We start from the raw sequence: 101,170 nt of genomic DNA, 5'->3' as shown, positions 1-101,170 counted from the left end.
GCGGAGAAAAACCGATGGATGAGTTCACCCGGGAAAAATACGAGGGAGTTTTTGCCGGTGCTGGTATGGAGTTGCCGCAGAACATCTGCAAGAAGTGTGCTGATCTCATGTGGAAGGCACGACCGCCCGCAGCGGATCCGCACAACCCTTACGGCATGAAACCCGCGAACGCTCCGGCGGTGCCCGCACGTGAACGACCTCCCGAACCGGAACCGGAGGTTTTAGAGTATCACGGGAAAAAGATCACGTGCGTATGCAGCAAGTGCGGCGCACGGCTGAACAAGAACGCGGTATCTGCACGGTTGATCTTCAACGAAGACTTAAGGTGCAAGAAATGTGATCCAGAGGGAGGGCTTGAATTCGCATGAATCCCGCCGGACAAAACAACATGAAACCTAAGTGGATGCTGATCCCCGAGCTGATGGACAAAGAAAAACTGGTAGAGCTGAAAGCAACCTACCGAACAGACGCGGCAGTTGCCGCATATTTAGGAATCGGGCGTCATTCCGTGGAGCAGGCACGGATGTATCACAGGTTACACAAACCATACGCACGGCTGAGATCCAAATAACCTTTTTTTGAAAAAAAGAACCCGGAATAATCCGGTTTTGTGGTGTCAACCAAAGACGTAAACGCTGGTATTGTAACATCCCAAGAGACTGAATCTCTGAAGAACCCTGCATACTGACATTTTTTACCGTGGTCGTCGTCCACAAAGCCACCTCCCCGAGTTGAACGGAGGATATGCGGTTTACAAGACCGCTGCATTGACCCAACTATGCTAAAGTGGCAAACGTCACCGGTAGGAATTGAACCCACGAGGCCAATTAAGACCGAACCGCTTTCAAGGCGGTCTTCCTCACCAACACGGTCACGGTGACAAAGTTGCGAGGGTCGGATTTGAACCGACGGGATACAAGGTTATGGGCCTTGCGGGATTGACTGACTACCCTACCTCGCAGTGATAATTAGGTAGACTTGATAGCTGAAATATTCGCGTTCGGTTACCGAAATCAGTAACAGAACTCCGATATATATTCTATTTTCCCCTACAAATTTTCATATGGAAGGAGAAAACACAGGAGAAAATCAGGGGAAAACCTCTACTTCTCCTGAGAAAAGAGAAAGAGTAGCCGTTTGTCTTGTCTGTTCAAATGAATGGATCGCAAGAACTGGAACTGCAAAGAAGCCTGCAAAGTGCCCTGTTTGTGGAACGAAGCGGTGTTCGTGGAAAGATGAAGTTTCGACTGAACCCGAAAATCAGCCGGTGGAGCAGGAGAAAACCGTGATTTTCGCCGGAGAAAACGAGGAGAACAAAGGAGAAGAGCAGGAGAGAACGGGAGAAATTGAGGAGAAAACCGAGGAGAAAAGGGAAGAGAAAAGAGAAAAACAAATCTACAACCCGATAACTGAGAAATCCTACTCCGTGAAGTCTCGGAGCAGCAAAGCGGGAACCAAAGGACCTATCAAAGGACTGTGGGAAGAGCCGGAGAAAACCGAGGAGGAGAAAAGCCCGGCAGGCAGCTTTCCTATCATTCTTGTCGTGGCCGGGCTGGTGGTATTGGGTTGTCTGGCAGGTGTTGGTTGGTTTCTGGGACGACGTTCGGATACTCGGAACCGGTCTGTTCCGGCAGATTTCCGACCGCCGACAGCGGCGGAAAGAGCAATGATCCGGGTAGGGGTTTGAGATGTTCGGACTTGACAGCATCCCGGGTTTCGGCAAATACGTTGCACTTGCCGAAAGAGTCGTTGGAATTGCCGAACAAGTAATCACCGAAGGAAAATTCCGCGAGAAATGGTTAGAAACGGGTAAAATCACGGGAACCTTCTCACTGGATGAATACCGGGTAAAGTTTGAGATCGAGGACACGAAGAGAACCGCAATTCCTGCGGAAATCACGGAGGCGGAATAAAATGAGTATCATGCAAGAGGCAACCGTAGAGGAGCCGCCGGTAAAGCTGAACCGGAAAGACATCACCGGCGACCTCATCGGAGCAGCGCCCGACTTCAATTTTGATGAAGAAATCCCCCTTCTTCCCAAGGGAGAAGAACAGGAGCAGCCCGAAGAACTGAACGCGGTTGTTGGAATTCTTGACATGCTGATCGGCAGCTCCGGTGACCTCCTCAAGGAGTATGATCTCCCTGCCCCGAACCTCACCATTTGGGAGAAGTGGGGAAAGGAGAACCTATCAAAGGCACTGAACCACTACATGCCTGCCGGAATGGGGGAAGGTATCAGCTCTCCTGCAATGGCTGGATTGATCGGCGTCGGTGCAATCCTGATCTGCTTCCTGCCGGTGATCATGGTGTTCGTAAAACGGAAGCAGGAACCACAGCCGGAACAGATCCCACAGCAGCCGGAACCCGAAGAGGAGAAAACCGAGTTCGTGAACACCTACGAAACCCCGGAACCTGTTCACAGCACCGCGCCGATCAGTGACAAGATGCTCTCCGCATGGGAGCGGATTCAGAGGGTTGATAATGGATATTGACTTACACCTCGATGATCCAACACACCGGATGATCGCAGCCCCAACACGGGCAGGGAAATCATATTTCGTCGGTGCCTGCATTGAGCAGATGTATGAGCAGGAACACCCGTTTATCATCCTCGACACGAAGACCGATAATCACATCGGCTTGCAAGAGCTGCCGAAAGTCAAGAAGATTCAGATCAAAACAGGACTGAATTACGACTGGGGGAAACTTATCGACTATCCATATGTCCTCTGCGTTCCGACGCTTCGCACCCGGACGGCTGATCTGGTAGCACTTTACCGGGAACTTGCCGATGAGATGTTCATGAGTCAGGGGGAACGTCACCTAATCGTTGAGGAGGCGCACAACTGGAACAAGAATGCATCTGTTGCCGATCCTACCCTTGAACTGATAGCGAGAGAAGGAGCAGGAAGAAAGAAATTTCTCTGGTTTGTGACGCAACGGCTTCAGAATTTCCCACAAATTCTGTGGTCACAGTGTGGTTACACTTACCTGTTTCGGCATAAAATTCCCTCTGATATTCGGTATATTTCTCAGGGAATCCCGGATTTTGAAACCCTGAACAAGAGCCTGTTTCCGCATGATGTACTCGTATGGGATCAGGGAGCAGTTGAGGAGGATACAACAATTATCAAAGCGGCTGATGTGACCCGCAGGACACATCACAGAGGGTAAAATGTCGTTAAAAGGAACAAGAAAGATCAGCATTGCAAAAACAACCGACCCGCGGATTCAGAGGGTAATGACTGTCATGCGGAATCAAGAGCCGGATGTGTGGGGAGACATCGAAATTACCTATAATCAGGCTATCATCTGGATGCTGGATAAGCTGCGGAATAATCGCCTGTTGGACTGACCGGTTACCAACTCGGAACCCCAAATTATCTATTTTTTTGCTGATTGCATGGTGTATGATTGAAGATTTCAACAACCTGTATGAGCTGATCATGGCCGTTGTCGCGGCTGTTGCTGCTCTCATTGCATGGATTAAGGATAAACAGGCGAAAAACGAAGCGGCATACGCAGACGAAGTTCAGAAGTATTTTGATCCGGCTGACAACACCGTGCAGGCACCGCCGGAAGGAACGCCGAAGCGCTCTTACACCATGTCCGACGAAGTTAAAAATTTCCTGATCTTCGGCGAATCCGAAGAGGATCAGAGAAAGATGCTGGAACAGGTTCGGGAAGCCGAAGCAAAAGACCTCTGCGAATACCGCGTCTCTTACTCCCGGGGATATTACAATATTTCCTACGGGCAGATTGCCGGCGGCGCGAAGTACGCATAATTTGACCGGTTACCGACCGGTTACCAACTCGGAACCCCAAATTATCTATTTTTTTGCCGATTTTCTCATCAGCTGTTACAAAACGTAACAGCCGGAGAAAACAAAAATGACAGATTTTGTAAATACGGCTATTAATGCCGCAAAAGTGCCGCTTTTTACCGTGGCAATTCCCCTCGTTGTGGGTGTAGTAATTGTTGCATGTTTACGTGCAGCACTGAAGATCTGAGGTGACCTGAAATGAAGTTTCAGGAAACCACAGTAGCACAGGAAATCAACCTGAGCAACCCGGCAATCGAACTGGGTAATTCTTCGATTCACGACGCTTACGCGCTTGAGATCAACATTTCCGCGAAAAACGAGACCGGTTCCGCAAAAGTGCCGACTATTCAGGAGTTCCTTTCCGCGTTTGAGCAGATCGCGGTTATGTCCGACAATACTCGGTATCACTACGCCATGTCTGGTCTCGATATCGCACGTTGGAACGCGCTTTCAACGCCGATGTCTCTTCCGACTCGCGTACTTGACAAAACGTTCACATCTACCGCAGATGATGCAACGATGAACGCCTCTTTCGTGCTTACGCTGGATGCAGGAGATCTGATTGCAATTCAGCACGATACAGTCACGCTTAAGGCAGCAATTGCAAAACAGATTGCCGCTGATTGTCCGGTAACCGCATGCACGATCAAACCAACGGTTTTCGAGAAGATTCCCGAATCTGTTGCCGAAATTACCGGAACTTACGGCGCGAATTTTGAAGCAGCATTAGAGCCGAAGGTCTATGCAATGGAAAAAACCCTCGGGGCAAACACCGAGTTTACCGGGTTCTTCGATCTTCCGACCGGCGCACTTCTGCGCACCGGTATGATGCACTGGTCCGTTGCCCCGTCTCAGGTCGGTCTGATTCAGGTCGTCCCGTCTCGTTCCGAGATTCACCGGGTGAACTGGAATACCGCTGTTGCACGTGATGAGCGCAGGCTGAGAACCAAAATGCCGGAGAATGTTGTTCTGATGGACTATAACAGCGAGTGGATCATGAACGGACTTGGTAAGGACGGAAGAACCTTCAACCGTGGAGATTTCCAGATTGCCGCAAAGTCCAATGTTGAGACCAAGCTTCGGTATGTCAGTTTCGAGATGACTTTCCCGGCAGGCGCTGGTGCAGTTCTCGAACCCGGAAACAAGTTCCTGTGAGGTGATGAGAGATGGGTATTTTTGATGGATTGATGAACTTCGGTTCTTCGATCTTAAATACCGCATCTTCCTTTGTTAGCACCGTTACGGCTCCGGTTCGGAACTTCTTTAGTGGCACTCCGTCCGGTAGTGGATCTCCGAGCGGCGGAGGCGGTTCTCCCGGCAGTTCCGGCAGTTCTGGTAGTTCCGGCGGTGTGGGTTCTTGGGTTTCTGGTGTGCAGGCAGCATTTACCGAGGCCGTAAATCAGGCCGCGAAACAGGTCGAGCAGATCACTTCAAGCCTGAATGATACCCTTGCAGGAATTACCAAGGGCTTCGATGATCTCGGAAAGAACCTCGACAATTTTGGCAAAGACATTACGGCAAACCTCCCGAAGATTTTCGACGCGGAGACAACACTCAAAGAAGCACAGACGAAGCTTGATCAGCTGATCAAGGCGGGCGGAGACATTCCGGCGAACCTACAGAAACAGTTTGATGATGCGAAGGCACAGGTCGAGCAGAAGAAGAAGGAGATCAAGGTTCAGACCGATACTTATGCCAAAGACATCGTGCAGAAGGCAACCGCAGCAGCTGCGGCAGCAACACCGGTAGATGTGATGAAGGCAGCTCTGACGCTGAACCCGCTTACAATGCCGTTCGTGATGACAGCTGAGGCGGGCAAGAACGTTCTTAGCGGCCTCGGAATCGGGAACTCAAACGTGATGAACCCGGATGCTGTGAGCGTGAACAAGTCCGATCCGAACCTGCTTTACAATCTGGATTACAGCAATCCGAACGTGCAGTTTTTCAGTTCGGAGGTGGACGAGCAGGGCAACAAGAAGAGCACCGGATACCTCGGTCAGTTCGCGAAACCTTACGCAGTCGCCGACGAAGCACTGTTCTTCAACACCGGCGGTATTCGCGGCGGCAGCAATGCACCCGCAGGAGCCTCTTCTTGGACGGACACACCCGACAGTCAGAAGTTACACGACTACGGACTTGGCAGCAATGTGATTTACAGTTCCCGTGATCTTGACGCAGCCGAACAGGCCCGCGTACTTGCAATGTACAAAGAAAAGGGTTGGCTTCAGCCGACCGGCGGCAAGACCGTGGCCGAACGTGCGGCGGCAGCCGTCGAGAAGATCCCGGTCGCAGCTGGTGACGGCAAAGTTGTGTACAAAGGTGTCGGCGGCGGAGGGATCGGTTCAGGACTGTTCACCGCAGCGAACGGTAAAACCTACGATCTGAACAACCCGGCAACCGCTCTTAGTGTTGTTGCTGATGGTATCGGCGGAGCACCGGCGGTAGCAAGCGGTTTCATTGATCAGGCTGTTGCATTCCGCAATGATCTGTATGGATCCGGCGGTGAAGCAATGGCATCAGGGAATGTCGCCGCAGGAATTGCTTCTGTGGGCATTGGTCTTGCAGTGGATGTTGCCGCACCGGTTGATCTGATCAACGTTGTGAATCTGTGGACTACTGGACGCGGAGATCAGATTGATCTCGAAGATATCGGATGGGCAGTATTCGACGCGGTCGCCGTGGGTGCAGGTGTGCTCACATTCGGAACTGGTTATCTTGGATTAAAAGGTGTGAAAGCTGGACTAAAAGGACTGAAGACGGCTTCAAAAACCATGAATGTTGTAGGATACGGCGGTCAGGCCGCATGGGGCGGAGTTACCGCTCTGGGGGCACTCTAAATGGGTAAAATTGGAAGTTTCTTCGATGCGCTGAAACTCGGAAGCAAATCCACTGACGATGCACTGACATCTTCCAAAGCAATTGGCGGATCTGGCAGTGTGACGATTTCAAAGGTTGATCCGTTGGATCCCGCAGGAACCTACATCAAGGCAGCGGCATCAGAGCCGAACATGGCGAAGATTCTCGCTTCCGAATCCTCAGTGACGGTAAAACCCGTAACCACAGTCTCAGCACCGACAAAAGCAATCTCATCTGTTGATGATGTTGCAGCAATTGCCGCGAAAAGCAACGCGAACGAGGCGGCAACGAAAATCGTTGCACAGGCACAGAAAAACAGCAGTGTTCTTGGCAGTCTCGGAAAGGTCGCAGCGGCTACCGGTATCGGTGTTCTTGTCGGCGGTGCTCTTGCCTCCGGTTCCTCTGTCGTTCTTGGCGGCGGAGGCGGAGACAATCAGAGCAAGAGCGGAGACGGCACTCTTCCGCCGACCGTGACAACGCGGACGGACGAAAACGGGAATACCTACTATGTCTATGACACCGGGATCGAGGGAGTAGACGAGGCGCTCGGATGGTTGCAACAGCAGATTGATGAGATCATCGAGTTCCTGAACGGTCTGCTTGGCGGCGGAGGTTCGGGAGGTTCCGGCGGCGGTCTGGTCGTCACCGATGGGGACGGCAGCACAAACGAAGCAGCTGGAAAGAAGATGAAACTTATCGCAGTGGTCGCACTCGTGATCATTCTTGCAGCCGCGTATTTCCTCACGCGGCGGAAAAACGGAGGAACGAAAAAGGGAGGTAAAAAATGAATACAAAAGCGATCACCGAGGCTATCGGGAAGATTTTCAAATCCGATACCCTTTCCGAGGGCAAAAAGATGACGGAGATCGGGAACGTGATGAAGTCGAGCACCGGAGCGGCTACGGGTGGAGGAACTACCCGGGCGGCAGCTCTGAACCTCGGAAAGTATGGTCTGCCTGCTGCGGGTCTTGGCATCGGTGCGGGTGCTGGGATCGGCGGCGGGGCACTGCTTGCCGGCGCAGGAGTGCAGACGGCTTTCGGACTGGACTTCAGCACAGAACAGAAAGCGGCGGAAAGTAAGCAGAAGATCACCGGCTGGGTGTTCTTTATCGTTCTGGCCGTGGTAGCCCTGTGGTTCCTCTGGCCTCGAATTAAGAAGATGGTGAGTTAAATGGACTCTGAGTTTATTGCACTCATCCTCACCCTTTTTGGAGGGTTCGGCGGAACATACGCGCTGCTTTGGCAGATGAAGGGAGAAATCGAACAGAACAAACGGGAGTTCGCAAAATGCCCGCTGCACTGTAAGGAGGCAAATCATGACTGAGTGTACTACATGCGAGGGTATCCTGTCAGGAGAACCCGGGGGTCTGAAGTGCAAGCTGCTTCAGTATCGAAAGTATCTGATCGGGATTGTGATCGGTGCCGTGATCGTGTTTGTCGCAACACGGAGGAAGAAATAATGATTTCTGATGAAGTATTCTGTCGAGAAATGCAAAAGATTCACGCAGAAATTGCGGCTATTTCGATCAATAGGGTGACTGGAAAAGATTTACTTATGCAGTTCCCCGAAAATCCCGAAATCATGACCATTGAACCAAAAACGACCATTGTCGCATACAACACGACAATTAACCGGGTATTGATGTATTTTTGCTCAAATGTCCCGGATGGTGTTGTCGTTCGGGTTTACAAAGACAATCAGCTTTGGACATGGAAACAGGACGATAGCGGATCGTTAGAGTTCTTCGGCGGGGTGTATTTCCGTGAGGTCAGAATTGAAGTTGAGAACAAGACCGATTACCCGCTTCGTTGGTCGATAAATGCAATCTGGGTGTGATGAAATGGTATTTGTACAAGGAAGTTACGACTGCCCAACGATTGTTGCGACGATTGCGCAGGCACTGGCAGAAACAGACGATTTCACGATGTGGGATGAAGATGCAGTGGATAACCACAACCACATGGGATACTGCCTGAAGCATGTCCCAACCGGGCACTTCGTCACGTTCGTTCCGGGATGGGGTAATATTGGGTATAATAGCGGAAGTACTGGTCGTGTGTCGTATCAGCTCGGAATCCGTGTTATCTTTTCAGCAGGGTATAATCTGGAAAGTCACACCTATGAAAAAACAGACAAGACCTACCACGGTCTGATTCCATTCTACGCAGGCCACAGTGCTGATATTAACCGACTGATATCTCCAAACGTGTTCTCGGTATCTATGTTTATCGACAAATACAGAGTTGTTGGCACAATCCAGAACACATATTCTGGTGGAATTGGAGACTTCTTCGCTCTGGAATTTTTCCCGCAAGCATGGGTAGAATATGACGACACCGAAGAACTTGCAGCAGTGTTGTATAATAAGCGTTCGGGAGATAATTGGACTACTGTCTCCGATTATACTGCGAACATACAATACGATCCCACAGTTGTAGATTCTGGAACGTTCTATCTCCGACCGTATCGGTTTGGTAATTGGACGTATGCAAGCAACGGAAACAATCTTGCGGGTCTGAATCAGCACGAAGGTTCGTTCATGGAACGGGAAGCCTTCAGAAGCGAAGCGAACAACAAAGTCCATTTCAAATTCCCGATGTATGAGAACGATGTTTTCGCAGGTAGGAAGCCCTACGCAGAAACCCGCAGCTGGTTCAAGGTCAGCATCACCGGTGGGTTGCAGATTGGCGACATCCTGAACTGGATTGACCCGGACGGGGTAACCGTTCATAAGTTCATTGTGGCTGTTGTTACAGCCGGGGCTATGTACTACGCGATCCCATACGCGAATCCGTTTGACTATGCGGTATCGGATAAGTATTGAGGTGAAAAACAATGACAGAACATGATACAGTTCTGTATTTGTGTGAACCGGCAACCATTGCGGACATTTATCGGGGAGTGACGTATCCGGCGGCAACTACCGCCCGGTTCACGTCCCCGGAGAACCGGACGAGATACCCGAAAGAAACAACCTACACTTGCAACACAGCACCGGGAACTCGAAGCGGATGGGTTCCGGCTGGTGAACGGCAGGCAGTAAGACAACGATCTGATCGGATGACGATCAGCGGAATCTACCGGGGAAAAACATACACCGCGAAAACCTCACACGTTCCGGCAATGTACACGGAACGCGACAGGATACCACGTATTGGCGTGCACCAAACGGTCACCGGTTACGGTATTGCGGATTGTGATGTGCTGATCTCTGGCAAGCTGGGGATCACCACAGCCGCAAAGACTGACGCACGCGGTGTCTGGTGGGCGTATCTTCCGGTTGACGATTACACCAAGGCATCTATCCGGTCGTTTGTGGAAAACGGCGGGAAGGTGTACAAGATGCTTAAGCAGACGGAACGCGAAGAGGGCTATATTTGGGATGAGGTGATGCAGTGCATCACGAGAACCGGCAACGGATTCAGGATGATCTCAAGGATGGTATGAGAAATGACAGAAACAGAAGCACCGGCAGAAGTGCCGGAACAGGAACAGCAGCCGGAAATGACGCCCGAAGAAATCGCGGCGGTTCATCGGCAGGCGAAGCAGAACGCGAAACAGATCCTCGCGGAGGCTTACGCAAAAGAACACAGGTGAAAGAAATGGTAGCAGTAAAAGGTTATCACAGAGCCGGGTATTCCGTGAAAGGGCACAACGTCAAAGGTTATACCCGGAAAGCAGCGAAGACGACTAAGAAAGGCAGCCGCCGGAAGAGAACCCGGTAGGCACACCTTTAACTTATTTTTAGATCCAGTTCGTTGAGTTCATCACATACCAAATTATGATAATTGATTGCCCATTGGATTTTTCTCAATCCAGATGGTATGTCTGCCTCATCCGGGATTGTATTATGACACCTAATTGCGCATCCAATATCGTCTAATATGTCATATTTGGTCAGAAATTCATCTCGTAACCCCGGCAACTCCTCCTTAAATCTCAAGAGCCAACCTCTCTTATTTCCAGATTTAATATTTTGTTTAGCAAACATACATTCATAATCTATGAAACACTGGGGTATTTCATCCATTTTTCTCAATATCTGTATTTTTCCCGTACTAGTTTCTGGATTTAAATATGGGAATATCTTGATCAGAAATTCATCTACTAAGACTCGCGGTACGACGGCCATTTCTTCCAAAATATGAGCCCTTACGAGAGCTGGACCCCATACAAAGGTCTCGTCAATATGTAATCTACCTGCTGTCAATCCTCCTCTTAACAACCACTTCCCTTCCAATAATAAGTATGATTGATACATCGAAATAAAAACGATGAGTTGCATTGTTGCTTTTATTGCATCATATTTACGGTCGGATATTCTTAGTGCAAAAAGGATATTGTCCGAGAATATTTTTATTTGTACTCCTTCGCTCATGAAATAATCCGATGGGGCAAAGTCACCACTCGGTGAATGATTTGCCAACGATTCTGGAAACTCTTTTTTAAATAGGGTGTATGTGTTTTCGTATATCTTTCTAATATCATTAAGATAATTATCTGATTTTTCCGAAATGATCTTACTTGTAGATCCAAGAAGATCCAAATATGCTACAACATATTTATCCATTTGGAGTTTGTCTCTTGAATCATCTTCTGACATTGTGAGATATTTAGTCAGGATGTGTTATGTATATTCCGATAAAAAACAGCTTCAAAAACACGATACAGAGGTCAAAAAAGAGGAAATGGAGTTATTTGTATATTTTACCCTCCTTCATCCCGGATTCAACCAAAATATTCGAGATGGTATTTCTTGCGACGCCGGTAAGCTCGTGGATCTTCCGTTCGGATGTTCCTTTTTTGTAGAGGTCAATGATCTCCTCTTTCTTTCCTTTGGGGATCTGCCCGAATTTGTTGTTACTCTTTGTGATCGGCTGCGGGATTGGTAATGTGGCCCGTAGCGTATCGACGATCTCAGAGTATGCAGCTGCGGCAACTCCGAGTTTGTTCTGATAATTATCTCTGAGGACAGTATCTGGGACTCTTCCCTGAATCAGATCAATATCCGTATCAGAGAGCCGGGTTCCCCCGGGGCCTTTGTAGTTGAGCATGAGGTTAGTCTGCCACTTTCTCAGACTGTTTACGTTACAGGCTCGATTTTCATCGTCGCGTTTGAACTGGGTTAACTCATTGATCTTTTTTCCCATTGTGCTCATAGACTGATACGGCACCTGATAAGCCCTGAGCAGAGCCTCACACTCAGGCGGGAAAAAGTAGTAGTAGGCCCTCTTTTTCCCTCGGGACATGTCCCTGACATCAAGACAGATGAGCGGCTGCTTGATGTTCTTCTCTTTGTCCGCCGGGATCCGCTTAATCTCTCGGTCATAATCTCCCGTCAGGGCATCGAACAATTGAGCGCCGCGCGCTCCTGAGTATGCGAGTAGGGCATAGAAACCTTTCAGTTCACCCGGCAGTTTTTCTAATCCTGCTCTGATCTCTGCATTAGTGAGGTCGTAAAATCTACCGGTCATTGATTCATCGGTTGTTTTCGCTCCTCCGTAGGGCATGCCCTTTTTGCACCACTCTGAATCTATCCCATAGCCGTTGAACGACTGCAACCCTAAGATCTCTTGGCAGAACTTGAAGAAGTGCATAAGGGCATTGTGGCCCATTTGAGAGATGTTATCCCCCTCATTGAAGTTCGCATAGTTCCGGCGGTCGTCGGGGCTGTAAATCGGTCTGAGTGCGGATAACGCATTGTGGTATCTTGTCTTTCGTCCGTCTTTCCCTCCTGCAAGCCCTTTCGCATCACAGTATGATAGATACTGATCTTCGACTAAGGCATAGAACGCCGTGACCGTCATCTCAGGATATCCGGGAATGACATAATCCGCTCCTACTTCTTTCCTTCCGGCGGGGATTGCCGCGCCATAACTCGGTAACTCCTCTACAGGGATCTTTCCGATAGGTAGGTTTTCCCGCGATGTTCTCGAAAAATTTTCAGGCTCAAATTTACCATTATTTTCAAATTGCGGCTCATATTCACGCGTCCTTGGTAAGGACGAGGTCGCGTGTTCAAATCACGCCTGAGGCTTTTTTCTTTTTGTTTTACAATTTCCGTCAGAATTATTACGTTGTTCTCTCCTTTAACTTGGTAATGTTTTTTTCAAAATCATTATATGTGAATATATGTATATAATGATGCTAACGTGATCTGCCAATTCAATGATGTGCATATTGGAAAAGATCGCATGCAGTATTCAAAACAATTTCTGATGAGGACATTATTCAATGGTAAAGCAGTTAATAATTGATTTTTTGTACCTGGATCTGAATACCTGTGACCGCTGTATGGATACGAACAGCGCATTAGATGAAGCTCTTGCTGAACTCTCCGGCGTGCTGAACACCCTGGGTTATCAGGTCAGCGTGAATGCTGTCAACATCGCCACCAGAGAACAAGCCCGCCAGTATCACTTTTTGAGTTCTCCAACCATCCGGGTAAACGGTCTTGATATTTTTGGAGTTGTTACTGAAAACAGCTGTTGCAGTTGCGGCGAAATTTGCAGTGATACTGTAGACTGCCGGACATTCACCTATGAAGGCATGACCTATGATCAGCCGCCGAAAGCAATGATCATCGACTGCATCCTGCGTGCACTGTATGGAACCACACCACATCCAAAAGCACCTTACACTCTGCCTGAAAATCTGGAGCGATTCTTTGTAGGAAAAAATGCCAAAACCTCCTCGACGAAAAAAGATCTCCCCAACAAAACAATCCAGATCTTTGCCTCCCCTGCATGCTGTTCAACCGACTGCTGCTGTTCGGGCACTGACTCTGAAGAACGCCGCATTTCTGCGACGCTTGGCACACTCCTGCGACACGGAATAATAATTGAACGCTGTAATTTCAACAGCATACCAGTCAGCGGTAAAGAGCCATTCACTCCTCCGGTCACCGTACTGGATGGCAGCGTTGTGTTAAGCGGCAGGTATCCAACCGATGCAGAGATAGTACAATGGCTGGGTCTGCCAGCCGACCTGTTGGAAAAATTGAAAAAAGGCGGATGCTGCTGAAATGATGGTGGAAATCTTTGATGCAGGCACCGCTTCCCCTGACGAATCACGGATAACCATTGTTGTTTCCCGTCTCAAAGAACACGAAATCAGCATCGAGCGCTACTCGCGTCAGACATCTCCTGAAAAATTCACTCACAATGGGGTCGTTGCCGGTCTCGTCTCCCGTCACGGAGAAAAAATTCTGCCGGTGACGCTGGTGAACGGATTTGCCATGATCACCGGTAGATATCCATCCAACGATGAAATTCGCCAGATTCTTGATCTACCTCAGAATCTCATCGAACCAAAGCGCGAGGGATGTTGCTGCATTCAGGGATGCGGATGCATGGAGGAACGTGTATGAAAAAAATCGCATTCGTCTGTGTCCACAACTCCTGTCGGTCCCAGATTGCCGAAGCTCTCTGCCGGACTTATGCCGGAGATATGTTTGACGCATACTCGGCAGGAACCAACCCTGCCCCAGCCGTCAATCCTACCGCTCTGCGCCTGATGAAAACGTTCTATGGCATTGACATGACAAAGCAGACACCAAAAACTCTTGACTCCCTTCCAAAAATTGATGTTCTGGTGACCATGGGATGTGAAATTTCCTGCCCCTTGGTTCCCTGCTCTCAAAAAATATCCTGGCAGATTCCCGACCCTTGCGGAAAATCCGATGAAGAGTTTCTTGTTGTCATTCGAACCATTCATGATCATGTCTGTGGATTATCGGGGGAACTGTGATGACTGAACAGATATTCAAGGCTCTTGGGGATGCGACCAGACTTCGGATTGTTGCCCTTCTCATGCAGCGCGAACTCTGTGTCTGCGAGGTCATGGACTGTCTGGACCTCTCCCAACCGAACGCATCAAGACATCTGACCATTCTCAAAAATGCCGGTGTGCTGTCAGGACGAAAACAGGCCCAGTGGGCATACTACAAAATCAGCGAAACATTTCCCGAGGAATTATATCAGTATCTGTCGAAGACAGCACCCGAAATTCCCGGCTATGCCGCAGCAATAGAGAGGCTGCACAACTCTACTGCCGCAGAAAAATGCGGCTGTACTCACGAGGAGAAAAAATCATGACTGAAGAGAAACCAAAAAACGGACTACTGCGTAAAATGAAGAACATTGTCTCCGGCGAAAACTGCTGCTGTTGTAATGTGAAAATTGTTCCGGAAAAACCGGATGAAAACGCGGAAAAACCTGAATGAGTCTTACTGATACTCTGATTTCCGTTGGGTCCTACTTTCTGATCATCACCGCAGAGCTGTTGGTGTTGTTCATCGTTGTCAGCCTTCTGGTAGGAGTTTTGCACACCTATGTCTCGCGTGAAAAAATGCAGTTGGTCCTCGGAAAAACCGGTTCGGTTACCGGCAGTGTACTCGGTGCCGGGTTTGGTGCACTGACGCCGTTTTGTTCCTGTTCCACAATTCCTATCACTCTTGGACTGCTGAAATCCGGCGTTGCATTTTCCAGTTCGATGTCGTTTCTGTTTGCATCCCCACTCCTCAATCCTGTCATCCTTGCGATGATGCTGGTCATCTTCGGCCCGGCAATTACGGTTGTCTATGCGGTACTGATGTTCATATTTTCGGTGGTGATCGGTCTTGGCCTTGAACAGGCCGGCTACCGAAAGTATCTCAAACAGGTCGCAGTTGAGGGTGAGTTCACGCACACAGGATCCAAACGAGAACAGGTTATCAGTTTTGCCTATACGATTTTTCGCCAGATGCTCCCTTATCTGTTGATTGGTGCGGGAATCGGTGCGTTCATCTACGGATTTCTTCCATCAGACTGGGTGCTTTCGGTCGCCGGCCCGGATAATTTCTTTGCAATTCCGATCGCTGCTCTCATTGGCATTCCGCTGTATATTCGTGCAGAGACGATTCTCCCTATAGCTGCTGTTCTCATCGAGAAAGGAATGGGAGTCGGGGCTGTTGTCGCTCTCCTCGTCGGAGGAGCAGGGATGAGTATTCCGGAGATTACCATGCTTTCCGCGATATTTCAAAAACGTCTGGTGATAGTGTTTGTGACTGCGATATTTGTTGCAGCGGTTGCTACCGGCTGCATTCTTCAGTATATTTCGTTGTGAGGTTGAAAAAAATGCAAACCAGTTCCCCTGAACCCGCCTGTCTTGTCTGTGGTGCGCCTCTGCATTATCGTGACACCGCAGAAGAGATGACCTGTTCAGTCTGCGGCAGAAAATTTTCCAGCAATGCACGTTGCGAGAACGGCCACTTTGTCTGTGATGCATGTCACGCGTCCCCGGCAATTTCTGCGATTCGTTCTATCTGTCTGGAAACACAATCGAAAAATCCGTTCACTGTCGCAACAGCGATGATGCATAGTCCGTCCGTTCACATGCACGGGCCTGAGCATCACATTCTTGTCGGTGCTGCTCTTCTTGCGGCGTACCGCAATGCAGGCGGTGATGTCTGCCTACAGACCGCGCTTGATGAGATGGTACGCCGCGGCTCAATGGTGCCGGGTGGTTTCTGCGGGCTTGCCGGTTCCTGCGGTGCGGCTCTGAGTGCGGGGATGTTTTACTCGATTGCAACAAAGACCAATCCTCTCAGCATTGATTCATGGTCACGTGCCAATCAGCTGACCGCCGCATGTCTTGATGCGATAGGAAAAGCCGGCGGACCGCGCTGCTGTAAACGCGACAGTTTCCTTGCTCTTGGCGTAACGGTTCCTTTTGTTTTGCAGCATCTCGAAATAGCAATGGAGATGCCGGATGTGTTGCGCTGTGAGTTTTTTTCCCGCAACCGTGAGTGTTTGAAGGAACGCTGCCGGTATTTTCCAAGAGAAAATATGCGGTGATGTTCACGTCTGCTCAGTTTTTCCTGCAAAGCAGTGAGCCTGAGCTACGACGATACATTAGTTTCCAATAAACGAATTCATAGGCAAAGCTCATTTTTCGCCAGAACATATTTACCAACCCGAGACTTACATAATGTAAGCTTCATATGATGGATCAGGATGCAATAGCACATTTACTGGATATCCTTGGAAACCGGAACAGAAGGCGGATAATAGAACTTCTCAGACAGAAGCCCTGCTTCGTCACCGAGATATCCGACCGGCTTGTTATCAACCCGAAAGCGGTTATTGAGCATCTGGCAATCATGCAGAGAGAGGACGTCATCTCCTTTTATCAGGATGAAAAACGGCGGAAATACTACTATCTTGTACAGGATTTCCAGCTTTCAGTGAAAATGTCGGTCCCTGAACAGCCGCCGCAGAGCAGACCGGTTGCAGAAGTCAGTGACGATTCCAACGCTCCGCCTCTCACCGACAAAATCCTCATGATCCGAAGACTGCTTGACTCACGCGAAAAACTGATCGAACACCTCGAGGCTGTTGAAAAAGACATCGATGAGATGATGAACGATGTCATCGTCAGCGGCCGGGGAGTGTTTCAAAACAGCATCGAATCAGAGATCCTCCTTGCCCTCATCTATACTCCGCTGACCCCAATAGAGCTCGCCGACACCGTGGGCCACTCAATCCCCGAGGTGACGGGTTCTCTTCGGACACTTGCCGCAAAAGGATATGTGGAGTCTGAAGCCGGGCGCTACCGGATCAAAGGCACGCAAAAATCAATGGTTGTCCCGGTGCAGCCGGCGCTTCCAATGAGACTCTGATCAATATTGGATAACTTCTATATCCCACGACGGCAAAACAACATACTGCACAGCGGTAATGGTCTAATGGCATGACAGGGGCTTCCCAAGCCTCTAATCCGGGTTCGATCCCCGGTTATCGCACTTATTTTTATGGACGCGCCAATAAATTATGCAATCAGTCTCGTCGTCGACAATCAGAAAGGAATACTGCGTGACATCGGTTCCGTCTGCGCCGAGCATAATGCAAACATCATTTTAACCCAGCAGGAGACCGTGAGCCGCGGCCCTGACAAAGGATACTCATGGGTGGACCTTGAGATCGAAGGCTGCGACAATGCTGAAGAGCTTATGCGTGATCTCAGAACGATTCCCGGGATTCGCCGAGTAGAGCAGCATGACACATTTTCGGCGATCTTTGGAAAACGTGTGATTGTGATGGGAGGCGGCGCACAGGTTGCGCAGGTTGCAATGGGCGCGGTTAACGAGGCGGACCGTCACAACATCCGGGGGGAGAGAATCTCGGTTGATACGATTCCGCTCGTCGGCGAGTCAAATCTTGCGGGAGCAGTGGAGGCGGTTGCACGCCTGCCGCGTGCATCGATTCTTGTTCTCGCAGGCTCAATCATGGGCGGCGACATCACCAAAGCGATTCAAACAGTGCAGGCCGAAGGAATTCCGGTCATCTGTCTGAAGATGGTTGGCAGTGCGTCCGATGCCGCCGATCTCGTGGTAACCGATCCGATTCAGGCGGGAGTGATGGCAGTGATGCACATCAGTTCCATCGGTGTGTTTGATCTCTACCGCGTGAAAGGACGTGAGTTCTGAGTATCCAAAATACAGTTAGGTAGTTTCATGACAAAACCAGAAAATTCGGCGTGCAGCTGCACAAATCCCTACAACTTTGAGCGAGCAGAGATAACACCGGCGATGGATGCGGTGATCGAAAAAGCGGTGCAGGTACTGTCCCGCGACGGGCTTGTGGTGTATCCGACCGAGACAATCTATGGTCTTGGTGCGGACGCTCTTTCAGAGATTGCAGTCTACAAGGTGTATGAGGCAAAGCAGCGGCCGATGGGAAAACCGATCTCGGTTGCGGTGAGCGATATTGAGATGATTCACGGTATCGCCTATGTGGATGAGTTTGCCGAGCGGTTCATCAGTAAATTTCTGCCGGGCCCTGTGACCGTGGTGCTGCCGGTGAAAAGCTGTCTTCCGAGCGATCTCACCGGAGGAACGGGAACTATTGGCATCCGGTATCCTGATCATGCGGTTGCTCTCTCGATCATTGCCGGTCTTGACAGCCCGATCACTGCAACATCGGCAAATATTTCTGGTGAAATTTCGCCGGTGACTTCAGATCAGGTGAACGTTGCGCATGATTTTCTGATCGATGGCGGCGTACTTCCCGGAACGCCAAGCACGGTGATCAATCTTGCGGAGAGAAAAATCGAACGGCCCGGTGCGATGCTTGAAGAGATTGCAGCGTTTCTGAAGGAAGAGCGCTGAATATTTTTTTTTGGAAAAATCAGTGTTCCCTATTAATTCCTGGCCTCCCACGGAACACACAGAACACACGGAAATTTCACAGAAAATGTGATACCGCGAAATAATTTAGTTACTTTTTTTCTGAAAAACGTAAGCGAGTAGGTGGTGAGTATGGACGCACGAGAATAGACCAACCGCAGATTTTCGCAGATTTGGAATCTGTGTGAATCTGCGGTGGGTTTTTTTCTAAATAAAACCACACTCACCATCCACCTGATTACATTTTTCAGAAAAAAAAGCCAACTAATTTTTTTGTGAGAGTACACTGCTCCGTGATGTTTTTTCCGTGTGTTCCGCTTTTCCTGCGAAGCAGTGAGCAGGCCGAAACGACTACTGAAAGGAGGAGTTAAACACGACGGGACGGCGTGTGTAAGGCATGCGAGTCGTGGGCGTGGCTACAACTAACAGCGTTTGCCAATAAATCAGAACTGTCCCGACGATCCGCCGTTTGAAACAGCATCAGCATACATCCGCACATTTCTGTTGATACCAGCTGAGTCAACCGACTCCGCAAGACGCAAATTGAACTCATTCATCAGCCGCTCGGACACAATACAGCGCGAACTGACCTCATACCTGCGACTGAGCCGTCCCTCAGCAGCCATCCCGACAACAACACGATCAACCATCGGTGTCATCAAAGGCTCCATAATATCCATAACACAGCCCCCCCGGTTTTTCCCGGCAGGCACCACATTACCGTAAAGAGCACCGATCTCAGGATCAAGCCCCGCTCCCGCAGCCGCAACAGAAACACTTGCATACAACACCGCATACCCGTGGGCAAACATCGCATTCACCGGATCCACATACGGTGGTTTTTCCCTGCGGTGATATCCAAGCTCAGGCGCAACAGCCCTTGAGAGAATCTCATAATACATATTGCGCGTAAGCGTGAAAATCCTGCCAAGCTCAGGAAGCGTGATCAAAAACTCAAGCTCGGATGACGCATCGCTGAGAATCTCAAGCTCCCCCTTGTAGAACAGACCATCATCGCGTCCGGACGCAAGCTCATTCAGATACATCATCCGTGCCTTCAGCGCAGACGTAATCACCGACATTGCCGAACTGCGTACCGGGAGATTTTTCTGACCTGACCGGAGAGGATACGCATCACCGCCAACCGGGCGGATGGAACCGACCGGCTCACCATGCACATCAAAAAATGATACCGAAATATTGTTTGAAATTAAATGAGAGACCGCCGCAGTTTCAAGAGTGTGCCCTCCGACAATCAGGAGATGATGAAACGACGAAAGCGGATACGCTGTTCTCTCGGTTTTGCCCCGGACTATCAGCGTCTTTGGGGTCGCACGAATATCAGCGCCGTATCCCCAGACCGTTACCCACGGGACCTCAGATGTCATCAGAACAGATCTCCTTCCCTCTGACCGTTCAGCTGTATCCGGCACCTGCCGCAGAAGTACTTACGTTTCCGGTCTAAATCATCAAGATTTCTCGGACAGTACATAATACATCCCGGATTATCACAGTGCTCAAGACCAAACAGATGACCGATCTCATGCGCTCCTTCTTTCACCATCCGGTCAACCAACGCATCATCATCCGCGTGTCGGCCGTAAAACTCGTTCGTAAGTCTTGCAGGCGACACAACAGCAACACCAAGCGACGGGTACGCAAGACCGAACACAAAATCTGCGAGCGGCTCAAAAATATCCACCGGCGTAATCAGCAGGACTTTTTCATGAAGGTGATTGAACTTATTGTAATAGCCTATATCAATATTCTCCGGTTTGAAAAGCTGCGGATACCGTTGACGGAATATATCGAGTTTCGTGAGTATTTTTACGGCATCACACTGCTGACGCATCGGATCAAACCCTTCCAGCGGAAACGTGCCGTTGTCGATGCGGGATACAGGCATCTCAAGAACTCCTGACAGCTCCTCAGTGACCGGTCTGCTCAGACCGATAGGAACTCTGCTGTCCCAGAAAACATGTACTCCCATAGTGGTAGATAGTTTCATTGTGACGGGACATAAACATATTGAACACTTCAGACGGGATTCATTGTGACTATCCATCAGATTGAGACAAAGGTCGGCGAATATATCTGCAATCACTACCGGTCAGCAGTTGAAATTGGGTTTGGCGGAAAAACAACCGCGGCAGAGATCATTCAGCATGCCGGGATTCCAATCCTCTGCACCGACATTCATGCATATCAGAATACAGCAGTTCCTGCAATAGTGGACGATGTGTTCACACCGACGCTCTCCTCGTATGCAGATGCTGACGTGGTGTATGCGATACGGCCGGGAACCGAGATTGTTCCGCCGATGATTGCTCTTGCAGAACGTATCGGTGCTGATCTGATCGTTTACCATCTCGGCTTTGAGCTGTATGAAAACGGCGGCGAACGGCTTGATGCGGACGGAATTCTGCTTCATCGGTACGTGAAGCGTTCCTAAAAAGTATTTATTGGCTGATAGCCAATACGCTTATACATCCTTCAGGTTTTTTTCCATGAATAAAGCGCAAAAGAAATGGCTGATCATCTCAGTTGCCATCAGTGTAGTTGTACTGGTGGTAATGCTTCTTTTGACGTTCGACGCAGACACGCTCGTCGCACTGGAAAAATGTAATCCCTGGTTTATTCTTCTTGCATTTCTTTTACATGTTTTATCCATCGTGTTCTGGGCTCTGCGCATCAAGCTGATGTGCTGGTCGCTCAACTACAAGGTGCCGTTTCTTCACTCGGTAAATCTCGTCTGTTCCAACATGCTTGTGGCCGCAGTGACGCCGTCACAGGTCGGCGGCGAAGCAGTCAGAGTCTACGAACTCTACAAGGCTGACGTGCCGACAGCAGATGCAACGGCTGTTGTTTTGATGGAACGCGTGTTCGACGGAATCGTGCTTGGCATCGGAACGGTTATCGGCGTGTGTCTGCTTGGAGAACTGTTCGGGTACCTGAATTTCCCGCCCGTATATATGGGAATTGCATACTTTGCCACCATATTTTTTGCCGCAATGCTGATGCTGTTCGCGGTGCTGGTGAAGCATCCTGCCTGGACGAAAATTATTGTCACCAAAATATCAGGCATCTTTACCAAACGATGGGAGTCACACAGGGTCGAGCGGTTCATGGCTTCGGTTGATGAGAACGTTGATCAGTTCTATGTAACCATCGGCCACTTTGCCGGCAGATCAAAACTCGGGCTTGTGCTTGGCCTTGTGATGACGGTTGCATTCTGGGTGTCTGAGTTCATCATCGCATCAGTTTTGATGATGGGGCTTGGTCTTGAACCGATGTATTTACTCTCGTTCATTTTCCAGCTGCTGATTGCCATGATCATGATGATTCCCTTAACGCCCGGCGGCGTCGGAATCTCAGAGATCAGTATCGGCGCATTCTATTCGCTGATAATTCCTCTGCCGCTGGTTGGGGTATTCGTTCTGTTGTGGCGTTTGATTATGTACTACTTCAACGTGGTTGTCGGTATTATTGCGAGTCTGCACATCGTCAGGCGTGAGACTTCAGCCTCGATGAAAAAAGCCCAGGAATAGGCTTGCCAATAAATTCGTTTGTTGGCAAACACTGTTTGGGATTGATCAGCTCCGCCCACGATTCGCATGCCTTACACACGCCGTCCCGTCGTGTTTAACTCCTCCTTTCAGTAGTCGTTTCGACCTGCTCGCTGCTTCGCAGGAAAAACGGAGCACACGGAAATTTCACAGAAAAACATCACGGAGCAGACGTGAACACCACGGAAATGAATTGTTTTTGGATTCAGTGATGTTCACGTCTGCTCCGTGATCTTTTTACTTCAGTGTGTTCTGTGTGTTCCGTGGGAGGCCTGGACGTAGTGAAAAAAAGCCCAGGAATAGATCTACCTTTAAATCATCTGGGAACAATTCTTTATTAAGAGTTTTTGGGACTGTATGGACGCGAAGCAGAAGAAGTGGTTGTGGCTCTCCATCGGCTTGTCGATGGTTATTCTCCTTGTGGTGCTGGTTCTCACATTTGATGAGGACACAGTTGAGGCGCTCAAAAATCTGAATCCATGGTATCTTTTGCTTGCGTTCTGTCTGCACATGCTGGCAATGTGTGTGTGGGCTGTGCGTATTCAGGTGATGTGCAAGGCACTTGGGTATGTGATTCCGTTTTTCCACAGTCTGAACATGGTGTGTGCCGGACAGCTGGTTGCGTCGATCACGCCGTCACAGATCGGCGGGGAACCGGTACGGATTCATGAGCTGTATAAGGCGAACATGCCGATCGCGGATGCGACGGCTGTTGTTCTGATAGAGCGGCTGCTTGAAGCGGTGCTGCTGGTGATCGGTGTCATCATCGGCATGGGACTGTTCTCACTTGCCGGAGGCGAGGGGCTTGTGCCTGATTATATGATCACGGCTGCATGGATTGGAACCGGATTTTTTGTCGGACTGCTGGTTCTGATCATTGTTCTGTTCAGCAGACCTGACTGGGTTCGAAAAATTACCTTCAAGACCGTGAAATTTTTTACGAAGAAGTGGGAGACGGAACGGGTTGAAAAACTTATCACGCAGATTGATGAGGCGATTGACCGGTTGTTCCTTACCTTCAGAATGTTTACTGGAAAGGCGAGGATGGGGCTGATCTTAGGTTTTCTCCTGTCGGTGGTTTTCTGGGTCTGTGAGTACTCGATTGCATCGGTGATTATGATGGGGCTTGGTTACCCGCCGAACCTGCTGATTTCGATTGTGTTCCAGTTAATTATTGCAATTATTCTGATGCTGCCGACAACTCCGGGCGGTGCCGGTATTGCTGAGATCAGTTATGCGGCGTTCTATTCGCTGATTCTGCCAACGTCGGTTGTGGGACTGTTCGTAATTTTACAGCGTTTGATTATGTATTACTCAAATATTCTTATCGGGTTCATTGCAAGTTTCCGTATTGTGAAGCGTGAGGCGGCGAATGAAAAGGTGGAGATACAAGAGGGTCAGGGGTAAATGGGAGATCATATTCCCCTGCTTGACCGGCTGCGGTATGCTCTGACCAAAGAGGACCGGACTGAGAATTTTTACCGGTATCAGTACGAGAAATTTTTTTCAATGTTGTATTCTAAGGAGGAGGACTGTCTGCGTCTTGGTCCGCTCCGTCTGCCAGTTCTCCCGGGAGAGAATCATCCGACACGCGAGGATGCCTATTATGCGATGGAGATCGGGGATATTTTGTTTCCTGCGATGCTTGGAAGGTTTGGGTATCTGGATGAGGGGCCGTATGAGTGGGGAGGTGTGCACATTTTGGAAGGGGATGTGGTGTTTGACTGCGGTGCAAATCTTGGAATTTTTTCTCTGCTTGCGGCATACCGAGGGGCAGAGGTGTATGCGTTTGAGCCGGTTCCTGAAGCACGGAGGTTGCTCAGGCACACACTGGATCTCAATCCTGAGCTGTGCGAGAGAGTGACGATTGTTCCTTATGCACTTGGTGCAGAAAAGGGGGAGGCTGAGTTTACGATTCTTGCTGATACGCTTGTGGGGTCGTCGATGGTTTTGCCGCAGGAGGGGAGAAAGGCCAAAGTTGCGGTGACTACGGTGGATGCGTTTGTGGAAGAGACTGGTCTGCCCTGTGTTGATTTTCTGAAGGCTGATATTGAGGGGGCGGAACGGCTGATGCTTGATGGAGCTTTGGCGACGCTTGCGCAGTGTTCTCCCAAGGTTTCGATCTGTATGTATCATCGTCCTGATGATCCTGAGGTGATTGAGGGACTGCTGCGTTCAGCAAATCCTGAGTATGCGCTGGTGAGAAAATGGAAAAAGATCTACGGCTGTGTTTCTGTCAAAAAGTGATATCCCTATGTTTATCTATCAGAACAGCAAATATGATAGAGCACGAAGACATTCCTGAATTGGATTGTTAACGGCAGTAATTTGCGAAGGTAGCCAAGCCAGGTCAACGGCGATAGATTCAGGGTCTATTCTCATAGGAGTTCTGGGGTTCGAATCCCTTCCTTCGCACTTCTTTTGTGGTGATTTGTGATACGATGAAAATATTTTGTCGATTTTTTCTGGGGCATATTTTCGTTGGATAATTACGGAGGAGAAATTCTTTGTATGTGGTTTTACTTGGAGTAACCACGGAATGCACAGAATCACACCGCGTAACTCCTACCAGAAAAAAATCGATGAAATTTTTTGTGAGATGAAACAAAAAAAATTTCAAAAAAAATTACTGATCCAAAAGTGTCCGCGACACAATATACTCGCCGTGTGCCTCGCGGGTCGTTCCGACAATCAGCCATGTCTGATTGCCGTGCTCCTCCACAACACCGCACGCCTCAAGCACTTCGCCGGTGAAACACTGGCCGCAGTAGGTGTGCGTGAACGATAGCACCAGATCAATCTCCTCATGATCCACCACATAGATGCCCGGGCTGTCAAACGCAAGAGATGCATCCGTCACTGTTGCCTCGATGGTCATTTTTCCGGTTTTTTTACCAAGCGTGATTGGCGGGACCGAGTGCAGATTATCATATCCGCGTGAGTACAGCAGATCAAAATATGTTCCTTCAAACTCGCCGCGGTTGAATTTCCTTGACTCGTGCAGCACGAACTCGTCGAACGAAATATCAGGCACCCGTTTGTTGTACACTTTCCGCCACATCTCTTCACTCATTGCAGGAATTTTTCCTGCGGCAACCGCGTTCATCAGCTGCTGCCGCGCCGTAAACCAGGCGCTCCCGTACACAACCATATCGATGTCGGATGCATCGTTTTCAAGACCCGCCAGAAGCGAACCCGTGCATCCCCAGGTCATCTCCGGCAGATCAAAATGCGAAAACAGTCGTGCAACACGCGGACTCCGCGCCGCAATCTCTGCTGCCAGCTCCTCGGGCTTGAAAACCCGGATGATATCGGTGAGCGGCACGCGGTGAACAAGATCCAGATACGTGGGCTTATGCTCCTGCACCCAGGCAAACGCATCGGCAAAATCATATTTTTTGTATCGCACGCCCCATGGAGAAACGCGGTCGCCGTCGGTTGTTGGCACATATCGAAGAACACACTCTGCACGGCTCTCATTCTCATATCCTGAAACAGCATACAGACAACCATCATCGGTCATCACAAAATCGCGCAAACGAATTGGCTTCATAAAAGACACCTGATGCGAGGGGTGGGATTCGAACCCATGAACTACTAATAGATCAGATCTTAAGTCTGACGCCGTTGGCCTGGCTTGGCTACCCTCGCAGATCAATACACCCGCACTGCCGGAGTTCGACAGATGCAGACTACCCTATTACATAGCACTTTCAACATAAAAAAATGACCGCAAAATGGTGCCTGAAAACGGCAATCGATATAAGGAAAAAAGACAGATTAATGTAAAGAATTTTTCCGGACTCTCGTAGTGTAGTGGTCAATCATTCCGGCCTTTGGAGCCGGAGACGGCGGTTCGAACCCGCCCGAGAGTATCTCTCCTCTTTTATGATTCCCTATCGGTATCCTGATGAATCATCCTGATCAATTACTACAGATGAAGATTCTCATCGCCGAATACACCGCGGCACGTGACCCAACCCTTGCCCCTGAAGGAAAAGCAATGGTCGCCGCTCTCAAAGAAAGCTTTGAACGAATCGGACACACCGTGCTCCAGCCGTCATCAGGTGACTTCAACGCAGAAATTGCACGGCTTGCACCTGAGTGCGAATATGGTCTCGTCATTGCCCCTGACGAACTGCTCTCCGCGTTCACCCACACACTGGAACTTGCAACGCACAACATCGGCACCGACAGCACCAGCATCGCCGTCTGTGCAAACAAACGTCTCACCGCAAAAGTACTTGCAGGAGTCAATATCAATGTCCCGGCCGAAGTTCCGGCTGATCACCCGGGCAAACGCGTCATAAAACCGATCAAAGGAGCAGGTTCTGTAGGCGTCCGCATCGCAAAAGACGGCGAGCTCCCAAACAAAGATGAGATGGCAGTCGAGTTCCTCGAAGGCGAACACTACAGCGTCAGCATCGTCGGCAGCCGCGTTGTTGGTGAAGCCTGCGGATTTTACAGCGGGCTCCCCCCGGTTTTCCTCAGCATCAACCGCCAGTATGCAGAGATCGACGATAACGGCACGTTCTCCTACCATGGCGGAGAAACTCCGATACATCCGGAACGTGAAACGGAAATAATCGAGGTTGCCAAAAAGACCATCGAACGCCTCGGCTGTCAGGGCTATGTCGGCATCGATGTAGTCGTCGGAGAAAAAATCTGGGTGCTTGACGTCAACCCGCGCCCGACCATGAGTCTTACAGGAATTGTGAAAATTCTTGACGATGAGATCGCCGACATCCTCCTCAAAGCAACCGTCGGCCTTCCGCCGGAGAGCGTTCACTACAACGGCAAAACCGCAAAGTTCAACGAAACCGGCGGAGTCACCATCCAATGATCGGCATCGACGTTGGCGGAGCAAACCTCAAGGTTGTGGACGGTACGGATGTTCACATCCATTACTGTCCGCTCTGGCGCGAGTCAAACCTCGCTGAAATTCTTGGACAGTATCAGGGAGAGGACGCTGCCGTTGTGATGAGCGGCGAGCTTGCCGACGGATTTTTTAACAAAACCGAAGGCATCCGTTACATCGTTGATGCGGTTAGAAAAACATTTCCTGACGCACTCTTCTATGGAACAGACGGAATGTTTCACAACAGTGCATGCCCTGAACTCGCTGCAGCGAATTGGCTTGCGTCTGTTGACTACCTGAAAGAAAAATATCCAAACGGCATGATGCTTGACATCGGCAGCACGACTGCTGACATCGTTCCCTTCGCAAAATTTTCTGATCTGCTCGGCATGACCGATACCATCCGGCTTCAGCGCGGTTACCTCGTCTATACCGGTATGCTCAGAACACCGGTCGCAACGCTTGCAGACTCAGCCGTCATCAACGGCATTCCAACACCATTCTCAACCGAGTACTTTGCCTGCAGCGGTGACGCCCATTATGTTCTGGGTAACATCTCCGATGAGGAGTACAGCTCTGCAACGCCGGATGGAAAAGAAGTAGGCCGCGAAGCGTGTCTCAGGAGACTTGCGCGAACCGTCTGTGCTGATCTTGAAGAGATCGGAGAGGACGGAGCAACAGCAGTTGCACAGGCATTCTGGGACGCGCAAAAAATCCTTGTCTGTTCTGCCGTGAAAAAAGTTGCAGCTGATGCTGCTGTGGAAAATATTTTCGTCGGCGGTATTGGTTCTCCAACTTTTGCGCCGCTTGTCGGGGGCACTGATCTTACCGCGGCTGTGGGTATCCCTGCGGATGCTCTGCCGGCATTCGCTGTAAAAGAGATCGTAAACAGATGAAGATATCTCTTGCCTTAGGCCTTCTGATCGGTTCAATCCTTCTTACGCTGATCTGCTGGCTTTTGGGATTCCCGTTTTTCTTTTTGTTTCTGTTCCTTCCGCTGTTTCTGGCGGGTGCGAGACGTGCCCGCACCGTCCGGCGGTGCCCGGTATGCGGCTGGGAAACCAGAGGCCGCGAGAATTTCTGTCCCTGCTGTGGAACCGTTCTTGAGAGCGGCAGGCCTCCCGACGAATGAGAACAGGGAAAACGGCAGAGGAAATCCGTAGAAGAAATTGATTTTTGGCACCGGCAGATCAGATAAGGCATATTTTCTGACCGATCCGCGGTCGATCTCAATGCCCATCGCGTTGATAATTTCAGCGGTATGGGTAAAGGAGTGCATCAGCGACAGGGCAATTGCGAGATCCACCACTGATGAGCCAAGTCTTGTATCAGGGTAAAAGGGTTCGTTCGCATAAATCAGTGTGCCGCAGTCGCTGCATCGGAACCGCCGGACAAACACGGTGATCTTTTTTCCTCCTTCTGCGGTGTGGAGGGTTGCGTAGATTTTTTCCTTTGTATCGTACGGCGCGGCCCGTCCCCCGCACAAACGGCAGGGACCTGTCTCTGCAAACAACATTTTGTCAAGAGACGCAATACCGCAGACGATGGTATCAGCAAGCATCGGCGGAATCTTTACAGGCATGCGGGACATAGGACCAGCTCATGAACTATTCTGTCGTCCAAACCTTATCAGTTCTCGGGTTTGCAGGGCGTTGTACCTTTATGCATGCGTTGTCAACGGAGCAGAAATACTACAACAACCCTCGTTTTTCCGGCTTTGTCCATAAATTCGTTTATTGGCACACACTGTTCGGCATTGATCGTAGCTCCGCCCACGATTCGCATGCCTTACACATGCCGTCCCGTCGTGTTTAACTCCTCCTTTCAGTAGTCGTTTCGGCCTGCTCGCTGCTTCGCAGGAAAAACGGAGCACACGAAAATTTCACAGAAAAACATCACGGAGCAGACGTGAACATCACGGAAATGAATCGTTTTCGGATTCCGTGGTGTTCACGTCTGCTCCGTGATGTTTTTTTATTCTGTGTGTTCCGTTTTTCCGTGGGAGGCAGGACTTAATAGATAATCCTCGTTTTTCCTTCTCATTTAAATAGATGTAAAGTATTTTCAACGAACAGCCTTATTGCAGAGTCATACTAACAAGTACATTCAATGGAATCCAGATCGCGCCTTGTTGCCATGCCGCTTGTGGTAACCCTGCTGATGCTTGTAGCGCCGCTGATCCACCCCTATATTGTCGGAGCAGTAGTAATTCTGCTCTCCGTTATTCTTTATACGATTCATAAAACCCATTACCTTGCAATCTCGGTTGCGGTCCTCGCACTGTTGTATGGTATCGGATTTATTCCGGTGACCGCATTTATCGGTCCCATGATGATGATGGTCTGGGGCGAGTTCATTGCCCGCATTCTTAATAATCACGTCCCTGATACTCTGGCGTTTGCCGCAGGTTCGGTGGCAGGTATTGCGGTCACCATGATGTACTGCCAGCAGCTTGACTGGCTTGTCGGCATCATTGCGGTCGTGGTGCTGCTGATGCTTCGCAGCATTCTCACGAATCGTGAGGATGCGTCGATGATCGGCCTTCTGGGCAGTGCCATGACGATCACGCTGTTCTATGATCTGGACTTCACGTACGATACAACCATGCTTGCCCTGGCTGTTGCGGTCTGTGCGGGTTTTGCCTACTTTGCCTACCGGGCAAAGACTGTTGACGCAAGCGGCGTGTTTGCGGCTGTTCTGTTCGGCATAATTTTGATCACGTTTGCCGGTGTGCCCTGGTTCCTTATTGTCATCAGCTTCTTTATTCTTGGATCATTTTTTACCAAGTACCGGTACGCGGAAAAAGTGTTCCTTGGTGTTGAGCAGGGAAAAAGCGGACGCCGCGGGTACATGAATGCGTTTGCGAATGCCCTTGTGGGAGTTGCGGGCGCGATTCTGTTTGGGATCACCGGCAATGAAGTATTTATCGCACTCTTCCTTGGCTGTATTGCAACCGCTACCGCAGACACTCTTGCGAGCGAAATCGGTGTTACCGGCGGAACTCCTTATATGATCACCACGTTAAAACCGGTGCCTGCCGGGACGAACGGCGGTGTTACCGTGCTCGGCGAACTTGCGTGTCTGCTTGGCGCGGTGATCATCTGCGGACTTGCGTTTCTGCTGGAGGTCGCACCCTGGTACATCTGTGTGATCGGTGTGATTGCCGGATTTGTCGGAACCAATGTTGACAGTCTGATCGGTGCGCTGATTGAAAACAAAGGTGTTATTGGCAATTCCGGTACGAACCTGCTTGCAACACTTTCCGGCGGTCTGTTTGCGATGGCGGCATACTGGGTGGCTGTGACGGTGTCGGCCAGCTTTTTTTGATGAAACGCGAAGCGGTAAGCAGGCCGCAGGCATGCGATTCGCGTTTTGAAATATTTGCCATCGCGTAACTCCCACTCTAATATTTTCTGCATCCGCGGGAGACTCAAAAATATTACACAAAGTGCAGGAAAACCCCACATTAAAATGGATGTGTGACTGATAAGTATGGTGAAGGGATACGGTGCAGATATCACTCAAACTTGAACTGAGCGACAAGCCGGGACAGCTTCTTGCTGCAATTAAACCGGTTTCCGACAGTGGCGCAAATATTATCTCAATTATGCATCAGCGCGATGCCGCTGCAGGCGATGGAACACTGATTGTGGATATTGTAGTCACGCTTCCACAGAACCGCCTCGGTCAGCTGGAGAGCGCGCTGCGATCAAACGGCATTGAGATCATCCGCATCGGAACTGATCATCTGACCTGTACCAAGACATTTATTTTAATCGGCCACATTCTGCACACCGATTTAACGGATACCATCAATAGAATCGATAAAGCAAATGTTGCCGAGGTAACCGAGCTTCACATGGTAATGCCTGGAATCACACAGCCGTCCACCGCAAAACTGACCATTAAGGCCGCAGGTTCTGCCGAGATGGATCAGGCATGCGAAATTCTTGTGAAGATTGCTGAAGAAAAGCATCTCTTGATCATTGATGAAGAGGGAGGCCTTGCATGAAACCGATGCGGATTGCTCTTCTTGGTCTCGGCTCGGTCGGACGCGGTGTGGCAAAAGTTCTTGCAAATCCTGAGTACGGGTTTGTGATAACCGCTGCTGCTGACTCAAAGAGCGGTGCGGTTGCTCCTCTTGGTGCCACTCTTGACATGTGCGAGGTTTTTGCCCGCAAGAATGCAACCGGCAAATGCGGAGACTCTGCATGGTCTGCTGAGAGAATTGTCCGCGAGGCTGAGTACGATATTTTGGTTGAGGTGTCGCCGACGAATGCCCAGACCGGCGAGCCTGCTCTCTCCAACATCCGCGCTGCCCTGATGCGCGGCAAACATGTGGTGACCTCCAACAAAGGGCCGATCTCAATCGCGTACCCTGAACTCTCCGCAGTTGCAAAGGAGCATAACGCAGGACTGATGTTTGAGGGAACGGTTGCTGGAGCGGTGCCGATCATGAACGGTCTTCGTCACGGTCTTGCAGGCAACCGCGTGAACGCACTGTTTGGTGTATTGAATGGAACCTGCAACTACATTCTTACAAGAATGGAGGAGGAGGGTCTGACCTATCAGCAGGCTCTTCTGGAAGCAAGCGACTTAGGATACGCGGAGGCTGACCCGAGTGCGGACGTGAACGGAACCGATGCGGCGATCAAGCTCGTGATTCTTGCAAATACGATGCTCGGCATGAATGTGACGCTGGACGAAGTTGTTCGCGTCGGTATTGACGGCATGACCGCCGATGCTCTGATGATGGCTGGAAAGACCGGTCATACGATCCGGCTTATAGCATCCATTCATCCTGACAAGCGGCAGCTGGAGGTGTCGCCGCGTCTGATTCATAAAGAACATCCGCTGGTGGTTGACGGAACACTCAATGCGGTGACGGTGGATACCGAACTTGCGGGTCCTGTCACGTTCATCGGCAGAGGGGCCGGTTCGGTTGAGACGGCAAGCGCTGTTCTTGCGGATCTGATTGCATTAAAGGAACGATATGGCGACAAGTGAGAAAAATCCCGGAGGAGTTTTAGGCAGGCGCGGCCAGTTTCTCCAGGCCGTGCGCCAGATGACTTTTGAGTCCGGTCACTTTACTACTGCCGAACTTGCGGATGCTACGGCTGTTCCAAGATCCACCGCTCAGGACTGGATCAACCGTCTGCTTCGCGAAGGCTGCATTTTTACGAAGGAGGAGAAGCACGGCAGACATCCTGCACGGTATGCTTCGCGGAGTGCGATGCCGTCAACGACCTGCAACCGCATTTTTACAACTGCTGACGGCGACATGGTCGAGATTTTTCATGAGTGTCTGAGCAGCGGGTGTGCAGGGTTCTGCGAGTTTCATCACCGGCGTGCCGGCGGTGCTGCGCTCTCGGTAAGCCGTGACGGAATGCTGTTTCGCGAGCTTGCGAAGGTGGGGCCTGCTGCTGAGCCTGACTTAAGCTGTGCAGCTGTTGGTCTTGCCGGTGTCCGCCGCGAGGGGGATACCGTTGTGCAGACGATTCGGTCGGTCTACGGCGGGCCTGCATACTCGTTGTCCTCGATGATGGGGCAGGCGAAGGGAGTGTGCGGCGTGTCGATTTCTTCAGCGGACGGGGTTATGAGCGGTGAGGTGAAGACAAAAGCGCTGGTATCGGTGACGGTTGGTATTGATGATACGGACCGGAAAGGATGCGGGGGTGCGACGTTTGCGCTGTCGCAGGCGTTGATGAAGTATCTCTCGGACGGTAATGAGGTGATCGGTATCCGGCATCAGGTGGCGGTGCTCTGTCAGGATATTGCGGAGAAAACCGCCGGGAACTCATGCAGTTTCCTCGAACTTGCCGTACTTCCTGAGGCGGTCGCAGGACTTTCAGCAAAGGTGTGCCGGTTTGTTGAGGAGGAGAGTGTTTCAGCAAACTGGGGAGTCGCAGTTGCCACAGGTATTGGTGTTCCCAAAGCATTGCTGTCTCTTGGGGCGCGTATCAGATCTGAGCGCGTAACACTTGATGAGGTTCTCGCAACTGCGAAGGAGTACAATGTCTGGACATTTGGCGGCAGCGGAGTTATTGGCGCGGTTGCGGCTGTTTCGCTTCGAACGCAGGCACAGGATGTGCTGCTGGATGTTGCAAATCCTGTCTGCATTAACTAAATCTATTTATCGAACCGAGTGTAAAATATATTTTACATGAATCAGAAAATAGTTGGTATTCTGTTCGCAGCTGTCGCCCTGTGTCTGGTGATTTTTTCTGCCGGATGCATTGGCACGGTCGATCAGACGGCAAAGGTCAATGATACGGTGAATGTTTTTTACACCCTGACGCTTGAGGATGGGACTGTGTATCAGACAAATGTGAACGGTACTCCGCTGAGTTTTGTTCTCGGCACCGGTCAGGTTGTCAAAGGCTTTGATGATGCGGTTCTTGGAATGAAGCCAGGAGAGACGAAGACGGTTACGCTGACGCCTGATCTGGCATATGGTCAGTACAGCTACAATACGTATGCTGATGTTCCAATTTCCCTGGCAGAGGGTTACAATCAAGGGCCTATTGATATTGGATCCACGTTCCTGATGTACGATTACTCAACCGGTGCAATTCAGGTGGTACTGGGAGAGGTCGTGATCATTGACAATGAAAGCAACATGACCCGCGTCGTCATAAATCCTCCTCTTGCAGGAAAAACGCTGACCTTTGAGATAACTCTCGACTCGATCGGCACACAAACCACATAATCTTTTTTTCTCTCTTCCGAAATTACTTAAACCCGCGCGACCCACAAAACCGGTATGTCTGTACAATGCGGCGACACGATCCGTGTCCACTATACCGGAAAACTCACTGACGGCACCCAGTTCGACTCCTCCGAGGGCCGCGACCCGCTCGAGTTCCATGTCGGCAGCGGCATGGTAATCCCCGGCTTTGACAACGGCGTAATCGGCATGGCGATCGGCGAGACCCGTGTTCTTGAGATTCCGGCAAAGGATGCCTACGGCGAAAAGTCTGATGATATGATGGTGGCAATTCCCCGCAAAGAGTTTGGGCCGGACTTCACGGCAAACGTCGGTGAACAGCTGTTGATCCAGCTTGGCGACGGCAACCAGATTCCGGTTACCATCACTCAGATCGACGAAGAGACCGTGACCCTTGATGCCAACCATCACCTCTCAGGAAAAGATCTGATCTTTACCGTAACGCTTGTTGAAATCGTCGTCGAATAATTTTCTTCTCTCTTTTTTTCCTTTCTTGTCCACAAGGAAAAGATGTTATACTGTTGATCAAAGACATCTCTTCACAGGAACTGTCATGAAAAATATGTTTGCAAAAAAACTCGGCTTCGGCTTAATGCGCCTGCCGCTCAACAACCCTGACGACATGGCAGACATCGACACCAAAACTTTACAGAGTATGGTTGACGTCTTCATGAAGCAGGGATTCTCCTACTTCGACACCGCATATGTCTACACCGGAAGCGAAGAGGCAATTTGTGAGACGCTCACGAAGCGCTACCCAAGGGACAGCTTCACCCTCACAAGTAAACTGCCGATCTTTGCCGTCTCTGCTGAAAGTGATCAGGAAAAAATTTTCCATGAGCAGCTTGAACGTGCCGGAGTTGACTACTTTGATATCTATCTCCTGCACAACGTCAACGTCGAAAACTATCAGACCGCACAGAAGTTTCACAGCTTCGAGTTTATGAAACAGCTGAAGGCAGAAGGAAAGATCAAAACGCTCGGCATCTCGTACCATGACAACGCCGAGCTGCTGGACGAAGTCCTCACCGCTCATCCGGAGATTGAGATCATTCTTCTGCAGATCAACTATCTGGACTGGGACAATGATGGCATTCAGTCAGGGAAATGTTACGATGTTGCGCGTAAACACCAGCTTCCGATCATCGTCATGGAGCCACTCAAAGGCGGAACTCTTGCCAATGTTCCCAAAGATGCCGAAAAACTGTTCAGAGAATACAACCCTGTCGCCTCCCCAGCTTCATGGGCAGTCCGGTATGCGGCAGGACTTGACGGCGTGGTCATGGTCCTTTCCGGCATGTCGACGATGAATCAGATGCTTGACAACATCTCATACATGCAGAACTTTGTTCCCCTCAATGAAGACGAGAAAAAAATTGTCGCGACTGCGGCGGAAATAATTGCAGCCAACATCACTGTTCCCTGCACTGCCTGCATGTACTGCGTGGGAACCTGTCCGGAGGATATCCCCATTCCCCAGTACTTTGATCTCTATAATAACAGAATGCAGCAGACCATCGACCTGCCGTACTATCCCCAGCAGCAGTACTATGAAAACTACACCAAGACCCGCGGTAAAGCATCCGACTGTGTGGAGTGCGGCGCATGCGAGGAGCACTGTCCCCAGCATCTGAAGATCATTGATCTTTTGAAGGATGTCGCAAAAAAGTTTGAAGTCGCTTTGCCGAATGAGTAATCCATTAATTTGGCATCCGTATTTTTACTCCGCCCACGGAAAAGCGGAGTACACGGAAATTTTACGGAAAAAAACATCACGGAGCAGACGTGAACAGCACGGAATTCTAAATCAATATATTTCCGTGGTGTTCACGTCTACTCCGTGATGTTTTTTCTGTGAAGTTCAGTGTGTTCCGCTTTTCCGTGGGCGACAGGACTTAATGAATAAAGCCCAAAAAAATTATTTTTTCAGTTCCTTCCCAACCGAAAATGCCTTCCCGAGGACCGGCCCCTGCCCCAGATACAAAAACTTCGCATGATCATACGAGATCGGCCGCATTGCAATCACATCGATGTTGTCCTTCTCATCAAGAATATTTTCATCAGCATGCACCGCAAGAATTTCTGCGATGAAGATCGAGTGCGTGCCAATCTCCTGCTGTGACACCACCCGGCATTCGAGGGACAGCGGGAACTCAGCGATTGTTGGCGCATGCACATGCTTTGCCGGCACCGGCGTGAGACCTAAGTCTGCGAACTTATCTGTTTTTCTGCCGCTCGTGATCCCGAAGTAATCTGCTTCACGCATCTGACTCTCTGACGGGATGTTCATCGTAAACTCCTTTCGTTCGCACAGCGCTGCATGACTGTAACGCCCCGGACGAACCGCTATCATCACATGCGGCGGGTCAGACACCGCAATGCCGGTCCACGAAACCGCGAGACCGTTCGGCTTGTCCAAGGAATCGTACGTGCAGACCACCGTCACCGGACAAGGCGGCAGAACCGCATAGGGAGCGAGCTCACGCTTCATGTAAGTATATTTTTGTGGAAAGGTAATATGTTAGTATGGAAAAACACCTCTACCGCTCTGCATCCAACCGCTGGATTGCAGGTGTCTGCGGAGGCATCGCAGAGTTTACCGGAGTGCCGGCACTGCTCATCCGGCTGCTGTGGATCGGACTGAGCGTTATCGCACTTCCGGTCTCTCTACTGATTGGTATTCTGCTCTATATCGCAGCAATATTTCTTCTTCCAAGCAGCCCGGTCCGGGCTGTTCAGGATCCAAACGTGATTGACGCAGAGTTTGAGATAAAGGAGTGAGAGTTTGACGCATCCCCCAAAGGACCAGAATGATCTGACCGAGCCGCCGTTTTATCTGCCCCAGTTTGAAGCAGCATACCGCTACATCATCGACGAGTATGTGATTGCACCCCGCGATATGGCGATCTTTATTCCCTGCGCTGTTAGAAAACCCTACAGCACAAGCCCAAGCCACAAACTGTTTCACAAAATGTTTCGCGAAGTATTTTCTGATCCTGCAAAGTATCATGTGGTGATATTTGGCACCTGCGGAACCGTTCCCTCAGAGCTTGAGCTGATGTACCCGTTTGCCCACTATCACTACATGCTTGGCAATGTAAAGGATCAGCGCATCAAAGATGATTTTCTGCGCATCGAGACACGGCGTATTGTCGGGTATCTGGAAAAAACGCGGGGCACCTACACCAAACGCATTGCCTACTGTATTGGAATATTTCGCGCTGCAATGGAGGCAGCGGTTGCCGAGACCGGAATTGCTGTTGAGATTTATCCGACGCGTCCGGTGATTGACAAGCTCTATGATGCTGACTGTCCGTTCCCTGAGGGAAGTCTGTCGATGCAGGAGTATCTTGATGAGTTTTCCTCCGCGCTTGCGGCGATGAGGGATGCGTGAAGATGGCGGTCCGTGAGGTTGCTGTTGTCAGGCTCGATGAGAAGAAGTCGAAATTTTATGCGCATCTGTATGAGATAGACTCGGTTGAGGATGTTGCCGAAATCCGCGAGGTGCATGACCGGCTCTACAAGAAGGCTGCTCACCACTGTTATGCAATGGTCTGCGGGAGTGCGAGCGACAGCCGTGCGGACGGGGAGGTTGGGTCTCCGGGCCGGGCGCTTGCCGAGGTGATGGAGCGCAATAATCTTGGTTCGCATGTTTTAATGGTATCAAGGATGTTTGGCGGAATCAAGCTTGGTCCTGCGGGTGTTGCAAGAGCGTTTCGCGAGGCGGGCGCGGGCGCAGTTGCTGAGTACATGAAGACACGAAAGCAGTTATAGCTCACAAGAGGATACTATAGTAGTATGGATACGTTACGCGGCTGCCCGATGCAGAATGGAAAACAGTGTTCGGCGGGAGACTGCCAGTGGTGGAATGAGGAGTGGAAGGACTGCACGATGAATGTGGTGGTCCGCTATCTCCGTGCGCAGGATGTTCGTGCGACGTTTAATCATCCGGTTCCTGCTGAGTTTCTGGAAGGCAGCCGGAAGTAGTGATGCGGCCGAAGATTCTTCTCACGAATGACGATGGCGTGAACTCGGGCGGCCTCTGGGCTGCGTATGAGGCGATGGTTTCGTTTGCGGAGGTGACGGTGGTTGCTCCTGCGGTTCAGCAGAGTGCTGTCGGGAGATCTATTTCGATTTTTGAGCCACTGCGGATGAATGAGATGATGATTAACGGCAGGCATGCGTACTCGGTTGAGGGAAGGCCGACGGATGCTCTGCTGCTTGGTCTGTATGGTCTTGATCTGAAGCCTGATTTGGTGGTGAGCGGTGTGAATTTAGGGGAGAATGTTTCGTATGAGTCGATTACGACGTCGGGGACAGTTGGTGCTGCGATGGAGGCGGCTAATCAGGGGGTTCCTTCGATTGCGTTTTCTCTGCAGATGAGTGATCAGGGAAATAAGTTCACGGATCCAAGGTGTCATGAGACGGATTTTTCGCAGGCAAAAGAGGTTGTGGAAAAAATTGTGCGAATGTTTCTTTCGACCGGTCTGCCGAAAGGCTGTCATCTGGTAAATGTGAATATTCCGTCGTGTGCTGTTGAGGGGTATGAGGTGACGACGCTTGGGACACGACTGTTTGATACGTATGTGGAAAAACGGATTGATCCGCGCGGCAAGCCGTATTACTGGATCAACGGGGATGTTGTGTATATGCCTGAGCCGCATTCGGATGTAACGGCTCTGCGAAACAATCGCGTTTCAATTACGCCGCTGACTTTAGATAACACGGCGTTCTCTGCATGCAGTGAGCTGCGTGAGATGCTTTCTGAGCAGAATTTTTAATTTTTTTTGCTCCGCCCACGGAAAAACGGAACGCACAGAAATATTCACGAAAAAAAAACATCACGGAGCAGACGTGAACATCACGGAAATGAATTGTTTTCGAATTCTGTGGTGTTCACGTTTGGTCCGTGATGTTTTTCTGTGGAGTTCGGTGTGTTCCGCTCTTCCGTGGGAGGCAGGACTTAATAGACAACACCACTTTTTGATCGAAACTGTTTCCGCAAATGATACCTTTTGCCCTCATCCGCACTTTAATACCATGTCATGAAGTATATTCTACTATCCAAAAACCGGAATTTTTTATTCCGGCAGGAGTTATGAAACACTATGGCAGTAAAAAAATCCGGTGTATACGATGCAATTCTCAAGCAGATCAATGCAGAGATGTACTCTGCATACCTGTACCTGCAGTTTTCCGCTGACGCGAATGCAATGAAGTGGAATGGTGCGGCAGCCTGGCTCCGTACCCATGCCAGCGAAGAGATGATGCATGCAGCAAAGTTCTATGACTACCTGATTCGCAAAGGTGTTGACGTCAAGTTTGATGCAATCGAAAAACCTGTAACAAACGCAAAAGATCTGTATGAGATCTTCAAAGCAGTCTATGGTCATGAGATCAAAGTCACTGCCATGATCAACAAAATTATGGAGACCGCAATTGCCGAAAAGGATTATGCTGCAGCTGCAGAACTCCAGTGGTTCGTGACCGAACAGGTGGAAGAGGAGGAAACCGTAAGAGATATTGTTGATATGCTTGAAAAAGCAGGCAAATCTCCTGAAGCACTGATCTTCATTGACCACCAGCTCGGATCCAAGAAAGAATAAATCCTCTTTCCTCTCTTTTTTCAGACATGTTCCGATATATTTCCGCCATCTGTATCCCAAATCCAAAATCTTTATAGGCCAAACTCTTAATATAGCAAAATAATTCATTTTTTGAAAAATACTATTTTATACTTAAACATCAGATGATTGAGAAGTGATTAAAAAGTGAAGAGAAATATCAGCGTCAAGCATCTCTCGCAGACCCCTATTGAAAAACAGAAAGTCGAACTTGTTGAACGCAAATGCATCGGCCACCCGGACAGCCTTGCTGACGGTGTTGCAGAAGCTGTTTCCCGCGCACTCTGCAAGGAGTACATGGCTGAATGTGACGGCGGCGTACTGCACCACAACACTGATCAGGGCGAAGTTGTCGCAGGCGAGTCTGCCCCTGCCTTCGGCGGCGGAAAAATTGTAAAACCGATCTATTTCCTCCTCACCGGAAGAGCAACCCGCAACTTCGGCAACCATGTTTTCGCAACCGATGCAATTGCCGTTGAGGCAGCGCGCGACTATCTCAGCACCACGATTCCGACCTTTGACATGAACCGTGATGTCATCGTCGACTGTCGTATGGGATCCGGTTCAACCGATCTCTGTGATGTGTTCAACACAAAGAAAGGTCACACCGCTGTTCCGCGTGCAAACGACACCTCCTTTGGTGTGGGTCACGCACCGTTCTCTCAGGTTGAGCAGATCATTCTCGGCCTTGACGAGTACATTGCAAACGAGTTCCGCCCCAAGAATCCGATGCTCGGTTATGATATCAAACTGATGGGTCTTCGTGAGATCAACACGATCACCATCACCGTTGCAGCAGCAATGGTCGACCGTTACTGCTCTGACATCACCGACTATGTTGAGATGAAGGCAAAGATGGAAGAGTCCTTCACTCAGGTTGCAAGAAAGTACACCGACCGGAAAGTAAAGATCGAGATCAACACCGCAGACATCATTAGAAAGAAGAGCACGTCTGTGTTCCTGACCGTCAACGGTACTTCTGCCGAGATGGGCGACGACGGATCTGTCGGACGCGGCAACCGCTGCAACGGTCTGATCACACCGAACAGACCGATGTCGATGGAGGCAACGTCTGGAAAGAACCCGATCAACCACATCGGTAAGATCTACAACCTGCTCTCCACCGAAATTGCCCGCGAGGCATGTCAGAAGGTTGATGGCATCGAGGAGATGTACGTCCGCCTGCTTTCCCAGATCGGTCACCCGATCGACTACCCGCTTGTTGCAAGCGTGCAGTGCATCACAAAACGCGGATACGACTTCAAGGAGTATCAGACCGAGGTTGAGGAGATCGTAAACCACCGCCTCGAAAACATCTCTGATATCACCCGCCTGGTAATCGACGGCAAGTTAAAGACCTTCTAATGATGTCAACGTCATCCAAAATCCGGCTTGCCATCCCGAACAAGGGACGGATCGCCGAGCCGATCAATGATCTGATGAACAGGTCCGGCATTCACATCCAGATGAGTGCGTCCCGGCAGCTGATCGCAAAGACGGTTGATCCGCAGATTGAGGTGCTGTTCGTCAGACCGATCGATATCCCTGAGTATGTGGCAAAAGGTGTTGCCGATATCGGCATCACCGGCATTGACATGGTCGCAGAACGCGGGTCTGATGTTTCGATCATGCTGGATCTGAAGTTCGGATCCGCACGGCTGGTGCTTGCAGTTCCAGAAAAGTCTCCGGTACAGTCGGTCAAGGACCTTTCAGGTCTGCGGATTGCAACCGAGTTCCCCGGTATCTGCCGGAGATACTTTGCGGACGCGGGCGTTGATGTGACGCTGATTGAAGTCAGCGGCGCATGCGAGGCTGCTCCGCAGCTTGGTGTTGCGGACGCGATTGTGGATCTGACCTCGTCAGGAACAACTCTTGAGATCAACAAGCTTCGGATTGTTGATGAGATCATCAGCAGTACGACGAATGTTATTGCAAATCATGAATCTCTCAAAGAGAAGCATGAAAAGATTGAGGAGATTCTCCTTGCGTTTGAGAGCGTGATTGCGGCAAAGGGTCAGTGTTATCTGATGCTGAATGTGGACAAGTCCAAGCTTGATGATGTGCGGCGTTTGATCCCCGGTCTTGGCGGTCCGACGATTATGGATATTGCAGGTTCCGGCGCGGTTGCGGTGCATGCGGTGGTTCCGCATGTGCGTGTGTATCAGCTGATCAATCAGCTGAAACGTGCAGGCGCCCGCGATGTTCTGGTTCTTGATATTACGAGGATGGTGCGGTAGATGGAAATTTTCCCTGCAGTTGATGTTCTGCGCGGTATGTGCGTTCAGTTGGTGCAGGGTGAGCGGTCTACGGCGACAGTATACGGAACTCCTCTTGAGAACGCAAAAAAATGGATCAGTCTTGGAGCAAAAAATCTCCATGTGGTGAATCTTGATGGTGCGTTCTCGGCGTCTTCAGAAAATGCCCGGGTTATCCGTGAGGTTGTTTCTGAGACTGATGTGTTTGTGCAGGTCGGCGGCGGCATCCGTAGTATTGCGGATGCCCGCGGCTGGCTGGATGCAGGTGTTGACCGGATTATTGTGAGCACGTTTGCCACCAAAGAGCCGCAGTCGATCTCGGCTCTTGCAAAGGAGTTCGGCTCTGACCGGATTATGGCAGGCGTTGATGCACGTGCCGGTGAGATTGCGGTTTCCGGCTGGCAGGAGACGGCTGGCGACTATATCGAGTGGGCACAGCTGTTTGAGCAGCTTGGTGCAGGCTCTCTTTTGTACACGAATGTGGATGTGGAGGGTCTGCAGGCAGGTATTGCGGCAGAGCCGGTGAAGGCTCTGATTGATGCGGTGTCTGTTCCGGTGGTTGTTGCCGGCGGTGTGAGTTCGACTGCTGATGTTTTGGCGCTGAAAAGTTTCGGCGCTTTTGGCTGCGTGCTCGGGTCGTCGCTTTACAGCGGCAAAATCAGTCTGCAGGACGCGCTGAAGGAGGCAGAGGTATGACAAGAAGAGCTGAGTTTTCCCGTGTTACAAAAGAGACCGCAATTGATCTGATGTTTGATCCTGATGTTTCAGGTGAGATTACGATTGATACCGGTCTTGCATTTTTGGATCATATGCTGAATGCGTTCGCCCGCCACGGCGGTTTTTCCCTGAAGGTTTCGGCGAAAGGCGATCTAGATGTGGACTGCCATCACACGATTGAGGATATCGGCATTGTCCTTGGAAAGGCAGTTTGTCAGTCGGTCGGCGAGGGGCGCGGTATCAAGCGGTTTTCGCATGCGATTATTCCAATGGATGAGTCGCGGGCGACTGTGGCGATTGATGTTTCCGGACGCGGGTATCTGGTGATGGATGGTGCATTCACAGGAATTGTTACGGGCGGTATCCAGAATGATCTGTTCGAGCATTTCTTCTACAGTCTCTGTGTGCATGCAGGCATTACTGCGCATGTGATCTTTTCCGGCGTGAATGATCACCACAAGTGCGAGGCGATCTTTAAGGCGTTCGGCGTTGCTTTGGGTGAGAGCCTTGCAATTGTTCCGGGCCGCGATGATGTCCCGAGTACGAAAGGGACACTCTGATCTTTTTTTGTGAATTTTTTCACACGACTCTCTTATCCAACGAAAATCTGCGTGAACATCCACGAAGAGTTCACAAAAAAAGTAGCTGGGAAAAATCCCTGCCGAAGGAGATCAGCTGTCGCCGTTTTCTTCCTCGAACCGCTTCATCTCCTGATTGCGCAGCTCCGCCCGCTTGATCTTACCGGAGATCGTCTTTGGAAGTTCAGGAACAAATTCGATCAGCCGCGGATATTTGTATGGTGCGGTTGTTCGTTTTACATACTCCTGAATATCCTTCACCAACTTCTCCGAAGGCTTGTATCCCTCGTGCAAAACGATGAACGCCTTAATCACCATACCGCGGATAGAGTCCGGGCTGCCGACCACAGCGCTCTCCTTCACCGACGGATGCTCAAGAAGCGTGGATTCAACCTCGAACGGACTGATGCGGTAGCCAGAGCTCTTGATCACATCATCATTCCTGCCGACAAACCAGAAGTAACCGTCATCATCAAGATATGCCTTGTCACCGGTATAATACCAGCCGTTCACAAACATCGCCGCATTCTCTTCAGGATTATCCACATACTCGCGGATAAGACCTGCCGGCCTTGGATTCAAAGAGATCGCAATCCTGCCGGTCTCTCCTTGCGGAACCTCCTTGCCCTCATCATCATGCAGCTGAACATGCCAGCCCGGAACCGGCTTGCCCATCGAACCCTGTTTCACTTCCATTCCGGGCAGCGTCGCAACACAGCAGCAGGTCTCGGTCTGACCATACCCCTCGCGGATAGTAAGACCGGTCCCCTCCTTCCAGATACGGATAACCTCAGGATTCAGCGGCTCGCCCGCACTCGTACAGGTCCGAAGCTCCTTGAACGAGAACTTCTTCAGATCCGCAATAATCAGCATCCGGTAAATCGTCGGCGGCGCACAAAACGACGTGATACCATACCGCTCAATAAGCGGCAGAAGCTCAGTTGCATGGAACTTCGCCCGGTAATCGTAGACAAAAATACAGGCACCGCAGATCCACTGGCCATAGATCTTACCCCAGCCGCACTTTGCCCATCCGGTGTCCGAGACCGTGAAGTGCACATCATACTCGGTTAAATCATGCCAGAACTTGGCAGTAACAGTCTGGCCGAGCGGGTGGCCGTAGTCATGCAGAACCATTTTCGGATCCTTTGTTGTACCGGAAGTGAAGTAGATCAGCATCGGGTCTGCTGCATGAATCCTGCGGCCTGCACTGCTGACAAGAGTCGTCGTCACCGGGGCAGGATAGAGCAGTTCATTCTGGTAACCGATCCACGGCGTCTGCAGACGCTCGCCCGGTTTATCATCCACAATCATGCGGAGCTGAAGATGCGGACAGTCTGCTGCAACCTCGTCGACCTTTGCCATATTCTCGCTGTCGGTGATAACCATCTTAAAGTTACCCACCCGAGTCCGGTACGCAATATCCTTCACCGTCAGCATGTGGGGAGACGGACAGAAAACCGCTCCGAGCTTCATAATGCCGAGGACCAAAAACCACCACTCAGGGACACGCGGCAGCATGAGAAGAACCCGGTCCCCTTTCTGGATACCGAACTTCATCAGTATATTTGCTGCTTCGTTTGAATGGATCATCATGTCCCAGAAGGTGAACTTTTTCTCCACCCCTGCCTGGTTCACCCAGATCATTGCCAAGTGGTTGCGATCCTTTTTTGCCCAGGCATCAACCACATCAAACGCGAAGTTATAGTGTTTTGGCACGTCAATCGAAAACGTTCGATACGTTTCGTCATAATCGCCAATATTTCCCCCAATCTTTGGGGTGTCCTGCGTTTCTGTCATGATTTATGTCCATAATTTATAGGGTGCACTGAGATATTAAACTCGTCCGCGAGGCGTTGTCCGCGGGTGATTGACGCGAAGTATTATGCTTGTATCTCTCGTAATAAATAAAGATGGATGGGAAAACATACGATTCGCTGAAGATCGAAAATATTGTTGCGTCCGGCGTAATCGCAGATGAGATTAACCTGGCAGATATTGCCGAGAAAATTGACGGGTGCGAACTCAATACGAAACGGTTCCCGGGCGCGGTGTACCGCATTGATGAGCCGAGAATGGCGTCGCTGATCTTCTCCTCAGGAAAAGTTGTGCTTACCGGTATCAGAAACGAGTCCGCGCTTCAGGATGGTCTTGAGATCATTCTGAAGTCTCTGAAAGAGGCAGGCGTGAAAACGCTTGATGTTCCAAAGGTTGCGGTGACGAACATTGTCTGTTCGTACGATATCGGGAAGTTTATCAATCTGAATCGCGTGGTTGCAACGCTGTCCCTTGAGGCTATCGAGTACGAGCCGGAACAGTTCCCGGGCCTTGTCTACCGGATTAAGGATCCGAAGATTGTTGCCCTCCTGTTCTCGTCAGGAAAGATCATTCTGACCGGCGGAAAAAATCTTGATGATGTCCGCCGCGGTCTTGATTTCCTCGAGGAACGTCTGGAAAATATCTTAAAAGAGCAAAAATAATCCGGGTCAGCCTCCCTGTGAGGCGGTCCGATTCCATCTGGTTTGTTTCATCACAAATCCCTAATCTTTTTTGTTCTGTCTATTATGTTCAGTTGCCCACGGAAAGGCGAAACATCACGGAAATATTTTTTGAATGTGGTCACTCTGCATCACTCCTATCGAATTTAAATTCCGTGTTGTTCACGTCTGCTCCGTGATCTTTTTTCGTCAATATTTCCGTGTACTCCGTGTTTTCCCACGAAGCGGTAAGCGGGCCGAAGGCATGCGTTCCGTGGGAGGCTCAGAAATTTATCCACAGGCAATTAAGGAATAAAAATACGACATCGCCTAATCCGAGAATTATTTATCCTTTCAACACGAGAGTAAAATAATTATGTTTTCCAAAATACTTGTGGCGCTGGACGGCTCGGAGATCAGCCGTCTGGCATTTACCCGGGCTATGGAGTTTGCAAAAGAGGACTCTGCAGAACTCCACGCGGTTGTGGTTGTAAACACCCCGCACCTATGGAAAGACGAAAGCCCTGCCAACCAGACAAAATCTGAGTCGGATGCAAAAACACTGTTGGACGAAATTGAGGTACTCGCCAAAGAAGCAGACCTGAAGTTCATACCGCATCTGGTATCCGGCCATCCGGGAGACCGCATCGTCACCATCGCCGACGAGATCGAGTCCGACCTGATCGTCATAGGATCACTCGGCAAATCCCATCTTGACCGCCTGCTGCTCGGCAGCGTCTCTTCATATGTGACGCAGTACAGCAAAAGAAACATCATCGTCATTCGCAACTGACAAAAAGCGTTCTGCCGGCTCCAAACTCTTTTTAAGTTTGAAGCTGATATGTAACATAACGACAAACAGGAGGAATTCAAGTCATGTTTTCAAAAATACTTGTAGCAATTGACGGATCTGACATCAGCCGCCGTGCATTTTCGCGGGGAATCGATATCGCAAAGCAGAATAAAGCAGAGCTTCACGTCATCTATGTAATTGAATCCGGAATTGTCAGCCCCGCCCCGGTTGACACCACATGGGAACTGATTTACGAGAGATTCGAAAAGGAAGGTCATGAAGTTATTGCCGAGCTGGTTGAGGACGCAAAGAAAAAGAGCATCACCGTCGAACCACATATTGAAGCTGGGCACGCGGGCGACACAATCCTTGACACAGCAGAAAAAATCGGTGCTGACTTAATCATCATCGGATCCCTTGGCAAATCCAAACTTGACCGCCTGCTGCTCGGCAGCGTCTCCACCTATGTGGTCAACTACGGCAAGACCAATGTCATGATCGTGCGGACCTGAATCTGCACATTATTTTTTTACCGAACCGATCACTTCATCTAAAATTTTCAGAGATAAGCAGAAGTTTTTCAGAGATTTTCTTCTGCGCGCAGCTGTTTTGCTCACCGTCCCAAAGATCCGGATACGGATAGCTGATAGGGCGTGTTTTTGTCAATGCTGACCTGAATAGGGAGAGCATACTCTTTTTTCGTACTGCTTCATTGGTTATGCCGGATAGAACGGTTTTTACATGAATAGCCCTAACGTAATTCTAACTTTTCCACCGGGGAAGTGTACTGCCAATAGCACAGATGAATATTTTCCTAAAAGACAGGGAGGTGTATGATGACAACTGAAGAAATGCTAGCGAAAGACTATATGACCAAGGACGTCGTGACAGTGGAGATTCCATCGAGCCGTGATGATGTTCTGCGCATTCTGAAACGTACCGGTATTTCCGGCGTGCCTGTTGTGAAAGGGGATCAGCTTCTTGGAATTGTTACCAGAAAGGATATTCTCCATAATGCGGAGGAGACCCAGGTGGCACTTCTGATGAGTTCACAGCCTCTGACCATCCGACCCGAAGCTACGCTTGCTGAGGCAGCCCAGATCATGACCGATTTAAATATCCGTCGTCTTCCGGTGGTTGACGGCAACCGCCTGGTCGGTCTGCTGAGCGTTTCTGACCTCGTGAGTGCAGTTGCAAAACTGAACGACAAGCGCGAAATTCGGGAGAATTTTGTCAGCAGTGAGACGTTTGCAATCTGGGAAGAGACCCCGCTGCCGGTTGTTGGAAGAATCATGGAGCTTGCAAAAGTTGATGCAATGCCGATTCTGAACTCTGAGAACAAGCTGACCGGTATCATCTCAGAGCGCGATCTTATCCGCTGTTCCAGAATTGAGGATGATGTGCAGACGAGCGACTTCTCCACAGGAACTGATGATGATGAGTGGACCTGGGAGAGTATCCGCGACAATCATACGATTTCGTACGGTGTTTCCAAAGTGGAGCTCCCCAACCGTCCGGTAAAGGACGTGATGGTGACGAAGGTCATCTCTGTTCCAAATAATGCGGAGATCAGCGACTGTGCACTGAAGATGAAACGCGGCCGCGTGGATCAGATGCCTATCATTGATAATGATATGCGGCTTTCAGGCATGTTGTTTGACCGTGATGTGATTAGGGCATTATACAAATCCGAATAATTTTTTTCTATACAAAAATCCGCTAACTTTTTTTTCTTTGGTTTTTTGATGAGGAGCTGCTCATGCTTCCCCAAAGAGAAATTATATTAAGATGCTTGTCCTACGAAGTAGTATGACAAAACCTGTATTATACGACTTTTTTGCAACCTGGTGCGGTCCCTGCAGAATTCAGGGTCCTATCATTGAGGATATTGCAGCAAAGATGGGCGACAAGGTTGATGTGAAAAAGGTGGATGTGGATCAGTATCCGGATCTCGCAAACAAATACCAGATCAGTGTTGTTCCGACCCTTGTCATCGAAAAGGACGGCAAGATGGTTCACCGTCTTGAGGGCGTCACTGATGCTGCCCGCCTTGAGTCGCTGTTAAAGCCGCTGCTCTGATATATTTTCCTATATTTTTTTGAAACATTTCAGGAAACCATTTTTTCAAGAAACACTAATATGTTCTCATGACTTTGATTACCGTTGAGGTTGTCGGATACACCTATCGCCCCTGCGGTCCGTTTCCCTGCGATACGGAGCGCTCCTGCGGTCTTGAGACATGCTTTCAGAAGGAGAAGCTGTCGTATGCATTCCCTGCCCTTGCTGATGCACTGAAGGAGAAGTACGGTGACACGGTGTCGGTTGAGCTTGTTGCGCTTGACAAGGAAATCCCGAACCGCATCAAAGAGCTGGTCCGCGTTGAGCACCCTCCGCTGCCGATCATTCTGGTGAATGGAAAACTTGTTCCGGTTGGTGCTGTATCAGTTCCGCGAATCAGTGAGTGCATCGATTCACTTCTGTAAAAAATATTTTTTTTGTTTTATTGGTGTTGCCCATTAACTCCTGCCTCCCACGGGACGCATGCCTGCGGCCTGCTTATCGCTACGCGGGAAAAACGGAAAACACAGAAATAAAAACATCACGGAGCAGACGTGAACATCACTGAATCCGAAAAAAATTCATTTCCGTGATGTTCTCGTCTGCTCCGTGATGTTTTTCTGTGAGATTTCCGTGTGTTCCGTTTTTCCGTGGGCGGAGTTAATCAATTCCAAACAGTGTTTACCGATAAATGAATTTATGGGCAAAACCTGTTTTATTTTTGGTAGAGTTTGGTGTAATGCAAAATTTTGCAGCAGTGCTCAGCGAGTGAGGTGAAAAGATATGCCTGATCAAGATCTTTTCCTGCAGCAAAAGTTCCGTGTCCCCGTGCGATGACAATGTTGGAACTTTTCAGAGCGCCTGCGATCGCATCGGCAAGCTCCTGAGTACCAGGAGCCCCGTCAACCACGGCGATTGTGGGGGCAAGCATTTTTCCTTCGCTGTCGATAGTGAAAATCTCATCCTCGACGAGAAGTGACAAGGCAACCGCGTGGGCAGGATGAGCGTGAACGATTGCCGCATGGGTGCCTGCTGCATTGTAGATTGCGGTGTGCACCCGCCACTCGCTGGAAGCCCCGGGCGTCACTCTGCCGTTGAGCGGCATGAGAACAATCTGGGCAGGGTCTGCATCAAGGTATGAGCCGGTGCGGGTGATGAAGTAGCCGTCATCCGTTCTGGCACTCATGTTTCCGAAGTTGCCGCCTACGAGATGTTCGGTGAAGAGACGTTTTCCTATTCTGGTGAAGTCGGCAAAGACTGCCTGGTCATTCATATGCGTATATGTTTGCTGTGCTGCCGTAAAGATACTGGCTAAGGTATTGCTCTAAAAATTTGTAGTGGAATTTCATTGTTATGAGTTTTTGTATGTGGTTTTACTTGGTATGGGACTTACGAGGTGACGAGCACCATTATTTGGAATTTATTTGTTCTTGACCTCGTTTGGAGCAACCACAATTCCCAGGTCGAAGGCATGCGATACGTGTTTACTCCAAACGAGGCCAAGAAAAAAAAGCGCTCCTACAGTAAATCACAAACAGTACAAAACTCAAAACAAAAAGAAGTGCATCGACCGGGACTCGAACCCGAGTTTAGGCGTTGGCAACGCCTAGTGATAACCACTACACTATCGATGCGTGTGTGCCTAATAAGATTAGCAGAATTTGCATATATACATTGTTATTTGGATGATGATGAATCCTGAATCGTTCGCGAGCGAACACCGTTTCATCGTGCTCACCACCTTGCAGAAAAAAAACATCACAGACACAAAATTATTTTTGGATTCCGTGATGTTCACGTCTGATCCGTGATCTTTATCCGTGAAATTTCCGTGTACTCCGATTTTCCGTGGGCGACACAAAAAAACTCAGAACCCTATCCATGCCCAGGAACCCGCAATCGCACAACAGATCAAAAACCCAACGATTGCACCTGCATTGATATAGGGGAGACCGGGCTGCGGTTTTCCGGTATTGACCGGAATCAGAAGGAAACACAGACCAAGAACTCCGCCGATAAGAGCACCAAGCGCCGGAAGGGCAATACCTGCAAAGGAAAGGACACCTGCGCCGCCTGCATACACCTGTGCAGAAACAACAAGAATCGACGGCATGATCATATCCCCCATACCGATCATATAAGCGCCGCGATCCTCCTTCTTATCATGAATCGAAAATCCCGAACTGCGGTACGAGTAACTGCGTGACTTGGGAACAATAAACATAATCGGCATCTTTTGACGAAGCACACCATCCGCGAGCGTGAGCATATGCTTTGTCCGGTGCACCGAGATCGCATCATACACCAGCAGAAGAATCAGCAGAATAATCACCGGAATGATAGAAAGCGAGATACCAAAAATCGCAGCACACCCTGCTGAGATCAAAATCCCTGCAATATTAATCACATACCACTCAGGCCGGTACCACAAAAGAAGGATCACCACAATCGCAGCAACTGCTGCAATCGGCAGCGCCGGAAGGGTTGGGGCATAGCTGAACAGCAGAGAAGAGACGACATAATATATAACAAGGGCTAAACAGATGCCGATAATTGCACTGATGATGCTCTGCGCTTTCCATTTGATCAACAAAAGCAGGAGCGCAGTGAACACGAGCATGATAAACAGGAACACAAACGGATTTGCAATTGAGTTGGGATCCTCGAATGCTCCAAGACCTGCCTCGGTAACAGGGCTTATCAGCAGGAGCGACAGCAGGCCGGTGAGGATCATCAGAAGGATCATACCAGCATACGGCACCAGGGCAGAGGGGGAAAGTTTGCTCATGTATAGGTAACTTAATATTTTAGCGGTCTCCTTAGTTAAATTATGAATGTTCGTCGTGAGTGTTTGCCGGAGATCCTACTGGTAATAGTGATGGCAGTTTCCGGCCTTGCCGCGCTCATCAGACTCTGGCAGGACGCTATTGTAGCGATTGGGATTGAACTCTTAATCATATGCGTTGGTATACTGCTTCTTCAGATTCTTGCACGCCTCCGCCGTCTTGAGGAGGAGAGCGCGGCTCGCGAGCGGATCATGCGTGGCAATCTTGAGGATCTTGGAAGACAGCTGATTCAGAAACAGGATGCAACGTCGCAGAAGGTTGTCGAGGCGGTCGAGAGTATTAAGAGCAGAATGTACCGGTAAACCATGGGTGTTGCGCTGCGCCCGCTGATTGCGGATTATAAGGAGGTACTCCCATGGGACCGGCTGGGCGGTATTGCGGCGATTGATGCATATAATGCGCTGTATCAGTTTTTGAGCGGAATCCGCCAGCCGGACGGGACGCCGCTGATGGATGAGGAGGGACGGATTACGTCTCACTTGAGCGGTCTTTTGTTTCGGACGGCAAATCTGGTGGAGAAGAATATTACGCCGGTGTATGTTTTTGATGGGAAACCGCCGAAGTTTAAGGAGGCGACGCTTGCGGAGCGGCGGGTTATTCGGGAGAATGCGAAGGAGTCATGGGAGCGCGCGGTAAAAGAGGGGGACGAGGAGTCGGCACGCAAGTATGCGATGGCGTCGTCGAAGGTTGATGCGTTTATTCTTGAGTCGTCAAAGGAGCTTTTGACGGCTCTCGGGATTCCTTGGGTGCAGGCGCCGGAGGAGGGGGAGGCGCAGTCTGCGTATATGGCGGCTGCGGGGGATGTGACGTATGCGGTGTCGCAGGATTATGATTCACTGCTGTTTGGAGCGCCGAAGCTTTTGCGCAATCTGACGGTGTCAGGTAAGCGCCGCGTGAATGGAAAAATGGTGGCGGTGTATCCTGAGCAGCTGCTGTTGGATCAGGTTTTAGGCGGTCTTGAGATGACGCAGGTGGATTTGATCGCAGCCGCTCTTTTGATCGGCACTGATTATAATAGTGGGGTGAAGGGTGTTGGTCCGAAGACTGCGGTGAAGCTGGTGAAGGAAGGGAAGTTTGCGGAACGGATTTTGGAATCAGAGAATGCTGCTGAGCCGGAGGAGTTGATTCGGTACTTTCTTGAGCCGCCGGTTGAGAAGCAGTATACGATTGCAAAGAAGGCGCCGGTGCGGGAGAGGGTTGTGGAGATTCTCTGTGAACAGCACGGATTTTCTGAGGAGCGGGTGGCGGCAGGACTTGAGCGGCTCGGGTCGACGAAGGGACAGGCGACACTGGACTCATGGTTTTCCTGATTGTGGGGCAAGATAGACATCGAAAACGCGAATCGCATGCTCTCGACCAAACGCGAATAGCACGAATCGCATGCCTGCGGCATGCCGCGAATAAAAAATCGCCAATGGCGATTTTTAAAATTTCGTAAATATTATTTATTTTAGGCAGACCATTCACGATTTTGTTTGAAACACGAATAACTCCTATTTTAAAAATCGCCATTGGCGATTTTTTTATTCGCGGCATGCCGCAGGCATGCGATTCGTGCTATTCGCGTTTGGTCAAGAGCATGCGATTCGCGTTTGGTCAAGAGCATGCGATTCGCGTTTTAAAATTGCATCCCACACCCCAAAAAAAGTAACATCGTGAACCCGAATTTCCCTGAATGCACTTTTCTAAACACTAATAACACCTCAGAGCACATACAATTATCATCATAGAGGATGTTTGAATGACGAAACCATTTATCACCATAAAGGACCTCTGCATGGATTTTCCTGCAAATCCTGCCGATCCTTCCGATAATGCCCCGGCCTGCAATACGTCGGAGATGGTACGTGTTCTGGACCACATCAACCTCGAGATCGCCGAAGGAGAAATTGTTGGAGTCATCGGACGATCAGGATGCGGAAAAACCGTACTCATCCACCTCGTTCGCGGCATCGACCACCCCCCGACCTCAGGCTCAATCATCTATCATGTTGCAGTCTGTCAAAAATGCGGCAAAATAGAACTGCCGAGTGCCGCAGGCACCGCCTGCGACTGCGGCGGCCGCTTCAAAGAAAAAGACATCGACTTTTGGGCACCGGAAAACGAAGGAATCAAAACGCAGATCATGGCAAAAACCGCCATCATGTTCCAGCGCACCTTTGGTCTCTACGGCAACGACCGTGTCATCGAAAACGTCCTTCGGGCTCTCGACGACATCAACTATCCGGCAGAAAAATCCATCGGCAGAGCAGCCGACCTCCTCGAAGAAGTCAGACTCAGCCACAGAATGATGCACATCGCCCGCGACCTCTCCGGCGGAGAAAAACAGCGTGTCGTCCTCGCACGCCAGCTCGCCCGCGAACCAATATTTCTCTTCGCCGACGAACCCACCGGAACCCTTGACCCGAAAACCGCCAAAATCGTACACGACCTCTTAAAAGAAGTCGCCAAAGAAAAGAACATGGGAATGCTCATCACCTCCCACTTCTCCCAGGTCTTAGAAGACGTCGCCGACCGTGCCGTCCTTCTTGACGACGGCAAAATCGTCAAAGTCGGATCAGCTGACGAAATCATCGAAGCCTTCATGGCAGGATACAAAGACGACCTCCAGTACATCGATCAGGAGATCGGAAACCCGATCGTTCGTGCCGACCATCTCGCAAAAAGATTCATCGCCGTTGACCGAGGCGTCATCCGAGCAGTTGACAACATCTCCTTTGAAATAAACGAACGCGAAATATTCGGCATCATCGGTGTCTCCGGCGGAGGAAAAACCACCCTCTCCAAAATGATCGCAGGATTGTATGAGCCGACCGACGGAAAACTTGAGATCAGAATCGGTGATGAATGGATCGACATGACCAAACCCGGCTACCTCTACCGCGGCCGGGCAAAACAGTACGTCGGACTCCTGCATCAGGAGTATGACCTCTATCCCCACCGAACCATCATCGATAATTTAACCGATGCAATCGGTCTTGAGTTTCCTAAAGAGCTTGCCACCCGCAAAGCAATGATCACTCTTCAGATGGCAGGGTTCACCGAAAAGAAAGCAAAAGACGTGCTTGGCCGCTACCCCTCAAGCCTCTCTGAAGGAGAAAAACACCGTGTAGCCCTTGCTCAGGTCCTCATCCGCGAACCAAGAATCATCCTCCTTGACGAACCCACCGGAACCATGGACCCGATCACCAAAGTCGACGTCAAACACTCCATCATCCATGCACGCGAAGAGATGGACGAAACATTCGTCATCGTCTCGCACGACATGGAGTTCGTCCGTGACGTCTGCGACCGGTGTATGTTCATGCGCGGCGGAAAAATCATCGGCATCGGTCCGACCCATGAAATTCTTGCAACCCTCACCGACGCAGAAAAAGACATCATGGCACGTGCAGTTGCAAACGAACGCGATCGGGTTGCCGCCAATGCACCAAAATCCGTTCCGACTCAGGCCGATCCCAAAGGAGACGAAGTGCCTGAACAGGACGCAGGAGTACTGCACGGTAGCACGGATGAGATGTTTGAGATGTGAACGAGAAGGACGCAGATCATGACAACCATGCACCTGTATCTGAACGGTGAAACAATCGAGGCAAAAGCGGGCGCAACCCTTGCAACAATTCTGCCTGACCATCCGGCGGGATGCAGCATCGCCGTTCTTCGGCCCGGCACCGGCGCTGAATCAAAAGAGACCGCACATCTCAGATTCACCACCACCGCCGGCGACATCGTCGTTGAACTCCTGCCGGGCGTCGTGCTGCCGGTTCCAACCGGCGACGATCTGGACGCCAACCTCCGCGTTCACTGGGAAGACAAGTACGCAGCAGCGTTTGGACCGTTCCACGCCGACTTCGTCCCTGACCACCAACCCTACCGGTACGACCGCGGCGTTGTCGCACTCGGATGCGGAGGATACGACGCAAACACCTCATACCTCATGTTTTCCCGGCTCCAGCACATGGCAGACCATGGCGCAGCTGCGGGCGGCGCTGTGCTTGGAACCGTCATCTCCGGTCTTGGCATCATGAACCGGTGGCGAAACGGCGACCGGATCACCAAAATCGAACACGTTTTCTCTTCAGTCGACAAAACCAGCGCAACCGTCACGACTGATCTCTCCCTGAAACTCGAGGACGGCATGCAGATATTTTCTGAGATCCGCATCAACGCCGAAGGCTACGATGAAGATCACGGAAAAATTGACACCGCCTGCACCGACTCGGTTGAACACCTGCTTTTCACCATGCGAAACGCCAGCTACACGGTGGACCGGACCGCGTCAGCATACATCCGCGATCACACCGAAGGCAGACTCAATGTGCCGATGGAACGCCAGAAACCCAGGCGTGAAGGAACCGTCACCGTCCGCACTTCAGGAAAAAGTTCTGGCGCAGTCTACATCTACACCAAGGATGTGCCAAGCAACCAGCACCACACCCGCACCGGAACCGTGACCCGCGGCGTGGAACTCGCACGGTTTGCAACCGCAGGAACAAAACTCTCAGTCAAAGTTGTGCCAGAACAACTCGACCTCCGCGGGCTTCCGCTCGGTGAAGCCGTGGCTCTGGCGAAATCCCGCGGGCTTCGGGTGTTCGCTGACAACCGCGATGTTGCAGGACGCGTCGTCATCGACCAGAAACCCGCAACGACGCTTGAACTCCTCAAAGAAGGAAAAGTCGAGCTGGTAACCGTTGCACTCACCGAAGTCATTGACGTTGCATTTGACTATGCAAATGCTCCACTCACAATCGACCTGTTCCGCCGTGTAACCGGTCTGAAAATTTACGCAATCGGCAGCATGCCGTTCTTTTACAACATCGACGAAGAGATGTACCTCTTCAAACCAGAGTTCCCTTCAGGCGTCAACATCATCCCGGAAAACGTTCCGAAGAAAAGCCCGCCGCCGTATGCTCTCGCCATCACCAACGACGCACGCAGAGCACGCGGCATGGCAGGCGTGCGGTCGGTAACAAACAACGAGTACGGACCGACCGGCGAACCGTTTGAAGGAACCAACGTGATCGGCAGAATCATCGATGTGGACAAACTCCCGCTCATCAAAGAAGGGGCTACCGTCTTCATCCGCGAGGTAAAACCATGAAACCCTACGTGCCCCAGTATGTAGGAACCGTCACCAAGTACGTGTTCGTCGACTCGCCAAACACAACGCCTCAGGACATCGCAACCGCAGCATACGAAATAGCGCAGGGAGTCATGATCAAAGAGACCTGTTTTGGGTGTCAGATCACCGGCAGCCCGGAGGACGTGGACCGGATCATCGCCCACCTGCGAAAAATGGATCCGTACCGGATCTATGTCAAAGACCGTGGATTTCCTCCCGGAGACTCCCGCAGATGCCGTGCCGACCTTGGCGGCGCACGGCCCGGATACCTCGGTCACGAATATGAAATGGGCATGGTCCGCTACATCGCCCACGGTCTTGAAGAGACCGACAAAATGACGAAAAAAGAACTGAGAGCCGCAGCCGCAAAGGAACTGCCGATGCCGGACGCGCTTGATGTCGATATTTTAACATCACTCATCAAGGAGGAGTAACGAAATGGCAAAAGTATTCATCTATCCGGCGACCAGCCTCATCTTATCCGATCTCGTGGCACGCTTCGGTCACGAACCGCTCGGCTCAGCAGTTGCAATCCGCGAACACATTCAAACCCCGGGATTTGACTCACCCCCGATTCAGATGACCTCCGACGATCCGCAGAAGGGTCTCAAATGGGCAGCGGTCGAGGTGCCGTCCGGTATCCGCGGACGCATGTCACTGTATGGTCCAATGGTCGAAGAAGCTGAAGCTGCGATCATCATCGATGAACCCGACCTTGCATTCGGCTGCATGGGCTGTGCAAGAACCAACGAACTCCTCTGTTTCATGCTCCGCGAACGTGACATCCCGCGTCTTGAACTCAGGTATCCGACATCAAAAGAAGAAGGCGTAACATTTGTTGCAGCGATCAAAGAGTTTCTTGCAGAACTTGAGGTGAAAAAACATGAGTGAACAGCCGGTGAGAATTGCCCAGATTACCTGCGGCGCAGAGTACAGCGGAATTCAGAACGAAATTACGACAGCCGCAGAAACGGTCGGCGGCAAAATGTTTTATCCTGACGTTGCGTTAAAGGATGTCAAACGCGCCTACAAAGACTTTGGTCTGCCGGTGAAAAGCCCGGACTTAAAACTCGCAATTGCGCGAACTCAGGCAATCGTTGAAGGACGAATCGAGGCCGACGGAATATTTATTGCCAGCTGTTTCCGGTGTGCAGAAGCGGCAATTGTCAGAAACGAACTGAGACGATATATTGTGGAAAACTCCCGCATTCCGGTCGTCTCCTACTCGTTCAACGAACGAACCGGCTCGTCCACACTGCTCACCAGACTTGAAGCACTCACTACCATTGCCCGCCGCCGCAGTCTGATGGCGCGTGAGGTGCAGGTTGGAACCACAATGGGCGTGGACTCAGGCTCCTCGACCACGAAATGCATCATCATGCAGGACGACAAAATCATCGGTACCGGATGGAGACCGACGACCGAAGTTCTGAAGAGTGCTGACGAAGTCGTTGCACTTGCCCTCGAAGAGTCGGGTCTCAGGATATCTGATATTCAGGCAACCGCAACAACCGGATACGGCAGATTTTTAGTCGGCAAACATCTGAAGGCAGACCTGGTGCAAGAAGAGTTGACCGTGAACTCGAAGGGAGCGGTGTATCTCGCAGGCGCTCAGAAAGGATTTGCCACCGTCATTGACATCGGCGGTATGGACAACAAAGCGATCAGCGTGAACGACGGAATTCCGGGTTCGTTTACGATGGGCGGTATCTGTGCCGGCGCATCGGGACGGTTCCTTGAGATGACCGCAAAACGTCTGGACGTTGACATCACCGAGCTTGGCGCTCTTTCGATGAAGAGCGACGGCGGCGAAAATGTGCCGATGAACAGTTACTGTATTGTGTTCGGCACCCAGTCGCTCGTAAACGCTCTTGCCGCCGGATACTCGCGTGAGGACGTCGCAGCTGCGGCTTGTCACAGCGTTGCCCAGCAGGTGTATGAACAGCAGTTGCAGGAGGTCGACATCAAAGAGCCGGTGATTATGGTCGGCGGCTCGTCGTTGATTCAGGGACTGGTGCGTGCAATGGGACGGATGCTGAACACCGAAGTCGTTGTCCCGCACCACTCGCAGTACATCGGCGCAACCGGCGGCGCACTGCTCTCCTCAGGATTTATTGATAAGAAGAAGGAGGCGTAGATGGCAGGTTTAGACTACTTCGCGGTTGAGTCCACGGAGGATGGAGCTGACAACTACAACAAAATTGCAACCACGGTGTTGCAGGACCACAATCTTTTATCGATTGTGGAAGGGTTACATCTCTACATCGACCCAGCCTATCCGCTGTTTGTTGCAACAGGCTTAATCCGGCCGCCGCGTGCAGCAATCCGGGTGTCGGATGTGGGAAATGTTCTGGTGCAGGACGGCAAAGCAACGATCGCTGTAGGGGACGAGACCTATCTCGCCGCAATGCTCAAGATGCTGTGGAACAAGCTCGGGCATGACAATGTGGACCAGCCTGACCGGTTCACGGTGATCATCAGTAATGTAGAGATCCCCAAAAATCTTGAGAACTGGATTGTGATCGATCCGGCAGAGTCGCTCTATAAGGATCTGATCTATGCAATTCAGGTGATCGCACCAGAAGGTTTCAAGGTTCGGCGCGAGAACTACGGCTCTGACCGGTTTTCCTATGCGGCGAGCGAGAACACGCTTCCGTCTGATGTGGTGGAGCAGATTATTTTTGACCGGTTCAAAATTATGGAGGAGGAGCTGCGATGATTCTTGTTCCGGTTACGTATAAGGGCGGTGTTTACCGGCTTGATGAGATCATCGATTACATCGAGGATTTGGGCGGCTATATTGTGCAGCGGCATAATATTGCAAACGAGGTAATTCTTCAGGTTCTGATGCCGCAGGAGGATATTGAGGGGCTGAAGGAGTTTTCTCATCCGCTTGCAGGCGAGGTTATGGCATCGCCGTTGGTGGGAACTGAGATTGCAGTGGTGATTCCCAGTCTTGAGATTCACCACCTGCCGCATTCGGCGTGTGATGTTGCTGAGTATCTGCGCAGCCACGGGTCGAAGTCAAATATTCTTGGAATGGCGAGAGGGTTTGGCAAGCGGATTTCGCAGATGAATGATGAGGAGCGGGATCTGATCAACGAGCATGATATGGCGATTTATGTGCTGGGGAATTTTGCGTCCTGTATTGAGAAGAAGTTCCCGAAACTCCGCCGCGGGGTTACGGTGCCGATTATTTTGACCGGCGGTCCGTCCCGCGAGACTCTGGAGAAGCAGACCGATCCTCCGGTTGAGGGGTATGTGGGCGGTCTTGGACGGTTTATGCACCGGACGCAGACGGAGGCTGATATTCACCGTCTGGATGTGGTGATTGAGGAGGTGGAGCGGGTGATTGAGCAGCGGCGGGCTGAGTTGTCGCATGATCCGCTGTCGGTGTCGCCTGCAAGGATTCAGGATATGATTAAGCAGGAGATCCCAGAGATTGAGGAGGTCTACTCGCCGTCGCCGATTGCGGTGCAGCTGACCGGCCTTCGGGTGAAACTGGCTTACAAAGACTATGCGCAGCGGATTCGTGATCTCGTTATTGAAGATGATGTGAAAATCGGGGATGTGGCGGATGTTCTGCCGTCTCGGATGCGGAATTATATTTTGATTCGGATCCGACCGCTGTCGGAGACAAATATTGTGGTGTGAGTATTATGGTAGATTTTGATCTGGATTTTCATGAGGCGATCCGTGAGGTTGAGGAGCGGGGCGCAAAGGAGACGGCGGCTGACTGGCTGAATCGGGTTGAGAGTGAGTACGGTGCGGTTCCGCTGATTTATACGAAGTTGGCGAGTTCACCTGAGGCGCTGATTTCACATCTGTTGTATAAGAATGCGGTGAATCAGATGAGTTCGCTGGAGCCGCGGGTGATTGAGCTGATCAGTCTCGCGGTTGCATCAGCACTCCGCTGCGATCACTGTACTGCGTATCATATGCAGGTGGCAAAGAAGATGGGGATCTCGAAGGAGGAGATTTTAGAGGCGGTGCTGGTTGCAGGCCTTCTTGCGAATTCGTCGGTGCTGGCAAATGCGTATCGTGTTATGCCTGAGACGCCAAAAGAGCCGTGCGGGGCTGGGTGTTCGATTGTGGGAGTTCCTGCGAAGAAGGAGTAATGTATTTTTTTGAAACGCGAAGGACGCGAAGTAATTTTTAACTATTTTTTCAGAAAAAAGAAACTAAATCATTTTGTGGTATCACATCCAGAAGACGACAAGAGTGCACAGCGATCAAAGCCAACACGAAGAGATTCACACTGATCGGCACATAGGGGATCAGTGTGAATCTGTCGGATTTTATACAGCGCTCTTAGTGATAGAGCCGGATGTTTCGGGTGACACGATCTTCTTTTATGTCCCAGCGGTTGCTGTGTTCTTTGTCAAGATACCAGTCAGCTGTTCTGAGAAGTTCGGGTAATTTTTTCGGGTCGATTTTTTTTCCATGCCAGATTCTGATGCGATATTGTTCGATACCTTCTGTAGTGCGAACGAGGAAAATTACGGTGTGACGGAGGAAAAGGATCAGGAACAGGAACAGGAGAAGGAGCAGCAGCAGTAGTAAGGGGAGAATGAAGAGCATTCCGTTATTTTCGGTACCGGATTTGCTGCCGTCATCAATTTCAATCGGCGGTGAGATGGTGGGTTGCATGATTGTTGGTGCGGCGGTGGGCTGCATGGTTGTTGCCGGAGGCTCTGTTGTCGGTTCTGCTGGCAAGACTGCAACCGGAGTTGTGGTGCTGATCCATTGTGCATACAGCGTCATGTCGCCGGGCACGGCGTCCTCGCTGAATATCCAGAGAATCGTGCACTCTTCATTCTTGTACCAGCCGGCAAAGTTGTAACCGTTCCGGTCCGGGTCCGCTGGTTTTGGGACGCGGTCGCCGTAGGAAAGGCCGGTCGCAGGCGGTACAAAGCTGCCGCCCCGGGAGTCGAAGAGCACACGGAATGCGTTCTCCATGTTGCCGTCAGAGGGAGGGAGAGTCGGTACTGGAGAGGGAGGGGAGGGAGGAGACGGAGGCGATGGCGGGGTTGGAGGGAAGTATGGTTTGAGATAGGAGGCATCAAAGTCCGGGTCGGATGTCTGCCAGTTTAGAATCGGAAGCTCATAGATTGGATTTGTACTCATGATCCAGTTGGCGCTAAACGTTCCGCTTGAGAAGGTGCTGCTGAAGAAGGGTTCCTTGCCCCACAGAGTTATATTTTCGACATTGGTTCCATTTTTATCAGCTCCATCGGTGAAAAGGAATAGATTGCCGCCATTGATTGTGCCGTTTACGCCTGACCATCCGTAGGAGCCGGCAGGATTGCCGTTGCCTGCAACCCGCCCGATGTTTGAACCTGAACTGATGGTCACCCGTTCGTTGAGTGCGATTGAGTTTTCAATGGTGCCTGAGTACAGATATCCGACAACACCGCCGGCAGAGATGGTGGTGGAGCCGGTCGAAGTTACGTTGCCTGTTGCATAGCTATCGCTGATGCTACCACTCTCCAGACTCCCGGCAACACCGCCGGCATATGAGCTGGCGGCATCCGCACTCACACTGCTGGTTGCATAGCTGTTGCTGATGTTGCTGCTGCCGGTGCTGCTGCTGCTCAGACGCCCGACAACACCGCCGGCATGAGATTCGGCGATACCGGTTGCAGTTACGCTGCCGGTTGCATAGCTGCTGATGATGTTGCTGCTGCTACTGCTGCTTGTCAGATGTCCGACAACACCGCCGGCATACGATTTGTTTGCATTGTTTGCAGTTACGCTGCCGGTAGCATAGCTGCCGATGATAGTACTACCTGGATTCAGACATCCAGAAACACCGCCGGCATGAGAGTAGGACGAGGCAAGGCCGGTGGCACTTGCGGTTACACTGCCTGTTGCATAGCTGTTGCTGATATGACCAGAATTCAGATTGCCGGCAACACCACCAGCATACGAGTAATTGGTACCGGTTGCAGTTACATCACCATTTTTATGATAACTATCACTGATTTTGGCACCGCCCATCAGATATCCGGCAACACCGCCGGCAGACGAGGTGGCGGCACCGGTTGCAGATACATCACCGGTTTCATGATAGCTGCCGGTGATCGTGCCGGCACCGCTATTCAGATACCCGATAACACCGCCGGCATACGAGTTGGTGGCACCAGTACCGGCGGCAGCTACACTGCCGGTGGCATAACAGTTGGTGATTTTTTCGTTGCCCATCATATGCCCGGCAACACCGCCAGCATACAAGGCGCCGGTGCCAGTAGCAGTTACGCTGCCGGTCGCATAGCTGGTACTGATGTTGCCAAAGCTGGCCGTCACAGATCCGGCAACACCACCAGCATACGAGGTGGTGCCGTCAGCACGTACGTTGCCGGTTGCATAGCTACCACTGATGCTGCTGGTGCCGCCTGTCATATGCCCGGTTACACCACCGGCGTACGAGTCGGTCGAACCGACCGCAGTTACACTGCCGGTTGCATAGCTGTCACTGATATTGTTGGTGGTACCTATCATAATTCCTGCAACACCGCCGGCATACAAAGTACCGGTGCCGGTAGCAGTTACACTGCAAATTGTAGAACTACTGCTAATGTCCCCAGAACTCAGATATCCGACAACGCCACCGGCATAAACCTGATGGGTGGGAGCACCAGTCACATTTACGCTACCGGCTACATAGCAGTTGGTGATGGTGCCTGTAAGTGACCCGGCAACACCACCAGCATAAGAGGCGAGCGTGCCGGTGCCGGTTACATTTACCACGGCATTATTCAGATGCACATTTTTGATCGTACCGCCGTCCACATATCCAAAAAGTCCGCCGTACAAACCGGTACCACTAATGTCAACGTTCATGTTGGAAATGGTGATATTGGCTCCATCGAAGGTGCCTTTAAATCTATTGCTGGAATTCCCAATCGGTTTCCAGTAGTGTGCGGAGAGATTGTACGCATCCGCGGACTCGTTCGTCAGTTTGAAAAATTTTCCGGAAAAAGACTCACCACCAAGAGTGCGGACTGCAACACCGGCAAGTTGCGATGTATTGTTGATCAGATAAGGATCGTTTTCGGCGCCGGTACCGGACCATGAGGTATCATAATAACTGGGATCATCAGTCCAGTTATCATTGCTTAGTGGTACTGCACTTACAGCTCCAACCATCAACAAACACAGAAACAAAAAAACAAAAGAGATACACAACAGACGGTTTGATCCGCCAAAATTATTCGAAAACAATGACACAGGCACAACAGCCGCTGCTCTATTATTGGGACTTCTTTTCCCGTAGGTACGTGACGACATATAATTCCTCCGAGGGGGATGAAATTTTGCCCAAACAGCAACAACACATCACAAAATCACACCAATTACCCTCAGACAATGAGTATGTGGTTGGCGACATATAATGAATGTTTCCCTAAAATTATATGAAAAAACAGTCCACATTACCCAATAATACTGAATATAATTACCATAAAAAACACCATTTACGCCTTCAATACTCCAACTGACCAGTATTACGCGAGTATTTCTAAAAAAATATATTCGTGAAAATTGTGCGCGAACCGTCCCGCATCAATTCTGTGGAGTTTACCGCCTTCGGCGGTAAACTCCACAGAATTAAACCAGCTCGGCTCCCCTGTAATCAATCCCTTCTTCTCATCAGAACACCGGCCGCAACCAGCCCGGCAAGCACACCGAACACCGGACTTGGCGCCTCGGTCATGGCCGGCTGAATGCCACCATCCGACTCAACCGCGGGATGCGCCGTGCTCTGGGTTGCGGACGCGGTCGCCGCCGGCACCGCCGTTATCTGCGTGGTTGCGGTCTGTGTGACTGCCGCTCCCATGACTGCGGCTGGTGTGGCGGGCATCCAGTACGCATACAGTTCCATGTCGCCGGGCACCGCGTCCTCGTTGAAAATCCAGGGAATGGTGAATGCCTCATCCCTGTACCAGCCGACAAAGGAGTAACCGGTCCGCTCAGGATCCGCAGGCCTTGCGATGCGGTCGCCGTAGGAGAGATCAGTTGCAGGGAGCACTGTGTTGCCGCCGACGGAGTTGAAGAGCACGCGGAATGCGTTCTCCGTGTTGCCGTCCCCTGAAGAGAAAACCGGAGAGGATGTGGGGGTGGGGGTGATAGGACTCGGCGGTGTGTCTTTGAAGTTCGCCGTGATGTTGACGTCATTATCCGGCATGGTGAAGGTTGTGCTTGAAGCGTTTATGTCATCAAAACTGCCGCCATGATCACTCGTCCAGTTGAAAAATATTTTGCCGGACGGAATAGTGGCGGTGATGTTGACGATTTCGCCGGAAAGGTAGTAACCTGTTCCATTACCACCGGTAACGGTGAGTTTTGGCTTGGTAGCAAGTATCAGTGCAGGCTGTGATCCTGAAGTGGAATGCTTCAGCATTTTGTCTTCAAGCGAAAGGGTGAAGAAATTTTCATAGTCTTGTGATGCGCCCGTAAACAGATGCACAATGATGGTCCCGTCAGCCGTGTCGACAGGAGTGATGTTTGCAACTCCGGCGTCACCCGTGAGATCTGAAGTGACGTTGATGATTGTGCCGGCAGTGAGGTAGGTACTGTTTGGTCCGATTTTTGCCGTGTCATTCATCGAAAATTTGGAACTGATACCACCCAGATACAATTCGCCGCCGTTACTCCCACTATTGCCGGAGATCGTGCCGCCGTTCATAATGAAATTGCCACTTCTGACGCAAACGCCGCCGCCATCTCGATTCGCGAGATTGCCGGAAATCGCGCCATCAGCCATAATGAAATTGCCGCTCCAGACGTAAACACCGCCGCCATAACTATTCGCGGTGTTGTTGCAGATGGTGCTACCACCGCTCATAGTGAAACTGCCGCTATTGATGTAAACGCCGCCGCCGCGATTACTCACGGTGTTGTTGCAGATGGTGCTACCACCGCTCATAGTGAAACTGCCGCTATTGATGTAAACGCCGCCGCCATAATTATTCGCCACGGTGTTGCCGGAGATCGTGCCGCCACTCATACTGAAACTGCCGCTATTGATGTAAACGCCGCCGCCGTATAGATTCGCGGTGTTGTTGCAGATGGTACCACCGTTCAGAGTGAAATTACCGCCATCGACGAAAACGCCGCCGCCATCATCCGCGGTGTTGTTGCAGATGGTGCCGCCGTTCAGAGTGGAATTGCCGTCGGAAACGAAAACACCGCCGCCGTATAGATTCGCGGTGTTGTTGCAGATGGTACCACCGTTCAGAGTGAAATTACCGCCATCGACGAAAACGCCGCCCCCGCCACTACTCGCGAGGTTGCCAGAGATCGCGCCGTCAGCCATAATGAAATTGCCGCCGACATTGACGTAAACGCCGCCGCCATCATTCGTCACGGTGTTGTTGCAGATGGTGCCGCCGTTCAGAGTGAAATTGCCGCCATCGACGAAAACACCACCACCGTTATTCGAACCAGCCAGACCCTCACCGTCAAGAGTGAGATTGCCATTCAGAGTGAGGTTTCCATTGTTTTCAACCGAAAAGAAGGTATGCCCGTCGCTGCGGTTGAGGGTGTGGAAACCTCCGGTAATGATGACATCATAGGTGATCGAAATATTCTCCGTGAAATGAATGGGGGCGGTGATCGTGATCGTAGAATTTTTGTTCTCAATTGCGTCTTTCAATTCGTCAAAATTCGAAACAGACGCCTCCCCCGCCGCAGCCACAGGCACGGTAAACAACACACAAACAAGCAAAATAGCAACAGTAATAATCCACAAACAGTTTGATCCGTCCGACATTTTTGAAAACAATGACACAGGCATACCAGCCCTTGCCCATATATTGGGACTTCTTTTTTTGCATACACCAAACAACATAGAACTCCTCCTAAGGCAGATAGAATTTTTATGCAAGACAGCCAGGCATCACAAAATCATATCATTTATCCTTGAGATAATGAGTATGTAGTTGGCGGCATGTAATGAAGGTTTCGCCAAAATTTATCAGAGAAATAGATTAAGTAACTCAATAATTCAGAATGAAAAGATCATTGAAAACATCAATTACGCCCCCAATACCCAAACTCCCGAGTATATCGTCAGTATTTCTAAAATAATATATCGGAAAATGTATGCGCCCTAACCGGTCTGCGATACCACAAAAAAATTTGGTGAGTTTCTGACCCGGAGTTCCGCGGTGTGAAATAGCATAAGGAAAATGGATTCTCTGTGGTTGCTCCAAGCGCGTCTAAGGACAAAAAAAATCCCAAACAATGAAAATCGCATCGCATGCCTTCGGTCTGCTCGGCTCCCCTGCAAGCAGGGTCTCGTAATCACAAGAAAATCAAAGGGAGTGAGAAAAAACTCAATCCCTTCTTCTCATCAGAACACCGGCCGCAACCAGCCCGGCAAGCACACCGAACACCGGACTTGGCGCCTCGGTCATGGCCGGCTGAATGCCACCATCCGACTCAGCCGCGGGATGCGCCGTGCTCTGGGTTGCGGACGCGGTCGCCGCCGGCACCGTCGTTATCTGGGTGGTTGCGGTCTGTGTGACTGCCGCCCCCATGACTGCGGCTGGTTTGGCGGGCATCCAGTACGCATACAGTTCCATGTCGCCGGGCACCGCGTCCTCGTTGAAAATCCAGGGAATGGTGAATGCCTCATCCCTGTACCAGCCGACAAAGGAGTAACCGGTCCGCTCAGGATCCGCAGGCCTTGCAATGCGGTCGCCGTAGGAGAGATCAGTTGCAGGGGGCACTGTGTTGCCGCCGACAGAGTTGAAGAGCACGCGGAATGCGTTCTCCGTGTTGCCGTCCCCTGAAGAGAAAACCGGAGAGGACGTGGGAGTGATAGGACTCGGCGGTTTGTCTTTGAAGTTCGCCGTGATGTTGACATCATTGTCCGGCATGGTGAAGGTTGTGCTTGAAGCGTTTATGTCATCAAAACTGCCGCCATGATCACTCGTCCAGTTGAAAAATATTTTGCCGGACGGAATAGTGGCGGTGATGTTGACGATTTCGCCGGAAAGGTAGTAGCCAGTTCCATTGCCACCGGTAACGATGAGTTTTGGCTTGGTAGCAAGTATCAGTGCAGGCTGTGATCCTGAAGTGGAATGCTTCAGCATTTTGTCTTCAAGCGAAAGGGTGAAGAAATTTTCATAGTCTTGTGATGCGCCCGTAAACAGATGCACAATGATGGTCCCGTCAGCCGTGTCGACAGGAGTGATGTTTGCAACTCCGGCGCCACTCATGAGGGGGGATGTAACGTTGATGGTTGTGCCGGTATTGAGGTAGGTACTGTTTGGTCCGATTTTTGCCGTGTCATTCATCGAAAATTTGGAACTGCTGCCAAACAGATACAATTCGCCGCCATTACCCCCACTGTTGCCGGAGACAGTGCTGCTACCGCTCATAATGAAATTGCCGTCAATGACGTAAACGCCGCCGCCGACATCATTCGCGGTGTTGTCGGAGATGGTGGTGGTGCCAATCATACTGAAATTGCCGCCGTAGACATAAACGCCGCCACCGTGATAATCCGCGATGTTGCCGGAGATCGTGCCGTCAATCATACTGAAACTGCCGCCATTGACGTAAACGCCGCCGCCAGTATAGTTCGCAGTGTTGTTGGAGATGGTACCGCCGGTCATAGTGAAATTATCGCCATTGACGTAAACGCCGCCGCCATTATTCGCGGTGTTGTCAGAGATGGTGCCATCGTTCAAAGTGAAACTGCCACCGTTGGAGACGTAAGCGCCACCGCCATTATTCGCGATGTTATCGGAGATCATGCCGTCAATCATACTGAAATTACCTCTGTCGCAGACATAAACACCGCCGCCGACATCATTCGCTGTGTTGTCGGAGATCGCGCCGTCAGCCATAATGAAATTGCCGCCGACATTGACGTAAACGCCGCCGCCATAATCCGCGATGTTGCCGGAGAAAATCGTGCCGCCGCTTATAGTGAAATTGCCGCCGACATCGACATAAACGCCGCCGCCCCAATACGCGGTGTTGTTGCAGATGGTGCCGCCGGTCATAGTGAAATTGCCGCCAGAGACATACACGCCGCCGCCATTACTCAAACCAGCCAGATACTCACCGTCGAGAGTGAGATTGCCATTCAGAGTGAGGTTCCCCTTGTTTTCAACCGTGAAGAAGTTATGTGTGGCAGTGCGTGTGAGAGTCTGGGATTCACCGGTAATGATGACATCATAGACGATCGAAATATTCTCCGTGAATTCAATGGGGCCGGTGATCGTGATCACAGAAGAATTGTTCGCAATCGCGCTCTGCAATCCGGCAAAATTTGAGACCTCCTCAGGATCCCCCGCAGCCACAGGCACGGTAAACAACACACAAACAAGCAAAATAGCAACAGTAATAATCCACAAACAGTTTGATCCGTCCGACATTTTTGAAAACAATGACACAGGCATACCAGCCCTTGCCCATATATTGGGACTTCTTTTTTTGCATACACCAAACAACATAGAACTCCTCCTAAGGCAAATAGAATTTTTATGCAAGACAGCCGGGCATCACAAAATCATATCATTTACCCTTGAGATAATGAGTATGTAGTTGGCGGCATGTAATGAAGGTTTCGCCAAAATTTATCAGAGAAATAGATTAAGTAACTCAATAATTCAGAATGAAAAGATCATTGAAAACATCAATTACGCCCCCAATACCCAAACTCCCGAGTATATCGTCAGTATTTCTAAAATAATATATCGGAAAATGTATGCGCCCTAACCGGTCTGCGATACCACAAAAAATTTGGTGGGTTTCTGACCCGGAGTTCCGCGGTGTGAAATAGCATAAGGAAAATGGATTCTCTGTGCTTGGTTTCGTTTGGAGTAAACACGTGACACACGCCTTCGGTCTCGTTTGGAGTAACCACGGAACACACGGAACACACTGGAACGATGTTCGTGTGCTGCCACAAAAAGATTTAGTCGCTTTTTTTGGCTCATGTAGTTTCCTCCGTAAGTTATTTATTAAATAAATAATTGCAGTTTCTCATAATATGTCCTTGCACTCTATGCCAAAATACTTCATTTGGCGTTCTCATATCTCCATTTTCATCACCGAGACTTTGATGCGGCCTGATCTCATTGTACCAATGAATAAACTCCTCAAACGTCGGATATTTCGATCTGAACTGTTTGTACGTTCCAAACCACTCTCGACTTTTCCGTTGGTCTGTGGGTGTTTTACTCTGGCGAGGATGTGATTGATCTCCATCTCTCGACAAAATTTTTCAAATGCATGCTCCGCATTTCCCTGAGAATCCCTGGTATTCGCATAAAACTGCGTCCCATGATCGGTAATCACCTCACGAATTGGTACGATGTACTCGTATTTTTCATAGGCTTCGCGCAGCACTTGGATCGAGAACTCCGTTGTTGCTCGGTCAAATTCTCCTCCAGCAAGGATCATACGGCTCGCATCGTCCAAAACAACGCAAACCTGCTTGCCATTGTATTTACTCTGATGCCAATCCATATGGACGGCGGACAAGCTCTCGTCACGTTCGTAACGAATCCAAGCAGGGTGACGAAATCCTTTTTGCGGCTCATGGGAAGTCAAGTTTTCCTCCAGGAGGACACGATGGATCGCGCGTTCTCCAATCACTATTCCGAGGCGAGAACGAAAATACTTGTGCAGGCAACGACTCCCTACGCCAAGACGGTGTTTTTCCGCAATGATCAGAGAACGATGTTCGGGTGAGGGAATGATCGGAGGGCGACCTAAACGTTTCGGAGCAGGATATAATCCTGTTTTGCGATATGCTTGAACGAGTTGGTAAACTCGTTCGGTCGTAATCTGATACATTGCGGCCACCTGAACCACAGGGAAGTGCCAGTCAACCACCAGGGTGATGATTTGGATGATTTCATCTTGACTGAGGACCACGCGATAACCCTGCCGAGATGGGAGCAGAGAACTACTAAATCTTTTTGTGGCAGCACAAATTCCACGGAAAAAAATCGCATCTTTTCAATCTGCTCACTGTTTCGCAAAAATGCATGGAATATATTTTTCATGTTGAGAATAAAATAAATTATCTCAGGAATCTTTCCGTGCATTCTGTGGTTATTCCAAGTAAAACCACAATAAAAAAATCACTAAAAAAAGTTCAGAGGGAAAGTCTGACATCATTGCGTATCTGGGCAACCGAATTGCCGCCCACAAACACGCGAACAATGCCGCCGCTCTCTGACACGGTAACACCAACTGCCGGTGCCACCTTCGTAATCGCCGCAGTTGCCAGATGGCGGCCGCCAAGTCCGCTCTGCAGCTTCACATCACGACCGTCCGCATCAAGATACCGGCCTGAGGCTGCAATGACTCCGTTTTTGTCGAGGATGAACACACCGTCAAGCTGGGCAAACTCCTTGACGCTCTCCCAGTTTTCTTTTATTCTCACATCGCGGACCGATTCAGGATGACCCTCATATGGATTTAAGACACCCTGGTGCGACCAGCGTTTCAGCTCCTCGATATCGCCCATGATAAAGGCAGTACCGATCGCCCGTCCCTCGCGTCCCTCACGTGAGATCTCAAGAGCGAGGGACAGGACCGCATGCAGTGCATCAATATCTGCGATCTCTGCATACTGTTCGATATTGAACTGATCATTCGTGTCCTCGATGTCATAGATCAGGAGAGCATACGGAAACACCGCGACAAGCGTCCCGCTCTGGGCCTTGGTTAAAATCCGATATTGAACAACGGCATCGATGATATGGTTGGAACAGTAGTCAACCAGCGCCACCATGGTATGATCACGCAGAATTTCCGGCTGGATATCGCGAACCCAGACAACCGGAGTCTCAAGCACAACATCATTGTTTTTGTTCAAGAATGAAATAATTGCAAGAGCGTCCACAGTTCTCGCAAGCTCATCCGCTGCAAGAAGCAGTGTACGATCCTTTTCCTTCATATTACCTCCTTAACCAGCAGTGGAATCTCCGACGGACGGGTTGCAACAGGAATGCCGAGATCTTTCAATCGCTCAATCTTAGAGGCAGCGTCACTTTCACCACCCTCAACGATCGCTCCCGCATGACCCATGCGTTTCTCCTTCGGCGCAGAAATTCCGGCAATGTAGGCAACAACCGGCATCCCGAGACAGGCCGCACGTTTTGCTCCGCGAATCTCTAAGTTCCCGCCGACCTCGCCGATCAGAACCGTGGCACGGGTTTTACCGTCTGCAACGAACACATCCATCACATCCGAAAACGTCTGGCCGATGATCGGATCGCCGCCGATGCCGATGATGCCGGACTGGCCGAAACCTGCGAGCGACAACTCGGAGATCACTTCATACGTCAAAGTTCCACTGCGTGAAATTACACCAATATCGCCTTTGCGGCATAAATTGGTTGGGGTGATACCAAGTTTGCATTCCCCCGGAATCAGGAAGCCCGGACAGTTCGGACCGATAACCTTCGTGCCGCAGGTTCGTGCGTACGAAATTGCCCGCATCACGTCATGCACCGGAATGTGTTCGGTGATGACAACGACTGTTGGAATCCGTGCGTCAGCAGCCTCCATGATCGCATCCCCGCAGCCGCCTGCAGGAACGAAGATAACAGACGCACCGATATCATGGTGATCCATTGCGCTCCACACCGTGTTGTACACCGGAACGCCGTGAACCTGCTGACCGCCTTTTCCCGGAGTCATGCCGGCAACAACGCCGCGGCCGCCAACCTCTTTTGCGTACTGATTCATCAGATTGATGTGGAATGCACCCTGCGAACCGGTAGCGCCCTGCACCAGAATTTCCGTATCCTTGTCTGCATAGATCATTTGTTTGCCACCTCCACAGCAGCGCGGATCGCCTGATCCATGGTGTCAAGCATCAGGTATCCCTTCTCTTCAAGCAGCCGTCTGCCCTCGGCCTCATTGGTACCGGCAAGCCGGACGATGACCTGCTGGGGAACGCCTGCATCAATAATGCCGCGTGCAACCTCGTCACAGCGGGTGATGCCGCCAAGCAGGTTGACCACGATAACCTTCACGCCCGGCATGGACGCAACAAGACGGACCGCACGGGCAACACGTTCAAACCCTGCGCCGCCACCGACGTCAAGGAAGTTTGCGGCTTGACCGTTGTAGTGGGCGATGATATCAAGTGTCGCCATCGTGAGACCGGCGCCGTTACCGATCACACCGATGTCTCCGCCAAGCTCCACATACGAAAAGCCATGCTTCTCAGCCTCGGCTTCACGCGGGGTCAAGTCGCGGTTCTCGGAGATGCCCTGACGATCAAGGGCGTTGTCGTCAAGAACAATTTTCCCGTCTGCTGCAATGACTCCTTTGGGCGTCATGACCAGAGGATTGATCTCGGCAAGGATTGCATCGGTCTTGCAGTAGACATGGTAAAGCGCGTTGATGACCGGGCCGATGGATTTTGGTGCAGAGCCCAAAACATTTCGCATGATGAAGTCAGGGACATCGGTGAAGCAGGGGTCGATGAACGCACGGTGAAGTGCATCGGGCTGCTCTTTTGCAAGCGTCTCGATCTCAACACCGCCCTCTTCAGAGAAAAGGATGACCGGCATCTTGGCGGAACGGTCGATGGTGATGCTGAGATAGTATTCATGCTGGATCTCAAGCGCCTCTTCGACCAGAACGAGTTCGACCGGCAGGCCTTTGATGGTTTTGCCGAACAGTTCCTTTGCAACCTCGCTGATGTTTTCCTCGGTCGCAGGGAGAATGCCTCCTGCTTTGCCGCGGCCGCCGACATCCACCTGTGCTTTGAGCACGACTTTGTCTGCAACACGGGCCTGGGCACTTGTTGCTTCGCCGGCGCGGGTGATGAGTTCACTGTTCGGGACCGGTATGCCTGCGTCCCGGAAGATCTTTTTTGCTTCGTATTCGCGGAATTTCATGTTCTCTGTTCTCTTACCAGTTCCATGCCGATGGAAAGGGCTTTTTTGTTGTTTTCTTCGGTGCCTTTGGGAACGCTGTCAAGGACTGCGTGTTCAAGCGCTTCGTAGCTGATGATGCCTGTTGCTTCAAGGATGCCGCCAAGCATAACGACGTTGGCAAAGACCGGTTTTCCCAGTCTTGCCTTTGCCTCCGAGGTCGCGGGAACCTCGTAGCAGAGGCAGTCGGGGCGGCTGGTGACATAGCCAGGGTCAATGAGCATGACTGCATCCTTGGGTGCTGATGAGCCGTATTTTCTGTAGGCCTCTTCAGACATGATGGCATAGATGTGCGGATCGGTAACTTTTGGGTAATGGATCGGCTCATCAGAGATGATGACGGCTGATGCACTTGCGCCGCCGCGGGCTTCAGGGCCGTAGCTCTGGGTCTGCACAACGTATTTTCCGCCGTAGAGTGCGGCGGCACGTCCGAGGATGACTGCGGCGGTGATGATTCCCTGACCGCCGAGTCCGGAGAAGCGGATTTCATTTCTCATGGTCTGCCTCCGAGAACCGGATTGCTGCGCCTCACCAGCTCGCCGACAACGAACTTGCCTGGTTCAAGCGGGATGCCTGCTGCTTTGTTGCGGTCTGCTTTGTCTTTGAGGATCGAGTTTGCCCGAAGTGCATCAACCATCTGGGAGACCTGACGCATTTTGTTTTTGCTGCCGAACGAGGTCGGGCACTGGGTCATGACTTCGATGAAGGAGAGGCCCGGTGTTTCAATTCCTGCACGAATAGCCTGTGTGAGCTCCTTCACATGGTATGAGGTCCAGCGTGCGACATAGTTTGCGCCGGCAGCTTCTGCGACTGCACAGAGATCGAACGGCATTTCACGCATGCCGTACGGGGTTGTGGTGGAGATCGCACCGTATGGTGTGCAGGGGCTTCCCTGACCGCCGGTCATGCCGTAGATATTGTTGTTCATGCAGACAACCGTGAGGTCGATGTTTCTGCGGCAGGCATGAATGAAATGGTTGCCGCCGATTGCGGAGAGGTCGCCATCGCCAGTGAAGACGATGACGTCGTGATCAGGTTTCACCATCTTGACGCCGGTTGCAAACGGCAGAGCTCTGCCGTGTGTTGTGTGCAGGGAGTCGCTTGAGGTGTAGCCGGATGCACGTGATGAACAGCCGATGCCGGAGACGAAGGTTGTTTTGGTCCGGTCAAGGCCGAGTTCGTTGGTCGCACGAAGGGTGCAGTTGAGAATTGTTCCGTTGCCGCAGCCTGCACAGTAGATGTGGGGGAGCCGGTCCTGCCGGTACCATTCTTCGAGGGTCATAACACAACCTCCGTCACAGGAGCCTTCGCAGTCGCTGCAACGTCTGCGGCATGCTTGAGTTCTGCTACGGTGTGGAGCGCTCCGCCAAGTTTTGCGGCGGTGACGATCGGAACATTGGTGTGCATGCGGACCTCGCGTGCCATCTGGCCGAGATTCATCTCAGGAACCACGAACGCTTTGGCAGCCCCGAACTCGCCAAGTTTCGCGTCAGGGAACGGCCAGACGATTCTGAGGTTTAAGTGGCCGTAGATCCCTGGATAGTCTGCAAGAAGCTGCTGGACTGCACGGGTTGGTGCGCCGTAGCTGATGAAGACGATTTCAGCGTCAGGGTTTACGATGTCAACATCTGCGATCTCGTTTCTTGCATCCTCAATTTTTCGCACCATTCTGCGGACAACTTTTTCATGAAGGTCTGCGGAGTCGGTTGCCGGATATCCCCGCTCGTCATGGGTAAGTCCGGTTACGTGAACGCCGAGACCGCGACCGAATGTTCCAAAGCCGGGAACACCATCAGGCCCCGGTCTGAAGGGAAGCTCTCCTTCGAGAAGTTCGCGGCGTGGAGTAATCTCGACATCTGATCTGAGAATGACTTTTTCCCGCATGTGGCCGATGGTTTCATCGGTCATGAGAAAGACCGGGGTTCTGAACCGGTCGGCGAGGTTGAAGGCTTTGACGGTCAGGTCAAACATCTCCTGAACCGATGAAGGAGCAAGGGCGATGATGCTGTAGTCGCCGTGCGAGCCGAACCTTGCCTGCATCATGTCGCCCTGCGCTGCCATGGTGGGCTGGCCGGTGGAAGGGCCGCCGCGCTGAACGTTGACGACGACGCAAGGGGTTTCGGTCATTGCTGCATAGCCGATGTTTTCCATCATGAGGGAAAAGCCGGGCCCAGATGTTGCAGTCATGGTGCGTGCACCTGCCCATGCGCCGCCGATGATTGCGGCCATGCTGGCGAGTTCATCCTCCATCTGAATGAAGGTGCCGCCGATTTTGGGAAGGCGGACAGCCATTCGCTCAGCGACTTCGGTTGAAGGGGTTATAGGGTAGCCTGCGAAGAATCTGCATCCTGCGGCAATTGCTCCTTCGGCACATGCGGTGTTTCCGTTGAGGAACTCAGTTTTATCGGTCAATATTCAATCACCACTTTATGTGCTTCGTAGGGTTTTTCCTCGATCCATGCAATTGCCTGATCCGGACAGGTGAGCTGGCACATGCCGCAGAGCTGACGGCCGTAGATCTTCTGCAGCCGGCAGTTGGTGCAGCGCTCAGGCTGGTCAAGGGCGGGTATTACGTAGCCGCGGGGACCCGGGCGTTTTCCTTCCTGAAAAATCCGGTAGGGACACACCATGGTGCAGAGGTTGCAGCCTTTGCAGCGGTGTTCATCGATGACGAGCTTCATTAGATACTGCTTATATTATGCGTTTTGGAAAGGCTAAAAGTTCTCGTATGAGTACTTGAATATTGAGAGGGTATGTGAGTGGATAGCAGAGTGCACGCGCGAGAGTTTTTTGGAAAAAAAAGTGTCAGTGGAGTTGTGATATTTTGTGATGGATGGTTTTGGCATTCGTATTTTTTGGACTGGTCATTTCAAGTGAGATAATTTTCGAAGAACAGATTATTTTTGAATCCTTTGCATCACAGAGATGCAGACATTATCGCACTTACTACTGTTTAGGACAGTAATTATTTATCCAGCTGTATCCTATCCAGATACCATAAATTCCGACAGAACTTTTGCCGGATGTTTTGGATACAATGAAACAACATCGGAAAAATTCTGCCGTATCTCCGGTAATTGCAGTCATGCTGATACTTACGCTGACAGTAGTCATGGCCGGAGTCGTAGGGGTGGCAGTCCTATCGATCGGAAACCTGAACGGAATGCCAACGGCAGGTATTGTGATTGCAGAAAAAAACGATCTGGTTACTATCACCCATTATGCCGGAGATTCACTAAAGGACGGCACATACTCGGTGATTGTGGACGGGACTGATAAAACGAAGGAGTTCAGGGATGCAGGATCTGACGACGGCTACTTCGGGCCGGGAGATATTCTTTCATGGATAGTCAACAAAGATTCCCTCCGGCATATCGCAGTGGTGTACAATGGTGAGAAAGGATCATTCCTGCTTGCAGAAAAATGGTTTGAGGGTATCGCGGCTGAAGGCGACTTGAATGCCGCGTTTATCATGAGCTCTGAGACAGGTTTTTCCAGAAGTAACATGCCCTCACCACTGCAGGCCACAGCAGCTGAACTGACCGGAGGATACCCAATAACCGTTTCGTTCACGCCTGAGGAGACATCTCCGGACGCAGAGTACTGGTGGACATTTGGAAACGGCCAGACATTAGACACCAACAGCCCGAAATATACCTACGAGTCCAAAGGAGAGTACATCGTCACGCTGAAGGTTACCAACAAGACGAGTGGAAAATGGAGTAGCTCTTCACAGAAGATCAGCGTGCGGGAACCAGGGTTAACAGCAATGACATGGGTAAAGCGTGTTGGAGATACACCAAATAACACTGCTCCTGCTCAATCATTTTATTTCCGTGCTGATAGTCCGAGTGCAGGAGCTTTGCCCATCTGGGGATTTCAGGTTGGGACGAGAGATGCATTTGAGTTCAAACTGAAAACATTTGAAGGATCGGCGGATTATCTGCTAACCACATTTTCCCCGAAAAAAGATGTCTGGTATCATCTTGCCGGTACCAGCAATGGAAAACAGGGCATCTTTTATGTCAATGCCTCCGGAGAATTTATTCAGTACCCGGGAGGTGGGCTCGGCAACATTCGTCCAATATCAGGGAACCCAGAACTTACCGGCGACACATACAGGATATCTGGAGATAAATATCAGATAGACGAGTCATATGAACTCCATTTCCCTCTCTCACTGTCGGAAATATCCATCATATACAACTTACAAAAAGAGAGTCACGCGGGCATGTAATGCTGGATATCCATTTCAACCCAGTAATTGCCGTCAGCGAACCATGAAATACATTCACACAACCCAATCGTTTATCTTATCACCGTTGAACGGGAATAGATTAGATACAAAAGGGGGCCCCTCCCCCACGTGGTGAATACGCGAAATATGGTTGCAGACAACTATACCCCCGAGTCGGTCGCCGAAGCCGTCCGAAAATATGACGGAGTCAGACGCAAGCAGGCGATCGGCAGTCTGGTGCGATCACTTCACATCGACAACATCGACGTCGTCGCCTCCTACGGAGAGGATGCTGCCGTCATTCAGAACGGCAGAACGGCACTGCTGCTTGCCGCAGACGGCATCTGGAACAAACTCATGGAGGTGGACCCGTACTGGGCAGGATACTGCGCCATCCTTGTCAATGTTCATGACATCGCCGCAATGGGCGGTCGTCCGGTTGCCATGGTTGATGTACTCTCAGCCTCAGACGACGCTATCATGACAGAGGTCAGCCGCGGCATGCATGACGCCGCAGTCGCCTTTGATGTCCCCGTCGTCGGCGGACACCTGCATCCTGACGCACCCTACAATGTCATCGATGTATCCATCCTCGGCGTTGCCGAACTGGAAAATATCATCTACAGCAGCAAAGCCCAGCCGAATGACGCCATCATCGCAGCAATAGATCTCAAAGGCCGTATTCACCCCTCGGCACCCATGAACTGGGACTCGGTCACCATGAAAACATCCGATGTCCTCCGCTCCCAGATATCAGTCATGAAAGACCTCGGCGAACGCCACCTCCTCACCGCAGGAAAGGACATCTCAAACCCCGGCGTGATCGGAACCCTTGGTATGCTCATCGAATCCAGCGGTGTCGGCGCAGTTGTTGATCTTACCGCAATCCCAAGACCCGACCTTGATGCCCTTGGCATCACCTTTGAACAGTGGGTCCGCATGTATCCCGGCATGGGATTTATCATGACCGCAAACCGGTCAGATGTTGAAACAGTCTGCAAAAAATTCCGCAAAACCGGCATGGCAGCTCAGGTGATCGGGACAGTGACCAGCACCAAAAAATTTACCCTTGTGAAGGGAGAACAGGAAACTGTACTCTTCAACTTCTGTGAAGAAGGCATAACAAACATATGATCACCATCGGTATCGGATGCAGCAGTGACGCAGAAAAGGTTCTTTCAAGTGCGGAGCGGGTAGCAAACGACAAACTGCACATTCACTGCTACTGCGACGCTGAAACTGCCGCAGGGCGTGTTACAGGACCATTTGTCAAGCTGACCGCATGCAAGACACCGCATCAGCAGATTGTCGACGATCTAAACGCAGGAGTAATTGACGGAGCGGTTCGGGGAACACTTCCGGCAAACGATACGCTCAGGTATCTCAAAACCGCATGCAAAGTTACGCGGCTTGAACGCGTCGCACTTCTTGAAACAGCTGATCATCAGAAATTTTTCCTCGCACCGGTCGGAGTTGATGAAGGATGGACGGTTTCAGAGAAGGTATCTCTTGTTTCAGATGCACGCGAACTCGCACGTCACTTCGGAATCTCAGAGAAAACTGCCATCCTTTCCGGAGGTCGGCTCGGTGATATCGGCAGACACAAAATCGTTGACAAAACCATTCGTGACGCAGAGGAGGTCGCAAGACTTACCGGTGCACACCATGGAGAGATTCTCATCGAGGATGCGGTCAAAAACTGCGGTGTCATCATCGCCCCTGACGGTATCTCCGGCAACCTGATTTTTCGTACTCTGACCTTCCTTGGACACGGTATCGGGCATGGTGCGCCCGTAGTCAATATATCTCCCGTATTTGTGGACAGTTCGCGCGCATCGGCCGGATATGACGGATCACTTCGTCTTGCGGCAGCGCTCGCAGTCGGGAAAAAACAATAATTTTCACCCCATTTTGAAATTCAACCAATATTAATCGCCAATATCTTATATCGCCAATTATATGTGCACAAAATCAGATTCAATGCAAAATAACGTGCAGACAGCAAAAAAAAGTTGTTTCTTGAGATATATTTATATATTATTTTGAACTATTTTTTCATTGGTAATATTTATGGCAGACTTACCAAAAGCAGCAGTTGTCAGACTTGCAAAGAAAGCAGGTGCAGACCGTGTCGGTGAAGATGCAGCAGACGCACTTGTAGCAAAGGCAGAAGCATACATCGAAGAGATTGCAAAGCAGGCATTTGAACTTGCCCAGCATGCAGGTCGCAAGACCATTAAGGCAGAGGACATTGACCTCGCCACTAAAGAATAATACTGATTTTATCTAAAAATCAGGGGTGTGGAATTACTGCCTTTAGGGTGGTGTTCAGGATGACGGTATCCATTTGGATACCGCAATATATCCTTTCCTCAAAGACTTGTTTTACCATTTATTTGTTCGTGATCTGGTTTTGTGTAGTTAACCAAAGCCGAAAAAATCTGAACGATGCAACTCATCATCACGTAACTTCTAAAAAATTCGTCATGGCAGATCCTTTCATTTGTTTTGCAGAAGTTCACTGCTGAAAAATTTAAAAAAAATAGAATGGCGAAAAATTACGCCTTGTGCAGAACAATCAGACCTGAATCGCTGGTCAGCGTCTGGCCGTCGCTGGAAAGTTTGTAGGTTCCTGCGGAAAAGTGCTTGTCAGAACTCATAACCTTATACGTGTTGTCTGCCGTTTTTTCCCAGGTAAACATCGTTGTAGCTGCGGCAGGAGAGAGATCGGTGTGGAATGCGATGGAGCCTGTACCATCGTTCACGAACTGAACGGAAACATATACACCAAACACCGGCGTGGTCTCCCAGTTGCCGACGACCGGATCAGCACCGACACATCCGGCAACAGAGACCATTGCCAGTGCCACACAAAGCACTGCTGCAAGTAAAATCTTTTTCATAGTACATTACCTCTCAGTCACATCATATATTTTTTGTGAAATAACTAAGGAGAGAGATTGACAACTCGTCGTATGAGAGCATCCTTCATTGATGAATGGGACAGGGACCACCAAAGGCGCAAACAAAAACGAAACAATGCCCAACAAAAATTTGGTACATTCATCCATATTTTTCACAGGTTGGTGTAATAAGAAAAAAAGAAAAAAGATCAGAACAAGCGTCTGTGCCATTTTCTGATCTTCTGCAATGCAGAGTCCGTATACGGGGGATAGCGAAGGGCTGGGTCTGAAGATTTTTTCCTGTGAACCACAGTCTGCTTGCGGGAGAAGGTGTCTACTGAGTATTTTCCATGGTAGCAGCCCATACCGCTTGTGCCAACGCCGCCGAACGGTGCGTTGCCGTTTGCTGCCTGAATCATCACATCATTGATGCAGACACCACCGGAAGGATGGCGTGCAATCATCTGTTCGGCAAATGCCATGTCAGAGGTGAACAGATAGAGGGCAAGAGGAGTTGGCAGGAGCAGTTCGTTCAGATCAGATTTTGTCCTCCAGGTGATCACCGGAAGGATCGGGCCGAAGATCTCCTCATGGGTGATCGGATCACCAAAGGATGCAGACAAGATCACCGGCGTGAATCTGCGGTCGCCAGGATTGTGCATGCCGCACTGTTTGAGAATGCGTTCCGGATCGCAGTAACCGAGAAGCCGGTTGTATGATTCTGTTGTGATAATTTTTCCGTAGTCAGGACTCATGGCAGGATTTTCGCCATAGAATTTTTCAATCTCTTCGGCAATTTTATCGACAAGAATGTCGCGGATTGAGTCATGCACCAGAAGGTAGTCTGGGGCAACGCAGGTCTGGCCGGCATTAGCACACTTTCCCCAGGCGATGCGCCTTGCTGCTGCATCAAGATTTGCCGTTTCATCAACAATACAAGGATTTTTGCCGCCAAGTTCCAGTGTTACCGGCGTAAGATTTCTGGCTGCAGCCTCTGCAATAATTTTTCCGGTCGCAAGGCTGCCGGTGAAGAAAATGTAGTCATACGTGTCGTCAAGGTTCACTTCCCTGAAGACCGAGACCCATGAATCAGGGAAAACTTCGGAGAGGATGGTCTTCATGATCCGAAACGTTTCCGGCGCACGCCGTGAAGGTTTTGCGGCGACAACGTTGCCGCAGGCAACTGCAGCTGCGAGCGGCTGCATCAGGAGAAGGAAGGGATAGTTCCAGGGAGCGATAATGAGCACAAGTCCGTGCGGAACGGTACGCACCTCGGTAGTTGAAGAGAAGAGGAACAGCGGTGTTTTAACTTTTTCAGCCTTCGTCCACTTCCCGAGATTTTTTTCAAGAGTTGCAATCTCCTGCAGTACCGGCGCAATTTCAAAGGCATAGGCTTCAAATGCAGGTCTTCCAAGATCGGCTTCAAGCGCCCGCAGAATCTCAGGCTCGTGGCGTTCGATTGCCTGCCGAAGATGAGCAAGTGCGGTTTTTCGCGATGCGAGCGGGCGGGTCGAACCGCCGGCAAAGTAGCTTCGCATCTCATCAAGCGTCATTAGGTGAAAATAAGATCTGTTGGTATAAATCCTCTCTGTATGTGATGATTTTGCATCTTTGATCTCAGGTTGCCCACGGAAAATACTGCAACAGACCGCACGTTTAATACCGGTAAACACGATATGCATCGTAATGATAGCCCAACAACTTACGAAAATATCTATCGAGGGCTTTCGCTCGATCGAAAAGATCGACATACCACTTGACCGCATCAATCTGCTTATCGGACCGAACGGTTCGGGAAAAAGCAATGTCCTCAGCATCTTTGAACTCCTGCATGCCGTAACCTTAGGCAGACTCCAGAAGTTTGTCGAAGAGAACGGAGGTGCTGAGATACTCTTCCGCTATGGTACCGGCAGGACGGAAAAAGTCCGGATCACAGCAGAGTTCGGCGACAGTTTCTATGAGGTGGTGCTGACAGCAGACAAAGAGAACCACTGCAGGATCGAGAGCGAACAGCTGATACTTGCTGCAGGAGAGAAGACGCTGACCTTAAGATCCAGGGATACCTTGGAGACCGGTGTTTTCACCAGAGTGGATGAACATCCGTCATGTGAAAGTTTTCGTCTGCATCTTCAGAGCTGGACCATTTACCGGTTCAAACAGCGGTGCACCAATCATGACGATGACAAACTTGTGCGGTTCCTTCACATGCTGAAGACCACCGAGCCGGATCATTATGACAAAATTGTTGATACGGTTCGTCTCGTGTTTCCCCAGTTCGGCGACTTTGTGTTCAAAGAAAATGGAGATACACCATCCATATACTGGATGGACAAAAACTCAGAAGGCTACGCATTTCCTTTTAGCGCTCTTTCGGGAGGGACTGCACGATTCGTTGCCCTTGCAGTTCTTTTGATTCAGCCGTGTCCGCCGAAACTGATACTCATCGATGAGCCGGAACTTGGACTGCACCCGTTTGCCGTTGCGGCTCTGGCTGATCTGATCAAGTTCGCCGGAGAAAAATCCCAGCTCATCGTCTCCACTCAGTCGGTTCAGCTTCTCAATGCATTTGATCCGGAGACCGAGGATGCGGAAGGGTGCAGCATTCTTATCGTGGAAAATCATAACGGCGCAACAACCCTGACCCTGACAACGCCGGAGAGTCTTGCGGACTGGATCGAGGAGTACAGCATCGGAGAGCTGTGGCAGATGAATATACTTGGAGGCAATCCGTGACGCTTCTCCTGAAGATACATGTCGAAGGATTCACCGAAGCCTCATTTGCGGCACATATTCTCCGACCGTATCTGGAAGGACTTGGATGCAGCATAACTGTTGTCATCAACAAAACCAGCAATGCCCATGGTGTTGCCCATCGCGGAGGACTGAGCCATTATGAACAGTTTCGCATCAATACCCGCCGGCTTCTCAAAAACAAAAATGCCGTGGTGACCACGATGATCGATTACTACGGACTGCCGGCTGATTTTCCCGGCATGGGAAACATCAGCGACTATCCTACTTCGTATGAGCGGGTCAGATACTTGGAGCGGATGCTGGATGAAAACATCAGCGGAGAGGACGTCCCTGATGACAACTTCATTCCCTACATTCAGCTTCATGAGTTTGAAGCGCTCCTGTTCTCCGACATTGCTGCAATTGATAAAGTGCTCTCGGTCGGCAGGAGTTCTCACTGCAAAGAGCTTAGAGAGATCCGCAGAAACTTTGAACCCGAAGAGATCAATACGAGTCCTGAAAGTGCGCCATCAAAGCGGCTGAAACGATTGTATCCGAGGTACTCAAAAACGGTTGAAGGAATTTTAATCGCAGAAAAGATCGGGCTCGCAGACATTCGCAGGCAATGTCCTCACTTCAACGAATGGCTCACCGAAGTCGAGCGGGTCGTTGCGATCAAGGGCGTATGTGCTGTGGATCATGTGTGATGATATAAACGCGAATCGCACGCCATTCCGTCGTGCTCACTGCTTCGCAGAATAGCGCGAATAAAAATCGCCAATGGCGACTTTCAAAAAAAGAAATTGATCGTGATTTTATCTAAAAATAAGTAACTTAGTATTTCCCTAAAAATCGCCATTGGCGATTTTTTATTCTGCGAAGCAGTGAGCACGACGAAACGGCGTGCGATTCGCGCTATTCGCGTTTCAAAAATTAAAAAAAAATTATGCTGATTTCGTCGGGTCAACCCGGCGGACCATCAGCTTCACGTCGCCGGTACCGAGCAGAATCGGCTGACCGACGATGACGTTCTCGGTAACACCGGACAGCTCATCGAACTCGTGAGCGACCGCGGCATCCAGCAAGTGATTGACCGTCACCTCAAAAGATGCACGGGAAAGGACCGACTCCTTCTCACCGGCAATACCGTGACGACCGATCTGTTTGACCTCGCCGTCCATGCACATAATATCTGCAACCAGCATGATGTGACGGAGATCGACCGAGATACCCTGTTCCTTCAGCGTCGAGAACGCTTCATAGATGATAGCAGACCGTGCCGCTTCAATACCCAGAGTTCCGGCAATCTCAGCGATGTTGTTGGTCCTTGTTCTGGTGCAGTCAACACCATCGATCTCAAAGACATCCTTTAAGTTGGAGCCTTCCGTGTGGAGAATGTACTCATCATTCTCCTTTCTGACCACAACACGGCGGATATCATCAATACCCTGCACGATTACCTGACGAACATGCTCTGCCAGCTGGAACAGGTTCTGGTATGACTCCTCGTTCTTTGGCAGGAACCGGAGAATACCATCCTTGTCATCGATCTCGACCTCAAAGTCACGGTAGTGGCGCTTGTCCTTGATCTTCTGCGGGGCACGCTCCAAAATCTCGGCAACCGAGATCTTTCTCTTCTTGCACACCTCGCGGTTGATCTGTACAACCACACACATATCAGCAATATCAGTCTCGATATCGCCGAACTCGTGAAGTGGAGCTGCCTCAATCTTCCAGGACACTTCACGTGCCTTGTCACGGTCCTCGCGATAGCCTTCCTCAAGGAAGATCGTCATGGTCGGCGTGGACGGCTCTTTTCGTGCGTCCATGATCTCGATAAGACGCGGCAGACCTAACGTAACGTTAATTTCAGCGACACCGGCGTAGTGGAAGGTACGCATCGTCATCTGAGTGCCGGGCTCACCAATCGAGTGGGCTGCATTGATTCCCACAGCTTCGCACGGCTGCACACGTGTGCGGTTGTACTCCTGATTGATACGCGAAACGATCTCCTCAAACTGTTCATCAGTCACATCACGTCCGGAGTCATTTTTGGCGATCAGAATCTTGGTAAGCTCAGTTGTGGTAGAGACCGGCATGTCCTCGTCAACCAGACGGCGGACACGGCTCTTCAGCCGGTCAAGGTTGACTAACTCCATCTCCTCAGGGGTCTTACCCTCAAGCCAGATGCGGATCTGATCAAACAGAGTCTTTGGCAGATTCCACTCGCGCAGCATCTTTGCAACACTGCTCTCAGGAACCTCGATCTCGGAAGCAGCTTTCTTTCCTTTTTTGGATCTTGACTTTGCCTCGTCGTCCTCATCCTCAAACTCATCGGTTTCTTCGACGATCTCTTCAATAACCTCGATCTCCTCGACCGGCTCAGGGATGCCTGCCTCGTACTGACTGATCACTGCGTCCTCAAGGGAGTCGCCGAACCGGTCTTCATTTTCCTCGACCGGTTCCATCGGGATGTCTTCATCGATAAAGGTCGGTGCAGGGAATGCAGCCGGCTCTTCTGCCTTCTTTCTTGGCGCCATTTTACACTGCCTCCTTTAACACTGACTCGGCGATACCTTTCACATCGACCGGCAGACCGGATGCGGACTTTGCCGGATCGGTTCCATCCTCACCATACTTGAACTGAATGATCTTGCCTCCGGTACTGCGGACAGTTCCATCGTACGCGACCTTCAGATCCTGCAGAGCGTTGATCATACGGCGCTGCAGGTAACCGGACTGGGATGTACGGACTGCAGTATCCACAAGACCTTCACGACCTCCGATTGCATGGAAGAAGAACTCGGTCGGGGTTAAACCTGACTTGTAGGAGTTGCGGACGAATCCGTGTGCGTCTGATCCCTTGTCGCCGCGCTTGAAGTGCGGCAGGGTGCGGTCCTCGTAACCACGAACGATACGCTCACCACGCACTGCCTGCTGACCGATACAACCTGCCATCTGTGCCATGTTCAGCATGGAACCACGGGCACCGGATACTGCCATTACCACTGCAGAGTTTTCAAAACCTAAGTGGCGGGATGCAATTTCTCCGGTACGGTCACGGGCCTTACCGAGCTCCTTCATCACCTGCATTTCAAGCGTCTCTTCCTGGGTTCTTCCCGGCATCGGCTCAAGATGTCCCTGTTCGTAGATGCTGATACGCTGGGCCACGTCGGATTCTGCCTTGTCAAGCACATCACGGATCTGTTTGTACTCCTCTTTACCGAGATCGGTATCGTTGATACCGTACGAGAAACCGTTGATCATGATTGCACGAATCGAGAGCTTCGTTAAGTCGTCAATGTACTCACGGGCACGCTTCATGCCGTGCAGGCGGATGATACGGTTCAGAATTGCACCGTCCATTGCTCCGACAGACTTTTTGTCAATCGTTCCGGTAAGCAGCTGACCGTCCACGATTCTGACGTATGCGTCATGCGGACAGTGGGTGTCCTTCGTACACGGGTCACAGTTACGGCAACAGGTTGCCTTGTAGAACATATTGACATCAGTTGGCAGAATCATTGAGAATGCCTGCTTGTTGCTCCAGTACGGGGTTCCGTCCTCGCCGATCATGCCAGGCTCAGGAAGGTGCTCCATTGGAGTGTACTTCAGGAGATAGAGGAACTGGGATTTGGTGTACCACTTCATCTGATTGGTGAGGAGGAAGATACCGGAGATGTGGTCGTGAAGACCGCCGATGATCGGACCGCCGAATCTTGGTGAGAGAATGTTTTCCTGAACCGCAACGAGAAGCTCTGCTTCCGCACGCGCCTCTTCGGTCTGCGGGACGTGCAGGTTCATTTCATCACCATCAAAGTCTGCGTTGTACGGGGGACACACAGCCGGGTTTAAGCGGAATGTTCTGCCGTTCATCACTTTGATGTGATGGGACATGATGGACATTCTGTGCAGAGACGGCTGACGGTTGAAGAGAACGATATCGCCGTCACGAAGCTGGCGGTCAATCTTCCATCCAGGCTCAATCATCTCTGCGACGGTGTCACAGTTGCCTTCGACTCCTGAGATCAAACGAATACGTCTGCCGTCAGGACGGTTAACATAGTTTGCACCGCAGGGGTCACGAAGGGTCGGGCGGTTTGGACCGATCCGGATCATGGACCTGATGTCTTCGATGTTCTGTTTGGTTACGCGGACCGGAACAGACATCTCGTTTGCGATTGCCAAGGGGACACCGACCTCACCGATGGAGAGGTTCGGGTCAGGCGAGATAACCGTACGTGAGGAGAAGTTGACACGCTTACCGGACAGCGAACCGCGGAACCGGCCGTCCTTTCCTTTCAGTCTCTGGGAGAGCGTCTTTAAGGGACGTCCCGACCGGTGGCGGGCAGGCGGACATCCGGCAACTTCGTTGTCGAGGTATGTCGTGACATGGTACTGCAGAAGTTCCCACAGATCCTCAATAATGAGCTGCGGAGCACCTGCATCCTGATTTTCCTTGAACCGCTGATTGATTCTGATGATATCAACAAGCTTGTGGGTCAGGTCATCTTCAGACCGCTGACCGTTCTCAAGAATAATCGACGGACGGACCGTTACCGGCGGAACCGGAAGGACGGTAAGAATCGTCCATTCCGGCCGGGCAACGGTTGGGTCGATACCGAGAAGACGGAGGTCGTCGTCGGTGATCTTTTCCAGACGCTCGCGGATGTCAGCGGAGGTGAGTTTGTGCTCGGTCTTGTGAACCTTGCCGTCCTCACCGGTCTCGGTGACAACTTCTACGAAACTCGTCGGCTTCTCAAAGTTGATCTTGAACTGCTGGTCACCACAGTACGGGCAGACGCGCTCCTTTTTGATGTCCTTCTCACCGATGGTTTCGGCAGAGTAGGGATCGTCTTCCAGTGCACTGAACCGTTCGATCTCTTCTTTGTCAAGAAGGAGACGACCGCACTCACGGCAGGTCACACGCAGAAGTTTTCTGATGAGTCTCGTGTAGCCGACGTGAATGACCGGCTTTGCGAGATCAATGTGGCCGAAGTGGCCGGGACAGTCGCCCTGCTTCTGACCGCATGTTTTGCAGCGGAGACCCGGGTCGATGACACCGAGGCTCGGGTCCATCAGACCTTTCGGGTACGGGAATCCATCGTCGTCATAGGTGTCAGGCCAGATGACCTTGCAGACACTCATGTCGCGGATCGCTTTTGGGGAGAGCAGACCGAACTCAATCTTTCCGATTCTCTTTGGGCTGGTCATGTTACACCATATCCTCCAGTTTCAGTCTGGGCGCAATTCCCATACTCTTCATTTCATCAAGCAGCAGCTTGAATGCATAGCTCATCTCGACTTCGTAGATATCGGTCTCTGCACCGCAGGCAAGACAGCGGGTGGTCTTCTGCTTTGCATCATACATTGCAACCATTCCGCAGCGTGCGCAGACGTACTGCTTCACTGCGTCGGACTCGTCAAGCAGGCGTTCCTTTAAGGCCATTGCTGCTCCGTGTCCGATCATGACATCACGCTCCATTTCTCCGAAACGAAGACCTCCTTCACGGGCACGACCTTCGGTCGGCTGGCGGGTTAAAACCTGCACCGGACCGCGGGACCGTGCGTGCATTTTGGTGGATACCATGTGGTAGAGTTTCTGATAGTAGATGACGCCCATATAGATGTCAGCCTGGAATCTGCGGCCGGTGATACCGTCATACATGACTTCTCTGCCGGTGTGGGCAAATCCTGCCTGTGCAAGCTCGTGGCGGAGCAGCTGTTCACGGGTGATGGTGTCGTTGGTAACCTCTTTTCCGATCTGTTTGTCATTAAGCAGTCTCTTCTGTGCGAACGGACTGTCAAAGATCTGCTCAACCGGCTTTCTGCGGAACGAGGTTGCGTTTACGCGGGTACCCATGAGGGATCCGGTCTTGCCGCCGATCATCTCGAGCATATGGCCGATGGTCATACGCGACGGAACTGCATGCGGGTTGATGACAAGGTCAGGGGCAATGCCTGCTTCGGTGAAGGGCATGTTCTCCTGCGGAGTGATCAGACCGCAGACACCCTTCTGTCCGTGACGGGATGCGAACTTGTCGCCGATTTCAGGGACACGAAGGTCGCGGGTGCGGACCTTGACAAGGCGCGAGGAGTTCTCAGACTCGGTGACAATGACGGTGTCAACGATACCGGTCTCGTTGCTGCGCATGGTGATAGAGGTGTCGCGACGCTTTTCGACGGCAATGAGTTCACCGGTCGGTTCCTCAAGGAATCTCGGCGGCGAGGTCTTGCCGATCAGAACATCCTTTTCCATGACACGGGTTTCAGGATTGATGATACCGTCAGTGTCAAGGTTTGCGTAGGAGCCAGGTCCGTGGGAACCCTGAACATCATCTTCGGGGACTTCGATTCTGTCAACCTGTCCTCCCGGGTAGCGGCGCTCTTCTCCTTCATAGGTTCTGAAGAAGTGGGAACGGCCAAGGCCGCGCTCAACAGATGCCTTGTTGAAGATGAGTGCATCTTCAATGTTGTAGCCTTCGTAGGAGATGATAGCAACACAGAAGTTCTGTCCCTGCGGGCGGGTGTCAGAACCGATAAGCTCTGCTGCCTGGGTGTGGACCATGGGGACCTGGGCATAGTGAAGCATGTGGCCGCGGGTATCGGGGCGCAGTTTCATGTTTGCCTGGGCAAAGCCGAGAGCCTGCTTGATCATACCTGCACCCATGGTGACACGCGGAGATGCGTTGTGTTCCGGGAACGGAACGTGTGCTGCTCCGATACCAAGGATCAGAGACGGGTCGATCTCAAGGTGGGTGTGATCAGGGGTAAGGTCGTCTTCATAGACACCAATGTAGAGGTCGTCCTCTTCTTCTGCGTCGATGAACTCGATCTTTCCCTGGCTAACGAGACTCATGAACTCGTACTCGCCGCTGCGGACTCTCTCGATGTCATCAGGAGTGACGGCCGGCTGACCGTTCTCGACCACAATCAACGGGCGGCGTGCCCGTCCGCGATCGGTGTTGATGACGATTTCATTGCTGTAATCTTTGTAGGAGATGTTGACTTCGGTCGGAACCTGACCGTTCCGGCGCATCTGACGGAAGTTTCTGGTGAAACCAACTGCGTCGTCGACTTTGCCGAACAGAGCACCGTCAACGAACACTCTTGCCATTTTCTTTTCCATTTACTCACTCCGGATTGGTTCGATGTCCATGCCGCGGATAATGCGCATCATTTCTTCTTCGTCTTCGATTCCTTTGCTGATCTCAACAAGCTGGGCGAAGTTTTTGACCAGACCACAGTTTGGTCCTTCCGGTGTTTCGGATGGACAGATTCTTCCCCACTGGGTCGGGTGCAGATCACGGGCCTCGAAGTGAGGCTGGGATCTGGACAGCGGAGAGATGACACGGCGCAGGTGGGAGATGACGGACATGTGGTCGACACGGTCCATCAGCTGGGATACTCCGGTACGGCCGCCGACCCAGTTTCCGGTTGCAAGCGGGTGGATAAGCCGTTCGGTTAAGACGTCTGCACGAACAACCGTTCCAATCGCGAGCTCTCTGTGACGCATGCTGGCGCGTTCGAGCTGGTATTTGACGTCGCGCGTGAGTCTGTTGAGAGAGATACGGAAGAGATCTTCCATTAAGTCGCCGGCGAGTTTCAGGCGTTTGTTGGAGTAGTGGTCTTTGTCATCGATTCTCCTTTTGTTTAAGGCGAGATCGAAACAGGCTTCTGCCATTCTTCCAAGGAACTCAGCTTTTGCGACGCGGACGTCTTTTGCATAGACTTCGTAGCCTTCGTCTCCGGGTTTTAAGTGGGACGGGATGAGGTAGTTTAAGTGCGGTAAAAGATAGCTGTCGAGCACGAACTCGGCACGTTTTCTCTGATAGTCTTTGGTCTGGTTCGGCGCGAGCTTTTTACCGACGTACATGATTCCTTCCTCAGAGTTCGCACATTCGGACTCTTCGAGGTTCTGCATCATGTAGGTTAAGACGTCTTCCGAGCGTGACACGGCAGAGACAACGTCTTCATCGGTCTCAAGGCCTAATGCACGCATTAAGTCTGCGAATCTGAGGTGGCCGGCGACGGACGGGAAGCTGACGTCAAGCAGATTCTTTTTATTTTTCTCGACGACGACGAGTGCGCGGTAGCCGCGGAACTGAGAGAACACTTTGGATACATGGATCTGCTCGTTGTACCGCTCGGTGTACTCGGTCATGATCTTGTTTGAGGCAAGGTCCTCAAGGGTCATGAGTACGCGCTCAGTACCGTTGACGATGAAATATCCTCCGGGGTCACTTGGATCTTCGCCCTGTTCGGTTCTTTCTTCGGTCGTGAGTCCGCAGAGGTTGCAGACTTTGGATCCGATCATGACCGGAAGCTGACCAATGGTGGTCTCCTGCGGGTCGAAGACTTTTTCGCCCTGATGGAGTGTCATGGTGAGGACCATGGGTGCTGCGTAGGTTAGGTTACGCAGACGTGCTTCGGTCGGGTATAATTTGCTCTGTGATCCGTCCGCTTCACGGACGATCGGTTTTTCGACACGGATTTCTCCGAGTTCAACCCATACGGGTTCCTGATTCTTTCCCCGGTTTACGATCTCCGTCTCAACAAGGCGCTGTTCATTGACAACTTTCTGCAGGTTGTACTGCACGAAGTTGTTGAATGAGTCAAGCTGGTGACGGGCAACGTGTTCCTGGGAGAAGTAGGATCCGGAAAGTACGCTTCTATCAATCAAGTATATCCACTCTGGTTATTTTTTCGGCCGTCTGACCACGAGACGGTAGGAGGTAGCTTCACCTGCTGTCTGACTCTTGCGCGTGATGCGGATAACCATTCCCGGTTTTGCTCCGCATGCTTTGGCAGCAGGGTCATCATGATACATTTTTGGAAGGTGCTCTTCGGTGATGTCATAGTCGATAAGAAGTTGGGAGACCTCTTCCGGGGTCATGATCTGGTGATCGGGAACCATCTCATGGAGTAGTACGTTTAGTCGTGTCATAGAGCTCCTATTTAAGATCTGGGTAGATACGGATGTCTGTTGCTTGTGTTCAGAGTTCTCACCACATAAAAGTCTCAGAGTTTTTTTTTGTTGACGCTTTCAGGTTGTCCAACGGACGCGCCAATACACGCTGCCGAAAAGTAAATAGGGCGGTCTTGTGAATCCGACTTTCCTAAAAACCCATGGCGACGTGCAAGCGGGCCAGGAGGGAGTTGAACCCCCGACCTGCGGATTAAAAGTCCGACGATCTGCCTGACTGATCTACTGGCCCTTGTTGTCCTCTGGAAGGTAGCATCATTATTGGGATTGAAAAATATATATACATACCGATTGGTTCCGCAGAGTGTGGGACTTGGTATGCGTTGGACGGAGAATGAACGTCCTCCGGCCGGTTTGCCCCAGATTATGCCTTCGCGTTATGTAGGTTGTCGGTTCCCCAATAATAACGTGTCGAGTTGAACGGCACCCTCGCGTTTTTCACAGGCGTTTCGTGATGAAAGATGCAAAGCCCAAAAGAACCCCTACAATTATATTGATAAAATTGCTATAGAGTATGTAATTGCCGCGGGAATTTTTCGCGGATATGAGAGCTATGATAGAAGATTTGGACCCATTCCCTCGTATACGCATGTTCCTGACGAAGGGCTGCGGTATCGTTACTATCTGTATTTATGTGACGATTGCGATTCTGCTGGTGATTGCAGCGATAATAGGTGTAATGGAGACTGCGACTCTTGTGGGAATGGCAATAGAACAGCCGTCTCAACATTCGCTGACCGGTATTTTGCAGGCGATTCTTTTGATCATTGTGATTGCAACGCTTGTGGATATGGTTGCGTCATATATTCGTGCGGGCCGTGTTCTTATCCGTCCGATCCTGATTGCCGGCATTACGACGATGGTGCGGCGGCTGCTGGTGAGTAATCTGACGTTTATTGATATTATCGGGACAACGATTATGATTCTTGGTCTGACGATTGCGCTGATTTATGTGGGTCGCGATGAGCAGGAGATGATGGAGCATCTTAAGGAGCTGAAGAGCGCAGAGGATCAGTGATTCTCTTTTTTTGCGGATGCCAAAGTAAAAACTAATAAGGAACACGCGTCTAATATGTAAGATGCTTCGTCCCGGAAGGGAGGATAAGTGAGGGGCCGTAGGGTAGCCTGGAATCCTAGGAGACTGGGGGTCTTCTGACTCGCGTTCAAATCGCGGCGGCCCCATTGTGTATTTTTTTGTTTTGGAGTTGATTGTATGAGACTTGCGCCGGAATGCAGAGCATGTCTGCTCTCAAGAATTGTTGCAGAGGCAGGGTATGCAGGAGCTGATGAGGAGACTGCCGGGCAGGCGCTTGAGATGTGTACGCAGCTCTACGATTCACGGGTGAGTGAACCTATCGGGGCATCGGTTGTTGCAGGAGCGGTGCATCGGTGCTGTTATGAGGTGATCGGATCGTCTGATCCATATGCGGAACTGAAAGTGCAGGATAATTTGATTGCGGCAAATGTTGCGAAGGCCGTCGCGCCGATGCTTTCTGATGTACATGATTATTTTGTTGCGGCAGTGATTGGGAATGCGATGGATTACGGGGTTGCGGGACATGAGATTGCGCAGGATTTTACGAAGTATTTCCATGAGATGTTTGAGCGCGGCCTTGCCTTGGACGATACGGAGAAAATTCTTGCGCTTGCAAACCGCGTGGTGTACTGTACTGATAACTGCGGCGAGGTGGTGTTTGACCGGATGCTGTGCGAGGCTCTCAAGAGGCGCGGGAGTCATGTGACGATTGTGGTAAAGGATCAGCCGATGCTGAATGATGTGACGATGAAGGAGGCGGAGGATCTGGCATTGTCTGAGGTTTGTGATGCGGTGCTGCATGCAGGAGGCGGTGCGCAGCTTGGTCTGCATCCGGATCTGTATCCGCCTGAAGTTACGGACGCCATGCAAAATGCGACACTGATTATTTCAAAGGGTCTTGCAAATTATGAGAGCCTGACTGAGTATGAGAATCTGCCGCCGGTTGCATATCTGATGACGGTGAAGTGCGAGCCGGTCGCCCGGCATGTGGGAGCAAAAAAGGGCGATCTGATTGCGGTACTGCGATAGTTTTTTGTCAGCGTGTTTCGTTGGGATAGCAGGGGAATCCCCACTCTTTTCACAAACATCCCTCAATAATCACGCAAAATAACGTCCGTGCATACCATTATCACCTCGCCCGCCAATCAAACACCTATGAAATGCCCTGTCTGCGGACAGGATTGCATTCAGTCATCTGATGATCTTTTGAAAATTTCCGTTCACCGGTTTGATGCATGCCCGTCCTGTCATGGCCTACCCAGAAACAAGCAGCTATCTCCGGATCTGGATTTTCCCCCTCCCCCTTGTCCTGTCTGCGGCAAACGCTATATTGACGACGTTTTTTTCCACATCTGGCTTATTCTCACCGAAGAAAAGGTAATTCCTTCAGATGCTCCTCTGATTGATGCAGGAGTTCCGCACCTGCATCCGTTCATGGTACTTCGCTCTCCACCATACCTGCCGAAAAAATCACTGATTCTCCTCACCCATGCAATCAGCAAAACCATTGCCGACCGGCTGATGGAAGAGATCCCCGAACTCCGTGGTGTCGTCTGCGACCACCGCATCGTTCCCGGCCTTTCGGACGGCATCGACTCTGCTGTGTATCACACGCATGAATGCATCACCGGATGCGATCTGCACGCTACCATCTTTTCATCTCCTGCCGGAAACATTGTTGTCTACCAGCGCAGCAGCACCATGCACATCGAGATGCCGCGCCCCTTCAACCCCAAACTCCTCTCACTATCCCGCATGATTGACCGCAAAAATCCCGCACTCGTCATCGACGGATGCTGCGGTGTAGGAACGCTTGGCATCGCAGCAGGTCTTGCAGGCATGCCGCACATTATCTTGAACGACCGGTGGTATGCCGCAGCATACTGGAGCGCAGTCAACATCGAGGTCAACCGTCAGCCACTGGGACTGCAGGAGTGTGTCTGGTCAACAGACTGGAGTGATCTCAGCGCCAAAAAAGTTCGCCGGTGCCCGATCGAAATACTCCAGGCCTCGGGAGAAAATCTTCGCATCTCTGTACTCCACGGTGATTTTCGCTGCCTTCCAAGAAAACTTTCTGACCTCTCCGCATCTCTTTGTGTGTTTGATCCGTTTGAAAAAAATGATCACCAAAAGCTCAGAAAAATCATGGATGAATGGAAGGAAAATACCGGCGGACAGATATTCATGCCGTAAGAAGGGCTTTTCATTTTATTTCTGAGTCGTCCACGAAAATAATATCAAAACCTTCACTGAAGAAACTTTCATTATCACTGAACAGTAATATATACACAGTTTTTCCTGCACGTGCATATCACGCCGCCGGAAAACTGGTGTTCTCCAAATGGAAGGACACGGACTGCGGGAAGATTCGGATTTTATGGGGCCACCTCCCCAGGTGCCGGATCGGAGTGCAGATCTACCAATAAAAATGGTGAATCTCAACATGGATTTCAACTTATCCCTGAGAAGGGCAATCAAGACCGGTAAGGTCGTTTTAGGACAGAACAGCGTCGAAAAGATCATTGCTGAAAACAAAGCAGAACTTGTCATCGTTGCAAACAATGCACCGGCAAAAGTTCGCACAATGCTCACCGCAGCAGAGAACCTCTCACTCTACGAATTTGCCGGCAGCTCCCGTCAGCTTGGCAAAGAGTGCGGTCGCGACCACATGATCAGCGTTCTTGCAATCGTCGACGCAGGCGAATCTGACATTCTGAGCCTTAAGAGAGCATAAATATGAGTGAAATAACAATTTCCGAAGATGCAATGCGTATGATTGCACAGTTTGAAAACCTGACCGGTGCAGGTGCACGTGACTGTGTGGTCGACGACAAATTCGGTCGTATTCTCTTCGTCATCAACCCCGGAGAGATGGGCCTTGCAATCGGAAAGAAAGGTGCCAGCATCAAAAAGGCATCCGACGCTTTCGGCAAAAAGGTTGAAGTCGTTGAGTACAACGCAGACAAAGTCCAGTTCATTCGCAACTGCTTCCTGCCGGTGCAGGTCAGCACCGTCACCTTCGAAGACGATGAAGACGGCGAGATCGCCTACGTCGAAGTAAACGACGAAGACCGTGGTCTTGCAATCGGAAAAGAAGGCAGAAACATCATCAAAGCAAAGAAACTCGCATTCCGCCAGTTTGACATCAACAATGTTGAACTCAAACAGGATGAAGAAGAGAGCTTTGACGACGAAGACGACGAGCAGTAAAGAGTTCGGACTCTTTCTTCAGCATCAGGCAGTGCCCAAGGCACTGCCTTGTGCAGACTCACACAACAGACGCTTTTTTTCGTATTTTCCCATAAGGTTTGTTTATTAACTATAGCTGTTTGTTATTTTGTCGTATTTTCGTGGACAACCCAAAAATACGAATGCAAAGCATACCTGTTCCCCACCTATATTATCAATCAAAAACAATACTCATTACATCTATGCTGGAGATACTCGCCACCATCATCTCAGCGGCAATTACGCTGTTCATCATCCTTGACCCTCTGCTCTCGGTCTCGATGTTCATCAACCTCACCCGCGGACTCTCACGAACAGAGACTCTCAAGCAGGCAGGTATCGCAACAGCAGTAGCAGGAGCGCTCATGTTCGCATTCCTTGTCTTCAATGATATAATCTTCTCAGTACTTGGCATAGAACTCGAAAGTTTCAAAATCGCCGGCGGTATCATCCTCTTTATCCTTGGTCTCCAGATCGTTCTCGGTCTTGAGATCGGCGGAAAGTCCGCGCACGATGAACGTGCCGGACAGACAGACGGCCAGCTTCCCGCGGGAGCCGTTCGCAAATCAATGGCAGGTGTTATTATCGGGACACCGATTATGTGCGGTCCTGGAACCATCACCACTGTTATGATTCTTGGATCTCAGGATGGAATTATCCTGACAGCCCTTGCGGTCGCTCTTTCGCTTCTCTTCATCTGGCTTGTGCTTGCATTCTCTTCAAAGATCACGGCAATACTTGGAGAAACCGTCATCGTCATTCTCTCAAAGATTGTTGGTCTTCTTCTCACCGCAATTGCAGTTCACACCATCTGGTCAGGCGTAATCGGATTGGTGCAGCTGAGCATGGCAGGGTTCTGATACGATGATAGTGTTTCTGCCAAAACTGACCGAACTCATCGTCTTTGATCTCGAAGCGTTTGTGCCTGAGTGCGACCGACGGAGAAAAACCGGCGCATCTTTGTCGGTGAATCCGTACCGAAAAGATCACACCCTCCTTGGCGGTGTCGTCTACCGGTCGCGTCCTCTCCTTGATGAAGTGTCCGCAGACTACCAGCATCACTGGATATGGAACGACGGGTCTGAAGAGGAGGTCGTGAAAAATCTCTATCGTCATTTCACCGAAGTGTGGAAACCTCTTGCCGCGAAAAAACGCATACACTGCGACCCGATCGTCGCAGGCATCGGCATCTCAACATTCGATATGCCGTTCCTTACTGCAAAATGTCTGGAGTACGAGGTTGCCGCGCCTGAAGAGATCTATGAAACCATCTGCAAGGTGCGGGTGGTTGATCTTGCAACCGCAGGAATCGGTTTTCTTCAGATTCCCCGTCCGGTTCTGCATCCCTGCACCCACAATGAACTTGCCAACGGACTTCTCGGTATCCGGGACCAGAAACCCACCGGAAAGAGGGTCTGGGAGATGGCAGATGAAAAGGATTATTCAGGAATCGAGAAACGGTGCGAGGAGGAGGTTCGGGAGATGGTTGCTCTTATGAATGCAATGAAGGCCGCGTGTTTATCAGACAAAGTTTTGGAGTGAGTCGCTCCGCCCACTAAACGCATGCCTACGGCCTGCTTACCGCTTCGCAGGAACACACCGAATTTAACAGAAAAAACATCACGGAACAAACGTGAGCATCATGGAAATGATTTTTTTTGAATTTTGTGTGATACTTCGAAAAAAAAGTTATTTGGTTTTTGGAAAAATCAAGTATTCTCTCTCTCCCTCCCTCCCTCCCTTACTTATCTGAAATCTGAATCGTATGCCTGTCAATCGATATCTTAACGGCCTATATTTTTCTGAAAAAATTGTGATGAAATACTTTCGTGGCATCAGAATTTCAAATTTCATGATGTGTACTCTCACAAAAAAATTTAGTGAATTTTTCTCCCTGAAATAGCGTGATGAAACATTTTCATATGACAACATCTGCTCCCGCAGTTATTTGGAAGAATCAATTGGATGATGAGAAAAAACACGAATTACACGAATCACATGCCATTTCATGGCCTGATGTGCTCGCCTACTGGCCAGTATTTGAAATGTATAAGATACTTTTTCCTCGTTAATTGCTCGTCGATCAAATACAGTTTTTCGTTGTATCTTATTAGCTCCTATACCCTGACGAGCGATTAGTGAGGGGGGAGATGGGAAGAAGTTCAAAATTATGTCGTGGGTGAGCCGGTAGACGAGCCAAGCATGTCGAAGGTATGCGATTCGTGTAATTCGTGTTTTCTATTTCAGCGACACTCTGAAAATATTTCTGCAACAATTTTTTTTTTGAAAAATTTCCAAGACGAAACTTACTCATTCTTTTTGTGGTATCATATCAAATATCGTGATGTTCGTTTTTCCGTGGGCTACTCAGATACAAACCGCACCGCCCTGCTTCCAAGACGGGAGAAAAGAGAGAGGCCCGGGCACTGTGTCCACTTATCTGCATACCCAGGGTCCAGACAGATGAGATCAGCCGGCTCCCCGACCGCAAGAATACCGGAACGTCCGAAAAGTGCCGCCCCACCGGTTGCCATACGAAGCGTCTCTTCTGGAGTTGTTTTGTAAACAGTAGTCAGAAATGCGCACTCGGCAAACATATCAGGAGAGACAAACATCACATTATCGGTTCCAAGCCAGAGCGTGCATCCTGCGTCCAGCATTTTTCGCACCGGCGGTCTTGATGCGTCACCGGTCCCGCCAAGTATCCAGTTGGACCTCGGGCACACAACCAGCGGAATATTTTCATCCGCAGCCTGCCTGATATGCCGGTCCTCAAAATACGTTGCATGGATAATAAGATCAGGCTCCAGAGCAAATGCATCATCAATATCTCCGGCTCCCACCTCTCCTGCATGAATCGCGATTTTTTTTCCTGCGGCACGTGCCCTCTCAACAGCAGCGAGATCAGACTCGCGATTTTTTGCACTGCTCAGCCCAAGACCGTCAGCGATGAACTCGCCCCCGTCTCTGCCGAACACCACTGCTGAAATTCCCGGGCGTCCGGCACGGGAAAAAAGATCCACGCCGTGCGGTCCCCCCTCCCGAAACTCGGCAAAACCGGTTGTGCCGGTTGCATGCATAAATGCAATGGTCTCCTGCATCGCGCGAACCAGACAATCATCCGAAGTCCTGCGAAGAATCTGATGCTTGAGGCCGTTTGGCGGTGCGACAAGTTCAGATATCGTCCTTCCCGCAACCGGCGTGTCCATAGCAACCGTATCTGCGATATGCGTGTGGGCATTGAAAAACGAAGGAATGATCCACTGCTTTGCAGGTCCTGCGGTATCGGTAATATCGGTGATAACTCCCTCTTCAATTACGATCGATACATTGCGCGGCGGAAACGTCTCGCCGCAGAAAGCGAGTCCCTGAAGTTCTTTGTCCGGCATACCTGCAGATATTCCTCTTGATTTATATGTTTAGAGTGGGAACATAATATGGTATGGCAAAGAAGTCGGGCAGAGGATTAAGTTCATCCGCAGGTCTTGTCACATATTATGACGCTGACAACCGGAAAGCAGTCCACATCGGTCCAAAGACCGTGCTGATTGTTGCGGCGGCTGTTGGTGTAGCAATATACCTGCTGAACCTGTTCTTCTAATACAGGTTTAGCGAGAAAAAACCTGCAGGATATTGTGCTGTCTTAAGACAGCATCTATTTTTTTCGATTCAGATGGTGTTGTTCATTAACTCCTGCCTCCCACGTGACGCATGCCTTCGGCCTGCTTACCGCTACGCGGGAAAAGCGGAGCACACAGAAATAAAAAAAATCACGGAGCAGACGTGAACATCACTGAATCCGAAAACAACTCATTTCCGTGTAGTTCACGTCTGCTCCGTGTTGTTTTTCCGTGAAGCTCCGCGTGTTCTGCTTTTCCGTGGGCGGAGCTGATCAATCCCAAACTCAGTTCATCAATAAACGAATTTATGGGCAAAGTCGATTCATATCTCAATTTCAATAACTTTGTTGCCGTGTTCGCTGACGATTTTTCTGACATCTTCGTACGTAATCCAGACAGTAATCGTGTTCGTGTTTGGATGAATACCGATGCAAGGAGTTTTCTTCAGGTCTGCATCAAACACCACTTCGACTGCTGACTCTGTGTCGTTGAGTATGCCGAACGGTGTGACTTCTCCGCGGGAGAGGTTCAGGTATTTTGTCAGGCGTTCTGCTGATGCAAAGCTTAACGCAGTTGATCCGATTTTTTCTGCGAGTGTTTTGAGGTCAGCGGATTTTTTGCCGCACATGACGACAAGGAAGTGTCGTCTTCCTTTGGCGTCGCGTAAAAAAAGATTTTTGCAGACCTCGCCCTTTTCGGTGACTCCGAGGTTTACCATGTCCTCATAGGTGTATGCCACCGGATGGCTGGTTGTCTGGTAGGGACAGCCTCTGCTGTCGAGCAGGGTAAATACGGTGTCTTCAGGATTCATGATATTATTTTTGCAGGGATTTTCGGATCAGGTCCTCTTCTTTGGTGAAGTACAGGGAGTCGTGACCTTTCCATGCCTCGCAGCCGGAGAATTTGACGACCGGAATGCCGTTGTTACTTTCGCCCATGATGAAGTTGGAGAATGCAGCAATCTCGTCGACAACTGCTTCTTCGGTGATCTCAAGTTCCAGACCGAAGAGGTCATGGTCTCCGCGGAAGTCACGGA

Annotated in this window: 112 protein-coding genes and 10 tRNA genes (1 of these 122 running past the window's edge); 85 read left to right on the top strand and 37 right to left on the bottom strand. The window is 50.7% G+C overall.

Annotated features, from left to right (window positions below; translation table 11 throughout):
- A partial coding sequence (locus McpAg1_RS03955; RefSeq protein WP_338093991.1) for a hypothetical protein occupies positions 1-368 on the top strand: 368 nt, incomplete at its 5' end.
- Positions 369-388: 20 nt separating this feature from the next.
- The gene (locus tag McpAg1_RS03950; protein ID WP_338093990.1) at positions 389-571 is read left to right on the top strand and encodes a hypothetical protein; all 183 of its coding nucleotides are present in this window, start codon (positions 389-391) and stop codon (positions 569-571) included.
- A gap of 145 nt (positions 572-716) precedes the next feature.
- Here the strand turns inward: McpAg1_RS03950 and McpAg1_RS03945 are convergent.
- The 3 genes from McpAg1_RS03945 to McpAg1_RS03935 all read right to left on the bottom strand — a co-directional run bounded on the left by McpAg1_RS03945 (position 717) and on the right by McpAg1_RS03935 (position 961).
- Positions 717-791 (bottom strand) — tRNA-Thr (locus tag McpAg1_RS03945).
- Between the two features lie 3 nt (positions 792-794).
- A tRNA-OTHER gene (locus McpAg1_RS03940) sits at positions 795-881 on the bottom strand.
- A gap of 4 nt (positions 882-885) precedes the next feature.
- Positions 886-961, bottom strand: a tRNA-Met gene (locus tag McpAg1_RS03935).
- Between the two features lie 102 nt (positions 962-1,063).
- Here McpAg1_RS03935 and McpAg1_RS03930 point away from each other — a divergent pair.
- The 16 genes from McpAg1_RS03930 (at position 1,064) to McpAg1_RS03855 (ending at position 10,279) form a co-directional block, all read left to right on the top strand.
- Positions 1,064-1,687 (top strand): hypothetical protein, encoded by a 624-nt coding sequence (locus McpAg1_RS03930; protein ID WP_338093989.1) that lies wholly within the window; start codon positions 1,064-1,066, stop codon positions 1,685-1,687.
- Position 1,688: 1 nt separating this feature from the next.
- Positions 1,689-1,913 (top strand): hypothetical protein, encoded by a 225-nt coding sequence (locus tag McpAg1_RS03925; RefSeq protein ID WP_338093988.1) that lies wholly within the window; start codon positions 1,689-1,691, stop codon positions 1,911-1,913.
- 1 nt (position 1,914) lies between these two features.
- Entirely contained in the window at positions 1,915-2,493 is a 579-nt protein-coding gene (locus McpAg1_RS03920; RefSeq protein ID WP_338093987.1) for a hypothetical protein, read from the top strand.
- A complete protein-coding gene (locus McpAg1_RS03915) occupies positions 2,483-3,175 on the top strand; it encodes an ATP-binding protein (protein WP_338093986.1) in 693 nt (230 codons plus the stop codon). Before McpAg1_RS03920 ends, McpAg1_RS03915 begins: the two co-directional genes overlap by 11 nt.
- Position 3,176: 1 nt before the next feature.
- Complete coding sequence (locus tag McpAg1_RS03910; RefSeq protein WP_338093985.1) at positions 3,177-3,356, top strand: hypothetical protein; 180 nt, start codon at positions 3,177-3,179, stop codon at positions 3,354-3,356.
- A 55-nt stretch (positions 3,357-3,411) separates the two neighbouring features.
- Positions 3,412-3,786, top strand: coding sequence for a hypothetical protein (locus McpAg1_RS03905; protein WP_338093984.1), 375 nt, complete (start codon positions 3,412-3,414; stop codon positions 3,784-3,786).
- A gap of 237 nt (positions 3,787-4,023) precedes the next feature.
- Positions 4,024-4,980, top strand: a complete 957-nt coding sequence (locus McpAg1_RS03900) for a hypothetical protein (RefSeq protein ID WP_338093983.1) — start codon at positions 4,024-4,026, stop codon at positions 4,978-4,980.
- 11 nt (positions 4,981-4,991) lie between these two features.
- On the top strand, positions 4,992-6,662 hold the full coding sequence (locus tag McpAg1_RS03895) for a hypothetical protein (protein WP_338093982.1): 1,671 nt from the start codon (positions 4,992-4,994) through the stop codon (positions 6,660-6,662).
- Positions 6,663-7,469 (top strand): hypothetical protein, encoded by an 807-nt coding sequence (locus tag McpAg1_RS03890; RefSeq protein ID WP_338093981.1) that lies wholly within the window; start codon positions 6,663-6,665, stop codon positions 7,467-7,469. It abuts the gene before it with no gap.
- Positions 7,466-7,852, top strand: coding sequence for a hypothetical protein (locus McpAg1_RS03885; RefSeq protein ID WP_338093980.1), 387 nt, complete (start codon positions 7,466-7,468; stop codon positions 7,850-7,852). Before McpAg1_RS03890 ends, McpAg1_RS03885 begins: the two co-directional genes overlap by 4 nt.
- Positions 7,853-8,005 carry a hypothetical protein gene (locus McpAg1_RS03880; protein WP_338093979.1) on the top strand — a complete coding sequence of 51 codons (153 nt, stop codon included), beginning with the start codon at positions 7,853-7,855 and terminating at the stop codon, positions 8,003-8,005. It begins immediately after the preceding gene.
- Positions 7,998-8,141 (top strand): hypothetical protein, encoded by a 144-nt coding sequence (locus McpAg1_RS03875; protein WP_338093978.1) that lies wholly within the window; start codon positions 7,998-8,000, stop codon positions 8,139-8,141. Before McpAg1_RS03880 ends, McpAg1_RS03875 begins: the two co-directional genes overlap by 8 nt.
- On the top strand, positions 8,141-8,518 hold the full coding sequence (locus McpAg1_RS03870; protein ID WP_338093977.1) for a hypothetical protein: 378 nt from the start codon (positions 8,141-8,143) through the stop codon (positions 8,516-8,518). The genes McpAg1_RS03875 and McpAg1_RS03870 overlap by 1 nt, the downstream gene beginning before the upstream one ends.
- A gap of 4 nt (positions 8,519-8,522) precedes the next feature.
- Entirely contained in the window at positions 8,523-9,506 is a 984-nt protein-coding gene (locus McpAg1_RS03865) for a hypothetical protein (RefSeq protein WP_338093976.1), read from the top strand.
- Between the two features lie 11 nt (positions 9,507-9,517).
- Positions 9,518-10,129, top strand: coding sequence for a hypothetical protein (locus tag McpAg1_RS03860; RefSeq protein ID WP_338093975.1), 612 nt, complete (start codon positions 9,518-9,520; stop codon positions 10,127-10,129).
- Positions 10,130-10,132: 3 nt separating this feature from the next.
- The gene (locus tag McpAg1_RS03855) at positions 10,133-10,279 is read left to right on the top strand and encodes a hypothetical protein (RefSeq protein ID WP_338093974.1); all 147 of its coding nucleotides are present in this window, start codon (positions 10,133-10,135) and stop codon (positions 10,277-10,279) included.
- A 136-nt stretch (positions 10,280-10,415) separates the two neighbouring features.
- On the opposite strand, the gene McpAg1_RS03850 is transcribed toward McpAg1_RS03855, so the two are convergent.
- A complete protein-coding gene (locus McpAg1_RS03850) occupies positions 10,416-11,285 on the bottom strand; it encodes a hypothetical protein (protein WP_338093973.1) in 870 nt (289 codons plus the stop codon).
- Positions 11,286-11,376: 91 nt separating this feature from the next.
- Positions 11,377-12,489 (bottom strand): integrase, encoded by a 1,113-nt coding sequence (locus McpAg1_RS03845; protein WP_338093972.1) that lies wholly within the window; start codon positions 12,487-12,489, stop codon positions 11,377-11,379.
- Between the two features lie 427 nt (positions 12,490-12,916).
- On the opposite strand from McpAg1_RS03845, the gene McpAg1_RS03840 reads away from it, so the two are divergent.
- The 11 genes from McpAg1_RS03840 (at position 12,917) to McpAg1_RS03790 (ending at position 18,830) form a co-directional block, all read left to right on the top strand.
- Positions 12,917-13,705: an arsenic metallochaperone ArsD family protein gene (locus McpAg1_RS03840; RefSeq protein ID WP_338093971.1), complete on the top strand. Its 789-nt coding sequence runs from the start codon at positions 12,917-12,919 to the stop codon at positions 13,703-13,705.
- 1 nt (position 13,706) lies between these two features.
- A complete protein-coding gene (locus tag McpAg1_RS03835; RefSeq protein ID WP_338093970.1) occupies positions 13,707-14,051 on the top strand; it encodes an arsenic metallochaperone ArsD family protein in 345 nt (114 codons plus the stop codon).
- A complete protein-coding gene (locus tag McpAg1_RS03830; RefSeq protein ID WP_338093969.1) occupies positions 14,048-14,431 on the top strand; it encodes an arsenate reductase ArsC in 384 nt (127 codons plus the stop codon). The genes McpAg1_RS03835 and McpAg1_RS03830 overlap by 4 nt, the downstream gene beginning before the upstream one ends.
- Positions 14,431-14,778, top strand: a complete 348-nt coding sequence (locus tag McpAg1_RS03825) for an ArsR/SmtB family transcription factor (protein WP_338093968.1) — start codon at positions 14,431-14,433, stop codon at positions 14,776-14,778. Before McpAg1_RS03830 ends, McpAg1_RS03825 begins: the two co-directional genes overlap by 1 nt.
- On the top strand, positions 14,775-14,906 hold the full coding sequence (locus McpAg1_RS03820) for a hypothetical protein (protein ID WP_338093967.1): 132 nt from the start codon (positions 14,775-14,777) through the stop codon (positions 14,904-14,906). The genes McpAg1_RS03825 and McpAg1_RS03820 overlap by 4 nt, the downstream gene beginning before the upstream one ends.
- Positions 14,903-15,787 carry a permease gene (locus tag McpAg1_RS03815; RefSeq protein ID WP_338093966.1) on the top strand — a complete coding sequence of 295 codons (885 nt, stop codon included), beginning with the start codon at positions 14,903-14,905 and terminating at the stop codon, positions 15,785-15,787. Before McpAg1_RS03820 ends, McpAg1_RS03815 begins: the two co-directional genes overlap by 4 nt.
- Before the next feature lie 11 nt (positions 15,788-15,798).
- Positions 15,799-16,518, top strand: a complete 720-nt coding sequence (locus McpAg1_RS03810; protein ID WP_338093965.1) for a DUF5714 domain-containing protein — start codon at positions 15,799-15,801, stop codon at positions 16,516-16,518.
- A 146-nt stretch (positions 16,519-16,664) separates the two neighbouring features.
- Positions 16,665-17,342, top strand: coding sequence for an ArsR family transcriptional regulator (locus McpAg1_RS03805; RefSeq protein WP_338093964.1), 678 nt, complete (start codon positions 16,665-16,667; stop codon positions 17,340-17,342).
- Positions 17,343-17,394: 52 nt separating this feature from the next.
- Positions 17,395-17,465: transfer RNA gene (locus McpAg1_RS03800), tRNA-Gly, on the top strand.
- Between the two features lie 9 nt (positions 17,466-17,474).
- Entirely contained in the window at positions 17,475-18,149 is a 675-nt protein-coding gene (locus McpAg1_RS03795; RefSeq protein ID WP_338093963.1) for a DUF5612 domain-containing protein, read from the top strand.
- Positions 18,150-18,251: 102 nt separating this feature from the next.
- Positions 18,252-18,830, top strand: a complete 579-nt coding sequence (locus tag McpAg1_RS03790) for an L-threonylcarbamoyladenylate synthase (protein ID WP_338093995.1) — start codon at positions 18,252-18,254, stop codon at positions 18,828-18,830.
- Positions 18,831-19,291: 461 nt separating this feature from the next.
- Here the strand turns inward: McpAg1_RS03790 and cas1 are convergent, their stop codons facing one another.
- Both cas1 and McpAg1_RS03780 read right to left on the bottom strand, forming a co-directional pair.
- Entirely contained in the window at positions 19,292-20,236 is a 945-nt protein-coding gene (cas1, locus tag McpAg1_RS03785) for a CRISPR-associated endonuclease Cas1 (RefSeq protein ID WP_338093962.1), read from the bottom strand.
- Complete coding sequence (locus tag McpAg1_RS03780; RefSeq protein WP_338093961.1) at positions 20,236-20,838, bottom strand: peptidase M54; 603 nt, start codon at positions 20,836-20,838, stop codon at positions 20,236-20,238. The genes cas1 and McpAg1_RS03780 overlap by 1 nt, the downstream gene beginning before the upstream one ends.
- 63 nt (positions 20,839-20,901) lie before the next feature.
- On the opposite strand from McpAg1_RS03780, the gene McpAg1_RS03775 reads away from it, so the two are divergent.
- The 5 genes from McpAg1_RS03775 (at position 20,902) to McpAg1_RS03755 (ending at position 24,829) form a co-directional block, all read left to right on the top strand.
- Complete coding sequence (locus McpAg1_RS03775; protein ID WP_338093959.1) at positions 20,902-21,300, top strand: UPF0146 family protein; 399 nt, start codon at positions 20,902-20,904, stop codon at positions 21,298-21,300.
- Between the two features lie 55 nt (positions 21,301-21,355).
- The gene (locus McpAg1_RS03770) at positions 21,356-22,396 is read left to right on the top strand and encodes a lysylphosphatidylglycerol synthase transmembrane domain-containing protein (protein ID WP_338093958.1); all 1,041 of its coding nucleotides are present in this window, start codon (positions 21,356-21,358) and stop codon (positions 22,394-22,396) included.
- A 375-nt stretch (positions 22,397-22,771) separates the two neighbouring features.
- Positions 22,772-23,821, top strand: coding sequence for a lysylphosphatidylglycerol synthase transmembrane domain-containing protein (locus tag McpAg1_RS03765; RefSeq protein ID WP_338093957.1), 1,050 nt, complete (start codon positions 22,772-22,774; stop codon positions 23,819-23,821).
- Positions 23,822-24,661, top strand: a complete 840-nt coding sequence (locus McpAg1_RS03760; RefSeq protein WP_338093956.1) for an FkbM family methyltransferase — start codon at positions 23,822-23,824, stop codon at positions 24,659-24,661.
- Positions 24,662-24,744: 83 nt separating this feature from the next.
- Positions 24,745-24,829: transfer RNA gene (locus McpAg1_RS03755), tRNA-Leu, on the top strand.
- Positions 24,830-25,040: 211 nt separating this feature from the next.
- Here McpAg1_RS03755 and McpAg1_RS03750 read toward each other — a convergent pair.
- Positions 25,041-25,967, bottom strand: a complete 927-nt coding sequence (locus tag McpAg1_RS03750) for a DNA polymerase subunit beta (protein ID WP_338093955.1) — start codon at positions 25,965-25,967, stop codon at positions 25,041-25,043.
- Between the two features lie 13 nt (positions 25,968-25,980).
- Positions 25,981-26,065 (bottom strand) — tRNA-Leu (locus McpAg1_RS03745).
- Positions 26,066-26,216: 151 nt separating this feature from the next.
- Between McpAg1_RS03745 and McpAg1_RS03740 the strand changes: the two genes are divergently transcribed.
- The 3 genes from McpAg1_RS03740 (at position 26,217) to McpAg1_RS03730 (ending at position 28,168) form a co-directional block, all read left to right on the top strand.
- Positions 26,217-26,289 (top strand) — tRNA-Gln (locus McpAg1_RS03740).
- A 62-nt stretch (positions 26,290-26,351) separates the two neighbouring features.
- Positions 26,352-27,257, top strand: coding sequence for an ATP-grasp domain-containing protein (locus tag McpAg1_RS03735; protein ID WP_338093954.1), 906 nt, complete (start codon positions 26,352-26,354; stop codon positions 27,255-27,257).
- Positions 27,254-28,168: a hydantoinase/oxoprolinase family protein gene (locus McpAg1_RS03730; RefSeq protein ID WP_338093953.1), complete on the top strand. Its 915-nt coding sequence runs from the start codon at positions 27,254-27,256 to the stop codon at positions 28,166-28,168. Before McpAg1_RS03735 ends, McpAg1_RS03730 begins: the two co-directional genes overlap by 4 nt.
- A gap of 32 nt (positions 28,169-28,200) precedes the next feature.
- Here the strand turns inward: McpAg1_RS03730 and McpAg1_RS03725 are convergent, their stop codons facing one another.
- Positions 28,201-28,854: a hypothetical protein gene (locus McpAg1_RS03725; protein WP_338093952.1), complete on the bottom strand. Its 654-nt coding sequence runs from the start codon at positions 28,852-28,854 to the stop codon at positions 28,201-28,203.
- A gap of 527 nt (positions 28,855-29,381) precedes the next feature.
- Here McpAg1_RS03725 and McpAg1_RS03720 point away from each other — a divergent pair.
- The 7 genes from McpAg1_RS03720 (at position 29,382) to McpAg1_RS03690 (ending at position 35,695) form a co-directional block, all read left to right on the top strand.
- Positions 29,382-30,599 carry a DUF92 domain-containing protein gene (locus McpAg1_RS03720; protein WP_338093951.1) on the top strand — a complete coding sequence of 406 codons (1,218 nt, stop codon included), beginning with the start codon at positions 29,382-29,384 and terminating at the stop codon, positions 30,597-30,599.
- A 181-nt stretch (positions 30,600-30,780) separates the two neighbouring features.
- The gene (locus McpAg1_RS03715) at positions 30,781-31,284 is read left to right on the top strand and encodes an amino acid-binding protein (protein WP_338093950.1); all 504 of its coding nucleotides are present in this window, start codon (positions 30,781-30,783) and stop codon (positions 31,282-31,284) included.
- Positions 31,281-32,279 (top strand): homoserine dehydrogenase, encoded by a 999-nt coding sequence (locus McpAg1_RS03710; protein ID WP_338093949.1) that lies wholly within the window; start codon positions 31,281-31,283, stop codon positions 32,277-32,279. Before McpAg1_RS03715 ends, McpAg1_RS03710 begins: the two co-directional genes overlap by 4 nt.
- Positions 32,266-33,399: a sugar-specific transcriptional regulator TrmB gene (locus tag McpAg1_RS03705; RefSeq protein WP_338093948.1), complete on the top strand. Its 1,134-nt coding sequence runs from the start codon at positions 32,266-32,268 to the stop codon at positions 33,397-33,399. The genes McpAg1_RS03710 and McpAg1_RS03705 overlap by 14 nt, the downstream gene beginning before the upstream one ends.
- A gap of 36 nt (positions 33,400-33,435) precedes the next feature.
- Positions 33,436-33,981 carry an FKBP-type peptidyl-prolyl cis-trans isomerase gene (locus McpAg1_RS03700; RefSeq protein WP_338093947.1) on the top strand — a complete coding sequence of 182 codons (546 nt, stop codon included), beginning with the start codon at positions 33,436-33,438 and terminating at the stop codon, positions 33,979-33,981.
- Positions 33,982-34,035: 54 nt separating this feature from the next.
- On the top strand, positions 34,036-34,467 hold the full coding sequence (locus McpAg1_RS03695; RefSeq protein ID WP_338093946.1) for an FKBP-type peptidyl-prolyl cis-trans isomerase: 432 nt from the start codon (positions 34,036-34,038) through the stop codon (positions 34,465-34,467).
- An 85-nt stretch (positions 34,468-34,552) separates the two neighbouring features.
- Positions 34,553-35,695 carry an aldo/keto reductase gene (locus McpAg1_RS03690; protein ID WP_338093945.1) on the top strand — a complete coding sequence of 381 codons (1,143 nt, stop codon included), beginning with the start codon at positions 34,553-34,555 and terminating at the stop codon, positions 35,693-35,695.
- A 222-nt stretch (positions 35,696-35,917) separates the two neighbouring features.
- On the opposite strand, the gene McpAg1_RS03685 is transcribed toward McpAg1_RS03690, so the two are convergent.
- Complete coding sequence (locus McpAg1_RS03685) at positions 35,918-36,490, bottom strand: flavin reductase family protein (RefSeq protein ID WP_338093944.1); 573 nt, start codon at positions 36,488-36,490, stop codon at positions 35,918-35,920.
- A 35-nt stretch (positions 36,491-36,525) separates the two neighbouring features.
- Here McpAg1_RS03685 and McpAg1_RS03680 point away from each other — a divergent pair, with 35 nt between their 5' ends.
- From McpAg1_RS03680 to hisB, 10 genes are all read left to right on the top strand, one after another.
- Positions 36,526-36,780, top strand: a complete 255-nt coding sequence (locus McpAg1_RS03680; RefSeq protein ID WP_338093943.1) for a PspC domain-containing protein — start codon at positions 36,526-36,528, stop codon at positions 36,778-36,780.
- A gap of 4 nt (positions 36,781-36,784) precedes the next feature.
- Positions 36,785-37,393 (top strand): DUF5591 domain-containing protein, encoded by a 609-nt coding sequence (locus tag McpAg1_RS03675; protein WP_338093942.1) that lies wholly within the window; start codon positions 36,785-36,787, stop codon positions 37,391-37,393.
- A gap of 2 nt (positions 37,394-37,395) precedes the next feature.
- On the top strand, positions 37,396-37,773 hold the full coding sequence (locus McpAg1_RS03670; RefSeq protein ID WP_338093941.1) for a YigZ family protein: 378 nt from the start codon (positions 37,396-37,398) through the stop codon (positions 37,771-37,773).
- 24 nt (positions 37,774-37,797) lie between these two features.
- Positions 37,798-37,986 (top strand): hypothetical protein, encoded by a 189-nt coding sequence (locus McpAg1_RS03665; protein ID WP_338093940.1) that lies wholly within the window; start codon positions 37,798-37,800, stop codon positions 37,984-37,986.
- 2 nt (positions 37,987-37,988) lie between these two features.
- The gene (gene surE / locus McpAg1_RS03660) at positions 37,989-38,780 is read left to right on the top strand and encodes a 5'/3'-nucleotidase SurE (RefSeq protein WP_338093939.1); all 792 of its coding nucleotides are present in this window, start codon (positions 37,989-37,991) and stop codon (positions 38,778-38,780) included.
- A 327-nt stretch (positions 38,781-39,107) separates the two neighbouring features.
- Positions 39,108-39,605 (top strand): ferritin, encoded by a 498-nt coding sequence (locus tag McpAg1_RS03655; protein WP_338093938.1) that lies wholly within the window; start codon positions 39,108-39,110, stop codon positions 39,603-39,605.
- 165 nt (positions 39,606-39,770) lie between these two features.
- Positions 39,771-40,988 (top strand): methionine adenosyltransferase, encoded by a 1,218-nt coding sequence (locus McpAg1_RS03650; RefSeq protein ID WP_338093937.1) that lies wholly within the window; start codon positions 39,771-39,773, stop codon positions 40,986-40,988.
- A 2-nt stretch (positions 40,989-40,990) separates the two neighbouring features.
- Positions 40,991-41,860 (top strand): ATP phosphoribosyltransferase, encoded by an 870-nt coding sequence (hisG, locus tag McpAg1_RS03645; RefSeq protein WP_338093994.1) that lies wholly within the window; start codon positions 40,991-40,993, stop codon positions 41,858-41,860.
- A complete protein-coding gene (gene hisA, locus McpAg1_RS03640; RefSeq protein WP_338093936.1) occupies positions 41,861-42,574 on the top strand; it encodes a 1-(5-phosphoribosyl)-5-[(5-phosphoribosylamino)methylideneamino]imidazole-4-carboxamide isomerase in 714 nt (237 codons plus the stop codon).
- Positions 42,571-43,155 carry an imidazoleglycerol-phosphate dehydratase HisB gene (gene hisB / locus McpAg1_RS03635; RefSeq protein ID WP_338093935.1) on the top strand — a complete coding sequence of 195 codons (585 nt, stop codon included), beginning with the start codon at positions 42,571-42,573 and terminating at the stop codon, positions 43,153-43,155. Before hisA ends, hisB begins: the two co-directional genes overlap by 4 nt.
- Before the next feature lie 111 nt (positions 43,156-43,266).
- On the opposite strand, the gene McpAg1_RS03630 is transcribed toward hisB, so the two are convergent.
- Positions 43,267-44,973, bottom strand: coding sequence for an AMP-binding protein (locus McpAg1_RS03630; RefSeq protein WP_338093934.1), 1,707 nt, complete (start codon positions 44,971-44,973; stop codon positions 43,267-43,269).
- A 113-nt stretch (positions 44,974-45,086) separates the two neighbouring features.
- Between McpAg1_RS03630 and McpAg1_RS03625 the strand changes: the two genes are divergently transcribed.
- The 6 genes from McpAg1_RS03625 to McpAg1_RS03600 all read left to right on the top strand — a co-directional run bounded on the left by McpAg1_RS03625 (position 45,087) and on the right by McpAg1_RS03600 (position 48,926).
- Entirely contained in the window at positions 45,087-45,653 is a 567-nt protein-coding gene (locus McpAg1_RS03625) for a TATA-box-binding protein (RefSeq protein ID WP_338093933.1), read from the top strand.
- A gap of 373 nt (positions 45,654-46,026) precedes the next feature.
- Positions 46,027-46,443, top strand: a complete 417-nt coding sequence (locus McpAg1_RS03620; protein WP_338093932.1) for a universal stress protein — start codon at positions 46,027-46,029, stop codon at positions 46,441-46,443.
- Between the two features lie 83 nt (positions 46,444-46,526).
- On the top strand, positions 46,527-46,955 hold the full coding sequence (locus tag McpAg1_RS03615; protein WP_338093931.1) for a universal stress protein: 429 nt from the start codon (positions 46,527-46,529) through the stop codon (positions 46,953-46,955).
- Between the two features lie 339 nt (positions 46,956-47,294).
- On the top strand, positions 47,295-48,140 hold the full coding sequence (locus McpAg1_RS03610; protein ID WP_338093993.1) for a CBS domain-containing protein: 846 nt from the start codon (positions 47,295-47,297) through the stop codon (positions 48,138-48,140).
- A gap of 112 nt (positions 48,141-48,252) precedes the next feature.
- Positions 48,253-48,522 carry a thioredoxin gene (gene trxA / locus McpAg1_RS03605; protein ID WP_338093930.1) on the top strand — a complete coding sequence of 90 codons (270 nt, stop codon included), beginning with the start codon at positions 48,253-48,255 and terminating at the stop codon, positions 48,520-48,522.
- 68 nt (positions 48,523-48,590) lie between these two features.
- A complete protein-coding gene (locus McpAg1_RS03600) occupies positions 48,591-48,926 on the top strand; it encodes a hypothetical protein (protein WP_338093929.1) in 336 nt (111 codons plus the stop codon).
- 290 nt (positions 48,927-49,216) lie between these two features.
- Here the strand turns inward: McpAg1_RS03600 and McpAg1_RS03595 are convergent, their stop codons facing one another.
- The 3 genes from McpAg1_RS03595 to McpAg1_RS03585 all read right to left on the bottom strand — a co-directional run bounded on the left by McpAg1_RS03595 (position 49,217) and on the right by McpAg1_RS03585 (position 51,289).
- The gene (locus tag McpAg1_RS03595) at positions 49,217-49,774 is read right to left on the bottom strand and encodes an aldolase (RefSeq protein WP_338093928.1); all 558 of its coding nucleotides are present in this window, start codon (positions 49,772-49,774) and stop codon (positions 49,217-49,219) included.
- Positions 49,775-50,063: 289 nt separating this feature from the next.
- A tRNA-Gly gene (locus McpAg1_RS03590) sits at positions 50,064-50,135 on the bottom strand.
- 233 nt (positions 50,136-50,368) lie between these two features.
- Positions 50,369-51,289: a presenilin family intramembrane aspartyl protease PSH gene (locus McpAg1_RS03585; RefSeq protein WP_338093927.1), complete on the bottom strand. Its 921-nt coding sequence runs from the start codon at positions 51,287-51,289 to the stop codon at positions 50,369-50,371.
- A 42-nt stretch (positions 51,290-51,331) separates the two neighbouring features.
- Between McpAg1_RS03585 and McpAg1_RS03580 the strand changes: the two genes are divergently transcribed.
- From McpAg1_RS03580 to McpAg1_RS03535, 10 genes are all read left to right on the top strand, one after another.
- A complete protein-coding gene (locus McpAg1_RS03580) occupies positions 51,332-51,649 on the top strand; it encodes a hypothetical protein (RefSeq protein WP_338093926.1) in 318 nt (105 codons plus the stop codon).
- A 3-nt stretch (positions 51,650-51,652) separates the two neighbouring features.
- Positions 51,653-52,657, top strand: a complete 1,005-nt coding sequence (gene fen, locus McpAg1_RS03575; protein WP_338093925.1) for a flap endonuclease-1 — start codon at positions 51,653-51,655, stop codon at positions 52,655-52,657.
- Between the two features lie 431 nt (positions 52,658-53,088).
- Positions 53,089-54,879, top strand: a complete 1,791-nt coding sequence (gene atwA / locus McpAg1_RS03570; RefSeq protein ID WP_338093924.1) for a methyl coenzyme M reductase system, component A2 — start codon at positions 53,089-53,091, stop codon at positions 54,877-54,879.
- An 18-nt stretch (positions 54,880-54,897) separates the two neighbouring features.
- Positions 54,898-56,448 (top strand): methyl-coenzyme M reductase-associated protein Mmp3, encoded by a 1,551-nt coding sequence (gene mmp3 / locus McpAg1_RS03565; protein ID WP_338093923.1) that lies wholly within the window; start codon positions 54,898-54,900, stop codon positions 56,446-56,448.
- The gene (locus tag McpAg1_RS03560; protein WP_338093922.1) at positions 56,445-56,903 is read left to right on the top strand and encodes a methanogenesis marker 6 protein; all 459 of its coding nucleotides are present in this window, start codon (positions 56,445-56,447) and stop codon (positions 56,901-56,903) included. Before mmp3 ends, McpAg1_RS03560 begins: the two co-directional genes overlap by 4 nt.
- A gap of 4 nt (positions 56,904-56,907) precedes the next feature.
- Complete coding sequence (locus McpAg1_RS03555; protein WP_338093921.1) at positions 56,908-57,360, top strand: methanogenesis marker 5 protein; 453 nt, start codon at positions 56,908-56,910, stop codon at positions 57,358-57,360.
- Positions 57,353-58,606: a methanogenesis marker 15 protein gene (locus McpAg1_RS03550; protein ID WP_338093920.1), complete on the top strand. Its 1,254-nt coding sequence runs from the start codon at positions 57,353-57,355 to the stop codon at positions 58,604-58,606. The genes McpAg1_RS03555 and McpAg1_RS03550 overlap by 8 nt, the downstream gene beginning before the upstream one ends.
- Positions 58,607-59,188 carry a methanogenesis marker 17 protein gene (locus McpAg1_RS03545; RefSeq protein ID WP_338093919.1) on the top strand — a complete coding sequence of 194 codons (582 nt, stop codon included), beginning with the start codon at positions 58,607-58,609 and terminating at the stop codon, positions 59,186-59,188.
- Positions 59,185-60,123: a methanogenesis marker 7 protein gene (locus McpAg1_RS03540; protein ID WP_338093918.1), complete on the top strand. Its 939-nt coding sequence runs from the start codon at positions 59,185-59,187 to the stop codon at positions 60,121-60,123. The genes McpAg1_RS03545 and McpAg1_RS03540 overlap by 4 nt, the downstream gene beginning before the upstream one ends.
- A gap of 5 nt (positions 60,124-60,128) precedes the next feature.
- The gene (locus McpAg1_RS03535; RefSeq protein ID WP_338093917.1) at positions 60,129-60,587 is read left to right on the top strand and encodes a carboxymuconolactone decarboxylase family protein; all 459 of its coding nucleotides are present in this window, start codon (positions 60,129-60,131) and stop codon (positions 60,585-60,587) included.
- A 193-nt stretch (positions 60,588-60,780) separates the two neighbouring features.
- On the opposite strand, the gene McpAg1_RS03530 is transcribed toward McpAg1_RS03535, so the two are convergent.
- The 11 genes from McpAg1_RS03530 to McpAg1_RS03480 form a co-directional block, all read right to left on the bottom strand.
- Positions 60,781-63,618: a GLUG motif-containing protein gene (locus tag McpAg1_RS03530; RefSeq protein ID WP_338093916.1), complete on the bottom strand. Its 2,838-nt coding sequence runs from the start codon at positions 63,616-63,618 to the stop codon at positions 60,781-60,783.
- A gap of 484 nt (positions 63,619-64,102) precedes the next feature.
- Complete coding sequence (locus McpAg1_RS03525) at positions 64,103-66,241, bottom strand: InlB B-repeat-containing protein (RefSeq protein ID WP_338093915.1); 2,139 nt, start codon at positions 66,239-66,241, stop codon at positions 64,103-64,105.
- A gap of 565 nt (positions 66,242-66,806) precedes the next feature.
- Positions 66,807-68,861: an InlB B-repeat-containing protein gene (locus tag McpAg1_RS03520; protein ID WP_338093914.1), complete on the bottom strand. Its 2,055-nt coding sequence runs from the start codon at positions 68,859-68,861 to the stop codon at positions 66,807-66,809.
- A gap of 658 nt (positions 68,862-69,519) precedes the next feature.
- Positions 69,520-70,368 carry a DDE-type integrase/transposase/recombinase gene (locus McpAg1_RS03515; RefSeq protein ID WP_338093913.1) on the bottom strand — a complete coding sequence of 283 codons (849 nt, stop codon included), beginning with the start codon at positions 70,366-70,368 and terminating at the stop codon, positions 69,520-69,522.
- Between the two features lie 223 nt (positions 70,369-70,591).
- Positions 70,592-71,398, bottom strand: coding sequence for a DNA integrity scanning protein DisA nucleotide-binding domain protein (locus tag McpAg1_RS03510; RefSeq protein ID WP_338093912.1), 807 nt, complete (start codon positions 71,396-71,398; stop codon positions 70,592-70,594).
- On the bottom strand, positions 71,395-72,270 hold the full coding sequence (gene sucD, locus McpAg1_RS03505; RefSeq protein WP_338093911.1) for a succinate--CoA ligase subunit alpha: 876 nt from the start codon (positions 72,268-72,270) through the stop codon (positions 71,395-71,397). The genes McpAg1_RS03510 and sucD overlap by 4 nt, the downstream gene beginning before the upstream one ends.
- Positions 72,267-73,355 carry an ADP-forming succinate--CoA ligase subunit beta gene (gene sucC / locus McpAg1_RS03500; RefSeq protein WP_338093910.1) on the bottom strand — a complete coding sequence of 363 codons (1,089 nt, stop codon included), beginning with the start codon at positions 73,353-73,355 and terminating at the stop codon, positions 72,267-72,269. Before sucC ends, sucD begins: the two co-directional genes overlap by 4 nt.
- Positions 73,352-73,888: a 2-oxoacid:acceptor oxidoreductase family protein gene (locus McpAg1_RS03495; protein WP_338093909.1), complete on the bottom strand. Its 537-nt coding sequence runs from the start codon at positions 73,886-73,888 to the stop codon at positions 73,352-73,354. The genes sucC and McpAg1_RS03495 overlap by 4 nt, the downstream gene beginning before the upstream one ends.
- Positions 73,885-74,673 carry a thiamine pyrophosphate-dependent enzyme gene (locus tag McpAg1_RS03490; protein ID WP_338093908.1) on the bottom strand — a complete coding sequence of 263 codons (789 nt, stop codon included), beginning with the start codon at positions 74,671-74,673 and terminating at the stop codon, positions 73,885-73,887. Before McpAg1_RS03490 ends, McpAg1_RS03495 begins: the two co-directional genes overlap by 4 nt.
- Positions 74,670-75,803 (bottom strand): 2-oxoacid:acceptor oxidoreductase subunit alpha, encoded by a 1,134-nt coding sequence (locus McpAg1_RS03485; protein ID WP_338093907.1) that lies wholly within the window; start codon positions 75,801-75,803, stop codon positions 74,670-74,672. The genes McpAg1_RS03490 and McpAg1_RS03485 overlap by 4 nt, the downstream gene beginning before the upstream one ends.
- Positions 75,800-76,072, bottom strand: a complete 273-nt coding sequence (locus tag McpAg1_RS03480) for a 4Fe-4S dicluster domain-containing protein (RefSeq protein WP_338093906.1) — start codon at positions 76,070-76,072, stop codon at positions 75,800-75,802. The genes McpAg1_RS03485 and McpAg1_RS03480 overlap by 4 nt, the downstream gene beginning before the upstream one ends.
- A gap of 356 nt (positions 76,073-76,428) precedes the next feature.
- On the opposite strand from McpAg1_RS03480, the gene McpAg1_RS03475 reads away from it, so the two are divergent.
- From McpAg1_RS03475 to McpAg1_RS03460, 4 genes are all read left to right on the top strand, one after another.
- Entirely contained in the window at positions 76,429-77,628 is a 1,200-nt protein-coding gene (locus tag McpAg1_RS03475; RefSeq protein ID WP_338093905.1) for a type IV pilin domain-containing protein, read from the top strand.
- A gap of 147 nt (positions 77,629-77,775) precedes the next feature.
- Positions 77,776-78,762: a methanogenesis marker 2 protein gene (locus McpAg1_RS03470; protein ID WP_338093904.1), complete on the top strand. Its 987-nt coding sequence runs from the start codon at positions 77,776-77,778 to the stop codon at positions 78,760-78,762.
- Positions 78,759-79,526 carry a methanogenesis marker protein Mmp4/MtxX gene (gene mtxX, locus McpAg1_RS03465; protein WP_338093903.1) on the top strand — a complete coding sequence of 256 codons (768 nt, stop codon included), beginning with the start codon at positions 78,759-78,761 and terminating at the stop codon, positions 79,524-79,526. Before McpAg1_RS03470 ends, mtxX begins: the two co-directional genes overlap by 4 nt.
- 172 nt (positions 79,527-79,698) lie before the next feature.
- Positions 79,699-79,902 carry a histone family protein gene (locus McpAg1_RS03460; protein WP_338093902.1) on the top strand — a complete coding sequence of 68 codons (204 nt, stop codon included), beginning with the start codon at positions 79,699-79,701 and terminating at the stop codon, positions 79,900-79,902.
- Between the two features lie 284 nt (positions 79,903-80,186).
- Here McpAg1_RS03460 and McpAg1_RS03455 read toward each other — a convergent pair whose 3' ends face one another.
- Both McpAg1_RS03455 and McpAg1_RS03450 read right to left on the bottom strand, forming a co-directional pair.
- Complete coding sequence (locus McpAg1_RS03455) at positions 80,187-80,531, bottom strand: DUF2147 domain-containing protein (RefSeq protein WP_338093901.1); 345 nt, start codon at positions 80,529-80,531, stop codon at positions 80,187-80,189.
- A 209-nt stretch (positions 80,532-80,740) separates the two neighbouring features.
- On the bottom strand, positions 80,741-82,084 hold the full coding sequence (locus McpAg1_RS03450; protein WP_338093899.1) for an aldehyde dehydrogenase family protein: 1,344 nt from the start codon (positions 82,082-82,084) through the stop codon (positions 80,741-80,743).
- Between the two features lie 133 nt (positions 82,085-82,217).
- On the opposite strand from McpAg1_RS03450, the gene McpAg1_RS03445 reads away from it, so the two are divergent.
- Both McpAg1_RS03445 and McpAg1_RS03440 read left to right on the top strand, forming a co-directional pair.
- Positions 82,218-83,264 (top strand): AAA family ATPase, encoded by a 1,047-nt coding sequence (locus McpAg1_RS03445; RefSeq protein ID WP_338093898.1) that lies wholly within the window; start codon positions 82,218-82,220, stop codon positions 83,262-83,264.
- Complete coding sequence (locus McpAg1_RS03440) at positions 83,261-83,971, top strand: DUF4276 family protein (RefSeq protein WP_338093897.1); 711 nt, start codon at positions 83,261-83,263, stop codon at positions 83,969-83,971. The genes McpAg1_RS03445 and McpAg1_RS03440 overlap by 4 nt, the downstream gene beginning before the upstream one ends.
- A 237-nt stretch (positions 83,972-84,208) precedes the next feature.
- Here the strand turns inward: McpAg1_RS03440 and rpoA2 are convergent, their stop codons facing one another.
- The 6 genes from rpoA2 to McpAg1_RS03410 all read right to left on the bottom strand — a co-directional run bounded on the left by rpoA2 (position 84,209) and on the right by McpAg1_RS03410 (position 92,482).
- On the bottom strand, positions 84,209-85,363 hold the full coding sequence (rpoA2, locus tag McpAg1_RS03435) for a DNA-directed RNA polymerase subunit A'' (protein WP_338093992.1): 1,155 nt from the start codon (positions 85,361-85,363) through the stop codon (positions 84,209-84,211).
- A 442-nt stretch (positions 85,364-85,805) separates the two neighbouring features.
- Positions 85,806-88,478, bottom strand: a complete 2,673-nt coding sequence (locus tag McpAg1_RS03430; RefSeq protein ID WP_338093896.1) for a DNA-directed RNA polymerase subunit A' — start codon at positions 88,476-88,478, stop codon at positions 85,806-85,808.
- A gap of 1 nt (position 88,479) precedes the next feature.
- Positions 88,480-90,393: a DNA-directed RNA polymerase subunit B' gene (locus McpAg1_RS03425; RefSeq protein ID WP_338093895.1), complete on the bottom strand. Its 1,914-nt coding sequence runs from the start codon at positions 90,391-90,393 to the stop codon at positions 88,480-88,482.
- Entirely contained in the window at positions 90,394-91,947 is a 1,554-nt protein-coding gene (locus McpAg1_RS03420) for a DNA-directed RNA polymerase subunit B'' (RefSeq protein WP_338093894.1), read from the bottom strand.
- Positions 91,948-91,962: 15 nt separating this feature from the next.
- Positions 91,963-92,211 (bottom strand): DNA-directed RNA polymerase subunit H, encoded by a 249-nt coding sequence (locus McpAg1_RS03415; protein WP_338093893.1) that lies wholly within the window; start codon positions 92,209-92,211, stop codon positions 91,963-91,965.
- Between the two features lie 197 nt (positions 92,212-92,408).
- Positions 92,409-92,482 (bottom strand) — tRNA-Lys (locus tag McpAg1_RS03410).
- 321 nt (positions 92,483-92,803) lie between these two features.
- On the opposite strand from McpAg1_RS03410, the gene McpAg1_RS03405 reads away from it, so the two are divergent.
- From McpAg1_RS03405 to McpAg1_RS03370, 8 genes are all read left to right on the top strand, one after another.
- On the top strand, positions 92,804-93,268 hold the full coding sequence (locus tag McpAg1_RS03405; RefSeq protein ID WP_338093892.1) for a phosphate-starvation-inducible PsiE family protein: 465 nt from the start codon (positions 92,804-92,806) through the stop codon (positions 93,266-93,268).
- A 91-nt stretch (positions 93,269-93,359) separates the two neighbouring features.
- A tRNA-Pro gene (locus tag McpAg1_RS03400) sits at positions 93,360-93,432 on the top strand.
- Positions 93,433-93,463: 31 nt separating this feature from the next.
- Complete coding sequence (locus McpAg1_RS03395) at positions 93,464-94,315, top strand: damage-control phosphatase ARMT1 family protein (protein ID WP_338093891.1); 852 nt, start codon at positions 93,464-93,466, stop codon at positions 94,313-94,315.
- Positions 94,316-94,441: 126 nt separating this feature from the next.
- Positions 94,442-95,479: a hypothetical protein gene (locus McpAg1_RS03390; RefSeq protein WP_338093890.1), complete on the top strand. Its 1,038-nt coding sequence runs from the start codon at positions 94,442-94,444 to the stop codon at positions 95,477-95,479.
- Between the two features lie 250 nt (positions 95,480-95,729).
- Positions 95,730-96,020 (top strand): 50S ribosomal protein L30e, encoded by a 291-nt coding sequence (locus tag McpAg1_RS03385; protein ID WP_338093889.1) that lies wholly within the window; start codon positions 95,730-95,732, stop codon positions 96,018-96,020.
- Between the two features lie 2 nt (positions 96,021-96,022).
- Positions 96,023-96,496: a NusA-like transcription termination signal-binding factor gene (locus tag McpAg1_RS03380; protein ID WP_338093888.1), complete on the top strand. Its 474-nt coding sequence runs from the start codon at positions 96,023-96,025 to the stop codon at positions 96,494-96,496.
- A gap of 221 nt (positions 96,497-96,717) precedes the next feature.
- Positions 96,718-97,374, top strand: coding sequence for a MarC family protein (locus tag McpAg1_RS03375; protein WP_338093887.1), 657 nt, complete (start codon positions 96,718-96,720; stop codon positions 97,372-97,374).
- A 4-nt stretch (positions 97,375-97,378) separates the two neighbouring features.
- On the top strand, positions 97,379-98,056 hold the full coding sequence (locus tag McpAg1_RS03370; RefSeq protein ID WP_338093886.1) for a hypothetical protein: 678 nt from the start codon (positions 97,379-97,381) through the stop codon (positions 98,054-98,056).
- An 821-nt stretch (positions 98,057-98,877) separates the two neighbouring features.
- Here the strand turns inward: McpAg1_RS03370 and McpAg1_RS03365 are convergent.
- The gene (locus tag McpAg1_RS03365) at positions 98,878-99,903 is read right to left on the bottom strand and encodes an amidohydrolase family protein (RefSeq protein WP_338093885.1); all 1,026 of its coding nucleotides are present in this window, start codon (positions 99,901-99,903) and stop codon (positions 98,878-98,880) included.
- Positions 99,904-99,956: 53 nt separating this feature from the next.
- Between McpAg1_RS03365 and McpAg1_RS03360 the strand changes: the two genes are divergently transcribed.
- Positions 99,957-100,115, top strand: coding sequence for a preprotein translocase subunit Sec61beta (locus McpAg1_RS03360; RefSeq protein ID WP_338093884.1), 159 nt, complete (start codon positions 99,957-99,959; stop codon positions 100,113-100,115).
- Between the two features lie 341 nt (positions 100,116-100,456).
- Here the strand turns inward: McpAg1_RS03360 and McpAg1_RS03355 are convergent, their stop codons facing one another.
- A complete protein-coding gene (locus McpAg1_RS03355; RefSeq protein ID WP_338093883.1) occupies positions 100,457-100,945 on the bottom strand; it encodes a prolyl-tRNA synthetase associated domain-containing protein in 489 nt (162 codons plus the stop codon).
- A gap of 4 nt (positions 100,946-100,949) precedes the next feature.
- Positions 100,950-101,170: the final stretch of a coenzyme F420-0:L-glutamate ligase gene (locus McpAg1_RS03350; protein ID WP_338093882.1), read on the bottom strand. The gene runs 517 nt beyond the window's last position; only the last 221 of its 738 coding nucleotides appear in the window; its start codon lies beyond the right edge, outside the window; its stop codon occupies positions 100,950-100,952.

Source organism: Methanorbis furvi (genome assembly GCF_032714615.1).
Taxonomy (GTDB): domain Archaea; phylum Halobacteriota; class Methanomicrobia; order Methanomicrobiales; family Methanocorpusculaceae; genus Methanocorpusculum; species Methanocorpusculum furvi.
This window is presented reverse-complemented; position numbering and strand designations above follow the sequence as displayed.

Excerpts from the sequence above, each read along its gene's own strand:
- McpAg1_RS03835 (WP_338093970.1), top strand. The coding sequence starts at position 13,707 with ATGATGGTGGAAATCTTTGATGCAGGCACCGCTTCCCCTGACGAATCA.
- McpAg1_RS03525 (WP_338093915.1), bottom strand. The coding sequence starts at position 66,241 with ATGTCGGACGGATCAAACTGTTTGTGGATTATTACTGTTGCTATTTTG.
- McpAg1_RS03385 (WP_338093889.1), top strand. The coding sequence starts at position 95,730 with ATGGATTTCAACTTATCCCTGAGAAGGGCAATCAAGACCGGTAAGGTC.
- McpAg1_RS03455 (WP_338093901.1), bottom strand. The coding sequence starts at position 80,531 with ATGAAAAAGATTTTACTTGCAGCAGTGCTTTGTGTGGCACTGGCAATG.
- mtxX (WP_338093903.1), top strand. The coding sequence starts at position 78,759 with ATGATCACCATCGGTATCGGATGCAGCAGTGACGCAGAAAAGGTTCTT.
- McpAg1_RS03450 (WP_338093899.1), bottom strand. The coding sequence starts at position 82,084 with ATGACGCTTGATGAGATGCGAAGCTACTTTGCCGGCGGTTCGACCCGC.
- McpAg1_RS03600 (WP_338093929.1), top strand. The coding sequence starts at position 48,591 with ATGACTTTGATTACCGTTGAGGTTGTCGGATACACCTATCGCCCCTGC.
- McpAg1_RS03365 (WP_338093885.1), bottom strand. The coding sequence starts at position 99,903 with ATGCCGGACAAAGAACTTCAGGGACTCGCTTTCTGCGGCGAGACGTTT.
- McpAg1_RS03375 (WP_338093887.1), top strand. The coding sequence starts at position 96,718 with ATGCTGGAGATACTCGCCACCATCATCTCAGCGGCAATTACGCTGTTC.
- McpAg1_RS03540 (WP_338093918.1), top strand. The coding sequence starts at position 59,185 with ATGATTCTTGTTCCGGTTACGTATAAGGGCGGTGTTTACCGGCTTGAT.
- McpAg1_RS03735 (WP_338093954.1), top strand. The coding sequence starts at position 26,352 with ATGAAGATTCTCATCGCCGAATACACCGCGGCACGTGACCCAACCCTT.
- McpAg1_RS03610 (WP_338093993.1), top strand. The coding sequence starts at position 47,295 with ATGCTAGCGAAAGACTATATGACCAAGGACGTCGTGACAGTGGAGATT.
- McpAg1_RS03580 (WP_338093926.1), top strand. The coding sequence starts at position 51,332 with ATGAATGTTCGTCGTGAGTGTTTGCCGGAGATCCTACTGGTAATAGTG.
- McpAg1_RS03780 (WP_338093961.1), bottom strand. The coding sequence starts at position 20,838 with ATGGGAGTACATGTTTTCTGGGACAGCAGAGTTCCTATCGGTCTGAGC.
- sucC (WP_338093910.1), bottom strand. The coding sequence starts at position 73,355 with ATGAAATTCCGCGAATACGAAGCAAAAAAGATCTTCCGGGACGCAGGC.
- McpAg1_RS03390 (WP_338093890.1), top strand. The coding sequence starts at position 94,442 with ATGAAATGCCCTGTCTGCGGACAGGATTGCATTCAGTCATCTGATGAT.
- McpAg1_RS03855 (WP_338093974.1), top strand. The coding sequence starts at position 10,133 with ATGACAGAAACAGAAGCACCGGCAGAAGTGCCGGAACAGGAACAGCAG.
- McpAg1_RS03680 (WP_338093943.1), top strand. The coding sequence starts at position 36,526 with ATGGAAAAACACCTCTACCGCTCTGCATCCAACCGCTGGATTGCAGGT.
- McpAg1_RS03710 (WP_338093949.1), top strand. The coding sequence starts at position 31,281 with ATGAAACCGATGCGGATTGCTCTTCTTGGTCTCGGCTCGGTCGGACGC.
- McpAg1_RS03380 (WP_338093888.1), top strand. The coding sequence starts at position 96,023 with ATGAGTGAAATAACAATTTCCGAAGATGCAATGCGTATGATTGCACAG.
- McpAg1_RS03820 (WP_338093967.1), top strand. The coding sequence starts at position 14,775 with ATGACTGAAGAGAAACCAAAAAACGGACTACTGCGTAAAATGAAGAAC.
- McpAg1_RS03445 (WP_338093898.1), top strand. The coding sequence starts at position 82,218 with ATGATAGCCCAACAACTTACGAAAATATCTATCGAGGGCTTTCGCTCG.
- McpAg1_RS03825 (WP_338093968.1), top strand. The coding sequence starts at position 14,431 with ATGACTGAACAGATATTCAAGGCTCTTGGGGATGCGACCAGACTTCGG.
- McpAg1_RS03370 (WP_338093886.1), top strand. The coding sequence starts at position 97,379 with ATGATAGTGTTTCTGCCAAAACTGACCGAACTCATCGTCTTTGATCTC.
- McpAg1_RS03555 (WP_338093921.1), top strand. The coding sequence starts at position 56,908 with ATGGCAAAAGTATTCATCTATCCGGCGACCAGCCTCATCTTATCCGAT.
- McpAg1_RS03585 (WP_338093927.1), bottom strand. The coding sequence starts at position 51,289 with ATGAGCAAACTTTCCCCCTCTGCCCTGGTGCCGTATGCTGGTATGATC.
- McpAg1_RS03550 (WP_338093920.1), top strand. The coding sequence starts at position 57,353 with ATGAGTGAACAGCCGGTGAGAATTGCCCAGATTACCTGCGGCGCAGAG.
- McpAg1_RS03875 (WP_338093978.1), top strand. The coding sequence starts at position 7,998 with ATGACTGAGTGTACTACATGCGAGGGTATCCTGTCAGGAGAACCCGGG.
- McpAg1_RS03860 (WP_338093975.1), top strand. The coding sequence starts at position 9,518 with ATGACAGAACATGATACAGTTCTGTATTTGTGTGAACCGGCAACCATT.
- McpAg1_RS03925 (WP_338093988.1), top strand. The coding sequence starts at position 1,689 with ATGTTCGGACTTGACAGCATCCCGGGTTTCGGCAAATACGTTGCACTT.
- McpAg1_RS03360 (WP_338093884.1), top strand. The coding sequence starts at position 99,957 with ATGGCAAAGAAGTCGGGCAGAGGATTAAGTTCATCCGCAGGTCTTGTC.
- McpAg1_RS03720 (WP_338093951.1), top strand. The coding sequence starts at position 29,382 with ATGGAATCCAGATCGCGCCTTGTTGCCATGCCGCTTGTGGTAACCCTG.
- McpAg1_RS03630 (WP_338093934.1), bottom strand. The coding sequence starts at position 44,973 with ATGACAGAAACGCAGGACACCCCAAAGATTGGGGGAAATATTGGCGAT.
- McpAg1_RS03910 (WP_338093985.1), top strand. The coding sequence starts at position 3,177 with ATGTCGTTAAAAGGAACAAGAAAGATCAGCATTGCAAAAACAACCGAC.
- McpAg1_RS03615 (WP_338093931.1), top strand. The coding sequence starts at position 46,527 with ATGTTTTCAAAAATACTTGTAGCAATTGACGGATCTGACATCAGCCGC.
- McpAg1_RS03595 (WP_338093928.1), bottom strand. The coding sequence starts at position 49,774 with ATGAATGACCAGGCAGTCTTTGCCGACTTCACCAGAATAGGAAAACGT.
- McpAg1_RS03915 (WP_338093986.1), top strand. The coding sequence starts at position 2,483 with ATGGATATTGACTTACACCTCGATGATCCAACACACCGGATGATCGCA.
- McpAg1_RS03950 (WP_338093990.1), top strand. The coding sequence starts at position 389 with ATGAAACCTAAGTGGATGCTGATCCCCGAGCTGATGGACAAAGAAAAA.
- McpAg1_RS03560 (WP_338093922.1), top strand. The coding sequence starts at position 56,445 with ATGAAACCCTACGTGCCCCAGTATGTAGGAACCGTCACCAAGTACGTG.
- McpAg1_RS03765 (WP_338093957.1), top strand. The coding sequence starts at position 22,772 with ATGGACGCGAAGCAGAAGAAGTGGTTGTGGCTCTCCATCGGCTTGTCG.
- McpAg1_RS03890 (WP_338093981.1), top strand. The coding sequence starts at position 6,663 with ATGGGTAAAATTGGAAGTTTCTTCGATGCGCTGAAACTCGGAAGCAAA.
- fen (WP_338093925.1), top strand. The coding sequence starts at position 51,653 with ATGGGTGTTGCGCTGCGCCCGCTGATTGCGGATTATAAGGAGGTACTC.
- McpAg1_RS03510 (WP_338093912.1), bottom strand. The coding sequence starts at position 71,398 with ATGAAGGAAAAGGATCGTACACTGCTTCTTGCAGCGGATGAGCTTGCG.
- McpAg1_RS03415 (WP_338093893.1), bottom strand. The coding sequence starts at position 92,211 with ATGACACGACTAAACGTACTACTCCATGAGATGGTTCCCGATCACCAG.
- McpAg1_RS03845 (WP_338093972.1), bottom strand. The coding sequence starts at position 12,489 with ATGACGGTCACGGCGTTCTATGCCTTAGTCGAAGATCAGTATCTATCA.
- McpAg1_RS03520 (WP_338093914.1), bottom strand. The coding sequence starts at position 68,861 with ATGTCGGACGGATCAAACTGTTTGTGGATTATTACTGTTGCTATTTTG.
- McpAg1_RS03750 (WP_338093955.1), bottom strand. The coding sequence starts at position 25,967 with ATGAAGCCAATTCGTTTGCGCGATTTTGTGATGACCGATGATGGTTGT.
- McpAg1_RS03760 (WP_338093956.1), top strand. The coding sequence starts at position 23,822 with ATGGGAGATCATATTCCCCTGCTTGACCGGCTGCGGTATGCTCTGACC.
- McpAg1_RS03795 (WP_338093963.1), top strand. The coding sequence starts at position 17,475 with ATGGACGCGCCAATAAATTATGCAATCAGTCTCGTCGTCGACAATCAG.
- McpAg1_RS03900 (WP_338093983.1), top strand. The coding sequence starts at position 4,024 with ATGAAGTTTCAGGAAACCACAGTAGCACAGGAAATCAACCTGAGCAAC.
- McpAg1_RS03535 (WP_338093917.1), top strand. The coding sequence starts at position 60,129 with ATGGTAGATTTTGATCTGGATTTTCATGAGGCGATCCGTGAGGTTGAG.
- McpAg1_RS03395 (WP_338093891.1), top strand. The coding sequence starts at position 93,464 with ATGAGACTTGCGCCGGAATGCAGAGCATGTCTGCTCTCAAGAATTGTT.
- McpAg1_RS03495 (WP_338093909.1), bottom strand. The coding sequence starts at position 73,888 with ATGAGAAATGAAATCCGCTTCTCCGGACTCGGCGGTCAGGGAATCATC.
- McpAg1_RS03695 (WP_338093946.1), top strand. The coding sequence starts at position 34,036 with ATGTCTGTACAATGCGGCGACACGATCCGTGTCCACTATACCGGAAAA.
- McpAg1_RS03805 (WP_338093964.1), top strand. The coding sequence starts at position 16,665 with ATGATGGATCAGGATGCAATAGCACATTTACTGGATATCCTTGGAAAC.
- McpAg1_RS03830 (WP_338093969.1), top strand. The coding sequence starts at position 14,048 with ATGAAAAAAATCGCATTCGTCTGTGTCCACAACTCCTGTCGGTCCCAG.
- McpAg1_RS03545 (WP_338093919.1), top strand. The coding sequence starts at position 58,607 with ATGGCAGGTTTAGACTACTTCGCGGTTGAGTCCACGGAGGATGGAGCT.
- McpAg1_RS03355 (WP_338093883.1), bottom strand. The coding sequence starts at position 100,945 with ATGAATCCTGAAGACACCGTATTTACCCTGCTCGACAGCAGAGGCTGT.
- cas1 (WP_338093962.1), bottom strand. The coding sequence starts at position 20,236 with ATGACATCTGAGGTCCCGTGGGTAACGGTCTGGGGATACGGCGCTGAT.
- McpAg1_RS03850 (WP_338093973.1), bottom strand. The coding sequence starts at position 11,285 with ATGTCAGAAGATGATTCAAGAGACAAACTCCAAATGGATAAATATGTT.
- McpAg1_RS03470 (WP_338093904.1), top strand. The coding sequence starts at position 77,776 with ATGGTTGCAGACAACTATACCCCCGAGTCGGTCGCCGAAGCCGTCCGA.
- McpAg1_RS03810 (WP_338093965.1), top strand. The coding sequence starts at position 15,799 with ATGCAAACCAGTTCCCCTGAACCCGCCTGTCTTGTCTGTGGTGCGCCT.
- McpAg1_RS03405 (WP_338093892.1), top strand. The coding sequence starts at position 92,804 with ATGATAGAAGATTTGGACCCATTCCCTCGTATACGCATGTTCCTGACG.
- McpAg1_RS03425 (WP_338093895.1), bottom strand. The coding sequence starts at position 90,393 with ATGGAAAAGAAAATGGCAAGAGTGTTCGTTGACGGTGCTCTGTTCGGC.
- McpAg1_RS03685 (WP_338093944.1), bottom strand. The coding sequence starts at position 36,490 with ATGAAGCGTGAGCTCGCTCCCTATGCGGTTCTGCCGCCTTGTCCGGTG.
- hisG (WP_338093994.1), top strand. The coding sequence starts at position 40,991 with ATGTCAACGTCATCCAAAATCCGGCTTGCCATCCCGAACAAGGGACGG.
- McpAg1_RS03490 (WP_338093908.1), bottom strand. The coding sequence starts at position 74,673 with ATGACCCTCGAAGAATGGTACCGGCAGGACCGGCTCCCCCACATCTAC.
- McpAg1_RS03480 (WP_338093906.1), bottom strand. The coding sequence starts at position 76,072 with ATGAAGCTCGTCATCGATGAACACCGCTGCAAAGGCTGCAACCTCTGC.
- McpAg1_RS03930 (WP_338093989.1), top strand. The coding sequence starts at position 1,064 with ATGGAAGGAGAAAACACAGGAGAAAATCAGGGGAAAACCTCTACTTCT.
- surE (WP_338093939.1), top strand. The coding sequence starts at position 37,989 with ATGCGGCCGAAGATTCTTCTCACGAATGACGATGGCGTGAACTCGGGC.
- rpoA2 (WP_338093992.1), bottom strand. The coding sequence starts at position 85,363 with ATGCCGGTCTCTACCACAACTGAGCTTACCAAGATTCTGATCGCCAAA.
- McpAg1_RS03430 (WP_338093896.1), bottom strand. The coding sequence starts at position 88,478 with ATGACCAGCCCAAAGAGAATCGGAAAGATTGAGTTCGGTCTGCTCTCC.
- McpAg1_RS03725 (WP_338093952.1), bottom strand. The coding sequence starts at position 28,854 with ATGCCTGTAAAGATTCCGCCGATGCTTGCTGATACCATCGTCTGCGGT.
- McpAg1_RS03865 (WP_338093976.1), top strand. The coding sequence starts at position 8,523 with ATGGTATTTGTACAAGGAAGTTACGACTGCCCAACGATTGTTGCGACG.
- McpAg1_RS03690 (WP_338093945.1), top strand. The coding sequence starts at position 34,553 with ATGAAAAATATGTTTGCAAAAAAACTCGGCTTCGGCTTAATGCGCCTG.
- McpAg1_RS03790 (WP_338093995.1), top strand. The coding sequence starts at position 18,252 with ATGGATGCGGTGATCGAAAAAGCGGTGCAGGTACTGTCCCGCGACGGG.
- hisA (WP_338093936.1), top strand. The coding sequence starts at position 41,861 with ATGGAAATTTTCCCTGCAGTTGATGTTCTGCGCGGTATGTGCGTTCAG.
- McpAg1_RS03700 (WP_338093947.1), top strand. The coding sequence starts at position 33,436 with ATGAATCAGAAAATAGTTGGTATTCTGTTCGCAGCTGTCGCCCTGTGT.
- McpAg1_RS03770 (WP_338093958.1), top strand. The coding sequence starts at position 21,356 with ATGAATAAAGCGCAAAAGAAATGGCTGATCATCTCAGTTGCCATCAGT.
- McpAg1_RS03905 (WP_338093984.1), top strand. The coding sequence starts at position 3,412 with ATGATTGAAGATTTCAACAACCTGTATGAGCTGATCATGGCCGTTGTC.
- McpAg1_RS03665 (WP_338093940.1), top strand. The coding sequence starts at position 37,798 with ATGGATACGTTACGCGGCTGCCCGATGCAGAATGGAAAACAGTGTTCG.
- McpAg1_RS03460 (WP_338093902.1), top strand. The coding sequence starts at position 79,699 with ATGGCAGACTTACCAAAAGCAGCAGTTGTCAGACTTGCAAAGAAAGCA.
- hisB (WP_338093935.1), top strand. The coding sequence starts at position 42,571 with ATGACAAGAAGAGCTGAGTTTTCCCGTGTTACAAAAGAGACCGCAATT.
- McpAg1_RS03670 (WP_338093941.1), top strand. The coding sequence starts at position 37,396 with ATGGCGGTCCGTGAGGTTGCTGTTGTCAGGCTCGATGAGAAGAAGTCG.
- McpAg1_RS03530 (WP_338093916.1), bottom strand. The coding sequence starts at position 63,618 with ATGGTTGGAGCTGTAAGTGCAGTACCACTAAGCAATGATAACTGGACT.
- McpAg1_RS03880 (WP_338093979.1), top strand. The coding sequence starts at position 7,853 with ATGGACTCTGAGTTTATTGCACTCATCCTCACCCTTTTTGGAGGGTTC.
- McpAg1_RS03895 (WP_338093982.1), top strand. The coding sequence starts at position 4,992 with ATGGGTATTTTTGATGGATTGATGAACTTCGGTTCTTCGATCTTAAAT.
- McpAg1_RS03705 (WP_338093948.1), top strand. The coding sequence starts at position 32,266 with ATGGCGACAAGTGAGAAAAATCCCGGAGGAGTTTTAGGCAGGCGCGGC.
- McpAg1_RS03730 (WP_338093953.1), top strand. The coding sequence starts at position 27,254 with ATGATCGGCATCGACGTTGGCGGAGCAAACCTCAAGGTTGTGGACGGT.
- McpAg1_RS03620 (WP_338093932.1), top strand. The coding sequence starts at position 46,027 with ATGTTTTCCAAAATACTTGTGGCGCTGGACGGCTCGGAGATCAGCCGT.
- atwA (WP_338093924.1), top strand. The coding sequence starts at position 53,089 with ATGACGAAACCATTTATCACCATAAAGGACCTCTGCATGGATTTTCCT.
- McpAg1_RS03655 (WP_338093938.1), top strand. The coding sequence starts at position 39,108 with ATGGCAGTAAAAAAATCCGGTGTATACGATGCAATTCTCAAGCAGATC.
- McpAg1_RS03475 (WP_338093905.1), top strand. The coding sequence starts at position 76,429 with ATGAAACAACATCGGAAAAATTCTGCCGTATCTCCGGTAATTGCAGTC.
- McpAg1_RS03840 (WP_338093971.1), top strand. The coding sequence starts at position 12,917 with ATGGTAAAGCAGTTAATAATTGATTTTTTGTACCTGGATCTGAATACC.
- McpAg1_RS03625 (WP_338093933.1), top strand. The coding sequence starts at position 45,087 with ATGGATGGGAAAACATACGATTCGCTGAAGATCGAAAATATTGTTGCG.
- sucD (WP_338093911.1), bottom strand. The coding sequence starts at position 72,270 with ATGATCTATGCAGACAAGGATACGGAAATTCTGGTGCAGGGCGCTACC.
- trxA (WP_338093930.1), top strand. The coding sequence starts at position 48,253 with ATGACAAAACCTGTATTATACGACTTTTTTGCAACCTGGTGCGGTCCC.
- mmp3 (WP_338093923.1), top strand. The coding sequence starts at position 54,898 with ATGACAACCATGCACCTGTATCTGAACGGTGAAACAATCGAGGCAAAA.
- McpAg1_RS03885 (WP_338093980.1), top strand. The coding sequence starts at position 7,466 with ATGAATACAAAAGCGATCACCGAGGCTATCGGGAAGATTTTCAAATCC.
- McpAg1_RS03920 (WP_338093987.1), top strand. The coding sequence starts at position 1,915 with ATGAGTATCATGCAAGAGGCAACCGTAGAGGAGCCGCCGGTAAAGCTG.
- McpAg1_RS03815 (WP_338093966.1), top strand. The coding sequence starts at position 14,903 with ATGAGTCTTACTGATACTCTGATTTCCGTTGGGTCCTACTTTCTGATC.
- McpAg1_RS03870 (WP_338093977.1), top strand. The coding sequence starts at position 8,141 with ATGATTTCTGATGAAGTATTCTGTCGAGAAATGCAAAAGATTCACGCA.